The organism is Comamonas sp. Tr-654 (assembly GCF_011752915.1).
Lineage (GTDB): Bacteria > Pseudomonadota > Gammaproteobacteria > Burkholderiales > Burkholderiaceae_C > Comamonas.
Genome location: NZ_VWWQ01000001.1, coordinates 461374 through 575922, shown reverse-complemented (window position 1 = coordinate 575922; position 114549 = coordinate 461374). Strand labels below are relative to the sequence as shown.

The 114549-nt window shown below is 60.6% G+C and carries 101 protein-coding genes, 1 tRNA gene and 1 pseudogene (1 of these 103 only partly in view); 61 read left to right on the top strand and 42 right to left on the bottom strand.

The features are described 5' to 3' along the window. Positions 1–307: 307 nt before the first annotated feature. Together F3J24_RS02500 and F3J24_RS02495 are read left to right on the top strand one after the other, a co-directional pair. On the top strand, positions 308–1144 hold the full coding sequence (locus F3J24_RS02500) for an RNA ligase family protein (protein ID WP_167002427.1): 837 nt from the start codon (positions 308–310) through the stop codon (positions 1142–1144). Between the two features lie 72 nt (positions 1145–1216). Continuing rightward, the gene (locus F3J24_RS02495) at positions 1217–2362 is read left to right on the top strand and encodes an AAA family ATPase (RefSeq protein ID WP_167002425.1); all 1146 of its coding nucleotides are present in this window, start codon (positions 1217–1219) and stop codon (positions 2360–2362) included. A 63-nt stretch (positions 2363–2425) separates the two neighbouring features. Here the strand turns inward: F3J24_RS02495 and F3J24_RS02490 are convergent, their stop codons facing one another. From F3J24_RS02490 to F3J24_RS02470, 5 genes are all read right to left on the bottom strand, one after another. Beyond that, positions 2426–3682: an MFS transporter gene (locus F3J24_RS02490; protein WP_167002424.1), complete on the bottom strand. Its 1257-nt coding sequence runs from the start codon at positions 3680–3682 to the stop codon at positions 2426–2428. Between the two features lie 91 nt (positions 3683–3773). Further along, positions 3774–4214 carry a nucleoside deaminase gene (locus F3J24_RS02485; RefSeq protein WP_167003415.1) on the bottom strand — a complete coding sequence of 147 codons (441 nt, stop codon included), beginning with the start codon at positions 4212–4214 and terminating at the stop codon, positions 3774–3776. Between the two features lie 177 nt (positions 4215–4391). Further along, complete coding sequence (locus F3J24_RS02480; RefSeq protein ID WP_240154217.1) at positions 4392–5372, bottom strand: alpha/beta hydrolase fold domain-containing protein; 981 nt, start codon at positions 5370–5372, stop codon at positions 4392–4394. Between the two features lie 70 nt (positions 5373–5442). Beyond that, positions 5443–6873 carry a sensor histidine kinase gene (locus tag F3J24_RS02475; protein WP_167002422.1) on the bottom strand — a complete coding sequence of 477 codons (1431 nt, stop codon included), beginning with the start codon at positions 6871–6873 and terminating at the stop codon, positions 5443–5445. Between the two features lie 3 nt (positions 6874–6876). Further along, on the bottom strand, positions 6877–7557 hold the full coding sequence (locus tag F3J24_RS02470) for a response regulator transcription factor (protein WP_167002420.1): 681 nt from the start codon (positions 7555–7557) through the stop codon (positions 6877–6879). Positions 7558–7754: 197 nt separating this feature from the next. Between F3J24_RS02470 and F3J24_RS02465 the strand changes: the two genes are divergently transcribed. The 3 genes from F3J24_RS02465 to F3J24_RS02455 are packed head-to-tail and all read left to right on the top strand — an operon-like array spanning position 7755 to position 10622. After that, positions 7755–8786: an ABC transporter substrate-binding protein gene (locus tag F3J24_RS02465; RefSeq protein ID WP_167002418.1), complete on the top strand. Its 1032-nt coding sequence runs from the start codon at positions 7755–7757 to the stop codon at positions 8784–8786. A 31-nt stretch (positions 8787–8817) separates the two neighbouring features. Continuing rightward, positions 8818–9678: an ABC transporter ATP-binding protein gene (locus F3J24_RS02460; RefSeq protein WP_167002416.1), complete on the top strand. Its 861-nt coding sequence runs from the start codon at positions 8818–8820 to the stop codon at positions 9676–9678. Between the two features lie 29 nt (positions 9679–9707). After that, entirely contained in the window at positions 9708–10622 is a 915-nt protein-coding gene (locus F3J24_RS02455) for an ABC transporter permease (protein ID WP_240154216.1), read from the top strand. A gap of 126 nt (positions 10623–10748) precedes the next feature. Here F3J24_RS02455 and F3J24_RS02450 read toward each other — a convergent pair whose 3' ends face one another. Continuing rightward, positions 10749–11711 (bottom strand): class I SAM-dependent methyltransferase, encoded by a 963-nt coding sequence (locus tag F3J24_RS02450; protein ID WP_167002414.1) that lies wholly within the window; start codon positions 11709–11711, stop codon positions 10749–10751. A 150-nt stretch (positions 11712–11861) separates the two neighbouring features. Continuing rightward, positions 11862–12167, bottom strand: coding sequence for a hypothetical protein (locus F3J24_RS02445; RefSeq protein WP_043003708.1), 306 nt, complete (start codon positions 12165–12167; stop codon positions 11862–11864). Positions 12168–12283: 116 nt separating this feature from the next. Between F3J24_RS02445 and F3J24_RS02440 the strand changes: the two genes are divergently transcribed. The 5 genes from F3J24_RS02440 (at position 12284) to F3J24_RS02420 (ending at position 16790) form a co-directional block, all read left to right on the top strand. Beyond that, positions 12284–13000, top strand: a complete 717-nt coding sequence (locus F3J24_RS02440; RefSeq protein ID WP_167002412.1) for a methylated-DNA--[protein]-cysteine S-methyltransferase — start codon at positions 12284–12286, stop codon at positions 12998–13000. Positions 13001–13208: 208 nt separating this feature from the next. Next, entirely contained in the window at positions 13209–14000 is a 792-nt protein-coding gene (locus F3J24_RS02435; protein WP_003062433.1) for an SDR family oxidoreductase, read from the top strand. 121 nt (positions 14001–14121) lie between these two features. Next, positions 14122–14544, top strand: a complete 423-nt coding sequence (locus F3J24_RS02430; RefSeq protein WP_167002410.1) for a PaaI family thioesterase — start codon at positions 14122–14124, stop codon at positions 14542–14544. Positions 14545–14679: 135 nt separating this feature from the next. Beyond that, positions 14680–15696 (top strand): NADP-dependent oxidoreductase, encoded by a 1017-nt coding sequence (locus tag F3J24_RS02425; protein WP_167002408.1) that lies wholly within the window; start codon positions 14680–14682, stop codon positions 15694–15696. Positions 15697–15884: 188 nt separating this feature from the next. After that, positions 15885–16790 carry an SDR family oxidoreductase gene (locus tag F3J24_RS02420; protein WP_167002406.1) on the top strand — a complete coding sequence of 302 codons (906 nt, stop codon included), beginning with the start codon at positions 15885–15887 and terminating at the stop codon, positions 16788–16790. A gap of 45 nt (positions 16791–16835) precedes the next feature. On the opposite strand, the gene F3J24_RS02415 is transcribed toward F3J24_RS02420, so the two are convergent. Further along, a complete protein-coding gene (locus F3J24_RS02415) occupies positions 16836–17321 on the bottom strand; it encodes a DUF1566 domain-containing protein (RefSeq protein ID WP_043003703.1) in 486 nt (161 codons plus the stop codon). Between the two features lie 329 nt (positions 17322–17650). Here F3J24_RS02415 and F3J24_RS02410 point away from each other — a divergent pair, with 329 nt between their 5' ends. The 5 genes from F3J24_RS02410 to F3J24_RS02390 all read left to right on the top strand — a co-directional run bounded on the left by F3J24_RS02410 (position 17651) and on the right by F3J24_RS02390 (position 26490). Continuing rightward, on the top strand, positions 17651–18850 hold the full coding sequence (locus tag F3J24_RS02410; protein WP_167002404.1) for a multidrug effflux MFS transporter: 1200 nt from the start codon (positions 17651–17653) through the stop codon (positions 18848–18850). Next, complete coding sequence (locus tag F3J24_RS02405) at positions 18843–20276, top strand: MFS transporter (RefSeq protein WP_167002402.1); 1434 nt, start codon at positions 18843–18845, stop codon at positions 20274–20276. Before F3J24_RS02410 ends, F3J24_RS02405 begins: the two co-directional genes overlap by 8 nt. A gap of 290 nt (positions 20277–20566) precedes the next feature. After that, entirely contained in the window at positions 20567–21865 is a 1299-nt protein-coding gene (locus F3J24_RS02400) for an efflux RND transporter periplasmic adaptor subunit (RefSeq protein ID WP_167002400.1), read from the top strand. A gap of 18 nt (positions 21866–21883) precedes the next feature. Beyond that, entirely contained in the window at positions 21884–25051 is a 3168-nt protein-coding gene (locus tag F3J24_RS02395) for an efflux RND transporter permease subunit (protein ID WP_167002398.1), read from the top strand. An 11-nt stretch (positions 25052–25062) separates the two neighbouring features. Then, positions 25063–26490 carry an efflux transporter outer membrane subunit gene (locus F3J24_RS02390; protein WP_370527705.1) on the top strand — a complete coding sequence of 476 codons (1428 nt, stop codon included), beginning with the start codon at positions 25063–25065 and terminating at the stop codon, positions 26488–26490. 125 nt (positions 26491–26615) lie between these two features. Here F3J24_RS02390 and F3J24_RS02385 read toward each other — a convergent pair whose 3' ends face one another. Together F3J24_RS02385 and F3J24_RS02380 are read right to left on the bottom strand one after the other, a co-directional pair. Then, positions 26616–27254: a TetR/AcrR family transcriptional regulator gene (locus F3J24_RS02385; RefSeq protein ID WP_167002394.1), complete on the bottom strand. Its 639-nt coding sequence runs from the start codon at positions 27252–27254 to the stop codon at positions 26616–26618. A 170-nt stretch (positions 27255–27424) separates the two neighbouring features. After that, complete coding sequence (locus F3J24_RS02380) at positions 27425–27925, bottom strand: flavodoxin family protein (protein ID WP_167002392.1); 501 nt, start codon at positions 27923–27925, stop codon at positions 27425–27427. A 559-nt stretch (positions 27926–28484) separates the two neighbouring features. Here F3J24_RS02380 and F3J24_RS02375 point away from each other — a divergent pair. The 6 genes from F3J24_RS02375 (at position 28485) to F3J24_RS02350 (ending at position 40440) form a co-directional block, all read left to right on the top strand. Further along, positions 28485–31622, top strand: a complete 3138-nt coding sequence (locus F3J24_RS02375; protein WP_167002390.1) for an EAL domain-containing protein — start codon at positions 28485–28487, stop codon at positions 31620–31622. A gap of 50 nt (positions 31623–31672) precedes the next feature. Then, complete coding sequence (locus F3J24_RS02370; RefSeq protein ID WP_167002387.1) at positions 31673–32002, top strand: YnfA family protein; 330 nt, start codon at positions 31673–31675, stop codon at positions 32000–32002. Positions 32003–32251: 249 nt separating this feature from the next. Further along, positions 32252–35779 carry a chromosome segregation protein SMC gene (gene smc / locus F3J24_RS02365; RefSeq protein ID WP_167002385.1) on the top strand — a complete coding sequence of 1176 codons (3528 nt, stop codon included), beginning with the start codon at positions 32252–32254 and terminating at the stop codon, positions 35777–35779. Between the two features lie 37 nt (positions 35780–35816). Then, positions 35817–37172, top strand: a complete 1356-nt coding sequence (locus F3J24_RS02360) for a cell division protein FtsZ (protein ID WP_167002383.1) — start codon at positions 35817–35819, stop codon at positions 37170–37172. Positions 37173–37236: 64 nt separating this feature from the next. Further along, a complete protein-coding gene (gene ligA, locus F3J24_RS02355; RefSeq protein WP_167002381.1) occupies positions 37237–39363 on the top strand; it encodes an NAD-dependent DNA ligase LigA in 2127 nt (708 codons plus the stop codon). A gap of 30 nt (positions 39364–39393) precedes the next feature. Then, positions 39394–40440, top strand: a complete 1047-nt coding sequence (locus F3J24_RS02350; RefSeq protein WP_167002379.1) for a patatin-like phospholipase family protein — start codon at positions 39394–39396, stop codon at positions 40438–40440. A gap of 23 nt (positions 40441–40463) precedes the next feature. On the opposite strand, the gene F3J24_RS02345 is transcribed toward F3J24_RS02350, so the two are convergent. From F3J24_RS02345 to F3J24_RS02335, 3 genes are all read right to left on the bottom strand, one after another. Beyond that, the gene (locus tag F3J24_RS02345) at positions 40464–40814 is read right to left on the bottom strand and encodes a hypothetical protein (protein ID WP_167002377.1); all 351 of its coding nucleotides are present in this window, start codon (positions 40812–40814) and stop codon (positions 40464–40466) included. Between the two features lie 76 nt (positions 40815–40890). Continuing rightward, positions 40891–41769 (bottom strand): thiol:disulfide interchange protein DsbG, encoded by an 879-nt coding sequence (gene dsbG / locus F3J24_RS02340; RefSeq protein ID WP_167002375.1) that lies wholly within the window; start codon positions 41767–41769, stop codon positions 40891–40893. Between the two features lie 23 nt (positions 41770–41792). Beyond that, positions 41793–43211 (bottom strand): prolipoprotein diacylglyceryl transferase family protein, encoded by a 1419-nt coding sequence (locus tag F3J24_RS02335; protein ID WP_167002374.1) that lies wholly within the window; start codon positions 43209–43211, stop codon positions 41793–41795. 184 nt (positions 43212–43395) lie between these two features. Between F3J24_RS02335 and F3J24_RS02330 the strand changes: the two genes are divergently transcribed. The 4 genes from F3J24_RS02330 to F3J24_RS02315 all read left to right on the top strand — a co-directional run bounded on the left by F3J24_RS02330 (position 43396) and on the right by F3J24_RS02315 (position 47754). Further along, positions 43396–44070, top strand: a complete 675-nt coding sequence (locus F3J24_RS02330; protein WP_167002372.1) for a response regulator — start codon at positions 43396–43398, stop codon at positions 44068–44070. Continuing rightward, the gene (locus tag F3J24_RS02325; protein WP_167002370.1) at positions 44070–45854 is read left to right on the top strand and encodes an ATP-binding protein; all 1785 of its coding nucleotides are present in this window, start codon (positions 44070–44072) and stop codon (positions 45852–45854) included. The genes F3J24_RS02330 and F3J24_RS02325 overlap by 1 nt, the downstream gene beginning before the upstream one ends. A 185-nt stretch (positions 45855–46039) precedes the next feature. Next, positions 46040–46759, top strand: a complete 720-nt coding sequence (locus F3J24_RS02320) for a c-type cytochrome (protein WP_167002368.1) — start codon at positions 46040–46042, stop codon at positions 46757–46759. A gap of 17 nt (positions 46760–46776) precedes the next feature. Then, positions 46777–47754 (top strand): c-type cytochrome, encoded by a 978-nt coding sequence (locus F3J24_RS02315; protein WP_167002366.1) that lies wholly within the window; start codon positions 46777–46779, stop codon positions 47752–47754. 292 nt (positions 47755–48046) lie between these two features. Here F3J24_RS02315 and cyoE read toward each other — a convergent pair whose 3' ends face one another. The 4 genes from cyoE to F3J24_RS02295 all read right to left on the bottom strand — a co-directional run bounded on the left by cyoE (position 48047) and on the right by F3J24_RS02295 (position 51845). Further along, complete coding sequence (gene cyoE, locus F3J24_RS02310; RefSeq protein WP_003054312.1) at positions 48047–48952, bottom strand: heme o synthase; 906 nt, start codon at positions 48950–48952, stop codon at positions 48047–48049. 24 nt (positions 48953–48976) lie between these two features. Continuing rightward, positions 48977–50155 (bottom strand): heme A synthase, encoded by a 1179-nt coding sequence (locus F3J24_RS02305; RefSeq protein WP_167002364.1) that lies wholly within the window; start codon positions 50153–50155, stop codon positions 48977–48979. A 705-nt stretch (positions 50156–50860) separates the two neighbouring features. Beyond that, positions 50861–51238, bottom strand: coding sequence for a VOC family protein (locus tag F3J24_RS02300; protein ID WP_167002363.1), 378 nt, complete (start codon positions 51236–51238; stop codon positions 50861–50863). 130 nt (positions 51239–51368) lie between these two features. After that, on the bottom strand, positions 51369–51845 hold the full coding sequence (locus F3J24_RS02295) for a RidA family protein (protein WP_167002361.1): 477 nt from the start codon (positions 51843–51845) through the stop codon (positions 51369–51371). Between the two features lie 260 nt (positions 51846–52105). Here F3J24_RS02295 and F3J24_RS02290 point away from each other — a divergent pair, with 260 nt between their 5' ends. Then, on the top strand, positions 52106–52315 hold the full coding sequence (locus F3J24_RS02290; protein WP_167002359.1) for a molybdopterin-binding protein: 210 nt from the start codon (positions 52106–52108) through the stop codon (positions 52313–52315). Between the two features lie 114 nt (positions 52316–52429). Here F3J24_RS02290 and F3J24_RS02285 read toward each other — a convergent pair whose 3' ends face one another. Beyond that, positions 52430–53311, bottom strand: a complete 882-nt coding sequence (locus tag F3J24_RS02285; RefSeq protein ID WP_240154214.1) for a LysR family transcriptional regulator — start codon at positions 53309–53311, stop codon at positions 52430–52432. A 231-nt stretch (positions 53312–53542) separates the two neighbouring features. Here F3J24_RS02285 and F3J24_RS02280 point away from each other — a divergent pair, with 231 nt between their 5' ends. The 4 genes from F3J24_RS02280 to F3J24_RS02265 all read left to right on the top strand — a co-directional run bounded on the left by F3J24_RS02280 (position 53543) and on the right by F3J24_RS02265 (position 58823). After that, positions 53543–54409: a Bug family tripartite tricarboxylate transporter substrate binding protein gene (locus tag F3J24_RS02280; RefSeq protein WP_370527704.1), complete on the top strand. Its 867-nt coding sequence runs from the start codon at positions 53543–53545 to the stop codon at positions 54407–54409. Between the two features lie 11 nt (positions 54410–54420). After that, on the top strand, positions 54421–55776 hold the full coding sequence (locus F3J24_RS02275) for an FAD-dependent oxidoreductase (protein WP_167002353.1): 1356 nt from the start codon (positions 54421–54423) through the stop codon (positions 55774–55776). A gap of 175 nt (positions 55777–55951) precedes the next feature. Beyond that, entirely contained in the window at positions 55952–56329 is a 378-nt protein-coding gene (locus F3J24_RS02270; RefSeq protein WP_167002351.1) for an ester cyclase, read from the top strand. A gap of 499 nt (positions 56330–56828) precedes the next feature. Next, the gene (locus tag F3J24_RS02265) at positions 56829–58823 is read left to right on the top strand and encodes an oleate hydratase (RefSeq protein WP_240154213.1); all 1995 of its coding nucleotides are present in this window, start codon (positions 56829–56831) and stop codon (positions 58821–58823) included. A 290-nt stretch (positions 58824–59113) separates the two neighbouring features. Here the strand turns inward: F3J24_RS02265 and F3J24_RS02260 are convergent, their stop codons facing one another. Next, the gene (locus F3J24_RS02260) at positions 59114–59695 is read right to left on the bottom strand and encodes a TetR/AcrR family transcriptional regulator (RefSeq protein ID WP_167002349.1); all 582 of its coding nucleotides are present in this window, start codon (positions 59693–59695) and stop codon (positions 59114–59116) included. A gap of 108 nt (positions 59696–59803) precedes the next feature. Here F3J24_RS02260 and fabF point away from each other — a divergent pair, with 108 nt between their 5' ends. Beyond that, complete coding sequence (gene fabF, locus F3J24_RS02255; protein ID WP_167002347.1) at positions 59804–61075, top strand: beta-ketoacyl-ACP synthase II; 1272 nt, start codon at positions 59804–59806, stop codon at positions 61073–61075. Between the two features lie 293 nt (positions 61076–61368). Here the strand turns inward: fabF and F3J24_RS02250 are convergent, their stop codons facing one another. The 4 genes and pseudogenes from F3J24_RS02250 to F3J24_RS02235 all read right to left on the bottom strand — a co-directional run bounded on the left by F3J24_RS02250 (position 61369) and on the right by F3J24_RS02235 (position 66283). Then, positions 61369–62910 (bottom strand): diguanylate cyclase, encoded by a 1542-nt coding sequence (locus F3J24_RS02250; protein WP_370527703.1) that lies wholly within the window; start codon positions 62908–62910, stop codon positions 61369–61371. Between the two features lie 291 nt (positions 62911–63201). After that, complete coding sequence (locus tag F3J24_RS02245; protein WP_167002341.1) at positions 63202–63618, bottom strand: VOC family protein; 417 nt, start codon at positions 63616–63618, stop codon at positions 63202–63204. Positions 63619–63905: 287 nt separating this feature from the next. Then, positions 63906–65090, bottom strand: a pseudogene (locus F3J24_RS02240) (MFS transporter). After that, complete coding sequence (locus tag F3J24_RS02235; protein ID WP_167002339.1) at positions 65087–66283, bottom strand: serine hydrolase; 1197 nt, start codon at positions 66281–66283, stop codon at positions 65087–65089. Before F3J24_RS02235 ends, F3J24_RS02240 begins: the two are co-directional and overlap by 4 nt. A gap of 140 nt (positions 66284–66423) precedes the next feature. On the opposite strand from F3J24_RS02235, the gene F3J24_RS02230 reads away from it, so the two are divergent. After that, the gene (locus F3J24_RS02230) at positions 66424–67314 is read left to right on the top strand and encodes a LysR family transcriptional regulator (protein WP_167002337.1); all 891 of its coding nucleotides are present in this window, start codon (positions 66424–66426) and stop codon (positions 67312–67314) included. A gap of 212 nt (positions 67315–67526) precedes the next feature. Here F3J24_RS02230 and F3J24_RS02225 read toward each other — a convergent pair whose 3' ends face one another. The 7 genes from F3J24_RS02225 to pcaC form a co-directional block, all read right to left on the bottom strand. Beyond that, on the bottom strand, positions 67527–69263 hold the full coding sequence (locus F3J24_RS02225) for a phosphoethanolamine transferase (RefSeq protein ID WP_240154212.1): 1737 nt from the start codon (positions 69261–69263) through the stop codon (positions 67527–67529). A 472-nt stretch (positions 69264–69735) separates the two neighbouring features. Next, the gene (locus tag F3J24_RS02220; RefSeq protein ID WP_370527702.1) at positions 69736–70413 is read right to left on the bottom strand and encodes a GntR family transcriptional regulator; all 678 of its coding nucleotides are present in this window, start codon (positions 70411–70413) and stop codon (positions 69736–69738) included. A gap of 8 nt (positions 70414–70421) precedes the next feature. Continuing rightward, on the bottom strand, positions 70422–71870 hold the full coding sequence (locus tag F3J24_RS02215; RefSeq protein ID WP_167002335.1) for an NAD-dependent succinate-semialdehyde dehydrogenase: 1449 nt from the start codon (positions 71868–71870) through the stop codon (positions 70422–70424). A 120-nt stretch (positions 71871–71990) separates the two neighbouring features. Then, complete coding sequence (locus F3J24_RS02210) at positions 71991–72797, bottom strand: alpha/beta fold hydrolase (protein WP_167002333.1); 807 nt, start codon at positions 72795–72797, stop codon at positions 71991–71993. Further along, positions 72784–73386 carry an amino acid synthesis family protein gene (locus tag F3J24_RS02205; RefSeq protein WP_167002331.1) on the bottom strand — a complete coding sequence of 201 codons (603 nt, stop codon included), beginning with the start codon at positions 73384–73386 and terminating at the stop codon, positions 72784–72786. The genes F3J24_RS02210 and F3J24_RS02205 overlap by 14 nt, the downstream gene beginning before the upstream one ends. A 19-nt stretch (positions 73387–73405) precedes the next feature. Then, positions 73406–74410 carry a tripartite tricarboxylate transporter substrate binding protein gene (locus F3J24_RS02200; RefSeq protein WP_240154211.1) on the bottom strand — a complete coding sequence of 335 codons (1005 nt, stop codon included), beginning with the start codon at positions 74408–74410 and terminating at the stop codon, positions 73406–73408. A 254-nt stretch (positions 74411–74664) separates the two neighbouring features. After that, a complete protein-coding gene (gene pcaC, locus F3J24_RS02195) occupies positions 74665–75063 on the bottom strand; it encodes a 4-carboxymuconolactone decarboxylase (RefSeq protein WP_167002329.1) in 399 nt (132 codons plus the stop codon). Between the two features lie 626 nt (positions 75064–75689). Between pcaC and F3J24_RS02190 the strand changes: the two genes are divergently transcribed. Then, positions 75690–75763, top strand: a tRNA-Gly gene (locus F3J24_RS02190). A gap of 24 nt (positions 75764–75787) precedes the next feature. Here the strand turns inward: F3J24_RS02190 and F3J24_RS02185 are convergent. The 6 genes from F3J24_RS02185 to F3J24_RS02160 all read right to left on the bottom strand — a co-directional run bounded on the left by F3J24_RS02185 (position 75788) and on the right by F3J24_RS02160 (position 80697). After that, entirely contained in the window at positions 75788–76996 is a 1209-nt protein-coding gene (locus F3J24_RS02185) for an Arm DNA-binding domain-containing protein (RefSeq protein WP_167002327.1), read from the bottom strand. Beyond that, positions 76975–77202, bottom strand: a complete 228-nt coding sequence (locus F3J24_RS02180; protein WP_003054634.1) for a hypothetical protein — start codon at positions 77200–77202, stop codon at positions 76975–76977. Before F3J24_RS02180 ends, F3J24_RS02185 begins: the two co-directional genes overlap by 22 nt. A 70-nt stretch (positions 77203–77272) precedes the next feature. Next, a complete protein-coding gene (locus tag F3J24_RS02175; RefSeq protein WP_240154210.1) occupies positions 77273–77635 on the bottom strand; it encodes a hypothetical protein in 363 nt (120 codons plus the stop codon). Between the two features lie 123 nt (positions 77636–77758). Further along, a complete protein-coding gene (locus tag F3J24_RS02170) occupies positions 77759–78484 on the bottom strand; it encodes a Bro-N domain-containing protein (RefSeq protein WP_167002325.1) in 726 nt (241 codons plus the stop codon). Between the two features lie 326 nt (positions 78485–78810). Next, the gene (locus tag F3J24_RS02165) at positions 78811–80022 is read right to left on the bottom strand and encodes a tetratricopeptide repeat protein (protein WP_167002322.1); all 1212 of its coding nucleotides are present in this window, start codon (positions 80020–80022) and stop codon (positions 78811–78813) included. Positions 80023–80343: 321 nt separating this feature from the next. Beyond that, positions 80344–80697: a hypothetical protein gene (locus F3J24_RS02160; RefSeq protein WP_167002320.1), complete on the bottom strand. Its 354-nt coding sequence runs from the start codon at positions 80695–80697 to the stop codon at positions 80344–80346. A 141-nt stretch (positions 80698–80838) separates the two neighbouring features. Here F3J24_RS02160 and F3J24_RS02155 point away from each other — a divergent pair, with 141 nt between their 5' ends. Then, entirely contained in the window at positions 80839–81888 is a 1050-nt protein-coding gene (locus F3J24_RS02155; protein WP_167002318.1) for a hypothetical protein, read from the top strand. Between the two features lie 376 nt (positions 81889–82264). After that, complete coding sequence (locus F3J24_RS02150; RefSeq protein WP_167002316.1) at positions 82265–82873, top strand: DUF4337 domain-containing protein; 609 nt, start codon at positions 82265–82267, stop codon at positions 82871–82873. A 382-nt stretch (positions 82874–83255) separates the two neighbouring features. On the opposite strand, the gene F3J24_RS02145 is transcribed toward F3J24_RS02150, so the two are convergent. After that, positions 83256–83543: a hypothetical protein gene (locus F3J24_RS02145; protein WP_167002314.1), complete on the bottom strand. Its 288-nt coding sequence runs from the start codon at positions 83541–83543 to the stop codon at positions 83256–83258. Positions 83544–83820: 277 nt separating this feature from the next. Here F3J24_RS02145 and F3J24_RS02140 point away from each other — a divergent pair, with 277 nt between their 5' ends. Further along, positions 83821–84939, top strand: a complete 1119-nt coding sequence (locus F3J24_RS02140) for an acyltransferase (protein WP_167002312.1) — start codon at positions 83821–83823, stop codon at positions 84937–84939. A gap of 775 nt (positions 84940–85714) precedes the next feature. Here the strand turns inward: F3J24_RS02140 and F3J24_RS02135 are convergent. Together F3J24_RS02135 and F3J24_RS02130 are read right to left on the bottom strand one after the other, a co-directional pair. Then, positions 85715–86362 (bottom strand): dihydrofolate reductase family protein, encoded by a 648-nt coding sequence (locus tag F3J24_RS02135; RefSeq protein ID WP_167002310.1) that lies wholly within the window; start codon positions 86360–86362, stop codon positions 85715–85717. A 63-nt stretch (positions 86363–86425) separates the two neighbouring features. After that, complete coding sequence (locus tag F3J24_RS02130; protein WP_167002308.1) at positions 86426–87073, bottom strand: helix-turn-helix transcriptional regulator; 648 nt, start codon at positions 87071–87073, stop codon at positions 86426–86428. Between the two features lie 330 nt (positions 87074–87403). Between F3J24_RS02130 and F3J24_RS02125 the strand changes: the two genes are divergently transcribed. After that, positions 87404–87784, top strand: coding sequence for a hypothetical protein (locus F3J24_RS02125; RefSeq protein WP_167002306.1), 381 nt, complete (start codon positions 87404–87406; stop codon positions 87782–87784). 8 nt (positions 87785–87792) lie between these two features. Here the strand turns inward: F3J24_RS02125 and F3J24_RS02120 are convergent, their stop codons facing one another. Then, a complete protein-coding gene (locus F3J24_RS02120; protein WP_167002304.1) occupies positions 87793–88110 on the bottom strand; it encodes a hypothetical protein in 318 nt (105 codons plus the stop codon). Between the two features lie 44 nt (positions 88111–88154). Further along, on the bottom strand, positions 88155–88430 hold the full coding sequence (locus F3J24_RS02115) for a hypothetical protein (RefSeq protein ID WP_167002302.1): 276 nt from the start codon (positions 88428–88430) through the stop codon (positions 88155–88157). 61 nt (positions 88431–88491) lie between these two features. On the opposite strand from F3J24_RS02115, the gene F3J24_RS02110 reads away from it, so the two are divergent. From F3J24_RS02110 to F3J24_RS02055, 12 genes are all read left to right on the top strand, one after another. After that, the gene (locus F3J24_RS02110) at positions 88492–88962 is read left to right on the top strand and encodes a phage regulatory CII family protein (RefSeq protein WP_167002300.1); all 471 of its coding nucleotides are present in this window, start codon (positions 88492–88494) and stop codon (positions 88960–88962) included. 1 nt (position 88963) lies between these two features. Beyond that, entirely contained in the window at positions 88964–89797 is an 834-nt protein-coding gene (locus F3J24_RS02105; RefSeq protein WP_167002298.1) for a hypothetical protein, read from the top strand. A 71-nt stretch (positions 89798–89868) separates the two neighbouring features. Next, positions 89869–90210 carry a hypothetical protein gene (locus tag F3J24_RS02100; protein ID WP_167002296.1) on the top strand — a complete coding sequence of 114 codons (342 nt, stop codon included), beginning with the start codon at positions 89869–89871 and terminating at the stop codon, positions 90208–90210. Positions 90211–90223: 13 nt separating this feature from the next. Continuing rightward, positions 90224–91012 (top strand): helix-turn-helix domain-containing protein, encoded by a 789-nt coding sequence (locus F3J24_RS02095; RefSeq protein ID WP_167002294.1) that lies wholly within the window; start codon positions 90224–90226, stop codon positions 91010–91012. Further along, entirely contained in the window at positions 91005–91553 is a 549-nt protein-coding gene (locus F3J24_RS02090; RefSeq protein ID WP_167002292.1) for a hypothetical protein, read from the top strand. The genes F3J24_RS02095 and F3J24_RS02090 overlap by 8 nt, the downstream gene beginning before the upstream one ends. Before the next feature lie 133 nt (positions 91554–91686). Further along, positions 91687–92235 (top strand): hypothetical protein, encoded by a 549-nt coding sequence (locus tag F3J24_RS02085; protein ID WP_240154209.1) that lies wholly within the window; start codon positions 91687–91689, stop codon positions 92233–92235. After that, positions 92232–94274, top strand: coding sequence for a phage terminase large subunit family protein (locus F3J24_RS02080; protein ID WP_167002290.1), 2043 nt, complete (start codon positions 92232–92234; stop codon positions 94272–94274). Before F3J24_RS02085 ends, F3J24_RS02080 begins: the two co-directional genes overlap by 4 nt. Before the next feature lie 51 nt (positions 94275–94325). After that, entirely contained in the window at positions 94326–94655 is a 330-nt protein-coding gene (locus F3J24_RS02075) for a Mor transcription activator family protein (protein ID WP_240154208.1), read from the top strand. Between the two features lie 321 nt (positions 94656–94976). Further along, positions 94977–96143, top strand: a complete 1167-nt coding sequence (locus tag F3J24_RS02070) for a reverse transcriptase family protein (protein WP_167002286.1) — start codon at positions 94977–94979, stop codon at positions 96141–96143. A gap of 1 nt (position 96144) precedes the next feature. Then, a complete protein-coding gene (locus F3J24_RS02065) occupies positions 96145–96873 on the top strand; it encodes a retron Ec48 family effector membrane protein (RefSeq protein WP_167002284.1) in 729 nt (242 codons plus the stop codon). 207 nt (positions 96874–97080) lie between these two features. After that, on the top strand, positions 97081–97857 hold the full coding sequence (locus F3J24_RS02060; RefSeq protein WP_167002282.1) for a hypothetical protein: 777 nt from the start codon (positions 97081–97083) through the stop codon (positions 97855–97857). Between the two features lie 312 nt (positions 97858–98169). Beyond that, the gene (locus F3J24_RS02055; protein ID WP_167002280.1) at positions 98170–98952 is read left to right on the top strand and encodes a Rha family transcriptional regulator; all 783 of its coding nucleotides are present in this window, start codon (positions 98170–98172) and stop codon (positions 98950–98952) included. 143 nt (positions 98953–99095) lie between these two features. On the opposite strand, the gene F3J24_RS02050 is transcribed toward F3J24_RS02055, so the two are convergent. Then, positions 99096–100037, bottom strand: coding sequence for a hypothetical protein (locus tag F3J24_RS02050; RefSeq protein WP_167002278.1), 942 nt, complete (start codon positions 100035–100037; stop codon positions 99096–99098). A gap of 121 nt (positions 100038–100158) precedes the next feature. On the opposite strand from F3J24_RS02050, the gene F3J24_RS02045 reads away from it, so the two are divergent. From F3J24_RS02045 to F3J24_RS01990, 12 genes are all read left to right on the top strand, one after another. Next, the gene (locus F3J24_RS02045; RefSeq protein WP_240154207.1) at positions 100159–100437 is read left to right on the top strand and encodes a hypothetical protein; all 279 of its coding nucleotides are present in this window, start codon (positions 100159–100161) and stop codon (positions 100435–100437) included. A gap of 2 nt (positions 100438–100439) precedes the next feature. After that, positions 100440–102065: a phage portal protein gene (locus F3J24_RS02040; protein ID WP_167002276.1), complete on the top strand. Its 1626-nt coding sequence runs from the start codon at positions 100440–100442 to the stop codon at positions 102063–102065. Beyond that, positions 102062–103480 carry a S49 family peptidase gene (locus tag F3J24_RS02035; RefSeq protein WP_240154206.1) on the top strand — a complete coding sequence of 473 codons (1419 nt, stop codon included), beginning with the start codon at positions 102062–102064 and terminating at the stop codon, positions 103478–103480. The genes F3J24_RS02040 and F3J24_RS02035 overlap by 4 nt, the downstream gene beginning before the upstream one ends. A gap of 29 nt (positions 103481–103509) precedes the next feature. Then, a complete protein-coding gene (locus F3J24_RS02030) occupies positions 103510–103896 on the top strand; it encodes a head decoration protein (RefSeq protein ID WP_167002274.1) in 387 nt (128 codons plus the stop codon). A gap of 27 nt (positions 103897–103923) precedes the next feature. Continuing rightward, positions 103924–104967, top strand: a complete 1044-nt coding sequence (locus F3J24_RS02025; RefSeq protein ID WP_167002272.1) for a major capsid protein — start codon at positions 103924–103926, stop codon at positions 104965–104967. A gap of 2 nt (positions 104968–104969) precedes the next feature. After that, positions 104970–105290, top strand: a complete 321-nt coding sequence (locus F3J24_RS02020) for a hypothetical protein (protein WP_167002270.1) — start codon at positions 104970–104972, stop codon at positions 105288–105290. Between the two features lie 5 nt (positions 105291–105295). Further along, positions 105296–105709 carry a hypothetical protein gene (locus F3J24_RS02015; RefSeq protein WP_167002267.1) on the top strand — a complete coding sequence of 138 codons (414 nt, stop codon included), beginning with the start codon at positions 105296–105298 and terminating at the stop codon, positions 105707–105709. A 35-nt stretch (positions 105710–105744) separates the two neighbouring features. Continuing rightward, on the top strand, positions 105745–106542 hold the full coding sequence (locus F3J24_RS02010) for a hypothetical protein (protein WP_167002265.1): 798 nt from the start codon (positions 105745–105747) through the stop codon (positions 106540–106542). Positions 106543–106649: 107 nt separating this feature from the next. Then, positions 106650–109397 carry a phage tail tape measure protein gene (locus tag F3J24_RS02005; RefSeq protein ID WP_167002263.1) on the top strand — a complete coding sequence of 916 codons (2748 nt, stop codon included), beginning with the start codon at positions 106650–106652 and terminating at the stop codon, positions 109395–109397. Continuing rightward, positions 109397–109780 (top strand): hypothetical protein, encoded by a 384-nt coding sequence (locus tag F3J24_RS02000; RefSeq protein ID WP_240154205.1) that lies wholly within the window; start codon positions 109397–109399, stop codon positions 109778–109780. Before F3J24_RS02005 ends, F3J24_RS02000 begins: the two co-directional genes overlap by 1 nt. 12 nt (positions 109781–109792) lie before the next feature. Then, positions 109793–113386, top strand: a complete 3594-nt coding sequence (locus F3J24_RS01995) for a hypothetical protein (RefSeq protein ID WP_167002262.1) — start codon at positions 109793–109795, stop codon at positions 113384–113386. A gap of 25 nt (positions 113387–113411) precedes the next feature. After that, positions 113412–114549 carry the 5' portion of a hypothetical protein gene (locus F3J24_RS01990; protein WP_167002260.1) on the top strand. It continues 29 nt past the right edge of the window, so 1138 of the gene's 1167 nt are visible here — the first part of the coding sequence; the start codon lies at positions 113412–113414; its stop codon lies beyond the right edge, outside the window.

Sequence of the window (114549 nt, the reverse complement as noted above, 5' to 3'; positions counted from 1 at the left end):
GCACGCTGATTTTTCAGGTGTGCGCTGCGGTATGGACATATCGGCCTCATGAGGCCCCAGGCCCGGGTGGCTTGCCGTCCCGACGGGGCATTTCTTCACGATGGGCAAGCCCTTTCCCGGCGTTTTCGACCTGGCTCGCGCCACGGTCCTGCGCTCTTCCACTCTCTGAATCCCTACCCGCCCTTTGCTCGGCGGCCAGGTGTTTTTGTCTTCGCCCGATGGTGGCGGCGATTGCCGCTTTCGTTGTCCTTGGTTTGTCTGCCACGTCTTTTGGCGCGTGGCTTATTCCCTTTTTGGAAAGCACAACATGGCTACTTCCCATTTATTCAATCTGGAGATTCTCAAATATCCGCGCACGCCGCATCTGCGGGGCTCGCGGCTGCAGGTCGGTGATCAGGCCGATGCCGTGTCCTATGAAGCCCTGGCCGGCCGGCATATCGTGGTCGAGGAAAAGCTCGATGGTGCCAATGCGGCGCTGAGCTTCGGCGCCGACGGCAGTTTGCTGCTGCAGTCGCGTGGCCACTATCTGCAAGCCGATCAGATGGGCGGGCGCGAGCGCCAGTTCAATGCCTACAAGCAGTGGGCCAGAGCCCATGAAGGTGCGCTGATGGCGCTGCTGGACGAGCGCTATGTGATGTATGGCGAGTGGCTGTACGCCAAGCACTCGCTGTACTACGACGCCTTGCCGCACTGGTTTTGCGAGTTCGACATTTGGGACCGCGTGGCGCAGCAGTTTCTGGACACGCCGCAGCGTCATGCGCTGCTGTCCGGTGTGCCCGTGGTGTCCGTGCCTGTGCTTTACGCCGGTATCGCACCGAGGCGCATGCAGGATTTGCTGGCATTGCTGGCATCGTCCCTGGGGCGCAGCGCTCGCTGGAAGGCGGTGTTCGAGGATCAGGTGCAAAAGCAGAAGCTGGATTTGCCGCTGGCCTGGCGCCAGACCGACAGATCCGAACTGGCCGAAGGTCTGTATATCAAGGTCGAGGAGAACGGTCAGACCGTTGAGCGATACAAGTTCGTGCGCTCCGACTTTGTGCAGGTGATCCTGGAGTCCGGCTCGCACCACAGCGAGCGACCCATTGTCGCCAACGGTCTGCGCACAGGCGTCGATATCTTTGCCAATGCGATTCAAAAAAGCTGGTAAGCCATTACCAGAAATCGCTGATAGCTATCAAAACCGTAGTTTTGCGATGAAGCTGCGGTGAAAGGAGAACTTATGTGGAGCTGGAAACAGATAGCGGCCCTGGTGCCGCATTCCGCTCACGACTTGGTGGACTGGGCAGCCTGCCTGGAGGCTTTCCCGCAACTTGAGCTGGCCAGGACCACGCCGCAAGACCCGATCTACCATGCCGAAGGCGATGTCTGGACGCATACGCAGATGGTGGTGACCGAACTGCTGCAGGACGGCGACTATGCAGGGCTCACCAACGAGGAGCGCGAGACGGTCTTTCTGGCCGCGCTGCTGCACGATGTCGCTAAGTGCTCGACCACGCAGATAGCCGACGACGGCCGCATCTCACAGCCCGGCCATTCGCGTCGTGGGGCGCTGGATGCGCGGCTCATGCTCTGGGAGGCGGGCGCGCCCGTGGCCCGGCGCGAGGCGGTCTGTCGGCTGATTGCCGTGCATCAGGTGCCGTTCTTCGCCTTTGCCGATTCGCGCCGAGGCGTTTCGCCCGAGTTCATGGTCAGGGAGCTGTCCTGGCAGGTCGATCTGCATTTGCTGGTGCTGCTGGCCCGTGCCGATATTCGCGGTCGCATCTGCCCCGATGTGGGCAATGTGCTGGTGAATATCGAGCTGTTCAGGGAGTTGGCGCTGGAAGAGGGCTGTTTGCGCAAGCCGCGCAGCTTTGCTTCGGCCGAAACGGCCGTTCGCTATTTCCGCGGTGCCGAGCTGCACCCGGACTACGCCTTGCACGAAGAGCCGGGCTCGCGCGTCATCGTCATGTGCGGCCTACCCGCATCAGGCAAGAACCACTGGGTTGCCCAGCATCATGCGGGCTTGCCTGTGGTGTCGTTTGACGATGCGCGTGCCGAGCTGGGCCTGCGCCATGGCGAGAACGAGGGCGCTGCTGCCCACCGAGCCGTGGACAAGGCCAAGAGTCTGTTGCGCGCCAAGGCTGCCTTCGTCTGGAATGCCACGCACCTTTCTCGGCAGATGCGTGGCAAGACGCTGGACCTGTGCCTGGCCTACGGTGCCCAGGTGGAGCTGGTGCATCTGGAGGCTGCCAGATCCACCTTGCTGGCGCGCAACAGCAAGCGCGACACCACACTCGGCAATGCCGCATTGCTGGGCATGTTGCACAGATGGGAGGTGCCCTTGCCGACCGAGGCGCATGGGCTGCAGCTGCTGGTCAACGAGTAGTTCAAGCCAAAACAAAAAGGGCCTGGAAATTTCCAGGCCCTTTTTTGCCGCGAGATGGCGGGTTCACAGCCGCTGCATGGCTTGCGGGTAGCCCTTGGGATTGAAGCGTGTCACCAGCAGGCAGACCAGCGCTGCCACACCGGCCTGATAGAGCCAGCCCGTCATCCAGGTGCCGCTGATCTGGTGCAGCTGCGCCATGATCAGAGGGGCTATCGCTGCGAGGATGAAGCCGCCGCCCTGCATCAGCGAGTTGAGGGCGCCAGCCTGTGTGGGCGAGGGCAGATGGTCCAGCGCCACCAGCATGAAGAGCGAAAAGCAGCCGCCCAGACCCAGCCCCAGCACGATGGCATTGAGCGTGGGCATGGCGTCGGGCCAGAGCCCGAGGCCGGCAAAGCCGATGATCTGCAGCAGCAAGGCCAGCATGAGCCAGCAGCGACGATCCAGACTGCGGCACGCGAGAGCAGGCATGGCCAGCGCCGATGCGGCTTGTGCAATCGACAAGATGGCCAACAGCGAGCCGCTTTGCGTGGCTGTCCAGCCATGGGTTTGATAGAACGGAGCGAGCCATGCAACGGTGGAGCCATAACCGCCGTTCATCAGGCCAAAGCTGATCAGCAGCAGCCAGGTGCGGCCACGGCGCAGCAGCCAGCCTGTGCCGCTGTCCCTGTCCCAGTCCCAGTCCCTATTGGCTTGTACCAGGGGTGCAGAGGGCGCAGGGGGAGCGGACTCGCGCATCAGAGTCAGCGCATGCCAGGCTAGCGGCAATGCCAGCAACACGGGAATGGCCCAGATGGCCAGCGAAGCCTGCCAGCTCAGGCCCAGCTGCATGGCCACGGGCGAGAGCTGGGCACTGAGTGCGCCGCCGCCCATGAGCGCCGCCGAATACAGGCCCATCATGGGCGCCACGCTGTGGGGAGACTGGCGCTTGATGAGCCCCGGCAGAATGCTTTGTGCCAGCGCCACGCCCGCGCCGCAGAGGCCGGCTGTGGCGATCAGCAGCGTACCGGTGGCGGCACCTGCAGGCGTCAGGCGCAGGGCGCAGCCCAGGGCAATCAGCAGCAGCGAGGCGCAAATGCTGGCGCGTGCGCCCCAGTGCTGCAAAGCCGTGGGAGCCAGCCAGCCACCAATGCCCATCAGCGCCATGGGCAGCAGCGTGAGCCAGGAGAAGCTGCGCAAATCCATACCCGTGGCCTGCTGTATGGTCGGCCCCAAGGGGCCCGGTGCCGTCAGAAAGGGACGCAGATTGATGGTGACCAGTATCACCACCAGCAGCCAGAGCAGCGGCGGCACGCGATGCGTTTTTGAATATGTCGATGTCATAAAGCGCTGAGGCTGCCGACGGTGCAATGCATCGGTGCGGTCGCCTTAGGCAGCCCGGTTTGTTGTTGTGGTTTTTTTGCGGCGAGAAGGGTCAGGCAGTTGGCCAGGCCTCATCTCCGTAGAGCTGCGCCGCGCGGATGCCGGTGTCGATGCGGGTGATGGGCAGCGGTGGCGGCGTCAGCGACAGGCGCAGGCGCTGGTAGGTGCCCTCGCTGGACAGACCATAGGGCGCGGCGTCTTGGTTGTCGAAGGCGAAAAACACCTGTTCGGCTCCATTCATGACCAGGGCCGCCAGGCACATGGGGCATGGGTGGCCACTGGCATAGATGGACAGGCCCGCCAGACTGGGGTTGGCGCGCTGCCGCGTGCCCGCGCGTATGGCCTGCATTTCGGCATGGGTGCTGGGGTCGTGGCTGGCAATGATCTCGTTGACGCCGGTGGCAACGACTTCATTTCCCTGGGCGAGCACGGCACCGAACGGGCGGCCGCCCTGAAGGCGGTTGGCATGGGCAAGGTCCACGGCCAGGCGCATCAGTTGTTGTGGGGTGGCGGAAGTTGGACTCATGGCGATGAAAGCTATGGCGGCAGGCGCCGGATGCCTGATGCATCAGCGCCGCAACTATTGTGTTTGAAAGGGGGCGAGGCGGCGCCCGGCGCCTTGCAGCGTACACCTGCAGGGCCATGCCGCTACCCGTCTGGAAAGCAAAGCTTATTTGCTCAGAGGGCGTTGGCGGCCTATTAGTTCCGCCCAGGCCAAGCAGGCGAGCTCCACCTGCTGGCGTGCCGCCGGGCTGGCAGCCAGCATGCGTGCAAAGCCGTGGACCATGGCCGGGGCGCGCAAAAGCTGAAGCGGTGCACCCAGTGCCTGGGCTTCATGGGCAAAGGCTTCGGCCTCGTCGCGCAGAATATCGTGGCCGGCCGTCATCAAAAGCGTGGGCGGCAAATGGACGATGGCTGCGCTGCAGCAGCCTGGCGTCAGCCATTGCGCGGCCTGGCCCTCGGGCCGGCCCAGTTCCTGCCAGTAGCACTGCATGGCGGCGGGCGTGAGCCCGAAACCTGTGGCAAAGCGGCGCATGCTGTCATTGTCCTGATCGGGCTGCAGCGGAGGGTAGAGCAGGAGCAGGCCAGCAATGCGGGCCGCATCGGTGGGGTGCTGAATCTGGCGCACCGCCGCTGCCAGTGCCAGATGGGCGCCTGCGCTATCGCCACCGAGCAGGACCCGGTCGGCCGCAAAAGGCAGCAGCCCGCGCATATCGCTCAGCCACTGCAGCACAACCATCACATCGTCCAGCGGCGCGGGAAAGCGGTTCTCTGGCGTGCGACGGTAATGCACGGACAGCACCACATGGCCGGTGAACTGGGCCAGATGCTCGCACAGGTCGTCATGGGTGTTGAGATCGCCCACCATCCAGCCGCCGCCATGCAGCCAGACCAGTGTCTGTTGCGCCGTCGCCCCATGCTTTTGATAGCTGCGCACGCAGATCTCGCGGCCGTGGGCGGCTACAAAATGGTTCTTCCGTACGATGCCTGGCAGCGGCGTACGGATCAGCTCTGCCTGCAGCTCGGCGAGCCGGCGCCGGCGCAGCGCATAGGACAGCTGCGGTGTAGGCGTGTCCGCATCAAGCTGCGCAAAGTGCTGCAGCGTACGGGCAAGTGCGGGGTCGATTTCGGTGACTGCGAGGGATGTCATGGCCGTAATCATAAATTTGATAGCTGCTAGCGACTGTTCAATCTGCTTCAATTCGAGCATTGAGGCGTGGTCACGAGGGTCTGGGAAACTGTACGTTCACTCGTAGCCCGGGCCGCTCCTGTGTGCCGGGCATGTGCTGTGCTGGGCCCAGCGTTAAGGCGGCGCCACAGGATCGGGCCACTTCCTGCACGATGGCCAGGCCCAGGCCTGTTCCCTGGGTGTCGTTGGCAAGACGGTAGAAGCGCTCGAACACTCTGGTGTGGCTCTGGGCGGGAATGCCGGGGCCGTTGTCCTCCACCCAGAGCGTCAGCGCGGCGGCCGTGGTTTCCAGCCCCAGCGTGACCCGGCCGTGCGGCGGCGTATAGCGTATGGCGTTATCCAGCAGGTTGGCTAACAGCTCGGGCAGCAACGGTGTGGCTGCCTGGAGGATGCAGCTAGCGGTCTCGGCGGCGTCGGGACCATGCCAGCCCAGGTCTATGGACTTGCGCTCTGCGGCCGGCGCAAAGTCTTCCAGTGCCTGCAGGCAGAGCGCTTGCAGGTCTGCGTTGACAGTGGCCTGTGCTGCGGGCTGCTCGGCCTGGGCCAGCACCAGCAACTGGTGGGTGAGGTTGATCAGTTGCTGGTTGCTGCGCTGTAGGCGCAGCAGTGCAGCGCGGCGCTGCACTGCGCCAGGCTGGGCCAGTTCGGCAAGCGTCTGGCCCAGGGCCTGCTCCAAGGTATGGGCCTGGATGGCCAGCGGCGTGCGCAACTGGTGTGCTGCGTCCGAGACGAACTGCCGCTGGCGTGCGACCTGGGCGCGTATGGTGCGTGCGAACTGGTTGACGGTTTCGGTTAGCGGCCGCAGCTCCTGGTGCAGCTGGCGCGAATCCAGGTGGAAGTCCAGATCCTGGGCGGGGCGCTGGGCCAGTTGGCGCGCCATGGACAGCAGCGGGCGCAGCTCCAGCGTCAGCGCCGTGGCGCTGACCAGCACGGCCACGGCCAGGGCCCACAGCAGGTATTCCATGGTCGGCCGCCACAGCGTCTGCACCATGGCGTCGCGGCTGTGTGTGGTCTTGCCCACCATGATGGTGATTTCGCGCGCGCCTGCCACGTCATACATGGAACGGCGGGTGGCAACCGCGCGGATGGGCTGTCCCTGCCAGACCGCGTCATACCATTGGGCCCGGTCGCCTCCAGCCAGCTGCAGCGGCTGCGGCAGGGGGAAGCCGGGCTGGCCTGCCAGCAACTGTCCCTCGCCATCGGTCACGCTCAAATAGATACGGTCATGAGCTGCAGACATGAACAGGCTCAGGGCCGAGGGCGGCACGCTGGCCTGCACATCGCCATCTTCCCAGATCAGGCGATCGGCCAGGATCTTGGCCGAGGACAACAGGTCGTGGTCCTGTACGTAATTGGCGGCCTCCTCGGCGTGCTGGTGGGCAAACCAGCCGCACAGTGCCACTAGTATGGCCAGCGGCAGCAGCAGCCACAGGGCAAGGCGGGCGCGCAGGCTGTGGAGCATGGCTTACTCTGCGTCGGGCAGCCGGGGCTTGAGCAGATAGCCCACGCCACGCAGCGTCATGATGGCGGCGTCGCTGGCCTCGAGCTTTTTGCGCAGGCGGTGTACATACAGCTCCAGCGCGTCTTCGCTGGCCTCCTCGTCCATGCTGTACACGGCGTCGAGCAGCCTGGCCTTGGAGACGGCGCTGCCATGGGCCAGCATCAGGGCTTCGAGCACGCTGCGCTCGCGCGGGGGCAAGGGCAGCTCCTCGCCATCGATGGCAAACAGCCGGGTGCGCAGGTCCAGCTGCAACGTGCCGCAGCGCACCAGGTTTTCGCGCCCCGGCATCTGGCGCCGTGCTATGGCCTGCATGCGCGCCAGCAGCTCGCGCAGGTCCACGGGCTTGACCAGATAGTCATCGGCACCTATTTCAAGGCACAGCACTTTCTGGTCCATGGAGTCAGATGCAGTTAGTACGATCACCGGCAGCGCATCACCGCGGCCGCGCAGCCGGCGCAACAAAGCCTTGCCGCTGAGCAGGGGCAGATTCAGGTCCAGCAGCAGCAGGTCGTAGTGTGTCTGGCTCAGCAACTGGTCGGCGCTGTCGCCGCGTTCCACCAGGTCCACCACATAGCCCTGCTGGCGTAGCAGCTCGGCCAGGGACTGGCCCAGCTCGGGGTTGTCTTCCACCACAAGAAGCTTCATGTCGCCAGAGTACGCCCAGTCATGAGCGTCGCAGCTACGTGAAACAACGACCCGGGATAACCCCTAAAAATATTGCGGTGCAGCGAAAGCGGAACGAAAGCGCGCGATTTCTAGACTGGCTTCATCAACGACCGGAAGGCGAAGCCGCCCCTGCGGCGGACGACACGCCATGACAACCCTCTGAAGGAGATACCGCCATGTCCTTGAATGCTCGCTCTTGCCGCAGTCTGCTGACGTCTGCCCTGGCCAGCGCCTTGCTGGCCCTTGGCAGCGTGGCTCCGGCTGCCCATGCAGCTGACAGCGATACCGTGACCATCATGGTGGGAGGCATTAACAAGATCATTTATTTGCCTGCCAAGCTGGCCGAGGTTCTGGGCTACTTCAAGGCCGAAGGTCTGAAGGTGGAGCTGCAGTCTCAGCCTGCGGGTGTGGATGCCGAAAACCAGCTGATCGCTGGTGCTGTGCAGGGCGTGGTGGGTTTCTATGACCACACCATCGATCTGCAGGCCAAGGGCAAGGAGATTCAGGCCATTGCCGTGTTCTGCAAGGTGCCGGGCGAGGTCGAGCTGGTCTCCAGCAAGGCCGCAGCCGCGGGCTTCAAGACCATGGCCGATGCCAAGGGCAAGACGCTGGGCGTGACCGGCCTGGGATCGTCCACCGAATTCCTGACTCGCTACCTGGTAGACAGGCAGGGTGTGGCCAGCAAGGACTATTCGCTGCTGCCTGTGGGCGCGGGCAGCTCCTTCATCGCCGGCATGAAGCAGGACCGCATACAGGCCGGCATGACCACAGAACCCACGGTGTCGCAGATGCTCAAGTCCGGCGATGCCAAGGTGCTGGTGGACATGCGAACCGAGGCCGGCACCCAGGCTGCGCTGGGCGGGCTGTATCCGGCCGCCAGCTTTTATGTGCGCAACGACTGGGCCGCCATGCACAAGGATCAGGCCGCCAAGCTGGCCCGGGCCTTTGCCAAGACCATGGCATATATCGGCAGCCACAGTGCCGAGCAGATCGCCGAGCTGATGCCCAAGGACTATTACGGCAGCGACAAGGCCCTGTATGTGGAGGCACTCAAGGCTTCTCTGCCCATGTTCACCAGGGACGGCGCCATGCCCGCAGGCGGGCCGGAGACCGTGCTCAAGGTGCTGTCGGCCTACAAGCCCCAGGTCAAGAGTGCGCATATCGATCTGGGCAAGACCTATACCAATACCTTTCTCAGCGCCAAGTAAGGCAGCCTTGAACTGTTAACGGGAGCTCTTCATGTCCTCAGTCACACTGTCGCTTGGTACTTCGCAAGCGTCCGGTCTTTTACCGCCCCAAGGCGCTTTCGCAAGCGCCGCCAGCGTGGATTCTGCTATCGAATTCGATGATGTCTCGCTGCGCTTCATCTCGGCCGACGGCAACGCCACGATCGCGCTGCGCAATTTTTCCATGACGGTGGCCAGGGGCGAGTTCGTGGCCATCGTGGGCCCCACGGGCTGCGGTAAGTCCACGACCCTGAACATGATCACCGGCCTGCTCAAGCCCACGGTGGGCAGCGTGCAGGTCATGGGCAAGCCCGTCACGGGGATCGATCCGCGCATAGGCTTTGTGTTCCAGGCCGATGCGGTGTTTCCCTGGAAGTCCGTGCGCGAGAACGTAGCTGCCGGGCCCATCTTCCGTGGCACGCCCAAGGCCAAGGCCCTGGCGCTGGCCGATGAGTGGATACAGCGCGTGGGCCTGGACAAGTTCGGCAACCACTATCCGCACCAGCTCTCGGGCGGAATGCGCAAGCGCGTGGCCCTGGCACAGACCTTCATCAACCAGCCCGAGATTCTGCTGATGGACGAGCCTTTCTCGGCGCTGGACATGCAGACGCGCACGCTGATGCAGGACGAGCTGCTGCGTCTGTGGTCCGGCAGTGGCGGCTCCGTGGTGTTTGTGACGCATGACTTGGAGGAGGCTATTGCTCTGGCCGATCGCGTGTTCGTGTTGACCGCGCGCCCCGCGACGCTCAAACGGGTCTACGAGATCGACCTGCCGCGCCCGCGCATCATGAGCCAGGTGCGCTATGACCAGCAGTTCATCGATCTGTCCAAGCGCATCTGGGACGACCTGCGTGAAGAAGTGCAGATCCAGTAAGCCCTAATGCGCCGTGCAAGGAGAAACACATGTCCGAAATGGCTTTGAACACAGCGCCGGAAAATTCGCCGGCCTCCCAGACCGCGCCCTCATCCGGCGCCAGACTGCCTCAGGCGATCAGCGATGCAGCCTTGGCCCAGGAGTCGGCCATCGCCCAGGCGGGCATCAGGCGCCGGAGGCGGATGATCATCGCCCTGCGCTTGGCCGTGCTGGTCCTTGTGCTCGGCGGCTGGGAGCTGGCGGCGCGCCTGAAATGGATAGACCCGTTCTTCTATTCCATGCCCTCGATGATCTGGAGCCAGATCGTGGAATGGCTGAGCGACGGTACCTCCCAGGGGCCGCTTTGGCAGCAGGTGCTGGTCACGCTGGAGGAAACGGTGATCGGCTTTCTGATCGGCGCCGTGGCCGGTGTGGTCTGCGGCATCGTACTGGGTCGCAACAAGCTGCTGTCGGACGTGTTCTCCATTTATATCCAGATCGCCAACTCCATTCCGCGTGTAGTGCTGGGCTCGGTGTTCGTGATCGCGCTGGGCCTGGGCATGGCTTCCAAGGTGGCGCTGGCTGTGGTGATGGTCTTCTTCGTGGTCTTCGCCAACGCCTTTCAGGGGGTACGCGAGGCCGATAAATACATGATCGCCAATGCGCAGATCCTCGGGGCCTCGCCGCGCCAGCTGACCACGGCGGTGGTGATCCCCTCTGCCATGTCCTGGATTCTGGCCAGCCTGCATGTGAGCTTCGGCTTCGCACTGGTGGGTGCCGTGGTGGGTGAATTTCTGGGCGCCAAGGAGGGCATAGGCCTGCTGATCTCCACAGCCCAGGGGGCTTTCAATGCCAGCGGCGTGTTCGCTGCGATGATCGTGCTGGCCGTGGTGGCGCTGGCCGCAGATTTTCTGCTCACGCGGCTGGAAAAACGTCTGCTCAAATGGCGGCCTGCGGCGTTCTAAGTGCCGCGCTCAAGGAAGCCACCGCCTTGCGGTGGCTTTTTTATGGGCAATGCAAGCTGCATTTGCTTCTTTATTTGCAGCGTATGGCGATCCGTGGGGAAGGGTTGGAAGCGTTTTTCGAAATTCCTAGGCTGCCCCGCACGCGGGCTGAGGCAGCTCCGGCTCACGATAGACCAGCACCTTCAAGCTGCGTTCTTCGTCCACATCGGCAAAAACCGGTGGGTTGGTCAGGCGCTCTACGAACTGCAGCTCGGGTGCGATTTCCGCCATCTGCCCTCGCAGGAAGTCCGTCCCCAGCTCGGGTGCGTTCAGGCACAGCAGGACCTGACCGCCCGGCACCAGCAGATCGGGCAGGCGGCGCATCAGGCGTGCATAGTCCTTGGTGGCGATGAAGCTGCCTTTCTGGTAGCTGGGCGGGTCCACGACGATCAGGTCGTACGGTCCGCTGCGGTTGATCTTGCCCCAGCTGCTGAAAATATCATGGGCGGCAAAGCTGGCTCCGGCCTTGACGCCGTTGAGCTGATGGTTGTGCTGGCCCGTGGCCAGAGCGCCCTTGCTCATGTCCATATTGAGAACCTGACCGGCACCGGCCAGTTTGGCCACGACCGAGAACGCGCAGGTGTAGGCAAACAGATTGAGCACCTTCATGCGCTCGGGACGCTCATGGGCCAGCACCTGCCGGCGCACCCAGTCGCGGCCGGCGGCCATGTCGAGGAACAGGCCGTGGTTCTGCCCGCGTGCGATATGGATCAGATATTTGGCGCCGTTCTCGGTCACCACATGCGGCTCAGGCAGTTCGCCGGCCATGACGCGGGTTTCGACCTTGCCGCCGCTCTCACGGCTCTGGAAGGCCCAGGTCAGAGGCAGTCCGGCCGGTGCGATCTGCTGCCAGCGCTGCTCCAGCGCCTGACCGATCTGGCTCAGCTGGGCCTCCTCCATAGGCGCAAAGCTGGTCAGCACGATGACGGGGGCAAAGGCATCCAGCGAGATCTGCTCGCAGCCCGGATAGCGCCCGCCGCGGCCATGAAAGATGCGCTGGGCATCGGTAGGGAAGGGCATCTGGGCAATGGCGGCTAGCAGGGCTTGCATGGGGGGAAAACAGTCACGCGGTCAAACAAGCCGCCAGTGTAGGCATTGCAGCGAGCTCCGGTGGCCAGGGCGGCACATGTCCCTTGCAATGCTTGGCGGCCCGGGCAGCCGCAAAAGGCCCTGGGGCTCGCGCTGCCCGTAGCCGTTCAATCAGTGGTAGATGCGCCGCACATCGAAAAAGCAGCTCTCGGTGCCACCAATGCCTTGCAGCCCGGCTTCGGCAGCAGCTCGGGCGGCTTTCATCCAGCGCTGGAAGGTGAGCTTGGCGTCGTCGGTGATCTCTTCGGGCGGGGTGTCTTCCAGACCTTGCACCAGAGACAGGGCTTCGCCTACCTGTTCTTCCCCGCCAAGCTGGCGTGCCAGTACGCGGGCATAGCGTGCTTCGGCCTGATGACGTTTGTCCTCGGGCAGCTCGGGGTAGTCGCAAAGAGAGACGGTGAAATGGGCTTCTTGCATGTCCGTATATCCACAGTGTTTTGACTGTTTAAATATACAGTAATTAACTGTTTTTGTATCCAGTTCCTGAAAAATTTTTGCGGTTGACCAGGGACTGCGTTTTGTAGACTGTGGTCATGAATCACGCTGCTTCGCTGCCATTTCCCGGTCATGCCCTGTTTGTCACGCGCATCGGTGCCTGTGGACTGGCCTGGAATGCCGCCGCCGTCTGCGCCGTGCAACTGCCCGAGGCCAGCTGGGGCGAGACCCGGGAGCGCATGCTGCTGGGCCTGAGCAAACGCCATGCGCTGCAGCCGCAGCGCGGACCTGCAGTCTATGGCGCCGTGACCTCCATCTCCGCGGTCCCGGGCTTTGCCCTGCTGGCCATGGCCGGGGTGCAGTGTCTGCTGGCTGGCGTGAACTCGCAGAGCGAGCAGGGCTGGGCGCAGCTCGGCGCAGAGGCCGTGGCTTTCGGCGTGCTGGGCGATATGCGCCAGGACTTCGCGCAAGAATCGGGCGACGGTCTGCCCGATCTGCAGCAGATCGCGCTTGATGAATTTGCCGTGCCTGCCTTTCACAGCCGGGTCTATGCTTTCACGCGTGCCCTGGAGCCGGGCCGGACCAGCACCTATGGCGAGGTGGCGGCGGCACTGGGCGAAGCCGGTGCGGCGCGCGCCGTAGGCCAGGCGCTGGGAGCCAATCCGTTTGCGCCGATTGTTCCCTGCCATCGCGTGCTGGCGGCAGGACGGGCGCCGGGCGGCTTTTCGGGCGGTCAGGGTGCTTTGACCAAGCTGCGCATGCTGGAGATCGAAGGCGGTGCCTGGGGCGGCACACAGTCGCTGTTTGCCGATTGAGGGCACAGGATGTGCTTCGCCTGGCGGCTGCCGGCAGATCCTGCAAGCCGCGCCAGTGCCGGCTCTGCCACCTGCGGGACAGCGCCGACACGCAGGTGACAACACAGCGCCTGAGGCGCCCGCACAATTCATGCAGCTTTTGACGGGCAGGCCTTGCAAGGCACTGCGCACCCGGTTTGAACCTTGAAAACAAACAGGAGACATGAGAATGACACGTACGGTGCAGCAACTTTTCGATCTCTCGGGCAAGACGGCCCTGGTGACCGGTGGCTCGCGTGGCCTGGGTCTGCAGATGGCGCATGCGCTGGGCGAGGCCGGTGCAAAGATTCTGCTGAGCTCGCGCAAGGCCAAGGATCTGGAAGAGGCCGCCGCCGAACTCAAGGCCGCGGGCATAGAGGCTGACTGGATTGCCGCCGACTGCTCGGACGAGGCCGATATCACCCGTCTGGCCAAGGAGGCCGTGCAGCGCCTCGGCCATGTGGACATCCTGATCAACAACGCCGGAGCCAGCTGGGGCGCGCCGGCCGAGGACCACCCGACGGCAGCCTGGGACAAGGTGATGAACCTGAATGTGCGCGGCTATTTTCTGCTGAGTCAGCAGATCGCCCGCCTGTCCATGCTGGAGCGCAAGAGCGGTCGCATCATCAATCTGGCGTCGATCGCCGGCTTGGGTGGCAATCCCACGGGCATGAAGACCATTGCCTACAACACCTCCAAGGGCGCGGTCATCAATTTCACGCGCGCGCTGGCTGGCGAGTGGGGCGAGCACGGCATTACGGTCAACGCCATCTGCCCGGGCTTTTTCAAGACCAAGATGGCGGCCGTGCTGATCGAGACGCTGGGTGAGGACGAAATGCGTTCCCATGCCCCGCTGCGCCGCCTGGGCGACGACGAGGATCTCAAGGGACTGACGCTGCTTTATGCCAGCGATGCCGGCAAGCACATCACCGGCCAGTGGATGGCGGTGGATGGCGGCGTGAGCGCTCTGGTCGGGGGCTGAAGCCCGGCCAGGCCGTGTTTTTGTCACGCGCCGGAGTTCGGGCCGGTCCGGCGTGTTTATATTCACGACTTGGCTGTCGCAGCGCGGTGCGCGGCGCTTCACTCTCCTGAAAGGTTTTGCGGTGTTGTCATTTGGTCCAGAAATTCCCTTTGTGCATGAACTCGGTTTCGTCCTGATCAAGGCCGAAAACGGCGAATCCGAACTGCGCTACACACCGCGGCCCGAGCACCTGAATTCCTTCGGCGTCACGCATGGCGGCGCATCGATGACCTTGCTCGACGTGACCATGGCCGTGGCCGCGCGCAGCGTGGATTTCGAGCAGGGTGTTGTCACCATCGAGATGAAGAGTTCCTTCATGCAGGCCGCCAAAGGGCCGCTGGTGGGTCAGGGCAAGCTGCTGCATCGCACCGGAAGCATGGCTTTCACCGAAGGTCGTATCTATGACGCGCAAGGACGCCTGTGCGTGCAGGCCACAGGCACTTTCAAATACATGCAGCGCAGGCCTGCAGCCGAAGGCGGACTGAAAGCCCTGCCCACGGATTGAGTACAGACAGGCTGCTCTGTTTTTATGAGCGGCTACCGCCTTTCATATGGTTGTTTTGTATGTTATTAGCTGTAAGTGTGACGTATATCAAGCGCTTTCAGCTATGAAAATTGAGTTTCAAACAGGAGACGAGACATGACGGTCAATCAGCAGATCCTTCTGGACAACCGCCCGCAGGGCGAGGCGGTAGAGAGCAATTTCAAGCTGGTGCAGTCGCCGCTGCCCACGGTGGGCGAGGGCCAGGTGCTGGTGCGCCACCACTATCTGAGCCTGGACCCTTACATGCGCGGTCGCATGAATGACTCCAAGAGCTATGCCCAACCCCAGCCGCTGGGCGAGGTCATGCAGGGCGGCACGGTGGGCGAGATTGTCGAGAGCCGCCACCCCAAGTTCAAGGCCGGCGACAAGGTGGTCGGCATGGGCGGCTGGCAGGAGTACTCGCTGCTTGACCCCAGCGTGCCCGGCGCGCTGCGCAAGGTCGACACCACCCATGTGCCGCTGTCCTACTATCTGGGTGCCGTGGGCATGCCGGGCGTCACAGCCTGGTATGGCCTGGTCAAGATCATCAACCCCAAGGCCGGTGAAACCATGGTCGTCAGCGCCGCGACCGGTGCCGTGGGCAGCGCTTTTGTGGCGCTGGCCAAGGCGCGCGGCTGCCGCGTGGTGGGCATTGCGGGAGGTGCCGAGAAATGCCGTTACGCCGTGCATGAACTGGGCTTTGATGCCTGTATCGATTACCGCGAGCACCCCGATGCCAAGACCATGGCCAAGGCCTTGAAGGATGCCTGCCCCAACGGCATCGACGGCTATTTCGAGAACGTGGGCGGCTATATCTTCGACGCCGTGCTGCTGCGCACCAATGCCTTTGCGCGTGTGGCCCTGTGCGGAATGATTGCCGGCTATGACGGCCAGCCCCTGCCGCTGGCCAACCCGGCGCTGCTGCTGGTCAACCGCATCAAGCTCGAAGGCTTTATCGTGAGCGAGCACATGGAAGTCTGGGGCGAGGCCCTGACCGAGCTGGGCGGCCTGGTGGCAGCCGGCAAGCTCAAGCCGCGCGAGACGATTTCACTAGGTCTGGCCTCGGCGCCGGGCGCATTTCTGGGCCTGCTCAAGGGCAAGAACTTCGGCAAGCAGCTGGTGAAGCTGATTTAACCCCCTGAGGCTGAAAAAAATCACCCCCTGAGGCGCTTTGCGCCTTCCCCCTCTCTCGCTTCGCTGGGGGGGGGGCGATGCCTTCGCCGGGGCGGCCCCGCCGCGAGGCGGCTCTAGTTTGGCATCTCTGATCTGGAGTGCCCCAGTTGCAGGCGCTATTTCCATTTTAAAAATATCCGGAGACAAGAATGATCACGAATTTCGCGGGAAAGACGGCGGTTCTGACGGGTGCGGGCTCGGGCTTCGGGCTGGAGTGCGCGCGCATTGGAGCCGCCAGAGGCATGAATCTGGTGCTGGTCGATGTGCAGCAGGAGGCGCTGGATAAGGCCGAGGCCGAGCTCAAGGCCGCCGGTGCCAAGGTGCTGGCGCGCAAGGTCGATGTGTCGGATGCTGCGCAGATGGAGCGACTGGCTGCCGAGGTCAAGGAGACCTTTGGCGCGCCGCACTTCGTCTTCAACAACGCGGGCGTCGGTGCCGGCGGTCTGGTCTGGGAAAACACGGTAGCCGACTGGCAGTGGGTGCTGGGCGTCAATGTCTGGGGCGTGATCCATGGCGTGCGCCTGTTCACGCCCATGATGCTGGAGGCCGCCAAGGCCGATCCGGCCTTCGAAGGCCATATCGTCAACACCGCCAGCATGGCGGGTCTGCTGGCGCCGCCGAACACGGGTATCTACAACGTCAGCAAGCATGCGGTGGTGTCGCTGACCGAGACGCTGTACCAGGACCTGGCCCTGGTCTCGGATCAGGTCAGCGCCAGTCTGCTCTGTCCCTTCTTTGTGCCCACGGGCATAGCTCACAGCGAGCGCAACCGTCCCCAGGGCCTGGAGGCGCAGCCTTTGACGGCCAGCCAGAAGATAGGTCAGGCCATGACCGACAAGGCTGTGGGCTCGGGCAAGGTCACGGCGGCCGAGATGGCGCAGAAGGTGTTCGATGCGATTGCATCGGGCCAGTTCTATATCTACAGCCACCCGCAGGCCCTGGGCTCGGTGCAGGTGCGTCTGGAGGATGTGGTGCAGGGCCGCAACCCGACGGATCCGTACGCGCACAAGCCCGAACTGGGCGAAAGCCTCAAGGCGGCGCTGCGCGCAGGCTGAGGGTGAGGAAGTTGAAAAAGCCTTGCCGCTGCGGCAAGGCTTTTTTCATGGCGTGGCCGAAGTCTGGGGGCCGAGCTCGGCCTCGGTGGCCGGACGCACCAGGCGCAGCAGCAGGCCATTGCCCTTGCCCATATCAGGCACGGCCTGCAGCGTCTCGGTGTTGACCGCCCAGGCCTGCTGGGCCGAGAGGCCGGAGATGCTGCTGGATTTGTCCACCTGGGCGTAGTTGTAGGTGTTCAGGCGCTGGGCATTCACGGCGGCCGTGCCCGTCCAGTGCCAGTCGCGCGGCGCGTTGGGAAAGAGTTCAGGGTTCAGGCCCTGGGGCTTGCTGCTGCGGTCCAGCAGGCGCTTGAGCTCATTGACGCGCGGCAGCCGCCAGCGCAGGTTTTCGGCCTTGCTGCGTTCTGCGGCATGGGTCATGGCCTGCTTGTAGCTGAAGACCTCGGCCTGGCCGCTGCAGGTCTTGCCATTCCAGCTCATGCCCTCGGCGCAGCGCGGCCAGGCCAGCTTGGCACGCGTGTCTATCACCATGTTCCCATCTGGTGAGGGCAGAAAGACCGGGGCCGCTGCGGCGGGCTGCGCGCTGGCCGGTTGAGACGTCAGGCATAGCGCAGTCAGCAGTAAAAAGGACAGACGTGGGGAGAAACTTGCAGCAATCACGGCAATAGCAGGGAAGGGTAGTTGAGCCCATTGTGCTGGTTGTCCATGCAGTCATGGCCTCGATGACTGGGCCTAAAGCCTCGTAATTGACGGCTTAGGCACAGGCGGTGCGCGGCTGACCGGCGTGAGCCTGCACCGCCATGCAGGAAACCGGCGCCTGCTCAGCACATAAATCAAGTTACCACGACAATCACACCCCTATGCAAGCTTCTGTTTCCCTGCGTCTGGTTCTGATTCTCGGCCTGTTGTCGGCCATAGGGCCTTTCGCCATCGATATGTATCTGCCGGCCTTGCCACAGATCGGCGCCAGCCTGGATGCCCAGGTCGGTGCCGTACAAGCCAGCCTGACCGCGTTCTTTCTCTCCATCGGCGTGGGGCAACTGCTCTACGGCCCGGTCTCGGACATGCTGGGCCGCAAGCCACCGCTGTATTTTGGCCTGACGGTGTTTGCCGCCGCCAGCGTGGGATGTGCGCTGGCACCCAATATCGAAACCCTGGTGGTGCTCCGATTTGTGCAGGGTCTGGGCGCTGCGGCCTGCATGGCCGTGCCGCGTGCCGTGGTGCGCGACCTGCATACGGGCCACGCGGCCGCGCGCATGATGTCGCTGCTGATGCTGGTCTTCAGCGTCTCGCCGATTCTGGCGCCTCTGGCCGGCAGCGGCGTGATTGCCCTGGCCGGCTGGCGTGCCGTGTTCTGGGTCGTGGCCGCCGCAGCCATGCTGGGCTTGATTGCCACCTGGCGCGGCGTGGAGGAAACCCGCAGCGCCGAGGCGCGGCTGGACAGCAGCCTGGGCGGCGCACTCAAGGCCTATCTGAGCCTGTTGCGTGACTGGCATTACCTGGGCCTGGTGTTTATCGGTGGCTGCGCCATGGCGGGCTTTTTTGTCTACCTGGCGGGCTCGCCGTTTGTGCTCATCAACTACTACGGCCTCTCGTCCACGCAGTACAGCATGGCGTTTGCGCTGAACTCCATCGCCTTCATCGGTGCGGCGCAGCTGACGGGTCGGCTGGGTCAGCGCTTTGGCCTGGTCAATGTCGTCAAGGCTGCGGCTTCTGCCTCGGGCGTGACCATGGCTGCATTGCTGGTCTATTACCTGCTGGGCGGCGAGCAGCTGACGGTGCTGATCGTGCTGTACTTCATCGCCAGTGCCTTCATGGGCCTGGTGATTCCCACCACCTCGGTGCTGGCCCTGGAGGAGCATGGCGAGATTGCTGGAACTGCCTCGGCCTTGCTGGGCACGCTGCAGATGCTGAGCGGCGCGGCGGCCATGCAGATCGTGGGGCATTTTTCCAACGGCAAGCCCTTGCCCATGGTAGTGGGTATGGCGACCGGAGCCCTGGTGGGCGTGGCGCTGACCTGGATCACGCTGGGCCGTGTACACCGAGTTGCCCATGACTGAGAGCACTGCCCAGACTCCTGCCGCCTACGATGGCCTGCCTGATGGCGCACGCGGCCGCGCCATGCTGGTCATCATTCTAGGCCTGACACTGTCGGTGCTGGACAGCAGCATCGTCAATCTGGCCTTGCCCGCCATTGCGCGCGAGCTGCAGGCCAGCTCGGCGCTGACGCTGTGGGTGGTTAATGCCTATCAGCTTGCCGGTCTGGTGCTGCTGCTGCCGCTGGCGGCCCTGGGCGAGCGCCTGGGTTACCGGCGCATCTATCTGCTGGGCATGACGGTGTTTGTCATTGCCTCGGTGGCGGCCACGCTGGCCAGCTCGCTGGCCACTCTGATTGCGGCGCGCGTGTTTCAAGGCATGGGTGCCGCTGGCATCATGAGCGTGAATGCGGCGCTGGTGCGACTGACCTATCCGCGCGCCATGCTGGGACGCGGCATGGCCATCAATTCGCTGGTGGTGGCGACCTCGTCCATGGCCGGGCCTTCGGTGGCCGCGGCCATCCTGTCGGTCGCCAACTGGCCCTGGCTGTTTGCCATCAATGTGCCGCTGGGCCTGATCACCTTGTGGATGGGACGCAAGGCACTGCCGGCCAACCCCGTGGTGCGCAAGGACGGCGAGCCGATAGCGGCGCTTGACGTATTGCTCAATATTCTGATGTTCACCCTGCTTTTCCTGGGCGGTGAGCAACTGGGCGTGCGCATGGGGCATGACCAGGGCGCTGCGGGCAGCTCCCTGATGCCTTCGGGCTGGTGGCTATTGGGTGCCGGGCTGGTGGTCGGCTATGTCTACCTGCGCCGTCAGTGGCACAAGACAGCTCCGCTGTTTCCGGTCGATCTGATGCGTATTCCGGTGTTCCGCCTGTCGATGTGCGGATCGGTCTCGGCCTTCTGCGCGCAGATGCTGTCCTATCTGGCCCTGCCATTCCTGCTGCTGGAGGCACGCGGCCTGTCTCCCATGGAGGCCGGCATGCTGATCACGGCCTGGCCGCTGGCCACCATGCTCACGGCCCCGGTTGCGGGGCGTCTGATCGGCAAGTATCCAGACGGTCTGCTGGGCGGTATCGGCATGGCCATGTTTGCTTGCGGACTGTGGCTGCTGGCGGCCATGCCCATCGATGTCGCGCACTGGGATATGGTCTGGCGCATGCTGCTGGCGGGCAGCGGCTTTGCGCTCTACCAGTCGCCCAACAATCACACCATCGTCACCTCTGCCCCCATGTCGCGCAGCGGTGCAGCGGGCGGCATGCTGAGTTCGGCCCGCATGACCGGGCAGACGCTGGGTGCCGTGGTACTGGCTACCATCTTTGCCATCTCGGGCGGGCATGGTGGCAATGCTGAACTGCTGGCGCTGGCCGTGGCCGGCGGTTTTGCGGCATTGGCCGGGGTTTTCAGCATGTTGCGGGTACGCCCGGGCAAGTCGCAGCATTGATTTGGCAGCAAAAGCGGCTGCCGAGCTGATATTGATGGCGCAGCCGACCATCGATTGCGCAGCGCGGCGGCGGGGCGGACCTAGTCCGTTATGAGGTGGAGCCTTGCTGCCAAGGCTTTCTACAGTGATGCCGCCAAGTCGATGGCGCAGCATGTCTTGCATGCCTGTGTGACAGAAGAATGGCAAGCGGGTGATTGCCGGCATGTCATTGCGCTCTTGGCTGCTTTACATTTTATTAATATTGTCGGCGCACAATGTTGACAAGTTCCTTAGTTCAGACCGTTCCACGTATGAAGATTGACCAGCCCGCTTCGCCGAGACCGCGCCGAGAGGCGCATTTTTCTTGCCTGCCCGGTGCAGGCAGGCAGGGTCGTCGCCAGCAGCGCTGGACGCTGGCTGTGGGCGCCATGCTGATTGCCGCAGCGCTGGCGGGTTGCTCCAAGCCCGAGGCGGAGCAAAAAGGCCCGGCCAAGTCGGAGCCCAAGGTCGGAGTGGTCACTTTGCAGTCCCAAAGCCAGCAGCTGGATGCCAGCCTGCCAGGGCGCACCCGCGCTTTCATGACGGCTGAAGTGCGGCCCCAGGTCTCAGGCATCATTCAGCAGCGCCTGTTCACCGAAGGCGCTCAGGTCAAGCAGGGTCAACAGCTCTACCAGATCGATGCCGCATCGCTGAAGGCCGCCGAGGCCAGTGCCGCGGCAGCCGTGGCCAAGGCCGAAGCCAGCCAGCGCACGCTGGCGGCCACGGCGCGGCGCAATGCCGAGCTGGTCAAGATCGACGCCATCAGCAAGCAGGCCTTTGACGAAAGCCAGGCGGCGGCCGCCCAGTCCGCTTCAGACGTGGCGGTGGCCAAGGCGAACCTGGAAACCGCGCGCATCAATCTCAAGTACAGCCGTATCGAGGCGCCGATCGGCGGCCGCATCGCGCTGTCTGCCGTCACGCCCGGCGCGCTGGTCACGGCCAGTCAGGCCACGGCGCTCACCACCATCGTGCAGTTGGACCCGATGTATGTGGACTTCACCCAGTCGAGCTCCGACCTGATGCAGCTCAAGCGAGATCTGGAGTCCGGCCGCTACCAGAAGGTGGAAGGCAACAAGATTCCCGTGCGCATCCAGCTCGACGACGGCAGCGACTACCCGCATCAGGGCAAGCTGGCCTTTGCAGGCGTGATCGTCAACGACACGACCGGCACGCTGACCTTGCGCGCCGAGGTGCCCAATCCCGACGGCATGCTCATGCCCGGCATGTATGTGAAGGCCTTGCTGCCGACTGCCCTGGCACCCGATGCCTTGCTGGTGCCGCAGCAGTCGGTGACCCGCGATTTGACAGGACGCGCCAATGTCATGGTCGTCAAGGACGGCGATGTGGTGGAAAAGCGCGATGTGGAGTTGGACCGCGCCGTGGGTACTTTCTGGTTGCTCAAGACGGGCCTGAAAGCCGGCGAGCGTGTGATGGTGGATGGCTTTCAGCGCATCAAGTCCGGCGACAAGGTCCAGACTGTGGAAGTGGATCTGAAGGCCAAGGCCGAGCGCAAGAGCCAGCGTGGCGAGCCGCCCGTCCAGGCCGCTGCCGATGCGCCTGCCAAGAAGTAAGCAAGGCAGGCGACACACATGGCTCAGTTCTTCATCAACCGGCCCATCTTTGCGTGGGTCATCGCCATCATCATCATGCTGGCCGGGGCTTTGTCGATCAAGCTGCTGCCGCTGGAGCAGTACCCCGAGATTGCTCCGCCCCGGGTGACCATCGGTGCCCAGTACACGGGTGCTTCGGCGGAGACGGTCGAAAACTCGGTGACGCAGATCATCGAGCAGCAGATCAAGGGCATCGACAACATGCTCTATATGAGCTCGACCAGCAATGCGTCGGGTCAGGCTCGCATCACGCTGACCTTTGCCCCGGGCACCAATGTCGACGTGGCCCAGGTGCAGGTGCAAAACAAGATCCAGGGCGCGGTCAACCGCCTGCCGGACTCCGTGAAGACGCGTGGCGTCTTCATCAACAAGGGCGGCCAGGATTTTCTGGTCACCTACAGCTTCTATTCGCCCGATGAGGATGTGACCGCTGTGGACATCGGCGATTACATCAACAGCAATCTGGTGGACATCATCGGGCGCATCGAAGGCGTCGGTGACATCAATGTCTTCGGCACCCCCTATGCGATGCGCATCTGGATGGACCCGGCCAAGATGGAGAAATACGGGCTGATTCCCTCCGATCTGAGCAACGCGCTCAACGCGCAAAATGCCCAGGTCTCCGCAGGTCAGCTTGGGGCTTTGCCGGCGGTGCAGAACCAGCAGCTGAACGCGACCATTACGGCGCGTACCAAGCTCAAGACCGTGGAACAGTTCGAGAACATCGTGCTCAAGTCCTCGAATGACGGCTCTGTCGTCACCATCAAGGACGTGGCCAGGGTGGAACTGGGGGCCGACAACCTGTCCATCCAGGCCAAGCTCAACGGCATGCCGGGCGCAGGCATGGGCATCATCCTGGCCGATGGTGCCAACGCCATGGCGGTGTCGGATGCAGTGGCCGCCAAGCTGGCCGAGCTCAAGCCCTTTTTCCCCAACCAGATCGACTATTTCGTGAGCTCGGACTCCACGCCCTTTGTGCGGGCCTCGATCAACGAGGTGGTGCATGCGCTGGGCGAGGCCATGGTGCTGGTGGTGATCGTGATGTTCGTGTTCCTGCAGAACTTCCGTGCCACGCTGATCCCCGCCATTGCCGTGCCGGTGGTGCTGCTGGGCACCTTCGGCGTGCTGTCCGTTGCGGGGTTCTCCATCAATACGCTGACCATGTTTGCCATGGTGCTGGCCATCGGCCTGCTGGTGGACGATGCCATCGTGGTGGTCGAGAACGTGGAGCGGGTGATGCACGAGACGGGCAAGTCCCCCAAGGAGGCGACGCGCCAGTCCATGAAGGAAATCACGCCCGCGCTGGTCGGCATTGGGGTCACGCTGTCGGCGGTGTTCGTGCCCATGGCTTTCTTTGGTGGCTCGACCGGTGTGATCTATCGCCAGTTCTCAATCACCATCGTGGCGGCCATGGCGCTGTCCGTGTTCGTGGCCCTGACACTGACACCGGCGTTGTGCGCCACGCTTCTCAAGGCTCCGGATCTCGGTCACGGAGAGGGTCACGAGCGTCCCATACGCTCTGGAGTGCTGGGCATCAACGACCGGTTCTTCCGCTGGTTCAACCGCAATTTCGATGCTGCGGCCAACCGCTACCAGAGCACGGTGGCTTTCAGCCTGGGTCGTACCAAGCGCATGATGCTGATCTTCCTGGCAGTGCTGGCCGCGGTCTGGTTGCTGATGGCCAAGCTGCCTACCTCGTTCCTGCCGGACGAGGACCAGGGCTTTGTCTATGTCAACGTCAACCTGCCGTCTGGCGCTTCGGACGCCCGTCTGCAGGAGGTTCTGGACCAGGTGCGCGAGTATCTGGCCAAGCAGCCGGACGTGATCAGCTTCAACCAGGTTTCGGGCCTCAACGGCGACCAGAGTTCGGCACGCGGCTTCATTCGTCTGAAGCCCTGGAGCATGCGTCCGCTGCCTTCGCAATCGGCAGCGGCCATTGCGAACAAGGCGACCAAGGATCTGGCCGGCATCCGTGATGCGCGCGTGCAGGTGGTGTTGCCGCCCGCGGTGCGCGGCCTGGGTTCGAGCTCGGGCTACAACTTCATGATCAAGGACATCAATGGCGTGGGTCATGAAGCGCTGCTCGCCGCGCGTGATCAGGTGCTTGGCGAAATGCGTGCCAACAATCTGCTGACGGCTGTGCGCACCACCAATCTGGAAGACGCCAGCGAGCTGCGCGTGGATGTGGATGACCGCAAGGCTGCCGCTCTGGGGCTGGCGTACAGCGACATCAACAGCGTGCTCTCCAGCGCGATGGGCGGCACCTATGTGAACGACTTCCTGAACAACGGCCGCGTCAAGCGTGTCTACATCATGGGCGATGCCCAGTACCGAATGCTGCCCACCGATATCGCCAAGTGGACGGTGCGCAACAACAAGGGCGAGATGGTGCCGTTTGGCGCGTTCTCCAAGACCTACTGGGCCTATGGTTCGCCCCAGCTGCTGCGCTATAACGGCAGCCCGGCCTATGAGTTTGAAGGCCGTGCCGCAGCGGGCATCAGTTCGGGTACCGCCATGGAGACGGTGGAAGACATCCTGAAGAAGCTGCCCAACGGCATTGCCTACGAATGGACGGGGGCTTCCTTGCAGGAGCGCCAGTCCGGTGCGCAGGCGCCCATGCTGTATGCCATCTCGATTCTGTTCGTCTTCCTGTGCCTGGCCGCACTCTATGAAAGCTGGACGGTGCCTCTGTCGGTGATGCTGGCCGTGCCGCTGGGCGTGGTGGGTGCGCTGTTGGCGACCTATACCCGTGGCCTGACCAACGACGTGTATTTCCAGGTCGGTCTGCTCACCACCGTGGGTCTTGCGGCAAAGAACGCGATCCTGATTGTGGAGTTCGCGGTGCAGTTGCAGGAGCAGGGCAAGAAGCTGTTCGATGCGACGGTGGAGGCCGTGCGTCTGCGTCTGCGTCCCATCCTGATGACTTCTCTGGCCTTTGGTTTCGGCGTGATCCCGCTGGCCATAGGCACCGGCGCTGGCGCTGGTGGTCGCAATGCCATCGGCACGGCCGTGCTGGGCGGCATGGTGGCATCGACGGTGCTGGGTATCTTCCTCGTGCCGGTGTTCTTCCTGCTGGTGCGCAGCTGGTTCAAGAGCCGCTCGCGCAGCGATGAGGCGGCTGACGTCAACAAGGAGAGCGCAGCATGAGGCGCCTCAGCATGAAATTTTCTGCTATGGCGGCCTCCGCAGTGACGGCCTTGCTGGCGGGCTGCAATCTGGCTCCGGCCTATAAAACGCCTGATCTGCCCGTGCCCGAGACCGTGTCCGGCAACGCCATGCCGGCCCAGGCCAGCGAAGCGGCGCTGCAACAGGCCCAGGCGCTGCAATGGTTGCAGTCGCCGCAGCTGCGCGAGGTGGTGGCGCTGGCGCTGAGCAACAATCGCGATCTGCGCGTCGCGCTGGAAAACATCGAGAAGGCTCGGGCCCAGTACGGCATCACAAGAGCCGATCTGCTGCCTGGCATCACGGCCCAGGCGCAGAGCAATCGCACGCGCACCGCGGGGGATCTGACGACGGCAGGGCGCTCCAGCGTCAGTGAGCAATACACAGCCCAGCTGGGTTTCGCCAGCTACGAGCTGGACCTGTGGGGGCGCATCCGCAATCTGAGCGAAGCCTCGCTGCAGCAGTTTCTGCAAAGCCAGGACAACCGGCGCAATGTGCAGATCGGTCTGGTGGCTGATGTCGCCAATGCCTGGCTGACGCTGGCGGCCGATCAGGCGCGCCTGCAACTGGCCAGGGACACGCTGGACAGCCGCATCAAGGCTTTCGAGCTGACACGGCGCATGCATGAGCTGGGTTCGACCTCCGGACTGGTGCTGGCCCAGAACCAGACCACGGTCGATACGGCGCGCGGTGACGTTGCGAGTTATACCTCCCAGGTCGAGAGGGACCGCAATGCCCTGCAGTTGCTGGTGGGCGGTCCGGTGCCTGCACAGCTGCTGCCCAACGCCCAGACCCTGACGGGCGCGGCAGACACGGCGGCTCTCAAGGTCGTGCCCGTACCTCTGCCCTCGTCGGTGCTGCTCAAGCGTCCTGATGTGCAGGCTGCGGAGCGCAATCTGCAGGCCATGAATGCCAATATCGGCGCAGCCAGAGCGGCGATGTTTCCCAGCATCACGCTCACCGGCAGTATCGGTACCGGGAGCAACGAACTGGACCGCCTGTTCGGCAACAACAACGGCACCTGGAGTTTCATCCCTCTGGTCAAGCTGCCGATTTTTGATGGCGGCCGCAACCGCGCCAATGTACAGGTGGCCGAAAGCAATCAGCGCATTGCGCTGAGCCAGTACGAGAAGTCCGTGCAGACCGCCTTCAAGGAGGTGGCGGATGTGCTGGCCGACCGTGCCCAGTGGGGCGAGCGGCTGGACGCCCAGACCAGCATGGTGGCCAATACGCAAAAAGCCTTTGATTTGTCGAATGCGCGCTTCAAGGCCGGCGTGGACAACTATCTGACGGTGCTGGATGCGCAGCGCAGCCTCTATACGGCGCAGCAGACCTTGATAGGCCTGCGCCTGTCGGAGCAGCTCAACCGCGTGACCCTGTGGAAGGCACTGGGTGGGGAAGAGGCTGAACAACAGCAGAGTTGACGGGCAGACTCGCTCGATAAACAAAGCCGCAGCTTGAAAGACTGCGGCTTTGTTTTTGATAGCTACTAGCGCTTTACCAGTAAGCGATTGGGGAGAATTTCATTGAAATTCCGGTGCGCCAATACTCAAGGCATCTTGAACAGCAGGGTCACCTGGAGCCGGAACAGGGTTCCGGCATTCATGGGCACTTCGGGATGAATGACAGTGTTGTTCATCATGGCCAGCCACAGCGGTGCAAGCAGCAATTCCGGATGCTGCAACAGCTCCGGTGCCTTGAGCTCTCCACGCTTGGCGGCCAGCTGCGCGAGCCGGGTGAAATGCTCGAGCAAGGCGTCGTGGACATAGCGACGATACATCTGCGCCAACAGCGGAAACTCCAGGCCTTCGGCGACGACCAGTCTGGCCGTAGCAGAGCGGCCGCTGCTGTCTATGACCTCCGCAGCGGCGCCCACGGTGCGCAGCAGATATTCGCCCACCGATTCATGCTCGTGCATGGGGCTGGACTGCAAGGCCACGGCGGCCGAGGCGATATGTGTCTGGATGACAGCTTCGAACAGGGCTTCCTTGCTGTCGAAATAGCGAAACAGCGTGACCTTTGACAGTCCCGCGCGCTGTGCCACCGAAGCCGTGGTGCCACGCGCATAGCCGTGTTCCAGAAATTCTGCAAACGCAGCCGCCACGATGGAGCGGCGCGTGGCCTGAGTCTTTTGCGGACTGGGGCCGCGAGGCGTGCGCTTGGGACGTGCGGTGTCTGGTTCAATCATGGACGCAAGAGCTGGTGAAGTCGCAGACTATGCCTGCTTGGGAGCGCGCATCGGAGAAAAGCATGCGCGCGCAATGATGGCACATTTATACAAGCCGATTCGAAGGCCCCATTCTTGCCTTTGTCTGGAGCCTGTCCTGCGCGGAATGATTCGGGCAAACCCTGGTTTTTCTAAAAAATGCCCAAAGCCAGCCCGGCGGCCAGCGACTGGCCCAATTCTTCGCAGCGCTGGAGATCGGTGGCCGGGATCTGCTTGGGGGCCAGTATGGCCTCCGGTGTCTGGGCATGGGTGCAGATGATGAGCGGCTCCGCCACTGCCTTCAGGCGCCAGCCGGTGGCAATGCGTTCCATCTGTCTGGCTGCGTTATGACCGTCACTGCCCGCACAGACCAGACTGGCGTAGGGGCGGCCCTGTATCCGGTCGAGCACGCCGTAATAGCTTCGGTCGAAAAAATCCTTCATGAGGCCGCTGATTGCAGCCAGATTCTCCGGCGTCGCAAACAGATAGCCCTGGGCCTGCAGCAGGTCTTGCGGGCCGGCGTCGGTAGCATGCAGCAGGCTGACCTGCACGGATGCTTCCTGGCGGGCGCCGGCACTGGCGGCTTCGACCATCTGGAGCGTGCCGCCCGTCAGGGAGTGGTAGACGATCAGCAGGGTCGGGCGTTGGGACATGGTTGCTCTGTTGCCAGTGGAAAAACCTGGTTATTCACTCGCCTGCATGCGGAAATAACCGGGTTCCGCACTGTGGTTCTGCTTGATTGTTGCAGAAAAGATACAAATTGTCGTGGTTTGTGATGAAGTCGGATTAGGACTAAGCTCCGACAAATATTGACATTTGTCAATTTTGAGGGGGTGGCTTGCTCTTGATTTTGCAGCGCTTTGTATTGGATATACAAGCTTATGCCTATGATTTGATCTAAATCTAGAAGCAATCATGGCAAGCCTTTCAGGGTAATCACTTGGCGTGAATGTTCTTTGGCTGTAGGTTTGTTCCTACAAACTATGTCGCTCCTCTCATTGGCTCATGGTGTCGCAGCCTTTGCTGCAAGGCGCTACTGCGGACCGGAGCCACTTCGCAACTCAGGAATCTTGTGTTTTTTGCATGCCGCAATTCGCAACTCAGCCAGTGATGACAGTGCGCAAACCTTGGTTGGCGCTGCTGGCACTGGGTTTTGGGATTTCCTGTGGTTGCCTGGGGAGCTGGCTGCTCCATCAGAGCCAGGAGTCGCGCATGCAACAGCGTTTGCAGCTCAGTGCCGATATGGCAACGCGATCACTGGAGCAGCGCCTGGGCAGCTATGACCGGCTGCTTGCCAAGCTGGCCGAGCAGATGGCCAGTGATGCGGATGCGGGTCAGCAGATGTTTTCCCAGCATGCCCATGCCTTGCTCAGCCGTGAGGGCCTGGTCGGGCTCCAGGCACTGAGTCTGACCCGTGCGGTGAACGAGGAACTGCACACCGATCTTGCGCGTGACTCCCAGGCCTTCGAGGTTTCCTATGTCTGGCCGATGATCGACAACGAGGCCCTGGCGGGAAGCAATGCGCGTCAGCCGGCTGCGGCATTTCATGGTCTGATGCAGGCATGGAATTCGCGCCAGATGTCGATGTCGGCGCCATTTCGCTTTCTGCAACTGCCCGATAGCCCCAAGGGCGTTGTATTGCGTGCGCCGCTATGGCCTGCTGCTGCCCAGGAAGGGGGCTACAACGGCTCCGAGAAGCTGCTAGGGACGGTCGATGCCCGGATCCGGCTCGGTGAATTTGCCAGAGCGCTGGTCCCGGCCAATCTTTATCCGCAGGTCGCTTTCAAGCTGGTGGACCTCAGCCCCGCCGACCCATTGCCCAAGGTCGGCCTGGACCACAAACGGCCGGCCTTGCCACTGTCGCTGCTTGCCAGCGGCTCGGAGATACTGTTCACCGGCTCCCTGTGGGCGGAGGCGGAAACCCATCCGGAGTTTGCCGCCATCAAGCCGTTGGAGCGACAGATACAGGTGTACGACCGTATCTGGTCGCTGCAGTTCAAGCCCGCACTCAGCAGCCAGAGACTGCTCGAGCGATACCTGCCATGGCTGGTGCTGGCCGCTGGCCTGCTCGCGGGGCTGGTGCTGGCCGCCGGGGTTTCGGGTTGGTGGCAAAGCCGGTGGAACTGGAGCCGCCGCCTCAAGTTCAGCGCGCAGGCCCGCCAGGAGAGCGACGCGCGCTTTCATGCCATGTGCGAGCAGGCCGCCATGGGCGTGCTCGAACTCGATATCGCCACGCGCAGCGTGCTCAAGGTCAACCAGCATTTCTGCAGGCTGCTGGGCTACGAAGCCCAAGACATTCACAGGCGCAGCGTGCTGGAGCTGGTCATGCCTGAAGACCAGGCCCAGTGTGCCCAGCTTCTCGAAGGGCTGGACCTGCAGCAGTTTCAGCACAACGCGGGCGAGTTCTGTCTGCGCTCCAAGAATGGTGCGCCGGTCTGGGTGGAACTCAACGCGTTTCTGACCGGACGTCATGAGTCCCGTCGATTGCAGGTGCTGGTGCAGGACATCAGCGGGCGCAAGCGCCTGGAGCAGATGGAGCGGCTGGGTCACCAGCAGTTGCGCAGTCTCATGCAAAGGTTGCCGGTAGGGCTGGTCATGGAGGATCTGGACGGGCGCCTGGTGTACTGGAACGAGGAGTTTTTGCGTCTGGCCGGCTATGGTGGCAAGCCCAGCGTGTCCACCCAACAGTGGTGGGAACGCATGTTCCCCGACACCGCAGAGCGCGAGCGCGTGATCCAGCGCTGGCAGGTCGCCAAGGCACAGGCCAGTCGGATCTTGCAGCTTCGCCGCACCGAACGCGAGGGCGTCGATGGCAAGGACGCGCAGTGGGACGAGCTCGCCACCGAGGCCGCAGCGTGCACCGTATCTGCGCAGACCTTGATGCTCAGAGGCCTCGATGGCCTGCGCCGCCCGGTGGCGGTCAGCGCCGTGCTGCAGGCGGATGGGTGCCTGATGGTGCTGCAGGACCAGAGCCAGCGCATGGCGGCCGAGCAGGAGGTCCGTCGTCTGGCCTTCTACGATGCCCTGACGGGACTGCCCAACCGCCGTCTGCTGGCCGACCGGCTGCAGCAGGCGCTGGCCGTGGCCCAGCGCAAGGCCCATTTCGGTGGAGTGGTACTGCTGGATATCGATAACTTCAAGGCCTTCAACGAGACCTACGGCCTGGATCAGGGCGATCTGCTGCTGCAGTCGATGAGTCAGCGCATCCGTGGTCTGCTGCCCTCGGGGGCCACGATTGCCCGCCAGGGCGGTGACGATTTCGTGCTGCTGATCGAGGATCTGGGCGGCGATTCCGTGGCGGCCGCCGCCAGGCTGGAGCAGCAGGCCGATCAATGGCTGAACCGCTTGCGTGAGCCCATAGAGATAGGCGGAGTGCTGCGCTCCATCACCGTCAGCATGGGCCTGAGCCTGTTCGGAGAGCCTGAGCTGACGGGGGAGGAAGTACAGCGCCGCGCTGAAATGGCCATGTACCAGGCCAAGAGCCAGGGGCGCAATGTCAGCTGCTTCTTTGATCCGCAGCTGCAATCGGCCTTGCAGGAGCGTCGTACGCTGGAGCAGGACATGCGAGCCGGCCTGCAGGCCGGCGAGTTCGAACTGTTCTATCAACCCCAGGTGGAAATGGGCAAGGTGATCGGCGCCGAAGGTCTGCTGCGCTGGAAGCACCCCGAAAAAGGCTTTGTTCCGCCCGCCCACTTCATTCCGCTGGCCGAAGAAACCGGCGTCATCCTGCCTCTGGGGGACTGGGTGCTCAGGGCGGCCTGCCAGCAGCTGGCGAAATGGGCCAAGCATCCCCGTTATGCGCAACTGGTGCTTTCGGTCAATGTCAGCCCCAAGCAGTTTCACCAGAGCGGCTTTGTCGAGCAGGTGCTCAAGGCACTGGCCGAGCATGGGGCCGATGCGCGCCGGCTCAAGCTGGAGCTGACGGAAGGCATGCTGGTGGCCGATGTGGACGACACCATCGCCAAGATGATGCGTCTCAAGTCCTACGGCATCGGATTCTCGCTGGACGATTTCGGCACCGGCTATTCGTCGCTGTCCTATCTGAAGCGGCTGCCGCTGGACCAGCTCAAGATCGATCGCAGCTTTGTGCGTGACGTGCTGACCGACCCCAATGATGCGGCCATTGCCCGCACCATCGTGGCCCTGGCCAAGAGTCTGGGTCTGCATGTGATCGCCGAAGGCGTGGAGACGCAGGCGCAGTGCCGTTTCCTGGAAGGCATACGCTGCTATGCATGGCAGGGCTATCTGATGAGCCCGCCCGTGCCGGTCAGCGAGTTCGAGGGCCTGGTCACGAATGGCAATGTGCCGGGTTCTGCGACGCCGGCGCTCAGCCCGGTGTCCATGCGCTGAGGCGGTGGCGGTCTCTAAAATGCCTGCTTTTTGTTGTGTGAGAGTTCGAATTGCCTGAAATCAAGACCTTGCTGCTGTTTGCCTTGACCGCCGTGGCGGAGATCGTGGGCTGCTATCTGCCCTGGCTCTGGCTCAAGCAGGGCTACAGCGCCTGGTTGCTGCTGCCTGCAGCGGCCAGCCTGGCATTGTTTGTCTGGCTGCTGACTTTGCATCCCTCGGCCTCGGGCCGCATCTATGCCGCCTATGGCGGCATCTACATCAGCATGGCGCTTCTATGGCTGTGGCTGGTCGATGGCATCAAACCCAGTGCCTGGGATATGGCGGGAGTTGCCGTCTGCCTGCTGGGGGCCGGGCTGATCGCCTTTCAGCCGCGCGCCTGAGGCAACCCTCGGCAGGTTTAGCGCTTGAAATCCGCCTCCAGCCATTGGCGCACAAGCACAGGCAGCTATGGTTTGTGTGTATGCAGCAATCTTGGCTGACGAAGGGGCAGGCCGCGTTATGATTCCCTTCTGCTAATGGTTGCGAGCACGGGCAGGGCCTTGAGGCTTTGCATGGCTGCCGTTGCTGTTGGCGCTTCTCTTCCCCACCACAAGCCTTTGCAGGCCAGCTTCTAGACCGACACTGACACTGTGCGCCTGAATTCCATCAAGCTCTCCGGCTTCAAATCCTTTGCCGAGCCCACCAATTTCATTCTGCCGGGGCAGATGGTGGGTGTGGTGGGACCCAACGGTTGCGGCAAGTCCAACATCATGGATGCAGTGCGCTGGGTGCTGGGCGAGAGCAAGGCCAGTGAGTTGCGTGGCGAGTCCATGCAGGACGTGATCTTTAACGGCACCACGCATCGCAAGCCGTCCAGCCGCGCCAGTGTGGAGCTGACCTTCGACAACAGCGACCATCGCGCGGGCGGCCAGTGGGGCCAGTTCGGCGAAATCGCCGTCAAGCGCGTGCTCACGCGCGAAGGCAATAGCAGCTACTTCATCAACAACCAGCCCGTGCGTCGCCGCGACGTGCAGGACGTGTTTCTGGGCACGGGTCTGGGACCGCGCGCCTACGCCATCATCGGGCAGGGCACGATCAGCCGCATCATCGAGTCGCGCCCCGAAGAGCTGCGCCTGTTCCTCGAGGAGGCGGCCGGGGTTTCCAAGTACAAGGAGCGTCGTCGTGAGACGGAAAACCGCCTCTCGGCCACGACCGAGAATCTCACCCGTGTGGAAGACATTCTGCGCGAACTCAATGCCAATCTGGACAAGCTGGAAAAGCAGGCCGAAGTTGCGGCCAAGTACAACGGCCTGAACGCCCAGGTCACGCTCAAGCAGCATCAGCTGTGGTTCATGAAGCGGGCCGAGGCCGAGGCCGAGCAGGACCGCGTGCGTGTCGAAGGTCTCCAGGTCGTCAACGAGCTCGAAGAGCGCATGGCCGATATCCGCAACAATGAAAGCGGACTCGAGACCCTGCGCCAATCGCACTACGACGCCAGCGATCAGGTCAATCAGGCACAGAGCAAGCTCTATGAAGCCACGGCCGAGGTCGGCAAGCTGGAAGCCGAGATTCGTTATGTGGTCGAAGGCCGCCAGCGCGTGCAGCAGCGCCTGCAGCAACTGGCAGAGCAGCTACTGCTTTGGCGCAGCCGCAGCGAAGAGGCCCAGGGCGAAATCGAGAACATCGAAGGCGCGGGCATGGATGCCGAGGAGCAGGCCGAGATGCTGGCCGCGCAGCTTGAGGAGCAAAGCGGTCGTCTGCCCGACCTGGAAGAAGCTTGGCACAAGGCGCAGAAGGCGGATGCAGAGCAGCGCAACTCCGTGGTACAGGTGCAGCAGCAGATTCAGGTGCTGGCCGCCGAGCAGCGCAGCCTGGACGAGCAGCGTCGCCAGTTCGAAACCCGTTACGAGCGTTTGCGGACCGACCGCAATGCGCTGGAGACGCCGGACGAGGCACGTCTGAACAATTTGCAGGCGCAGCTGGCCGAGGCCCAGGAGCTGGCCGAGATGGCGGATGCCGTGCTCAACGAATTGCAGGACAGCGTGCCGCAGCTCGACGAGGATCGGCGTGCGCGTCAGCAGGCATTGAATGCCGAGAACAGCCGCCATGCCGATCTGTCGGCGCGGCTGGAGGCTCTGAAAGCCTTGCAGGAAAAGGTCAAGACCGATGGCAAGCTCCAGCCCTGGCTGGCCAAGCATGGGCTGGACGGCTTGCAGGGGCTGTGGAGCCGCATTGCCATCGAATCGGGCTGGGAAAACGCGCTGGAAGCTGCGCTGCGCGAACGTCTGGGGGCTCTGGAGGTCGGTCGCCTCGACATGGTGCGTGGTTTTCTGGGCTCGGGTGGGCAGGATGCTCCGCCAGCGAGGCTGGCCTTCTTCAGCCAGGCTCAGGCTCCCGGTGCCTCGGCAGCGGCGCGCTTTGCGCGTCTCAGCGATCTGCTCAAGATCAGCGATGCCGGCCTGCGCACCGTGCTGGTGGACTGGCTGACGGGCTGCTATACCGCGCCCACACTCGACGAGGCCCTGGCCAAGCGCGCTGATCTGCAGGCCGGCGAGACCATCTATGTGCCCACAGGCCATGCGGTGACTGCGCACAGCGTGACCTTCTATGCCCAGGATTCCGAGCAATCGGGTCTGCTGGCGCGGGCGCAGGAGATCGAGCATCTCGAGAAGGAAGTCCGCGCCCAGTCACTGATTGCCGATGAGTCGCGCTCTGCCCTGGTGCGCGCCGAAAGCGCCTATGCCGATGCCTCGCAGCGCCTGGTGTCCGCGCGCCGCGAAGCGAGCGAGTCGCAAAGCCGAGCCCATGAGCTGCAGGTCGAAACCCTGCGGCTGTCGCAGCTGGCCGAGCAGGCGCGCGCCCGCAATGCGCAGATCGCGGCGGATCTGTCCGAAGTCGAAGCCCAGCTCTCCGATATCGAAGAGCGCAAGGTGGCTGCCGAAGCGCGCTTCGAGGAGCTGGACATGCAACTGGCCGACAGCCAGGAGCGCCATGCCCAGCTGGGCGATCGGGTGCTGGATGCCGAGCGTCGCTTGAACGAGTCGCGCGAGCAGCTACGCAGCCTGGAGCGTCAGGCCCAGGAAGCGACCTTCTCGCAGCGCACGCTGCACGCGCGTCGCGCGGAGCTGTCTCGCACCATTGAAACCGCCAGCCAGCAAACCAGATCGCTGGCCGATGAGCAGCAGCGTGCCCAGGACGAACTGGCCCGCCTGTCCGATGCGGCAGCGCAGGGCGGTCTGCAGGATGCGCTGGACCTGAAGATGCAGCGCGAAAAGGACGTTGCCGAGCGCCGCAGCGAATATGAGGATCTGACGAACAAGCTGCGCGCCAGTGACGAGCGCCGCCAGAGCCTGGAAAAGGCGCTGGATCCGCTGCGCCAGCGCATCACCGAATTCCAGCTCAAGGAGCAGGCTGCGCGCCTGGGCCTGGAGCAATATAGCAATCTGCTGACCGAGGCCAACGCCGATCTGGCGGCGGTGTCGCAATCCATTGCCGAGGGCAATGTGCGTCTTCACGGGCTGCAGGGCGAGATCGATCGTCTGCATCGGGAAATTCAGGCCCTGGGGGCGGTGAATCTGGCCGCGCTCGACGAGCTGACCCTGGCACGCGAGCGCAAGACCTTCCTCGATGCGCAGATGGACGATCTGACCAAGGCCATGAATACCCTGGAAGAGGCAATCCGCAAGATCGATGCCGAAACGCGGGATCTGCTGACCGGCACCTTCGATATCGTCAATCGTCACTTCGGCCGCATGTTCCCCGAGCTGTTCGGCGGCGGTCAGGCCAAGCTGGTGATTACGGGCGACGAAATCCTCGACGCCGGCGTGCAGGTGATTGCCCAGCCGCCCGGCAAGAAGAACCAGACCATTCACTTGCTCTCGGGCGGCGAAAAGGCCTTGACCGCGATTGCGCTGGTGTTTGCCATCTTCCAGCTCAACCCTGCACCTTTCTGTCTGCTGGACGAAGTGGATGCGCCGCTGGACGATGCGAACACCGAGCGCTATGCCAAGCTGGTTCACAGCATGAGCAAGGGAACCCAGTTCCTGTTCATCAGCCACAACAAGATCGCCATGGAAATGGCGGAGCAGTTGATCGGCGTGACCATGCAGGAGCAGGGCGTTTCACGAATTGTTGCGGTGGACATGGAGTCCGCCCTCTCCATGGCTGAGCTATCCTGAGCCCGGTCATCCTCCTATTGAAGAACCGTTTTCTCACATGAGTAACTTGCAAATCAGTCTGGCCGTCCTGGGTGTGGTGCTGTTGGCGCTGATCGTTGCCTACAACTCCTGGACTGCGCGTCGCAATGCTCCCAAGCGGGCAGAGCCCGAGGAAGAAAGCACAGATCCTCAGCGTCTCGAACCCGGTATGAACACGGTCGGTCATGGCGCGGATCTGACCAAGTACCAGCACGAGCCCGTGCTAGGCGATTTCGGCAATGCCATTCCCGGCACCGAGCCTCTGCAGATGCCGGAGTCTGCGGGGCGCTTTGCCGAAGCCGATGCCGAGCTGGCCCGACTCGTGGCGCGCGAAGCCCATGAAGAAGCACAGCGCCAGGAAGCCCTGGCTGCCGCCCAGCAGAAAGCCGAGCTGGCCGAATCCGCGCACGCTGGGGCGATGCAAGAGGCGACCGCTCAGCGCACGGATGCTGCCATTGCTGCCGTGACTGAGCAGGCCGCGCAGGCTGTGGAGCCCGTGTTGACGGACGCTCCTCTGGCCGTTTCGATTCCTCCTGCCTCGTCCGTGGAGCGCCGCGGCCATCTGGATGCGCTGATCGATGCGATCGCGCCTGTCACGGTGGCGCAGATCGTTCCTGGCGAAGTGGCTCTGCAGGCCCAGCCCAGCACCCGCCGTGCCGGCAACAAGCCTTTTGCCATCGAAGGCATGAATCAGGCAAGCAAGCAGTGGGAGCCGCTGCAGACCGGTCAGCGCTATCTGGGTTTTCAGGCCGGGGTGCAACTGGCCAACCGTACCGGTGCGCTCAACGAGATCGAGTTCTCGGAGTTCGTCACCAAGGTCCAGCGCTTTGCCGATGCGCTGGGCGCCATGGCCGACGTGCCCAATATGCTCAACGAAGTCTCGCGGGCGCGCGAGCTCGATCAGTTCGCCAGCGAGCATGATGCTCAACTGAGCTTTATGCTGCGGGCGCGTCAGGCATCCTGGAGTGCCGGTTATGTGCAGCAGAATGCGCAGCGCCTGGGCTTTGTCATCACACCAATGCCGGGCCGAATGGTGCTTGCCTCGCCCATTCAGGGCCTGCCGCCCGTGCTGGTGCTGAACTACGACCCCCAGGCCGCCATGGGCGACGATCTGGACCAGTCCGTCGTGCGCGAATTCCTGCTCAGCCTGGATGTGGCCCAGGTGCCGCGCGGGCAGCAGCCGTTTGCGCGTCTGCGCCAGGTGGCGGAGCAGCTGTGCCAGACCATGGACGGCGTGCTCTGCGACCAGAATGGCTATCTGCTGCCGGTCTCGGCGCTGGATCCGATTCAGCATGACCTGGAGCTGCTGTACGACAAGCTCGACAGCGCAGAGCTGTCGGCCGGATCGCTTCTCGCCAGAAGGCTTTTCAGCTAAAACAAACAGGGCCAACGATGTTGGCCTTTTTTATCCCAGACCGTGAAATTCCAGCGGGCAGAGCATGACCGAGAATTTAGACCTTTTTTCCGCTGAACCCCAAGGCCAGAAAGCGCCGGCTGCTATCAATGCGGGGGTTCCGGAGAGCGTGACGAGCAAGGTGGCTGCATTGCGCGCGCAGCTGCGGCAATGGGCACATGAGTACTATGTGCTCGATGCACCCACGGTGCCTGATGGCGAGTACGACCGTGTCTATCAGCAACTGGAAGCCCTCGAAGGCGCTTACCCGGCCCTCGTCACCCCGGACTCGCCCACGCAACGCGTGATCGGCGCGGTGCTGGATGGCCTGACGCCCGTGCGCCATGCCGTGCCCATGCTCAGCATTCAGACCGAGACCGACAACGAGGCCACGGGCGCGATTGCCTTTGACCAGCGCGTGCGCAAAGAGCTGGGACTGGATGCATCCGCAGCCGCCATCGAGTATGTGGCCGAACCCAAGTTCGACGGTCTGGCCATGAATCTGCGTTATGAAAACGGCCGCCTGGTGCAGGCCACCACGCGCGGCGATGGCGAGGTGGGGGAGGACGTCACCCACAATATCCGTACCATTCGCCAGATTCCGCTGTCCCTGCCCGCAGATCGCAATGTGCCGCCTGTGGTGGAGGTGCGTGGCGAGGTGCATATGGCCAAGGCCGATCTGGAAAAGCTCAATGCGCGCCAGCAGGCTGCTGGTGCCAAGACTTTTGCCAACCCACGCAATGCGGCAGCTGGCTCGGTGCGTCAGCTCGACTCGAATATCGCGGCCCAGCGCCCGCTGTCGTTCTTCGCCTACGGCCTGGGCGAGATCACGCCGCCAGAGCTGGGCGGGCCGGACTTCGGCACGCACTACGCCATGCTGCAGACGCTGAGATCCTGGGGGTTTCCGGTTGCACCGCAGGTCAGTCTGGCATTGGGCGCTTCCGAGCTGGTCGCGTTTCATCAGCGCATCGGCGCCGAGCGCGCCAATCTTCCCTATGAAATCGACGGCGTGGTCTACAAGGTCAACAGCCTGGCCTTGCAGCGTCAGCTAGGCTTCAAGTCGCGCGAGCCGCGCTGGGCCGTGGCACACAAATACCCCGCTCAGGAGATGCCTACGCTGATGGAAGCCATCGACGTGCAGGTGGGGCGCACGGGCAAGCTCACGCCTGTGGCGCGCCTGGCCCCGGTGCAGGTGGGCGGTGTGGTGGTGACCAATGCCACCTTGTCCAATCTGTTCGACATTCGAAAGAAGGGCGTGCGCGTGGGCGACCAGGTCATAGTGCGCCGAGCGGGCGATGTGATCCCCGAGGTGGTGGGGCGGGTGCCGGGCGAGCGGCCGGTTTACGTGCCCAACTTCCGCATGCCCAGGACCTGTCCCATCTGCGGCAGTGCGGTGGTACGAGAAAAAGGCGAGGCCAATCACCGTTGCACGGGCGGTCTGTTCTGCGGCGCGCAGCGCAAGGAGGCCATCTTGCACTTTGCGCATCGCCGCGCCATGGATATCGAAGGCCTGGGCGACAAGCTGGTCGATCAGCTCGTGGATGGTCAGGTGGTACGCGTGTTGCCAGACCTTTACAGACTGGGCCTGAGCTCGCTGGCGGCGCTGGAGCGCATGGCCGAGAAGTCGGCCCAGAACGTGCTGGCGGCCCTGGAGAAATCCAAGAGCACCACGCTGCAGCGCTTTCTGTTTGGGTTGGGCATCCGCAATGTGGGCGAGTCCACGGCCAGGGATCTGGCCAAGCATTTCGGCAAGCTCGATGCCATCATGGACGCCAGCGTGGAGGAGTTGCTACAGGTCAAGGATGTGGGGCCGGTGGTGGCCGACAGCATTCACACCTTTTTTGCCCAGCCCCATAACCGTGAGGTGGTGGAGCAGTTGCGCGCCTGCGGCGTGCACTGGGAAGAAGGCGAGCCGGCCGAGAAAGCGCCCCAGATTCTGGCCGGACTGACTGTGGTGCTGACCGGCACCTTGCCCACACTGGGCCGCGACGTGGCCAAGGACATGCTGGAGGCAGCGGGTGCCAAGGTCTCGGGTTCGGTCAGTAAAAAAACCAGCTATGTGGTGGCAGGGGCAGAGGCCGGCAGCAAGCTGGCCAAGGCCGAGGAGCTGGGCGTGCCTGTGCTGGACGAGGCAGGGATGCTGGCATTGCTGCGGGGCGAACAGCCCGGTTGAACCATCTGTGAAAGTGGCAGGGAAGGCCTTATGAACAAATTGCGACGCAAACCCGTGGTGGGCCTGGCCCTGGGCAGCGGCTCTGCGAGAGGCTGGGCGCATTTTGGCGTGTTGCGCGCGCTGCGCGAGGCAGGCGTCAGCCCCGACATCATCTGCGGCACTTCCATTGGTTCGCTGGTCGGTGCAACCTACGCGGCCGGCGAGATGGATGCCTTCGAGAGCTGGGTGCTGGGCCTGGGCAGGCGCAAGGTCTTCGGCTTCATGGACTTCAATCTGGGCGGTGGCCTGCTCAAGGGCGAGAAGATCATTGAGTTCTGGCGCGAGAATTTTGTGCAGGAGACCGTGGAGGAGCTGGGTGCGCCGTTCGGCTGCGTGGCCACCGACCTGCAGACGGGCGCCGAAGTCTGGCTGCGCAAGGGCTCGATTGCCGAGGCCGTGCGCGCCTCCATCGCCTTGCCCGGACTGTTCACCCCGGTGATGCGCGAAGGGCGATTGTTGGTCGACGGCGGCCTGGTCAATCCTGTCCCGGTCTCGCTGGCGCGCGCCATGGGTGCGGATATTGTCATTGCCGTCGATCTGAATGCCGACATCATGCGCAGGCATATGAGGGCTTCGGACATGGGCGAGAGCGAGCTCAGGATGCACGGTCGCGAGCTCAAGGTCTCGACACTGCATACGGAAGACGAGGAGCCTCCGCTGCCGTTGGGCCAGATTCCCGAAGCGCTTGCAGCGAACGGTTCGCCGCTCGGCTGGACAGGGGCCTGGAAGCGCAGCATGACCAGCGTGAAGACGCTGTCCTCGACTGTCATGCGTAGAGGGCGCAAGGGGGAAGGATTTGACGAGGGTGAGGACTCCTTGCCCGTGCCCTCGTTGCTCAATGTGGTCATGGCCAGTGTCAACATCATGCAGATGCGCATCACGCGCAGCCGCATGGCGGGAGACCCGGCCGAGGTGCTGATAGCGCCGCGTCTCTCGCATGTCGGACTGATGGATTTCTACCGTGGGCGCGAGTCCATCGACGAAGGCTATGCCGCAACCCAGCTGGCGCTGCCTGCGCTCAGGGACTGGGGGCTGTAGTCCCGAATCGGGCTCCCACCCGCTCAGCTGCGGATATAGGTCCAGCCACCCTGTTGCATGCGGGCGATGGCTTCAACGGCGCCCATGGGCAGCACCTGAATGTTTTCGGGGGCACTGAGGCCGTTGTTTCTGAGCGTGTTGGGGCATAGCAGAACATGCGCCAATGCCGGGCCCAGATCGTCCGGCTGGTCCAGCACGGCTTGCACAGCCTGGGCGTTGACGACGATCCAGACTTCCAGCTCGGGGTTGGCGGCTTTCAGGTTCTTGAAATTACCGCGTGCGCGGGCCAGCGCTTGCGGACTGGGGGCGTGCAGCACGATGCGGGTGGCGGGGCTCAGGGCCGGCAGCAGGGTGTTCCAGTCAGGGCGGTTCATGGTGCTTGTATAGATTTGCTACCGTGATAATAGCTGCCTGCGTAGTCGGTGCATGGGTTTCAAGGCAATTCGGCTCTTATTGAGGGCTTGACTTGCCTGGGGCTTTCTCGAGCAATTCGTCCAGCAGCCCCGGCGGCATGCCGGTGCGGATCTGCACCAGACCCTGGGCGTTCTTCCAGATCGTCACGGGCGTGGCGCGCAAGCCCGCACTGCTCATCAGCGTGGCGTTATTGGCAAGCGCATCGCGGGCCGACACAGGGATGCGCTGCAGCGGTGCAATGCCAAGGGCATCGGGATTTTTGCCGTGGGCATCGGCATAGGCCATGGCGTGGCTGGCCAGAGCCTGCTCCGGAGCCCGGGAGCCCAGAATGGCAGCGGCCTTGCCCTGGCTGCTGGGACGTAGCATGCCGACCAGAATATGGCGCAGCTGCAACTGGCCTGCCTGCACAAGCGGCCTTGCTTCGCGCCAGAGCTGGTTGCAATAGGGGCAGTTGGGGTCGGTGAACACATAGGCGATGCGAGGGGCATCAGGCTTGCCATCGGCAATCCAGCGGGTGTTTTCCAGATCGGCCCAGAGTTCCTGACCCATGGGCTGTTGTACCGCGCTCTGCAATGCCTTGGCGTTCACATCCTTGCCCTGGGCGTCGATGACGGTGCCGATCACCCAGTGCCTGCCGTCAGGCATGCGGTAGATGGGAATCGGCTGCTGATCGCGGTAGGCGGCCCAGGCCTTGAGGCCACCGGAGCTTTGCATGGGGCCCACGATCTGCAGGCCCTGTTCGGCCAGGAACTGTGCGGATGGCAGATCGCCGGCTGCAATACTGCTTGCGGCGGCCTTGCTGGCGGCAATCACATCGCGGGCTTGGGCCACGGTGACCACGGTAGCGGCAATGGCAGCGAGCACGGGAAGAATCAATGCAGAAAGCGGGCGCGACAGCGACAGTGGGCGGAGCACGATAAACCTTTTTCAGTGTTGAGTCATGGAGCAAGTCGAGCAGGGGCGATGCTGCTCAGCTGTTCTGCCAGGCTGGCACGCGAGAGTTCACCCATGCGCATGGAGCGGAGCTGCCCGTTCGCGTCATAGAAATAGGTGGATGGCAAGCTGCGCTGCTGCCAGTGCCGGCCAGCGAGCTGCTCCGGGTCCAGCAGCACCTGGGCGACGGGCAAGGGCATGGATTGCAGATAGCGCAGCACGGTAGCTGCGTCCTCGCCCTGGTTGATCCAGATGAAACGCACCTCGGGATGGTCTTTTTGCGCCTGGGCCAGTACCGGCATTTCACGCTTGCAGGGCGGGCACCAGCTGGCCCAGAGGTTGACGACCAGAGCCTGGCCCCGATAGCTGCGCAGGTCTGTGGGCTGAGCGCCAGCGCTGACCAGTGTCAGCGCGGGGAGCGGGGGCTGGGGTGGCTCTACCCAGTTGCGCAGTGCGTGGGCGGCTAGGAGGATGACAGCACCCAGGCACAGGGACTGCAGCACGCCCCGTCTCAGCGGTGCTTGCTTGCGAGCGCTCCAGATCGCCCAGAGAGCTGCCGCCAGCAGCCCGGCCCAGAGGTTCCAGCCGCCATCGCGAATATCCAGGATCTGCAACGCGCCGGCGGCAGATGCGCTCACGGACGACCAGTACTCGGGCCACCATTGAACTACATAGGCTGCACGTGCCGCCAGCAGCCCTGCCAGCGTGGCATGCAGCAGAAGGGCCTCCATGGGCTGACCGCCCTGGCGCTGCTTGCGCCTCGCCCACCACTGGCTTGCAAACATGGCCACAAACGTGGCGAGTGCCATGCTGGGAAAGGCAAGAGGGCCGATCAGCACACTGGCCGGCAGTGCCAGTGCCTGCAGTGGGCTGGCTGAAGCAGCTTTGGTATTGACAGGGGCCGGTGCAGTTGCCTGGGCCGTCTTGTCCAGGTCCATCTGAGCGGCCCTGATGCTCTGCTGCTGCACCGGGTAGCAGATGCCGGCCTCGGCGCAACCCTGCCACTGCAATTTCAGCGGCCACTGCTCGGGTCTCTCGGGCAGCGCGGCCCGAACGCGCAGCTCCTGATGAAAGACTTGAACCTTGCCAAAAAAAGCATCGTCCAGCGACTGCCCCCGAGGAATCTGCAGCGGCAGCGCCTGGCCCAGCGCATCGCGCAGGCGCAGCTGCTCGCGGTAGAGGTAATGGCCGGGGGCAATAGTCCAGTGCAGTTCCAGCAGTCGGCGGCCATTGGCCTCTGTCCTGATAGTGCTTTGCTCTGGTGGCATCAGTGCAAAAGCCTGTTCCGCACCCAGAATCAAGGATTGCGCAGCGGATTTGCCAGCGCTCAGGCTGGGCGCGCTCAGCGGCTGTGACCACGCGGCCGAGCCAGTCAGCAGCAGGACTGAAAGCAGAGCTTGGACTGCGATGAAGCGAAGAAACATGAGCGAGCGGGTGCGGGCGTTGCTGGGTGGGGCTGGCCGTGATCCTGAGTGCAAGGGATTAAGCAGGGGTTAACGCTGCGAAAAGACAAATCTGCGATGCTCGCCCGATTCGGATAAACAAGACGCGCAACACTTGCCCAGTCGCTGGAAACAGTGGTCGGGGCGGCGGTTGCGCAATGAAAAAATGCATGTGCTGTTAGTGGAAGATAACGCTTTGGTCGCCAGCGGGGTGAAGGCGGGCCTGCAGCTACAGGGCTTTGGTGTGGACGTGGTGGGTTGCGCCAGCCAGGCCGATGCGGCGCTCAAATCCTCCCACTTTGACGTGTGTGTGCTCGATCTGGGTCTGCCTGATGAGGATGGTCTGCATCTGCTGGCGCGCTGGCGCAGCCAGGGGCTGGCGCTGCCTGTGCTGGTGTTGACCGCACGCGATGCAGTGGGTCAACGTATCGAAGGCTTGCAGACCGGGGCCGACGACTATCTGGTCAAGCCTTTCGATCTGCACGAGCTGGCGGCGCGACTGCATGCGTTGCTGCGCCGTGCTGCGGGACGTACCGTGGACTGGATCATGTTGGGCGATGTCAAGGTGGATCTGGCTGCCGGCCAGGCCATGCGCGAGGGCTGTGCCGTGGATTTGTCGCGCCGGGAGTGGGCGCTGCTGCGTGCGCTGCTGCAGTCTCCGGGGCGCGTGCTGAGTCTGGAGCAACTGCGCGACAGCCTCTATGGCTACAGCCTCGATGTGGAGAGCAATGCCGTGAACGTGCATGTGCATCACCTGCGCCGCAAGCTGGGCTCGGACATGGTGGAGACCGTGCGTGGCGTGGGCTTCAGGTTGGGGCGTGTGCAAGGGGGCGGGCGCTGATGCGCAGTCTGCGCGTGCGCCTGCTGGTCTGGCTGTGTCTGGCGCTGTGCACGCTATGGGGTGGCGTGGCCGCCTGGATGTTTGCCGACATGCGACAGGAGCTGCGCTCGGTGCTGGACGACCGGCTGATCGCCTCGGCCCGCATGGTGGCGGGCATCGTCCATCAGTTCAAACCCCATAACGCCAGTCCTGAGGACTGGGGCCCCATGCTCAATGTGGTGGCACGCGATGGCGTGGCCTGCGAGGTCAGCATGATTCGCAGTGAGGTGCAGACCGCCCCCGCGCCAGGTGGCATGGATGCCGCCGCTGATGCAGTGACCGGTGTGGAAGAGGGCAATGCGGGTGCACGTCCGGCCCTGATTCCTGCATCTCCGCTGGATGTGCCGCGTGTCAGGGCTGCAAAGACTGCCAGTGCCGACCCTGGCGGGACTGCCGAATCCGGCCATGGGGTCGAACCCGGCGATTCTCAGGTATTGGCCCGCACCGCTGGCGCACCCAGCTTCCAGGGGCCGCTGCTGCTGGGGTTCTCGAGCATCACCAAAGGCGGAAAGCCCTGGCGTACCTATGTGCTCGAGGAGCATGGCGTGCGCATTGCCACGGCCGACCGCATCGATGTGCGCGAGGGCCTGATTCATGGCTTTGCCTACACCATCATCCTGCCCTTTGTGCTGGCACTGCTGGCCAGCATGGTGCTGATGTGGTGGGGCGTGACGCGCGGCCTGCGGCCGCTGGAGTCGCTGCGCCAGGAGTTGAGCCAGCGTCCGCCCGGTGACGACTCTCCTGTGGCACAAGGCCGGCAGGTCAGGGAGCTGGCGCCGCTGGTGCAGACCATCAATCACCTGCTGCAGCGCGTGCACCGAGCCATCGAGCGCGAGCGCCGCTGGAGCGACGATGCCGCCCATGAGCTGCGCACTCCGCTGACAGCCGTCAAAACCCATGTGCAGGTGGCGCAGATGGCGGTGGCCCATGCGGGCGAACAGATGGTGGCGTTGACGGAACAGTCGCCTGCCGGAAACCCAGGGATTGCTTCCAGGCCTGTTTCGCAGACCACGCAGTGGCAGATGACCCGGCAGGCCCTGGAGCAGGCGGGACAGGGGGTGGAGCATTTGCAGCACACGCTGGAGCAATTGCTGCTGCTGGCCAGGCTGGATTGCCAGCCGGCAGCTGAGGAAGACTGTGGCTTCCGAAGCGAGCCGGCCTGTGCCTGGGAGGCTCTGGAAAAGGCCCGGGAGCTGACTGCTACGGCCATTCCCTTGGGATCGCAGCGCTTGCGCTGGTCGCCAGATCAGGACTTGGGGGATGCCCGGCTGCAGGCTTTGCGCGTGGCCCTGCCTCAGCCCCTGCTGGTGTCGGCATTGCGCAATCTGATGGAGAACGCCTTGCACTATGGGCAGCCGGCAGACGCAGGGCCTGGCGAATCTTCAGTGCTGCTTGGTCTGCGTCATGTTTCGCAGCCGGTGCAGCCTGATGCCGACAAGCTGCAGGCAACGCCTGCCAATCCCTGCGGTTATCTGGAGTTCACGGTAATCGATCATGGCCCCGGGCTGAGCAGCGAGGATTGTGCCGTGGCGACCCAGCGCTTCTGGCGCAAGCAGCATCAGGCACATGGCAGCGGCCTGGGGCTGGCGATCGTGCAGCGCATCGCGCAGAGCGGCGGCGGTGAGCTGGAATTGCTGCCCCTGGCGCAATGGCGGCAGCAGAACGGCCAGGCGGAGCCTGCGGCGACGGGGCTGGTGGCGCGTTTATGCCTGCCGGTCAGGCCCCGTGCGGCATTGCCCGATTAGCCGGGTCCTGCAGCGGCAGCCAATTGCCAGCGGCATTAATTGGCTCTTAATCTTCCCTCGGTATCTTAGTGCCATGTGCTTGCTGCCATGGCTTGCCTCGGCCGTGACTGCCCAGCTCAGACGTAGGCGTCAGGCACAGGCCTGATGCGCGGCAGATCTGCGCCGCTCAAACCTCCATTCCCAAGATGAATCGCTTGAACACAAAGACTCTGCCCCGGTCGTGGGTAGCTGTCGGCATTTCCATGCTGATGGCGACCAGCGCCTGGGCACAAGAACCTGCTGCCGGCAAGGCCGCATTGAACGGCAACGCTGCTGCCGGGGCCAGGATTGCCCAGTCCGGCTCGGCGGGCGGTGCGGCTGCCTGTGCCAGCTGCCATGGTGCCAAGGGTGAGGGCCAGGCCGGCTTTCCTGCCCTGGCGGGCCAGCGTGCTGGCTACCTGGAGCGTCAGCTGAACCAGCTGGCGGCTGGCGCCCGTCAATCCATTGTCATGGCTCCCATGGCCAAGGCCATGAGCGCGCAGGAGCGCGCCGATGTGGCCGCCTATTACGCGAGCTTGCCATTGCCCATCAAGAGCGTGCGCGGTGCCTTGCCCGGCAAGAGCGACGATGGTGGCGCCTGGCTGGTCGAGCGCGGCCGCTGGGCCGACGGCATTCCTGCCTGTGCGCAGTGCCATGGCCCTGGCGGCGTGGGCGTGGGCAATGATTTTCCGGCCATCGGCCATCTGACGGCCGACTATATGCAAAGCCAGATCGACGCCTGGAACAAGGGACAGCGCGAAGCCGGCCCTCTGGGTCTGATGGGCGCAGTGGCCAAGAAGCTCACGGCTGAGGACATCAAGGCCGTGGCTGCGTATTACCAGCGCCTGCATGCCCCCGCTGCCTCTGCAGCGGCCACCAAGCCTTAAGTGTTCGGGAGTTGACTATGTCGGACCAACAACAAACAGCTTCCCAAAGCTCCAATTTCGCTGAGTACGCCGTGGTGGCCTGCCTGTTTGCAGGTCTGGGCGGCGCGCTCTGGTATGGCATGAGCATCAGCCGCCCCCAAAAGGCCGAAGAGCCCGTCAAGGTGGCAGCGCCTGCGGCAGAAACCACGGCCGTGGTCGTGGCTGCCAAGCCTGACGAATTCACACCTCCAGGTGTGAGTGATTACCCGGAAGGCCCCATGGGCGAGTGGGTACGCCGCGGCGAAGCCATCTTCACGCGCACGCCGACCAATGCCGTGGGCTTCTCGGGCAACCCGCTAAGTTGCACCAACTGCCACCTCGACGCGGGTCGTTTGAAGGGTGCTGCTCCCATGTGGGGGGCTTATCCCATGTATCCGGCCTATCGCAAGAAGACCGACCATGTGGACACGTTTGCCGAGCGCGTGCGCGGCTGCTTCATGTACTCCATGAACGGCAAGGCGCCGGATGACGGTCACGATGTTCTGGTGGCTCTGGAGTCCTACGCTTACTGGATGGCCCAGAAGGCACCCACGGGCGAGAAGTTGCCCGGTGCTGGCTTCAAGAAGGCGGGCCAGCCCGAAACGACACCCACTTACGAAGCCGGTGCCAAGGTGTATGAAGCCAAGTGTGCGCTATGCCATGCTGCGGACGGCAAGGGGCAGTTTGTCGGCGATGTGGCCGTGTTCCCGCCGCTGTGGGGCAAGGACTCCTATAACTGGGGGGCCGGCATGCACGATATAGACAAGGCGGCGAACTTCATAAAGAACAACATGCCGTACGGCAATGCGACCCTGAGCGATCAGGAGGCCTGGGATGTGGCCACCTTCATCAACAGCCAGGAGCGTGGCCAGGACCCGCGCTTCAACGGCAATCTGCAGGCCACGGCCGAAAAGCACCATGGAAAGTACTCCATGTATGGCAAGGAAGTGAACGGCAAGCTGCTCAAGGGTCTGTAAATGGATGCTTGATAGGGTCTGCTGGATGCATGACCGGGGCCAGTCCTGTAGCAGGGACTGGCCTTCTTTTTTTGATGATCCTGGTGACGAGAATCCGCGCCCCGCCAGGTCTTCACCGAATCATCAGCGCCGCGCTCGGTCTCGGTCACGAACCTGTGAAGTGGCCGGGTAAAGTAAAAATCTGAATGAAATTGCGCTCAAGCGAAGACCCATAAAGCGCTGATAGCTCACTTTTTGAGAGTCGCAAAAAAGCCCGGTGAACCGGGCTTTGGCATGGGAGAAACCTCAAAGATCAGGCCATGAACAGATAGTGGTCCACGAGCAGGGCGAGAAACAGCAGGCTCAGGTGAAGCAGCGAAAACCTGAAGGTGCGGCGCGACAGCTCGTCCGAGTAATTGCGGTACAGAGCCACGGCATAGACGATAAAGCCGGCGCCCAGCACGACAGCCGCAAACAGATACAGCCAACTGCTCATGCCGTACATAAAGGGCAGCAGACCGGCCGCAAACAGCACCACGGTGTAGAGCAGAATCTGCAGGCGCGTGTATTCGCTGCCATGGGTCACGGGCAGCATGGGCAGGCCGGACTGGCGGTAGTCCTCGACACGATACAGGGCCAGTGCCCAGAAGTGGGGAGGGGTCCAGAGGAAGATGATGAGAAACAGAATCAATGCCTCGGGGCCGACATTGCCCGTCATGGCGGCCCAGCCCAGCACGGGGGGCATGGCGCCAGAGGCTCCGCCGATAACGATGTTTTGTGGCGTGGCGGGCTTGAGCACCACGGTGTAGATCACCGCATAGCCGACAAAGGTGGCCAGCGTCAGCCACATGGTCAGCGCATTGGTCCAGAGCAGCAAAATCGTGGCCCCGATCATGCAGAGAATGGCCGAGAAGGCCAGTGCCTGTTGACTGGAGAGTTCGCCGCGTGCCGTGGGGCGCCAGGAGGTGCGCTTCATCTTGGCATCGATATGACGCTCCACCAGGCAATTGAAGGCAGCAGCGGCAGCTGCTACCAGCCAGATGCCGACGCAGGCAACACCCATATGGATCCACTGATTGGCCGTGGGCCATCCGGGAACGGCCAGCACCATCCCGATCAGGGCGCAGAACACGATGAGCTGCACCACGCGCGGCTTGGTCAGCGCATAGAACTGGCTGATTCGCGAGGTGTTGTTCAACAAGGCTTCACTTTGACTCATGCAATCACTCTTTTACGCTATGCCTCAGGCTGGGCGGCGCGCCATTTCAGGGGTGGGGTCGGCGACGGTATTTGCGCGCGTCACGGCCAGACTCCAGACCACTATTGTCACCAGGGCCGCAGCTCCACCGGTGTGAAGCACGGCCGCAACCAGGGGCCAGTCCAACACCACGTTGGACAGACCCGTCAAAACTTGCAGCACTGCAAAGAATCCCAGCAGCCGTCGCTGCTTGGCCAACGCAGGAGCATGGCGCAATGCCCACCACAGACCGGCCAGTGCCAGAACCACCACATATGCCGCCAGACGGTGGGTGTAGTGAATGGCGGTCAGCGCTTCGAAGCTGATGTTGCTTCCGTCCTTGAGCATGCCCAGAGGGCGCCAGATCTGCAGCGCTTCGGCAAAATTCATGGTCGGCCACCAACTGCCCTGACAGCCAGGGAAGGTCGTGCAAGCCAGGACGGCGTAATTGGTGCTGACCCAGCCGCCCAAGCTGACCTGGACGACGAGCAGCGCCAGACAAAGCCATAGCGCAATGCGCAAGCGTCTGGCGATCAGGGCCGGAGACATACCGGCTTGCTGCAGGCTCAGGCCCGAAGCAGGAATGGCCAGCAATGCCAGCAAGCCGGTACCGCCCAGCAAGTGCAGCGTGACGATGGCCGGAAACAGCTTCATGGTGACCGTCAGCGCGCCAAAAGCACCCTGGATGCAGACCCATACCAGTGCCAGAGTCGGCCACCAGGGGTTGGCAGCGCCACTGAATGATATTTGCCGACCTGCTCGCCTGGAGGCGCTTGCCTGCTTCCAGCTCATGACCGTCATCGCAATGATGAGCACACCGACCGTGGTCGCCAGATAGCGGTGAATCATTTCCACCCAGGCCTTGCCATGGGTGACCGGGCCGGTCGGCATGGCAGCCTGCGCTTCTGAGATCTGGGCATGTGCCGCGATGGGGCTGGCCGTGCCATAGCAGCCAGGCCAGTCCGGGCAACCCAGGCCCGAGTCCGTCAGACGGGTGAAGGCGCCGAACAGAACCAGGTCGAAGGTCAGAAACAGCGTCAGCACGCATAGCGCCTGGAGGCGCCTGCCGGAGCCGGTGCCGCGATTGCGCCACCAGACCCAGCACAAAGGTCCCAGAGCCAGGACCAGGCCAAAAGCCATCAGCTCCAGTGCAGGAGCCAGGTCATATAGCTGCTGCTCTGTCATGCCATTGCTCCGGGGGCCATCTTCCGGCGCTTGGACGCCTGCACTTCAGGCAAGGCGGGGCGGTCGGCGGTCAGGGCAAAATCGCAAAAGCAAAGCGGCATGGTTCAGCAGGGGCGGCCAGTGCTTGGCCTGTATTTACAGAAATTCTTGAAGATCTTGGTCAAGCGCAGAACGAGAGAAAACCTGACTGTACGTAGCGAGCCTTGTGCGCTCCAGGGTCAGGACTTCGCTCGACGCTTGGAGCCGCAGTTGAATGCAGGCTCTTTGATCCCGCACAATTTTACCCCTGTGATTTGAGGCTAGGCAGCCGTGACCTGAGTGCCCCTAACAAAGTGGAAGAAAGACTTGCCTTCCAGACCCGCTTTCGGGGATGCCAAGAGGTAAAGATTGTGTCGATGCTCTGACTATGGACGAAGGCCTGAGGCCAAGCCTGCTGTCGGGGACCGAGAGGAGCTAAGGCATGCAAGGCCAGCCGGTGCAGCAAGCCTGGCTGGTATCTGTGGTCTTTAAGGTCACAAAGCTGGAGGGTAATGGCCAGCCAGATGCGCTGTGACCTGAAACTCGGCGGTGTGCCTGCTCCCGGCCAAACGCGATCTGCGGCAGGCAGGGAAGCGACACAAGCATCTGGGCGCTCGGGCTAGGTTTCCGATCCGAGGCAGGCTGTGACCGCCCCAAGGTGGCCGCCGCCCACTCCTGATGCCAGCTCTAGATCATTTGTCCAACATCGATACGATTGCCATCAGGGTCTTCAAACACGAATGCCCGCAGACCATAGTCCTTGTCCTGAAGGCTCTTGATGATTCTCAAGCCGTATTGACTGCAGATTGTGTGCAGCGCATCAACGTTGTCGACCAGGAGATGCGCCACATTGAATTTCACGGCTTTGTGGCTGGGCTGCAGGCTCAGGTGCAGCTCGCCGTGATGCCGCTTCAGGATCATGAACCCGACGGGGTTCCCGTTTTCGAAGACTTTTGTGAACCCGAGAATCTTGGTGTAGAAGTCACAGGCTCTGGCCATGTCCTTCATCGGAATCGTCGCGGCGATTCGGCCGAACTGGACACCGTGATCGGTGGTATTGCTCATTAGATGGTCTCTGCTTGCAAGGCGCGATCAGCTTACAGGCGGTGCTGAATGGCTAATGCGCTTGCGGTTGAGGTCAGCAGGACGGTGCCCACGCGAGGCAGTGTAGCTCAGGGGGCCCTGTGACGGGGCATCAATCCACCGCCGCGATCAGGTCGATTTCCACCGGAGCATTCTTGGGAAGTTGATAGACCCCCACGGATGTTCGCGTATGAATGCCGGCGTCGCCCAGCACGGAATACAGCAGCTCGGACGCGCCGTCCGCCACTTCACTTTGCTGGCTGAAGTCCTCTGAGCATTTGACAAACACGGTGATGCGCAGAATGCGTGAAACCCTGTCCAGAGATCCCAGCTCTTGCCGCAGCAATGCCAGTGCACGCATGGTGCAAATCTTTGCGGCATACCGTGCTTGCTCGACCGAAACTTCAGCGCCGACTCTGCCTGTGACGACCACGCTGTCACCGACTCGAGGGATCTGGCCGCTGACAAATAGCTGCCTGTCGTGGCGGACCACGGAGACATAGCTTCCGCCGATCTTTATCTCGCCGGAAAAGCTCAGGGAAAGAGCCGCTTCCATTGCGGCAAACCTGGAATCTCGTGATTCGGACATGATGTTCTGCTTTCATTGCTGACAGTGAAACTGAGGCCCGCCTGGGCTCAAGTGCTAATAGGCCAAGCGGACTAACCGGACGCAGCCTCCGCACGAGGGGCGAGATGCCAAGTTTGCATTGGCTGAGTTCAGTGCTTGTGCTGTGACGGACTTACCTGTCATACAACGGCCGATAAGACTTCTATATTGCAGAGCTTCTACAGCCATGGATCTACTGAATATATGCTCATAGCCATCGTCATTTCTTAGGTATAGATGCTATGAAGATCAGTGCTCGCAATGTCTTGCAAGGCAAAGTCATCTCGATTGTCACAGGCCCGGTCAGCACGGAGTTGACATTGGAAATTGCTCCTGGTGTCAGGGTCACATCCTCCATCACCTCGACTTCAGCCCAGTCGCTGGGGCTGAAGGAGGGCGACAATGCCTATGCGGTTATCAAGGCGTCGTCGGTGATGGTCGCCGTTGATTGATCGGTCCAGGCTCCGATAGGAGCCTTTCCTGTTATTTGGTCGTGGAAGCGTTCTGGCAATAGGGCGCGCGTTCTGAGCGAACCCAGCCTGTCGTAGCCAATACCTCCCAGCTGATCAGATTTCCAGGAATAGCTCTGCCAGGGTTGAGCGCAGCCATCGGTTTGCCGGATCCTGCTGATAGCGTTCATGCCAATGCTGCTTGATGGCGAACTCTGAAAGCCTGTATGGTGACGCGATTGCCTTGACCTGGGCGATCTTTACCAGTGTCTGCGCAATTCGATGCGGAACCGTAGCGATGAGGTCCGTATGAGCCAGCAGGTTGCCAACCCCCGGGAGTGTGGGCAGAGACAGCGCAACATTGCGCTGCGCCCCTTGGCGCTTCAACTCCTGCTCGACAATCTCGTTACCAGTTCCAGGAGCCGTGATGATCACATGGCGCTCCTTTTTGAACCGAGCCGTCGTCAGGTTCTTATCGATTCGAGGATGCGATTTGCGCACGACGCATGCAAACCCATCCCTGAACAGTTTCTGCTGGTAGAAGCCGGCATCGAGTTCCGGCATATAGCCTATCGCCAAGTCTGCATCGCCTGCCTCCAGCAATCTGGCTGTGTCGGTCGTGATGCGCAGTACTTCGACTCTCACCTTGGGTGCGATATTTCCCAGCTTGTTCATCAATGCAGGCAGGAATTCCAGGTGACTGATATCGGTCATCGCGAGCCGGAACGCTCTGCTGGACGAGGCTGGATCGAATTCAGCTTGCTGCCTTGTCGCTGATTGCAGCAGTTCCAAAGCCTGTCGCAGCTGAGGAACCAGTGCGGCTGCACGCGGGGTGGGAAGCATCCCCTCACTGGTGCGGACAAAGAGCTGGTCATTGAAAGCTCGCCGCAATCTGCCGAGTGCCAGGCTGACCGAGGTCTGAGCCAGACCCAGGTTCTCTCCTGCCCGGCTCACGCTCCGCGTTTTGTAGATCTCGTCGAAGACCGAGAGAAGCTTCATATCCATTATTCGATTTTCCGCTAGGAGATATTGCTCATTATCAATCGACGCAATGATGCTGCTTGCCTAGAGTTCGAACCTGGCGATGAGGAACTCGCCCCGAATACCTAAGAACCTGGAGACATTTTTGTGAAATCGCGCTTGCTTCTATCCCTTTTTTTCACCTGCATTTCCATCACGGGTGGCCATGCTTACTCACAGGAATGGCCCAAAGTTCCTGTCAAAGTCCTTGTGCCCTTCGATGCTGGCTCGACCCCTGATCTGGCGGCCCGCGTCATCGGCGATAGATTGGCCAGCAGGCTGCATCAAGCTTTTGTAGTGGAGAACAGGAGTGGGGCCGCCGGCAACATCGGCACCGACATGGTGGCCAAGGCCGAAGGGGATGGACGCACCATCGGTGTCAGCATTGCCGGACCTCTTGGCGTCAACGCGCTTCTGTTTCGAAAGATGCCTTACGACACGTCCAGGGATATCGGGCTGGTGAGCATTGCCGTGTCCCAGCCTTCCGTGCTGGTCGTCGGATCCAGGCTGTCCACGACAGATGCCAAGCAACTGTCGGCTCTGATGAGGGACAAATCCAAGCTCAGCTTTGCGTCGATTGGTGCCGGTTCCATCTCGCATCTGGCAATGGCTGCACTGGTAGCTCAGGCGGGCGGCGATGCAGTGCATGTTCCATATCGCGGATCGGGTGGTGCGGTGACCGCTCTTTTATCGGGTGAGGTGGACATGGCCTTGCTACCTGCCGCAGCCGTGATGCCGCATGTGAAAGCCGGCAAGCTGCGAGCCCTGGCCGTGGCTTCCCCAAGCAGATCGCCATCACTTCCCGACCTGCCAACTCTGGCTGAGAGCGGTCTTCCTGACATCAAGGGAGATGCCTGGATCGGTTTCATCGTGCCCGCGAAAACGCCTGCGGCCATTGTCGATGCGCTGCGTGACCAGATTGCGCAAGTCCTTGCCGAGCCTGCCGTGAAAGACAAGCTGCGTATGCAGTACATGGATCCGGTGGGGAATTCTCCCGAGGAATTCCGCAGATTGCTGGCTGCGGATGTGGCGCGGTGGAAGCCTGTCGTCGAACGCAACAAGATCACATTGGACTGAAGCAAGAAGCCATGACATCCTCGCAAAAATCCCTTCTGGAGCCTGCTCGTTATCTACCGGTTCAAGGTGAATACGATGTGGTCGTCATCGGTGGCGGTCCGGCCGGACTGGCGGCTGCCGCCAGCGCTTCTCGGCTTGGGGCGCGAACCCTTCTTGTGGAGTCCTACGGTTTCCTGGGAGGTATGGGCACCGCCGGCGGCGTGACCAACTTCGCAGGGCTATATGGCCGTCATCAAGGGGAAATGCGCCAACTGGTGCATGGCGTTGTGGACGATCTGCTTTCACGACTGCAGGCAATGGGTGGGCTGAACAAGCCTCAGGATGGGATGCAGGGCAGGATTCGCGTCCGCTCCTATGACACCTCCATCTACAAATGCGTAGCGGACCAGTGGATGCTGTCTTGCGGCGTGCATTTGCTGTTCCACACCAGGGCCTCATCTGTGCTGATGGATGACTCACGCATTCATGCTTTGGTCATCGAGACCAAATCAGGACGTCAGGCAGTCCGGGCGAATATGTTCATCGACTGTTCGGGCGACGCAGACATCGCTGCCCTGGCCGGCGTTCCCTATGAGGTGGGCGACGGGCATGGCAGCGGTCTTTTCCCATCCACGATGTTCCGCATTGGCCATGTCGACGCATCGCAGGCCCTGCCGGCGGTTGGCGATTTCAAGGCAATCAATGACTTCATGGAGCGTTCTCGGCTCCGCGATCCTGGTCGCTACAACTTCCCTCGCGAAGGCGCTATTCTTCGACCGCAGATCCATCCGTCGGAGTGGCGTGCCAATGTCACCCAGATTGCGAATTCGAGCGGTCAGGCCATGAATGCCGTGGATGCGCAGGAGCTGAGTGCAGGAGAAGTCGAGGGACGGCGTCAGATCGTCGAGTACTTCCGCTTTTTACAGGAGCAGGTGCCGGGGTTTGCCGACTCGAGAATCGTGGAGATCGCCCCTCAGGTCGGCATTCGTGAGACGCGTCGAATCCAGGGACTCTATGCGCTGACTGGCGATGACATCCTGAATTCGGCCCGCTTTGATGACAGCATTGGCATCAACGCGTGGCCAATGGAGCTGCATCGTGCCGGAGGCATCACATGGGGGTTTCCCTCGGATCCCGAGCGGGGCTATAACGATCTGTCCTGGAGAATGCTGGTGCCGCAGACGGTTGAGAACCTGCTTGTTGCAGGACGTTGTGCTTCCATGACCCACGAGGGGCAGTCTGCAGCTCGAGCAAGTGGAGGATGTTTTGTGATGGGGCAGGCCGCAGGCACTGCGGCAGCGATGGCGGGCAGCGTTGCTGTTCAAGGGATAGACCCAAAGCGTTTGCAGCGGGCCTTGCGTGAAAGCGGCTGCATGCTTGAGCCATGAGCGCGCATCTTTGATCATTGGAGCCGGCGGTCCGACAGCAGGCAGTCGTCGTGTCGCGGATGGTGCTTGCTTCAAAAACATGGCGGCTTGATGATTTGGAATCATCAAGCACTGGCGTGGCTATGCCTGAGGTTCAAACCCTTGGGCCGAACATCGGCCTGAATGGAGCATGATCATGAGCACCCGGAGCAAGGCCGCTATTGCGGCAGACTTCCTGACCTTGTGCGCAACAGGACAGGTTAGAACGGCCTACGACCTGTACGTGTCGGAGAGTTTCCACCATCACAACGCGTACTTCCCTGCTGACCGGGAGTCCTTGCTGCTTGGGATGGAGCAAAGCGCCGAATCCGAACCCAACAAGTCGTTCATGATCAAACAAGCCATTGAATCTGACGATCGGGTAGCGGTCTATTCTCATTTGCGGCGCGAAAGAGTCGATATGGATATTGCGATCGTGCATATCCTGCGATTCGAAAATGGCAAGATCGTCGAAATGTGGGATATAGGACAGCAGGTGCCCAAGGACTCACCCAATAAATTGGGCATGTTCTAGGCGCTGCAGACTAGCTGTTTGGTCAATCCAAGCCTGCCTGGTGGTGTCGGCTTGGCTTAGATATCGAGCGATTGCATATTTTTTGACTTGGCCGGTCATTGGTTGCAAACATCGGCTGCACTCGATTTTGCTCACTTTTAAAGGACCTGGTGTTGGCAGCTGCTACGACTAATAGGTCGTCCAGGCAAGTGCATTCAGTGGGCAATTTGTTTATGTACGCCATGCAGCATCTGAGAAGTGACCGATCGGGCCCGTCACTGATAAGCTGTAGTAGTTCGGTATGCACTGTGCAGAATATCCCGCATTAGCCCATGTATTGAGCCCTGCATATTTCAGCGGAGGCCTGGTTTTCCAGAACCGATAGTCGCTGAGGTTTTTTCTCTTCTCAAGCAATTTCCTCAAGAGCTTGAACAAATGTGCGTTGAGATGCTTTTATCGCATATCAAATCGCAGTCGGTGCATTACTGGTAAATGTAGAGCGTCATCACCAATGACATCCATGAAAGGCAAGACCATGAATCGTGCAGAGTTCCACACCCGTAGTCAGTCCCAGGCTTCCGTTCGCGTAGAGGCGAATGTCGGAGAGAGCTTTTGGCGTAAAAGCGCGAAAGATACCTTGCCCCCGCCGGACATGGTCGGTCCGTATATGCGCAATCGTCCGGTACCGGCAAGGCAGGCGTCGGACCGCAAGGCGTGGATCATCGGCAGCGGCATTGCAGGATTGGCCGCTGCCTTCTATCTGATTCGCGACGGAGGAATGAAGGGGGAGGACATCACCATTCTTGACAGTCTGCACATTGCCGGTGGTTCGCTCGACGGCGCGGGCAATCCCGAGGATGGCTACATCGTGCGCGGTGGCCGCGAGATGAACTGGAACTACGACAATTTCTGGGATCTGTTCCAGGATGTCCCGGCATTGGAGCTGCCTGAAGGCTACAGCGTGCTCGATGAATACCGCTGGATCAACGACAACGATCCCAATTGGTCCAAGGCCAGGCTGATGCACAAGCAAGGGCAGATCCGTGATTTCGCTACGCTGGGTCTGAACAAGTCGCACCAGTGGGAGATCGTCAAGCTGCTGCTCAAGCGCAAGGAGGACCTGAACGACATCACGATCGAGGAGTATTTCAGCAAGAGCTTTCTCGAGACCAACTTCTGGTATCTGTGGCGTTCGATGTTCGCCTTCGAGAACTGGCAAAGCCTGCTGGAGATGAAGTTGTACATGCATCGCTTCCTCGATGCCATCGACGGCCTTACCGACATGTCGGCCCTGGTGTTCCCTAAGTACAACCAGTACGACAGCTTTGTCGTGCCGCTGGCCCGCATGCTGCAGGAGCGGGGCGTGCGTGTGCAGTTCGACACCCGTGCCCACGAACTGGACATGCGTGAGGAGGAGGGCAGCCGCACCGTGACCGCGATTCGCTGCAAGGTAGCGGGCCGCGAGGAGACTATCACCGTCGGCACCGATGATGTGGTGTTTGCGCTGACCGGCTCAATGACCGAGGGCACGGCCTACGGAAACATGGACACGGTGCCGGTCTTGGCGCGCGGTAACAGCGAGCCGGGCGAGGGCAGCGACTGGACGCTGTGGCAGAACCTGGCGAAGAAATCTCCGGTCTTCGGCAAGCCGGAGAAGTTCTGCGGCGATATTGCCCGCTCGATGTGGGAGTCGGCCACGCTTACCTGCAAGCCTTCCCCCTTGATCGACAAGCTCAAGGAACTGGCGGTCAATGATCCTTACTCGGGCAAGACGGTCACCGGCGGCATCATCACCTTCACGGATTCCAATTGGGTGATGAGCTTTACCTGCAATCGCCAACCGCATTTTCCCGATCAGCCTGACGATGTACTGGTGCTGTGGGTTTATGCGCTGCTGATGGACAAGGAGGGCAACCATATCAAAAAGCCCATGCCCGCCTGTACCGGACGAGAGATCCTGGCCGAGCTGTGCTACCACCTGGGTATCGATGATCAGCTCGATACGGTGGCCGCCAACACCAAGGTGCGCCTGGCTCTGATGCCCTACATCACTGCGCAGTTCATGCCGCGCGCGGCGGGTGACCGGCCTCATGTGGTGCCGCAGGGCTGCACCAATCTGGCCTTGCTGGGCCAGTTCGTGGAGACCAGCAACGATGTGATCTTCACGATGGAGAGTTCGGTGCGCACCGCGCGTATCGGCGTCTACACGCTGCTGGGACTGCCCAAGCAGGTGGCCGATATCAGCCCCACGCAGTACGACATCCGCAATATTCTCAAAGGCGCACGGGCGCTGAACAACAACGAGCCTTTTCCGGGAGAGCGCCTGCTGCACCGGGTTCTGGGCAATAGCTACTACGCCCATATATTGCCGCCGCTGCCTGAAAACGAGGAGACGCTGCGCGAGCGTGCCGAGACGGAGCTTTCTTCGCTGCTGGGCAAGGGCAGCCAGGCACTGGTGGCAGCCTCGGGTTGGCTGGCGCGTTGGAGCGAAGGCCTGCGCGATAAATCCAAATAGCGGCGTTTGCGCATGACGCGACTGCCAGACCTCGGTCTGGTTAAGACCGCCAGAATCCGAGCACACACAAGGCGTGCTCATGATTCTTCCATCTCCATAGTTGGAGCGCATCGAATCTGGCAGGTCATCCTGTCTCTTCTCGATCAGCGTGAGTGAGGCCATCAGCCGTTGTTCGGTTCGTCTCGCCAGCGTCGGCAGTTGTGGCCCAAAGCAGCGACGCATGCTCAATGCCTGCTTTGGGTCGGCCATGACGCGTTTCTAACGCGCGAGCGAGTGCCTCAACCGGGAGGCTACGGAGCTAATTGCTTTCGCAGGGTTGCCAGTATTTCTTCAGAAAGAGCCGGATTGCCTGCTGCTGTTGCGCGAGCGAGAACCAGTGCACCCACCATGCTGCTGAGGGTCACGATAGTCTGGGTGCGCCTGGCTTCGTCTTCACCTTGGAGCACACCCATAAAACGTTGGATGTTGCGTTCGACCCCCAGCGCAAATACCTCTGACATCTCGGGGCCTGCTCTGGCGGCATCTGCGGCCAATGCCGCAGCAGGGCAGCCCTCTCCAGGGTGGTCGCGGTGGGCTGCGGAAAGATAGCCATGCACCAGTGCGCGAAGGCTGTGCGCAGATGCGGCGTCGGCTTCTGAGGACTCCAATCCGTCCAGTGGGGTGATTGTCCACTCGAATGCGCGCAGGCATGCCTCGCGTGCCAGGGCATCTTTGGACTCGAAGTGCCGGTACAGCCCGCCATGTGTCAATCCTGCGTCGCGGGTGATCTCCGCCACGCCCACGCCATCCAGGCCTTTTTCTCGATACAGACGAGCAGCGGCATCCACGATGCCCTCGCGATTCTCGGCTGCCTGTGCTTTGCTCACTTTCATAAATTAGATGATACCCATCATCAAAACTCATTTATGATTGCGATCATCATCAATAGAGTCATGTTCAGTCCCTGCTGAAGACTGAGCAGGACAAGCGAAAGGTGCAGCATGGGTCGTCGGGTGGTTGTTACCGGCTTGGGTCTGGTATCTCCTTTAGGGTGCAATGTTGAACTGGCCTGGCAGAGGCTGCTGGCCGGCCGGTCCGGGGTGAGGACCCTGAGTGCTGGTGCCGCCGAGGGGACAGGCGTCTGCGTGGCTGGGCGTGTACCGGGCCAGCAGGAGGATCCAGAGGCTGGGTGGAATGCCGACGCCATCATTTCAGCGAAAGAGCTACGCCGTATGGATCGCTTCATTGCATTTGCATTGGGCGCAGCTGACCAGGCTCTGGCCCATGCGCGGTGGACTCATCCATCAGCCGAGCAGCGGGAGCGCGCGGCGACCATCATCGGCTCCGGCGTGGGCGGATTCAGCACCATCGCAGAAGCCGTGCGAACCACGGATGGCAAAGGACCCCAGCGCTTGTCACCCTTCACGGTACCCGCTTTCCTGGCCAATCTGGCCGCGGGGCAGGTATCGATCAGGCATCAGCTCATGGGGCCGTTGGGGGCGCCGGTGACGGCTTGTGCTGCCAGTATTCAAGCCATTGGCGATGCGGCACGCTTGATTCGCAATGACGAAGCGGACATGGCGCTCTGTGGTGGTAGCGAAGCCACGATTGACCGGGTTGCGCTAGGCAGCTTTGCTGCGGCAAAGGCCGTGACGACTTTTTGCGGCGGCGATCCCGCGAGGGCTTCCCGACCTTTCGATCAGGCACGGGATGGCTTTGTCATGGCCGAAGGTGCGGGGCTGCTGGTGCTTGAGGCACTGGATCACGCATTGGAGCGCGGCGCCCAACCACTGGCGGAGATCGTGGGCTATGGTACCTCTGCCGATGCCTTCCATGTCACTTCCGGTCCGGAGGATGGAGCGGGCGCTGCTCGGTCGATGCGGGCCGCGCTGCGTCAGGCACAGTTGCAAGCTGCTGATATTCAACATCTGAATGCCCATGCGACCTCTACACCCGTAGGTGACCGAGGCGAGCTGGCTGCCATTCGCCAAGTGTTTGGCACAGACTCCGGCCCTTCGATCACGGCCACCAAATCCGCTCTGGGCCATATGCTGGGAGCGGCCGGCGGAGCTGCTGCGATCTTCACCGTATTGGCCTTGCGCGACCAGATCGCACCACCCGTGCTGAACCTGGAGCATCCAGATCCTATGGCTGCCGGTCTGGATCTGATCGCCGGTAATGCACGTGCCCATGCAATGGAGCATGCCATGCTCAACGGATTTGGCTTCGGCGGTGTCAATGCTTCCTTGATTCTGAAGCGATTTTCGGCCTGAGCAATGTTCGGCCTGAGCAATGGTGCACCGGAGCCTCCACGAGGCCGCAACAGACATGCGGCTTCCGGGCGGTGGTGCAGACTCTCAAGCTGAGCGGCTGCCAATCCGCGAAATGGACAAAGAGCGCCGTGCCTGGAGCGTGGATATTGGGCTTGGGCATTGCGAGAGCGGATGCAAGACCACGTCCGATCGCTGTGGGGTATTCGGGCAGTGGCGTGGAAACCGTGCTGAGTGTGGTTTTGAAAACCGTTGTGCTTGCACCTCTGGAACTGGCCGAATGCAGCCGTCACTGATCAGTGGCGGGCCTGCGGCACCCCGCATCTGCGTTGTGCTGACAAGACTACCTTGTTGCGCCCAGTCATCTTGGCGTTGTAGAGCGCCTCGTCGGCATCACGGATCACCACTGCCATATCTGCATCGGCCCGTTCTGGGCCCCATGTGGCACACCCTATGCTGACCGTGATGTGACCGAAAGCGCTTTCTGTATGTTCAAGGGCAAGCTTGCAGATTGCGAGACGAATATTCTCGGCAATGAATTCTGCGCCGTCCGAAGACGTGTCGGGCAAAACGACAAGGAACTCCTCGCCTCCATAGCGAGCGGCACTATCCCCGGGGCGGCGGATATTGTTGGCAATGCATTTCGCCACAGTCGCTAGAACGGTGTCGCCAGCTTGATGCCCGTAGTTGTCGTTGTAGGCCTTGAAAAAGTCAATATCCACGAATAGCAATGACAGGGCACTTTGGTGCCGTCTGGCTCTTCGCCATTCTTGATCCAGGATTTCATCGAGCTTGCGGCGGTTGCTCAAGCCCGTCAGCCCATCGGTACGCGCCAACATTGCCAGCTCAGCCTCCGCGCGCATTTTGCGCTTGAGCTGTACTCCAAAAGCGCAGGACAGACCGATGAATGCCAATGTGAGCGTCCCCATGACAGAGGCAATGAGCAATGTTCTTTGCCGCCAAACCGCATAAATATCAGAATGCGCCTTTGCCACCATGATGATGAAAGGCAGGTTCGGCAAAGTCTTGAAGAAATACAACCGTCTCGCACCGTCGATATATGACGTATCCGAAAAGCTGCCCTCTGGCGCCGCCATGAACCGCTTGAATGTGCTTGCACTACTGATATTGCGTCCTATGACCTGTGCATCATAGGGCTGCCGCATCACCATGGTCCCGTCCTTTCTGATCAGCGCCAGCGATCCATGTGTGCCTAGCGATAGTTCAGAAAATAGTTTCTGGAAGTACTCCAGCTGAATATCAATCAGGACGATGCCTGCGAAAGATCCGTTCGCATGAGAAATCCTGCGACTCAGAGGAATGCTCATCGAGTCGCCATGTAGCGGTGAAACATAGGGATCACCCACATAGAGACCCAGGTTGGAGCTTTCCTGGTGTGCTTTGAAAAAATCACGATCAGAGAAGCTGTCGTCCACCAGACTCTCTGCACCTGCTTTGAGGGTGACTTTTCCCTCCGCATTGAGCACCAGAATGGATCCCAAATAGGTAGCGCTCGCCGCCTTGTCGAACAAGGCCGCTTTGCGAACATTGGGCGACGCAGCCATCAATTCAGGATCGCTCAGGCCTTCGACCACGGCTTGCAGCGACAGCGCATAGAGCTCGAAGTTTCGAACCAGGTCATGTTCTGCAAGCAGGGCAACATCTCGCGATGTCTCCACGGCATGCTCCATCGCATCCAGGCGGCTTTGATAGAGGACGAAAGTACAGATTGCCGTCATCGATAGCGCAACAATCCCTCCGACCAGCGGCATTGCATAAGAGGCACTAAGAATGAAGTTGCAGTGACCGAAAAATGCCGACCAGCGAAAGTTCTTCATGTTGTTGCTTTAATGGAGCGCATCAATCTCATCCACTCTGTTTCCCTTTGCCAATTATCTGTTGCAAGTAAATTTCAGGTACTGCTCCATATCTCTTAGTTCTGTACCACAAGCATTTCGTGGCCGAGATCGTCATCCATGCGCCCCGGAGTTAAGCTGCTAATGTCAGTACTTCACGATAGCGCTTTCAATGGTGATGCGCCTGCTCTCTTCAGCGAATAGTGAGCTTTTGGCGATTCAGAGTTGATCTGTTCAACGTCGCCGAGCTGCGGCATCGCGCTCGCTCAATTATCAATGCCGGTGTGCAGGTCCTTTCAGTTCCAGCTGATTGCCGTCTGGATCGTGGCAATAGATGGATGGGCCAGTGCCGTCCGCTCCATAGCGCTGCTCGGCTTTCTCGGCCTTGAGACCGTGACTGCTCAAGTGGGCGAGGATGGCTGACTCATCAAATGGTTCTATGCGCAGGCAGAAATGGTCCATATTCCTGCGCGCTGTTGAGGCCGCAGGGCCGCCTTCACGTCCAAGCGGGCCATGGATATCCACCAGATCAATCATGGATGTACCGGCCCGAAGATGAACCATGCCCAGGTCGTCACGACGTCTTGCAAGTGCGCAGCCAAGCACTTCCTGGTAGAAGCGGATGCTTTGCTCCAGGTCACTGACGCGCAGCACGATGTGGTCAATGTGTTGAACGCGGAAAGTGCTCATGGCGATCTCCTGTGCAGACTTGGCAGGGGTAATCATAGGCACTATGAGAACGCTCACTCCAAACCAATGAAGTGGGGGACGGGCAGACCGCACCTCCAAGCATGACATTGAACACTCTGCTCATGGCCGGTAGAAATTGGAGCTGCTTGTGGTCTTGCTGTGACTATTTGATAGTCTCTCGGTCGCGCTCAGTCAAACGGCCGAGCATTGGCTGCCAGTTGCAGCAGGCGAGGCGCGGAAGTCCGTCATCCTCGCCCCTGAACAGATGTGGCCAGGCAGTAGCAGACTCAGCTTTCGTAGTCAGCTTGCATCACCTTGAGGTGTTTGATGCTGGATTCAGAAAGCAGCCGTTGGCAGATAACGGCAAAGCCCAGCAGTAGCAGCAGCACCGGCTGGAAGACTTGCGCCCCCAGGCCACGACCAGAAGTCCGCCGGCCAGACCCCCGCCGGCGATGGCAGAGTTCCACGTCGTCACTAACAGGGACTGGGCCAGGTCGACCTGTTCCCCCGCGACTTGCGCGAGTGAGGTCTGAAACAAGGTGGCTGAACCACCGAAGGCGAATCCCCAGACTGCCAATGCTGCCAAGGCCAGCGACGAGCCGCCCCAGCATCAGAACAGCGCCGCAGAAGAGCAGAATGCTCGCCATCGACAGGCGATGCAGATGCCGGTCCACGAACAACCCCGTCAACCAGATGCCAGGCAATGCCGCAATACCGAATACCAGCAACGCCAGGTCGATGCGGACATGCACTCCACTGGCCGCCAGAAAAGGCGCGATGTAGGTATAGAGGATGTTGTGGGCAAGCACATAGAAGAGCACCACCATCAATACTGCCAGCACGCCGGGCGTGCGCATCACGGCAGCAATGGGCTTGCGCTGTTTCTGGTCCTGCCCCGGAAAATCCGGAAGCCGCAGCCACATCCACAGCCATAGCAGCAGCGCAAGGGTACTGGCCAAGCCGAAGCACCAGCGCCAACCCCATGCCAATCCCAGCCAACCGCCTGCGGGAACGCCCAGGGACAAAGCCAGCGGCGTGCCAGCCATGGCCACGGCAATGGCGCGACCACGGAACTGCGGTGCAACCAGGCGAGTGGCGTAGCCCGCCAGCAGCGCCCACAGCATTCCCGCAGCCATACCTGCCACGATGCGCGCAGCCATGATGAGCCTGAAACTGTCCGACAAAGCCGTCACGCTGTTGGCCAGCGCAAAACCCAGCACGGCAGCCATTAACAGCGGGCGCCTGCGCATGCTGCGTGTCATCGTCACAAGGGGAATGGCAGCCACCAGCGAACCGAATGCATAGGTGGTCACGGTCTGGCCGATCCAGGCTTGAGAGACTCCCAGGTCTTGTGCCATCTGCGGCAGTAGCGCGGCGGGCAAGGCTTCAGTGAGGATGGTGATGAATGCAGCCATGCTCAAGGCCAGCAAGTTCGCCCAGGGCAGACTTTCTTGAGAGGTAGAAGCGCTCATTCTTGAAGGCTCCGGTAAACCGCATCTCGCAATGCAGATACAAAACGGCCCGACATCCCCTCATACAAAGTGTTGGTCATGGCAACCACCGTCAGTCCCCGGGGACGGTCCACCCACCAGGCATGCCCGTAGGCACCACCCCAGCGCCAGGTGCCACGGGACTCAGGTGACTGGGCCAGTTCCGGGTCGCGCAGCACGGAAAAGCCCAGGCCGAATCCCAGGCCGGGGCCGGCGGCAAGCTCCTGCCCCTGTATCTGGTCCCGTGCCATCTCGGCGACCAGGTGCTCGGGCATCCAGCCATCCCGACCTGTGCGCAGTGCCTCCAGCAGACGCAGCAAATCATCGGCAGTGCCCACCATGCCGGCGCCGCCGGAAGGAAATGCGTGCTCATCAAAAGCGCGTGAAGGGCTGTAAGTAATACCCACCGTGCCTTCGAAGGGCGCCACGACCTCGCCCTCCTGCAAGCGATGGGGCACCGGGGCGCCATTGACGTAAGCCGTCGCCATACGCGCCGCATCCAGGCAGGTGAAGCCGGCATCGACCATGCCCAGAGGGCGCGTCACCAGCGTCTCGATGGCCTGCGGCAAACCCATGCCGCACACTGCTTCAACCACCGCGCCTAGTACATCCACGGCCAGGGAGTAGCACCAGCCAGTGCCAGGTGCATACAGCAGCGGCACGCTGGCAATGCGGCGCAGATTCTCCTGCAGGTCGATGCCGCTCGCATCCATGCCATCCGATACACCAGCCCGCGCGTACGGGGCGTATGCGTCAGGTTCCAGAAAGCGGTAGCCCAGGCCTGAGGTGTGGCTGAGCAGTTGGCGCACCGTGATGTTCGTCTCACCGCCATCGGGAAGCCGGGGGCGAAAGGCTGGCAGCCAGGTCGTGACGGGCTCGTCCAGCGCGATGCGTCCCTGGGCCACCAACCGCAGAACGGCTGCGCTGATCACCGGCTTGCTGGCCGAAGCCCAGCGGAACACCATGTCTTCCGACATTGCGATGCCTGCCTCACGGTCGGCCCAGCCTGCGGCCATGCGGCACAGCATCTGGCCGTGCTGATAGGCGAGCACTACGGCGCCCACCAGGCGCTGCTCGGCAAGGGCTTGGTGCACTGCATCGGTCACCAGTGCCGACGGCTCGGAAATGGGGTGCTGCACGCTTCTTGTAGGCGTGCAGGAAAGTGAAGAAGTCATCGGATCACAGTCCTCTTTGCTTGGAAGCCGTGACCTTATGCGGCATGTAATCCGAGAAAAAGTAGGATAGAGTTCCGATCTTCAAGGACGAATATGTCCGCAATCAAGAGACACATTGCCGAAACGCAAAGTAGCGATGCATGGATAGCCTCAACGCATTTACGGTGTTTGTACAGGTCGCCGAGACTCGAAGTTTTGTCGCGGCCGGCCGCTTGCTGGGTGTCTCCGCTTCTGCGGTAGGCAAGAGCGTGGCGCGCTTCGAGGAAAAACTGGGCGTGCGCCTGTTTCATCGCAGCACCCGCAGCATCGCACCTACCGCCGAAGGCCTGCTGCTGCTGGAGCGCAGCAGGCGCATTCTTTCAGAGATCGAAGCGGCACAGGCAGAACTGTCTCAGGCCGCATCGGCTCCAAGAGGGCGCTTGCGTGTGAGTCTGCCGCTGGTGAGTACCCTTGTGCTGCCGGTGCTTGCCGATTTCATGCACGAGTATCCGGATATCCAGTTGGACCTTGATTTTTCAGATCGTCTGGTTGATGTGGTGGAAGAGGGCTTCGATGCCGTGGTCCGCACCGGAGAGCCTGCCGATTCCCGTTTGGTGGCGCGCAAGCTCGGTCATTTCAAGATGGTGCTGGTTGCGTCTCCCGAATACCTCGCTATCTATGGCAGTCCGAGCAAGGTGCAAGACCTTCAGTCCCACCTCTGCCTGCATTTCCGTTGGCCTCATAGCGGCAAGCTGGAGGCTTGGCCACTGCCTCCAGAAGCCGACGGCGAGCCCCCGAAACTACCGGTATCCATGGTCTGCAACAACATCGAGACGCGTGCATGTTTTGCCCTGCAAGGGCTCGGCATTGCCTGTCTGCCGGACTTTGCCATTCGGGAGGCGCTGGCCGACGGAAGGCTGGTGCGTGTAATGCCTGAGCAGGTGCAACGTGAGGGGGTCTTCCACATTTTGTGGCCGGCAGGCAGACATGTTTCGCCCAAAGTCAGAGCCTTGGTGGATTTCCTGTGCTCGCGGGTGTTTGCCTCCAACTGATGAGCAGGAGTGTCTCGGTCCAGGCAAAGATCTGGCCTGAGATTGCCCCACTGGACCGGGTTTTTTTCGGGCTCATTGCTATGAGGCCTTCTTTCACCAAGCTTGTCTAAAACTCCTGTCGGTTGTTTGACCACTCGCACAGCAGCTCTAGGCTGGTGCTTTATGTGAGATCTGCATTTCCGTACTTCAGCACTCGTTTACCGAATGAAAAGTCACCTGGTGAAGGAACTCACAGGCATTGGCAGGCGTGGCTCTTCCCATCGGTAGTTCTTGCTCAGGACATTGCGCTCAAGGGATTGGCTGCTCCAGCGTATATCTAGCAGATCCGCGATAGTCCATGCGGCCCAATCGGAGCGGAAGGGCCTCTGTGCAACGTCTTCAGGCAGGTTTGGCGAAGAGGGGGCGCGCCAGATAATCGCGGGAATACGGTAGCCGGCCTCGGTGCTCTTGCTGTGTCCCGCATGGTTGCGGACATGGCCCACTTCCTGTCCATGGTCGGATAGATACATCCACGCCACCTTGCCTTTTGCCAAGGCCGCCGATTGGGTGAGGCGCAGCGTCTCCGCCACCACATAATCGTGATACAGCAGCGCCGCATCATATTCCTGGCGTTGCCGGCGCACCCATAAGGAGGTGCCCTTGTTCTTCAGCGATGCATCAATCGCATCTGCTTCATCATCAAAGGGATTCTGGCCCTTGGGGTAGCGCAGGCTGTAGTGCGGGTGGGCGCCCAGCATGTGAACCACGATGAACTTGCGTTCGGAAGGCGCATCAAGAGCCGTCTTCAGCTCATCAACCATTTCCCCGTCCAAAGACACAGAGGAGCGCCCGGGAGTGCGATTCACCATCTGCACGATATCAGCCAGCCTGGCATGCTGCTGCTCGATTCCAACATCGTCGTGGTTGCTGATCCACCAGACCTTGTAGCCTGATGCCCGAGCAAGCGCGACCAGATGATGGGACTCAGTCGAGCCCGGGGCGCCGAAGCCAAACAAGTTGCGCACTGCGGGCAGAGTACTGGCATCCACAGACCATGCATTGCGCAGCACTGTCATCTGGGCCCCTGAAATCCTTTGATGCTCCTGGAGCTTGGGCGTTGTCTGCCTGTCATAGCCATAGAGCGACAGGTTGTCACGATTGATGCTTTCACTGAGCACCAGCACGACGGTGGATGGCCCGGCGTTTGCCAGCAAAGGCTTTGCTTGGATGGCGTGATTCAGAAGTCTTGCACGTTCCTCATGCTGGTTGGCGAGGCTGGCTTTCAGTTTTTGAGCGGAGTGAACCCATTGGGTCCAGAAAATCGCAGGATGCAGCCGGCGCCAAGGCTTGCTGGAATAGGCCAGCGCACACACAAGGGCCACGATCAAGGAAAGCACTGCCAGCCTTCTGTCTTTGCGCAAGGCAGCCAATACAGTTCGCCCTGTGAGATGCCACACCAGCAAAGCAAGCAGGGCAAGGCCGCAGCAGATCAGCGCGACACTGCGCCAGTGCATTGACAGATATTCGGAGCTTTCACGCCAGTTGGTATTGGCCATTGCGCCAATCACCATGGCGCCCTCTGGTGACGACTGGTACAGCTCCATCAGATAGGCACGCATGGTGCCGTCCAATGCAAAAAGCATTACCCAGACAAAAGAAAGCCAACGTCGCGCCTTGAGCCAGGCAGGGCTGCGCATCGGCCAGGTCAGACCGATGAGCACAGGCACCATGAGTATCAGCAACTGTGCAACACGTCGGCCGTCATGCCCAAGAACAATGAAGAACAGGGCAATGGCGGCTAGGCCGCTTAGCGCTGACCAGGAGACGCGCATGCCGTGAGACGCAGAGGAATCACCGGGGATGGATGTTTGGGACAAGACACTTAACTCATGAAGTTCCACTACCGCAGCAAAATGCTTTTCAAGCATTGGAGGGGTGATGGCTTCACTCCCCGAGGTTTCTTGCTGCATCGAACGCAATAGCTTTTCGACCTGCCTTGTGAATCAGGTGGGCGAATACTTCTGCGGAGTTATGTGTCTTTGGTGCTGAAGTCGGCGCTAGCGGCGCGATCCTAGCATTTTTTGTTTCATCGCAAAGCGGCGTTGGGCGAAGTTGGCGATGCCCGAAACGAATTGCCAATCAGGGGCGCTAGCGTAGCTCGGAATCTGCAAAAAGCGTCCATTCAGGCCGCTCTGTGCCAGGAGAGCGCGCTCCACGACAGCTCGCGCCTGAGGAGGATTGCCTCAGCTCGAATGCCTTGGAACGTCTCATTGACTAGGCATTCATGCAGAGGCCGGGAATTGATGGAGGCACTCGGCATGAAGCCGAGTTGAGCGTCGACCCGCTGGAATTGCGCTCCATGGCAGTTATTGCCAGCGGCTGGATCAAGCACGCGGGCCGATTTCGAAGGACGTTCTGGTTGATGCCGGTTGGCACTCCGAATTATTTGGAGAGCTTGGCGATGGCGATTTCGGCGGCCCTGTTGATGTGCTCCCTGGCGGCTTTCTCGGCTGCATCCGCATCTCGACGCAGCAGGGCCTCGACGAGTGCTTGCATCTCGCGGGCCGTGGCTTTTTTTCTCTCTGCCGAGCTAATGGTCATGGCACGCAGTCGATTGATTCGCGCGTTCAGGGATTGCACCATTTCCCAAGCCATTTCAAGGCCGCAGCCCAGAAACATCAGCTCATAGAAAGCGGTGGTTCTCTCCATGACCAGCACAAATTCACCGCGTTCAAAAGCGTCCTGAATGCTCTGGTTGCGCATCGACAGCTCTGCAAGCGTCTCTGGCGTGGCTTTTTCCGCGCAAATGCGTGCAGCCTGTCCCTCCAGAAGTGCGCGCAGATCATAGATCTGCCGAGCACGATTGGCATCAAGGGTTGCGACAACCGGCCCTTGATGCGAGATGGTTTCGACCAAGCCTTCAGACTCCAGCTGGCGCAAAACCTCTCGCACCACTGAACGGCTGACGTCCAGCAGGTCGCAGAGCTTTCTTTCCACCAGGCGCTCCCCGGGCGCGAAAAAGCCGCTGAAGATTGCTTCACGCATCTTCTCCAGCGTCAGCTCTCGCAGTGTTTTAGCCGACCTATCTACTTTGAGCGAAGGCGTGGGGGAGTCGAGCACAGGTGTTCCTAATTCAGATCGCCATGGCACAACGACTTGATGATCAGATAGTCGTCGATTCCGTAATGTGATCCTTCACGCCCGAATCCAGACTGCTTGATGCCTCCAAAAGGCATTACTTCGGATGAAATAAGCCCGGTGTTGATGCCAACCATGCCGCATTCTAGTGCCCGTGCGACGCGCCATGCTCGGGCATGGTTCGAAGAGTAGAAATAGCCTGCAAGGCCGAACTCTGTCGCATTGGCTTGCCGAATGACGTCTGCTTCGTCTTCGAATCTGACGACCGGTGCGACCGGACCAAAGGTCTCTTCCTGCGTTACCAGCATTTGCGCCGTCACATCTCTGATGACTGTTGGCTCAAAGAAGTTCTCTCCTAGCGAGTGAACACCGCCACCGACGAGTACCGTTGCGCCTTTGGCGACGGCATCGCGGACATGTGAAGCGGCTTTCGCTACGGCCCTGGAATCGATCAACGGTCCGATATCCACGTCTTCAGCGCCATTGCCCACGCGAAGCTTGCGAACCCTGTCAGTCAGTTTCTCGACGAATTGGTTGTAAACGCTGGCATGCACATACAGGCGATTGGCGCATACGCATGTCTGCCCGGCATTTCTGAACTTCGAGTTCATGGCCCCCGTGACGGCCAACTCCAGATCCGCGTCATCGAAGACGATGAATGGCGCATTGCCTCCTAGCTCCATGCTGAGGCGCTTGACAGTATCCGCAGACTGCCGGATGAGCAGCTTGCCGACATTGGTTGATCCTGTGAAAGTGATTTTCCGGACTAACGCGTTGCTGCATAGCTCGCGTCCGATCGCGACTGGGTCACCCGTGACGATGTTGATGACGCCTGCCGGCAGGCCTGCAATTTCCGCTAGCTTGGCCAAGGCCAGCGCTGAAAGCGGTGTCTGTTCAGCGGGCTTGGCGACTACGGTACAACCGGCAGCCAAGGCGGGCGCCAGCTTGCGAGCCAGCATTGCACTCGGAAAATTCCAGGGCGTTATCGCGGCGACAACGCCGACTGGCTGCTTCACGACCGTGAATATACGGCTGGCCTGTCCGTCAGGAATGAGGTCGCCATTGATGCGCTTTGCCTCTTCGGCAAACCACTCTACGTAGGCTGCTCCATAAGCGATCTCTGAGCGTGCCTCGGCAATGGGCTTGCCCATTTCTTCGGTAAGGAGCTGAGCAAGCTCCTCCGTATGCTCGATGATCAGATCAAACCAGCGGCGCAGAAGACCGGCTCGCTGCTTGGGTGAGGTGGCAGCCCATGCTTCGCCTGCGGCGTGTGCCGCTTCGATGGCCAGCCGGGTTTCCACTTCCTTCAATAGAGGAACGCTGGTGATCTGCTCGCCCGTGGCAGGGTTGTGGACAGGAATGGTTTGTTCGGCACCAGTCCATTGCCCATTGATATAACAGAGGTCTTGCTGTAGTTGTGCGCGGCTCAAATGCGTCATGATGGGTCTCAAAAAAATGGCCCGAATACGGGCCGAATATTGAAAGCACTAGGGCGTGCAAACTGCACTTGCCGGAGATTGGCTGGCCGGCCTATAGGCTGTATCGACAGTCTTATTGGCTCAGGCGGTCTGTGCGATGAAGCTCAGCAGGCGCTCATTGATCTGTTGCGCATCGGTCAAGTTCATCATGTGGCGAGCACCCGGAACGATCTGGGCCTGGGCCCTGGGAGTGATCGCCGCCATCGCCAGCGACATGGCGGGGCTTGAGTTGGGGTCGAATTCTCCTGTCATGAAAAGAGCCGGTAAGTTCAGACTTGGAAGCCTGCTCGAATGAACATCATCAGAGGTTGCAAACAGCTGATACGCCCGCGCATAACCAAGTGCATTGACATCGCTGAGAATGTCGCAGGAGAGCGCAGCAACATGCCTCAAATGCTCCGGCACTGGCTCTCCGAACCAACGTGCAAGCGTGGAGTCAACCGTTGCTCCCACTCCATGCCGCTTTAATGCCTGGGCACGCTCCAGCACTGCCGCACGTTGCTCTTGCGATCGCTGAAAAACAGCATTCAAAGCCAGCAGCCGATGAGTGCGCTCTGGATAGGTGAGGGCGAACTCGATGGCGACCAGGGCTCCCATGGAATGCCCAACGATATTGGCCCTTGGAATGCTCAGATGCTCAAGCAATTGCAGCAGCTGCTCTGCGAAGCTGGACAATGGCACGCTATCCGGCGGCAAGGCGCTTGCGCCGTGCCCCAGCATGTCATAGGTCACCACAAGGTGATTGCTGGCAAGAGCCTCTATCTGGGGCTGCCAGGAACGCTGATCCATTCCTACACCATGAATCAGCACGATAGGCTCGCCTTCGCCGTAGACCCGATAGGCGGTTCCGGCGAACTGACGGCTCTCTGATGAATTAGACGGTTTCATTAGAGCCCAGTGCTGCCAGGTCCTGGTATCGGTCACCAATCCGGTGGTGGGGGCGGCCACCGATCGAAGCACCCAGGGCGACGACGATTTCGTCAGGGCCCGGCGCGTCGTTGATAGCGAACTGCAAAGTGAGGTAGTGCGACCGCATGCCTTCGTCATCCTTGTGCATCATGGGAATCGCGACAGAGCAGTTGGGGCCGCCACGCACATTGGTAAAGCTCAGGTAGCTCTTGGCGCCGACGGCCTTGCGGTAGAAATTGCCGAAGTGCAAGGTATGAATGAGTGCGGATGCATGCTCCACCTCGCCGTTGACGCCAACGACGGCAGCCTTGCCGTAGGCTTCGATCAGACTCGCCGACCCTGCAAGTGCCACGATGCGATCGGTGAGCTCCTTGCCAAGAATGGGGGCAATTTCCAGGATTTCGGGCTTCAGGTTTTCTTCGAATCCGCGGCCGGCCCAAGGATTGCGCAAAACAGCTGCCACACCAAACATTTGCAGGGGAGTGGCGACATTTTTACCGCCTTCGATGAAGGTGTCTTCACGATACTCGACGATTTTCCGGACGCCAATGCTTTGCAGGTTCTTCATTTGTGATTCTCCAGGAATATTACTGAGGCTTGATATCTGCAGCCTTGATGACTGCACGGTATTTTTCAGACTCAATGGATAGGAAATTTTTCAAATCGGCGGCTGATTTCCCAGAGGCAATAACACCCTGGTCCGCCAATTTCTTGATGACCTCTGGATTCGCCAATACCTCTTTGGATGCGGATTCCAGTTTTTGGACGACAGCCTCATTGGTTTTTGCAGGCACGAACAAACCGAACCAGACGCCGAGGTCCACAGCTTCCAGGCCAGGGACTTGTCCGATCGCGGGAATATCTGGAGCCAGAGGGGACTTCTCACGGCTAGTGAGGCCGTAAGCCTTGATCTTTCCGGACTTGATGAATGTCTGGGCTGCGGTCAATGTCGCTACACCCAGCTCGATCTGGCCGCCCATGATGTCAACCAAGGCTGGCGATGCGCCTTTGTATGGCACGTGGGTGATTGAAGTCTTTGCCTTGATATTGAACAGTTCACCTGCAACCTGCATGGGGGTGCCATTGCCTGCCGAGGCGAAATTCAGATGATTCTTTTCATCCTTGGCATACGCAATAAGCTCTTTGATGTTGTTGGGTGGCAGAGATTTCTTGCCCACCAGAACCATAGGCCCTGTGCCAACAAAAACAACGGGCTTCAGATCGCGTTGACCGTCATATGGCAACGAAGGGTTGATCAGCTTGTTGATCAAGACCTCCGAGCCGGATCCAAGCAGGATGCTGTATCCGTCTGCGTTGGCCCGCACAGCTCTCTGCATGCCCAGCACGCCACCGGCACCGGCATAGTTTTCCACGATGATGGACTGGCCCAGCTTCGCGCTCAGGTCAGGAGCAATGGTTCTCGCAATGATGTCCGAACTGCCTCCTGGTGCGAATGGCACGATCAAGGTAATGGGCCTTTCCGGATAGGCTGCCAGCACGCTGGCGGCGGCGCCCGCGGCTGCTCCAGAAATAAGCAGTCGACGCATCGAGTGCAAAAGCCAGGCTCTGCGGCCTAAGGTTTGCGTTGTCATGTCATGTCTCCTTGGTCTGTTTATAAGATGGTATACCAACATACAAAAAATGAAAAGAGCAGAAGATCAGGGTTTTCTAGGGGATCTGGGGTGAGGTGGACTCAGTTGGGCAGCCTCACATACAGGAAAGTCATTCCAGGCAGGAGATTCCGTGCCGTCCTGCAATGTGTTTGGACGGCTCCTGCCGAGCCGTGAATGCCTTGCTGCTCTGGGGGAGATGCGTTTGAGCGTGATTGACACAACCCAGGGGCTGCTCAGATGTTCATTTCCTTGAACACTTCCGAGGCCACTCGGAACGAGTCGATGGCGGCCGGTACGCCGCAGTAGATTGCCGTCTGGAGGAAAACCTCCTTGATCTCTTCCTTGGTCAAGCCATTGTTGATGGCTCCGCGTACATGAAGCTTGAGCTCGTGCGGCCGGTTCAACGCAGTGATCATCGCCAGGTTCAGCAAAGAGCGTGTCTTTCGATCCAGACCAGGGCGATTCCACACATCACCCCAGCAGTACTGGGTTACCAGTTCCTGCATGTCGATGTTGAAGTCGGATGCGTTCTTGATAGAGGCATCCACGTATTCCGAGCCAAGCACCTCGCGGCGAGTGGACAGACCTTGGTCAAACAAGGCTTGGTTCTTGGGAGAGTATGGACGGGTCATTGAGTTTCCTTGATAAGTAGCGTGGACAACAGCCGGAAGAAGCTGAAGTGCTGCATTGTCTGATACTGCGAGGAAATGGTCGTACGCATGATGAGGCGTCTTCGGACACGGCTGTGTGCATGTGCCTGTGTTTTTGGGAGAGACACTGTCCGATGCATTTGCGCATGCAGGCGCTGCACTTCAGCCCAGCTCTGCGCCGCGCGTGTGGCATACAAAGAGAAGCTCGCATATGGGTCCCCGTCTCCTTTGCTGCGAGCCCGAGTCTGATTGCCGGCAGCGGAGGGAGTATGGGTTTGTTGCTCCTTGGACTCCTCGAGATGGCCCTGGCTCGTCACATCAAGCGTTCGAGGCGTCATCGATATAACGATGATCAGATGGCATCGTCAACTGGTGAACATGGCAGAGCCCTTGATTAGCCAATAGCTTGTCCGCCTGCGCCGTGGATGGGGTTCTGCAGTGGTGCTCAAGACCTACAAGCTGCCGAAGAACCTGTGCCAATTCGCACAAAGCAGGCGGATTTCACAGGATTTCGTTGTGCTATAATTTTCGAAGCACAACATCGTCACTTCCAGTAAAGGCAATGGTTTGCGGCAGATTTTGCAATGAAATCATGCGGTTAACGTTGTGCGGGCGTCGTTCAATGGTAGGACTCTTGCTTCCCAAGCAAATAACGTGGGTTCGATTCCCATCGCCCGCTCCAGCTTTGCCTTTTTAAAACAAAGACTTATAGCGATCTTTGTTTTTTCGGGGGAGTTCCTGGGGAGTTTTGTCCGATAAAGGACTCCAGCTTCGCCTGCTCGATATCCCCCTGACCGTCGTCCAGCCACTTGGAATAGACGTTCAAAAACATCTCCACCGAATGCCCCATCTGCTTGGCTGCATAGGCCGGCGTTGCACCTGCCATAAGCAGCATCGTCGCATAGGTGTGGCGCATATGGTTGGGCGGGCGGTAGCGAATGCCCAGCGCCTTAAGCATCGGCACCCAAAAAGGGTTGCGAAACCGCTTGTCATCTGCCCAGGGCTCGCCATGCGTCGGGTCGGCGAAGATCGTTTGTGAATCCTTGGGCGCGGCCTGGCTTATGACGTCGCTGGCCAGGCTGCCGAGTTGTGCCCTCGGGGTCTGCTCTTTTTGCCTTTCCAGCGCATCCAGGGCACGGCTGTTCAGGCTCACGAGGCGGGCCTTGTTGGTCTTGGTCTGCTTGCGCAGACCCTTGACGACCGCCTCATGGATCAGCACCTGCTTTTTGTTCCAGTCGATGCTGTGCCAGCGCAGGGCCACCATCTCGCTGGTGCGCAGACCTGAGAAGAATCGGAATGCAATCAGATTGGCGACCGTGGGCGCAAATTTGGCACGCGCGTAGTCGATGATCTGCTCCACTTCCTCACGGTCGAACGGGTCGGGCGGCTCCCGCTGCCACTTGGCGCTGGGGACCGCAGCGACCGGGTTCTCGCTCAGCAGTTTGTCGAGCACGGCCAGGTCCATCGCGGATCGGAGGGCCGACACATAGTTGTTGACGGTCTTGCCGCTCAGATCCGGTCGGGTCTTGATGGCGCGCAGAATGTCCGAATGCTTCAGGGCCGAGACCTGCTTTTCGCCAATGAAAGGCTTCCAGAACTTGACCGCGCTCAGGTAGCCCGCCAGCGTCGAATTCTCTGCCACCTTCACCGACAACCAATGATCCAGCTGGTGGGCCACGGTCGTGCCGGCGGCCACCGTGCCGCCTTCCGGAAAGTACTCGCGCATCACAAAGTTGCCCGCGCGGATCTTGAGCTTGATCTCGGCAAGCAGCCGGATGGCGTATTTGATATTGGCCGGCGTTGGCGCAATGGCTTTGCCCTCCACCAGGAGAGTGCGGCGAATGCGCTCTCCCCGGTAGGCGAACGAGAGCCGAATGCCGCTCTCACGGATCTCTACACCCCGCGCATTACCCATTTCTGGACTCCTTCACGGTCGATAAAAATGTGCGAGTCGGGCGACCTGAAGTACTCGCGCCGCTCGATCCAGACACCGCTCTCGATCTTTCGGCGTATGGCTTTCTCGGTGAAGCCTGAGATGGCCGCAAAAATCTTGATGGTGACAAAGCGATCCGGTGCCAGAAAGACCGGTGGCGGCTGGGTGGCGGTCAGAAAAGAGTCCATGTCATACCTCCTGAAAAAGAAGAACCCTGCTCAGTGGCAGGGCTCGGGGTTGCTTGATCGATTGCGTGGGTCACATTGCGTGCTGCGGGGGTGCATGCCGCGTTGAAGCGCTGGCAGGCTCCTGCCTGCGCGCCGGCACCAGCGCGCAGTGAATGACGCGTGCATGCACCTCGCTGCGCGGCGGGCGGCAGGCCAGCGTGTGGATGCGGGCACGCTCCAGCTCCACCACCAGGGCGGCGCCGGGCAGCAGCGCTGCATGGTGCTCTTGCCAAAAGCGCTGCGCCGCCACGCCCGTCCAGGTGGCACGCCATGGCTCGGTATGGTGCGGGCCCAGGCGGTCGAGCAGCAGCAACTGCAACTGAAAGGCCCCGCACAGCGCCGTGCTGGCCTGCGGCGGGGTGCGGCTGAGGAAAAGCGTTCCGGTATGGCGCATGCATGCCTCCTGTCTCGGCAATGAAAAAAGCCCGCGCGGCGTGGACCGGGCGGGCTGGGTTTTGAATGAAATCAGGCTCTAGCGTTGATGCATCAAGCGCTGGTAGCTATGAAATTGATAAGCCTACTGTAGCTGCAGGCGGCCTTGCCGGCCGGGTTGATCGGGCTTAGCGGTTTGGGTGGGCTGGGCCTGCTTTAGCGCCTGCAGCTCGGCACGCGTGGCCATGCGCTGGGTGCAGGCTGCTGCCAGTCGGGCCAGCGTGGTGTCGCTCACGATCAAGTCGGTGCGCACGGCCTGGGTCAGCTGGGCCAGCGTCATCACCATGGCACCGGCCTCGATGGGCTGCACATAGGGGTTCATTGCACCGCCCGCGCCGCGGGTAAAAGACAGCAGCATGCGCGTGGAGTGGGGCGGTTCGCCTTCCAGCATCACGGCATCAAATACGGCCTGATAGACCTGCAGCGTGGCTGCATGGGCCAGCTGGTGGGCATGCTCGACGAGGTGAACGTCGCGTTGAGGGGTGCCATAGCCGCCAGTCTGGCGAATGCTGGGCAGCACCTCGCTGGTCACCCACTTGGCAAACTTGCGCGCCTCGGGTTTGCGGCTGCGCAAGACAAGGGCGTAGAGGCCGGACTCGCTGATGATGGTCAGCTTGCCGCCGCCATTTCGACTCGCACTATTCGTTATGGTCGAGCGTTCATCATCGTCAAGATGATCTCCGATTGCTTTGCTTGCGTTGCTGTATCCGAGGGCTTCGCATATGTCGCTTGCGACGAACCAGGGCTGGTGGTCACGCGTGATGACGCGAACGGCATGTCTGCCGAAGTTGAAAGGAGTGATGTCAGCCATGACGGCCTCCGAAGGTTGTGTGCTTTGCTACAACCACCGCCGCTCGCTTCCCAACAAATGGCGGTGACTCGAAGGGGTAGGAAGACCGGACAACCCTGCGGCAAACCGGCGAGCCTCGCGGCTCCCCCTCCGAGCCACCATAAAACTGGGGCCACAGACGACAAAGCCGCACGACTGCGGTTCAGGTGCGGCTTTGTTGTCACCGCAAGATTGTTTCGGGCTTCCCAACCCGATCACGCTTTACTGGCGTGACGCTGTGGAGTGTAGCGGAAGCGATGCCTAGGCGCAAAAAAGCCCGCGTGTGCGGGCTTGTGTGATTGAGGTGTTTAAGTTGGCTCTGCTTCTGGCTCGTTATCGCCTCGAAGCTCATTGAGCAGTTGTCGGGTATTGGCTACAACCCTTTGTATAGCTGGCTCGGGGTCATCCGCGTATCGTTTCACAATTTCCTCAAAGGTCTGGATTGCTTCTTGTTCTTTACCCAGCTCGGCGAGCGTAAACCCCTTATTACCTATCGCTCTGGCGGTCTGTTCGCGCAGGTTGGGGTCGTCGTCGTTGCCATAGATTCGTGCAATATATTCGGATAGTTCAATTGCTTCTTGTTTTTTACCCAGCTTACCTAAAGCAACACTCTTGTTTACCAATGCTCTGGCGACCGAATCGCGTAGGTCTGGGCTGGTTTCCTTGTCATAGCGCTGCTGAATCTGGTTATACAACTTGACCGCTTCTTCAGTGCGGTTCATCATATCTAAAGTAATGGCACGTGCAAAAATAAATTCTGCATTTCTTACTGCGCTAACAGGGACAGTGTCAGCTATATCGATAGCTTTTTCGAAACTGATCAATGCTGAATCAAAACGTTTTGCATTGAATTCATTGAGGCCGCGAACGAAGTGATCCTCAGCTGTGAAATCGTTTTCTGGTTTTGATTTTAGGGCTTGATTGGCATCATTGACTGTTTGCAGGTCTTCATCCGATGGCTTCGATGGTAAAGAAGGGTCTGAGGGAATAATTTTTAATTGGGCTGCGATGGCGATTTTCTGTCCGTCCTCATCCATCTTCTTCTTTGTTTTATTTGCGTGCTCCTCCACCTCATTTTGGATGGCGCTCACCCTATTTCGAAGCTTATCGATTTCATCAGTGAATTCAGAGCCGTTATCTGCAAACCATTTTTTGGATATCTCTTCGGCCTCTTGTTTGGCGCGTCCTTTCGCTGTGAAGTAAGTGCCTAAGTTGATCACGAAAGTAACCAATGTGATCAAAATACCGAAAAAAGCTATATAGATACTTAAGTCACTGATTCTCTTGTCTTGCATGTCAAGCTGTTTACTGCTGACTTGCGTAAAAACAGCAAAGTCATTTGTCAGCTTCTGGGTCTGCTGTTGCAGCTGCTTGATATCTTCTTGCTGCTGCGGAGCCGTCGCCTGGAGTGTTTGAACTTGCAGTTTCAGCTGCTGAATCTCAGTCGGCTGTTCGGAGGGCTGTGCCGCAGTGGCTGTAAAAGTCAAACATAAGCTGAGGCTCAGCAGAAATTGAAGCATGTCTATGTGGTTGGTTGTCTCTCTTACCGCAATTGTAACGAGGTAGTGTTTGTGCCTTAGCCTGACCGGTTTGCAGCGCTCTCTACAGCCTTGCTGCTAGGTCGTTTGCTCTCTAGTGAGGTCGTGCACAAAGCGTGCAGACAAAAGCATCGCTGTCGGTTGCTGTGCAGTACAAGTCCACCAACTGCCGCAACTTGAATCCGCCATCAGAATTCAGTACATCCGAAATGGCGTTGTCGTCAGTCACGATTGCAGAGAGGGAGTCCATGGCAGTCTTTGTGATGCAGCGCGGCTTAAATAGTGAATGGATAGTGGGTCCTACTAGGACTTCACTTCAATTCGCATGATTTCAAGTGCGAAGACTTGACCAAGCCGTATTCCGAAAGTCCAGAGCCAGCCAACCCAGCCAAAGACAGCGAGGCTGATGAGCATGCTTGACCAACTGTGAACTAGCTCCCATTGAGTGCGTTGCTGTTGTCTGGCCCGCCAGTGATCTCGCTCCTTCCGCGAGATAAGCAGGCCTAGCATCTGTATGAGGATGAGCAGGTTGACCAGCCATACCCAGATATGAGCGGTTTCGAGCAGGCGCTGGGCTGTTGATGCTTGCCATTGGTTGGCCCATACGATGGTTGCAAGCACGCACCAGTCGACGAGGTTCCAGATGATGGGCTTCATGAGATTCTTTCCTTGCTGCAAATGAAAAAAGCCCACGTGACATGTGCTGGTGGGCTGAGCTGCTGACTGATGCCACAATGCAGCGTGTAAGCAGATGTGGATCGACAGATCTTGAGAACTATTTAAACGATTTAAAAATTCATGAACGTCTTGAACCTGCGGCAATCGATTGATAGATTTTTTGAACAGCTTTCTTTTGCTGGCTCATTTATAAATGGTCTAAAAGATCTATCAGTATATTTGGAGAATTCATCGGGTTATTTTGATGAGATTTCTGCACCTGATACAAATAGAATTAATAAAGCGGGGGAGAAACTATATCAACACTTTAAGAATCTTCCTCAGCTCACTGTAGGGATTAGTAATAGGCAATTCTTCAAAGGGCTTGAGCACTTTCAGATCGCTCTGAAAACATTGAAAGAAGATTGGTCAGCAGATGAGCAGCCATTTGATGGTTTGCAGCGGCATATCGAAAATTTTGCTGAATTATATGATATTTATCTTGGCCAGCAGATACCATTGAACGCTCGGCGATTGCTGGATTCTGCTCAGCGTCTAAGAATAAAAATTTCTATTTTTATCGAATTTTTATCATCAGTTCGTGAAGCGGTTGGCCCGCAAGAGGTTCCAAGTAGTCAAGATTCTAAAATCTCTGTTATTCTCCCAGAGCATTTCAGCCTCAAGGATTTTGCAGAGCGCTTGCTTGCGCTTCAATCCATTTATTCAGAGCTTTGTGCGTTGTTTCAAGTGTCGGAAGTTGACCATCCACTGCGCATTGGAAAGGTGGAATCAGGAAGCCTCTGGGCACTGCTTTTTGGAAACACCAGAATTGTTGAGATGATGGCGTCGTTTATTGAGCGAAGCGCTTCTTGGGTTTACCGCAACTACACGACTGAAGGAAAGCTGAACGGACTGCCGAGGAAGGTTGAAGCGATCGATGCATTGCTTGAGCTAACCAAGCGGATGGAAGAGTCCAATATCGATGTTTCGGGGATGAAGCCCAATATAGAAAAGGCAGCGTTGACGCTTTCAAAGGATTTGACGACCTTGATTGACGGGCAGCCGAATATCACAGTAAACGATGAAAAGTTGTCTCTTCATGACGCAGTGAATCAAGCACTTTTGGAGGGACGCGCAGTACGTTTATTGGGGTCTAAGGCCTCGGGCACTGCTGCCGAAGAGTCTCCATAAGAAACTGGGCCTGCTCACCCGCCAGTCGCACCAGCTCGTCGCGGTCTGAGGTGTCGGTCGTCAAGGCTCGTTAGTGATCAAAAAAAGCCCGCCAGGTCTTGAACCTTGCGGGCTTCTGTTTGAGTAGTGCCTTCTGAATTTGTGAGCACGTTGCGCTTGCTCTAGCTGCATTTGAAAGTAGTTTGCTACCGATAGCTTTGCTGGGGTGGCGGTAGCTGCTTTGCTTTCCATAGCGCGAAGCAGGCGACTGCGCTGGCGGTCGCGGTGCTGCAGCTCGTGCAGCACGGTGTCGATAGGGCGCCGGCTCTCAAGCCCTGGACTGCAGTCATACCGGCCCCATAATGCGCCACCCATTGCTATCAAGAATTTGGCTTCTATGTCTTCCAACGGCTTTCACGTCCACGGCCCGCACGATCACGAACTCGAACATGCCGCGCAGGGCGAACATGGCGCAACCGCCCACCACGGTATCGGCGGCGGCAGCCTGACCAACCAGATCGCCATGTGCACCGCCGTCATCGCCACGGTGGGCGCCATCTTCTCGTACATGGGTGGCGCGACCCAGGCCAATGCCGGGCTGTACAAGAACGACGCAGCCATCAAGAAGACCGAGGCGGCCAACCAGTGGGCCTTCTACCAGGCCAAGAGCACCAAGCAGTCGATGGCCGAGTTCGCGCGCGATCTGGTGGCCACCGAGGACAAGCGGGCAGCCTACCAGGCGAAGGTGGAGCGCTACGAGAAGGAAAAGGACGACATCAAGCGCGATGCTGAGCGTCTGGAAGCGGAGGCCCGGCAGTGGGACGAGCAGTCCGAGATGCAGATGCACCTGCATCACCGCTGGGCCCAGGCCACCACGGCACTGCAGGTCTCCATTGCTCTTGCCGCCATTGCACTGCTGACCAAGAAGAAGTGGCTCGAATACGGAATGCTTGGCGTGGCCGCGCTCGGCCTGGCCGTGGGCGGACTGGCGATGCTGCATATCTAAAGCGTTTTTCACGATCTGCTGAGCAGTAGCGCCAGGAACGCGACTCCTTGGTGATCAACAAAGCCCACCGGGTCTTGAACCTTGCGGGCTTTTGTTTGGGTAGTGACTTCTCAATTTGTGAGCATGTTGCGCTTGCTCTATCTGGATTTGAAAGTAGTTTGCTACTGATAGCCTTGCTGGACTGGCGGTAGCCGCTTTGCTTTCCATAGCGCGTAGCAGGCGGCTGCGCTGGCGGTCGCGGTGCTGCAGCTCGTGCAGCACGGTGTCTATCGGATGCATCGGCAGGAGATCCCCAAGCCCAGGTGGCCCAGCTCGGCAAAGCCATGGTCAAACGCTTCGGCGGCGCTGCGGGCAATGTGATGGATGGAGACGCAGCCGCATTTCAGAACAAAGATGCGCATGGCGACTGCTCCTCGAAAAGCGGTAGGTTCAGGTGGTTGGTTGTGCCGGCGCGCACGCGGCTGATGGTCATCAGAGCCGGGCCATGCTGGCTGCGGCGCCGCGGCTTGCTGGCCGCAGCTGCCTGCTCGGCCGCAGCTGCCTGCTCGGCCGCGATGCGTGCGCGGGCCCTGGCGAAGGTGTCGGCAATGTTGGTACTGGCCGAATTGCTGTACTGAAATGCCGCGCTGGTGATCGGCACGCTGGGCAAGGTGGGGCGAGCTGCTTGCATGGGTTCTCCGGTTGAGGGCAAAAGAAAAGCCCGCTCAGCGGTTGCTGGCGGGCTTGGGGGTGGAAAGTGCCGGTGCCCTGGTGGGCATGTCTAGGGAAGTGATACAGAGGGAGGGAGGAGGTTTTCCTGGCCCGGAGAAAGGGAGAGTGCTAGATGCTGTCGCGTGCAACTACTCAAACTGATGTGGAGTGCTGCTACAGTCGCCTTGCTGGCGATATCAGATGCATGTGGTCGTTGTGGCTTTCGTCCTTGATGAAGCCGTCTAAAAATACAAAAGATGAAATCAGAGATTTTCACCCTAACCGGGGTAAGGTTCTTGGCTGCGTTCTCAATATTGGTCTTCCATATTGATATGAGATGGCCGCTTTCGAGTAATGTTTATCTGAAGAATATAATAAGCCAAGGAGCAGTCGGAATGACTTTGTTCTTTATGCTATCCGGCTTTATATTGGCTTATAACTACGCAGATAATTCCATAAATTTTAAGAAATACATAGTTAACAGATTCTCGAGGATTTATCCTGTGTATATTCTGCTTAGCATCATTTCCATACCATGGATAGGCATAAATTTCACTGATGCTTCATTTAAAAATTTATTTCAAATAATTACTTTAAATTTTATAAATTTATTTGCGCTTCAAGCTTGGTTTCCAAATTTATTTAATTATTGGACTTTTGGTGGGACTTGGTCGATCTCTGTGGAGATTTTCTTGTATGTGATGTTTCCACTTTTGGTTAATCTAGCAAAAAACTTCACAAAAAAACATATCGCCCTGGGTGTTGTTCTGCTTTGCATAATTTCTGCTTTACCTGGGCTGACTACTTACTTATTTAGTCCGCCGCAGTTTGGGGTTTTTTATGCGATGCCTATCTTTAGATTATCGGAGTTTATTATTGGAATTTTTCTATATAAGCTATACATACTGAAGATCCGTGTTCCCTACCCGAATATTTTTTTGTTTGTTTCGACATTGACTTTCTTCACTTACTTGGCGCTTTTTGGAAGTGAGCTGCCTCAGTACATTGGACATAATTTTATTGTTATTCCATACATAGCTCTGATTCTGTACCTGGTTGCAGCGGAGAAGACATTTATTTCAAGTATTCTTTCTAGTAGAGCCTTTAATTTTTTAGGAAGAATTAGTTACTCCTTCTACTTGCTTCAAATATTTGTTCTGTTGTATTTAATTGATAACAGAGATTTTATTGTGGAAATGATTCCGCTGCTTTCAAATAATATCTTGCTACTGATTTGTGTTACGATAATTTTGATTATATCTTCGACGGTTTGTTATTATTATGTTGAAGAGAGATATAGGGTAATTATTAAGAAAATTGCAGATTCACCTCAAATTAACAAGAATAATGTCAAACGCTTCTTTCAAGGTTCTTGACAAGTAGCTCATTGGAGTAGAGGAATGCCGCGCTGGTGATCGGCATGCTGGGCAAGGTGGGGCGGGCTGCTTGCATGGGTTCTCCGGTTGAGGGCAAAAGAAAATCCCGCTCAGCGAATGCTGGCGGGCTTGGGAGATTGGCGGTGGCAGCCATCGACTGGCGCAGACCGTGAAGAAAGAGCCGATGCCCTTGCAGGCGTGCCAGAGGAAGTGAAGTGGAGGGAGGAGATGCCTCTGGCTCGGCGAAAACCGTTCAAACCGCAGCGCCCTGGTGCAAGGCGCTCTGGTTTGGCCCCGATGCGCTCGGGGAGGGCGGTGCCGGGATTCCAACCGGCGTTGCCGTTCTTGCTTTTGGCCGCATTCGCCTCACCCTTTTGACCGTGTACGCCCTTTGGCGGCTGGATACGGCAGGGATGCCGCGCAGTGCAGCGACCGTGCCCGCTGATGCGATGAAGCCCGGGGACGCTCCGCGTGGGTGGAGCGAACGACATGGGCATACGACTTTTGAAAGACCGGGCCTGACCCGGCCGATGCCGTGGCGCCCATCGCGTCTGCAATCTGCTGTACCCCTGAAGCCAGTTCGCCTTGGCGTTGGTGGCTTTGGCATTGGGTTGTGCCCCTTGGTGCTGTCCAGTGACTGCTGCGACGATTGAATTTAACCATGGTTAAATTACTCATGTCAACCATGGTTAAGTTTTATTGTGAAGTTGTCTTCAATCCGAAGGCGGAAATGAAAAAGCCCGCTGTTGCGGGCTTGTGCGAGATAGCGGGGCGGCTATGCCTGTTTGCGTACCATCACATGCGTGGCGCGTTCGCCCTGAATCACTTCAGCGACCTCATAGCCCAGGGCGCACATATCCAGGCCTTGCCAGAGGTTCTCGCCACTGCCCAGCAGAATGGGGCGGACTGCAAGGTGGATCTCGTCAATCAGCTTGGCTTGCAGGAACTGGCGTACGGTAGCCACGCCTCCGCCAATACGGATATCGCGTCCGGCCGCAGCTGCTTTCGCTTGCTCCAGTGCGGATGCCATTCCGTCCGTGACGAAGTGAAAATCAGTGCCGCCCTGCATGTGAAGGCTGGGGCGAGCATGGTGGGTCAGGACAAATGCGGGCACGTGGTAGGGTGGCTCGTCACCCCACCAGCCTTGCCAGCTCTCGTCGGGCCAGGGGCCGCGTACAGGGCCAAACATGTTGCGACCGAGAATCCAGGCGCCAATGTTCTCGAAGGAGCGCTGGGCCATGTCGTTGTCGATGCCTGTTTCACCAGTTGGCGAGCCGCCGTGTATCTTCTGGAAGACTTCGGTGGGGAAGAACCAATCCATGAGCTCCGTCCCTCCCACGCCTAGCGGATTGCTCAGGCTCTGGTCAGGCCCGGCAGAGTAGCCGTCAAGTGAGATACCGAAGCACGAGACTTTGATTTTCATTGCGGTACGCCTTTCTGAGCAGAGCAGGAGGAATGTGATCAGGCGGTGCGGCGATGGCCTGGATTAGAGCTTCTGGCCGTTCCAGGCCCACACAACGCGGCCCAGCACGCGTACCTGGTGATCCCCATTCAGTTCATCCACGGTCTTGATGTTGGGGTTGTCCGAGCTGACTTCCAGGGTGCCGCTCATACGCATGCGAACGCGCTTGATATAGGTCTGGCCATGCACGTCCAGGACGTAGACGCCTTCATGGCTGGCGGGGTCGCGTGAACCCACATCGACCAGTAGCACATCGCCATCGCTGAAGGTGGGCGACATGCTTTCGCCTTGGGCGTGAATGAATTTCAGCTCCCGGATATTGCCGGGCTTGATATGCTGGTTGATCCAGTGCGCGGATAGCGCCAGGTCGCCCACCACATAGTCCGCGTCGAGCGTGTCATTGCCTTTGCCCATGCTGCCGCTGTTGGCCAGTATGGGGATGCGAACCAGATCTTCGTTGTCTTCTGAAAAAACAATGCTGTTGGCGTTGCGGGCCATGTCGCCCATGCCAGTGGCAAGCCAGTCCGACGACACATTCAGGCGTGCGGCGGCCTTGGCGTTGTTTTCGGCAGTGAAAGCCTTGCTCTCCCCCTCAAGGACTTTGCGCGCAGCCTGATAGGAGACGCCAACAGACCTCGCGAGCTCTGTGATGTCTACACCGGCAGCTTTCATTGCCTTCTCTAGGCGTTCTTTGTAATCAACCATGGTTGAAATCATGGCGGAATCAATACTAACTATGGTTGCTTTCATGTTTTAACTAAGGTTAAACTTGAGGCATGACGATCCGAAAATCAGAGGCCATAGAAATGCTGGGTGGCTCCACGAGAGAAGTGGCGGCCGCTTTGGGTGTGTCTTACCAGGCCGTCGACAAGTGGCCTGACGTTCTCAGTGACAAGGTTGCAGACCGCGTACTTGCAGCCTGGACTCGTCGAAATGTCGAGGGTTTACCGCCGCCGTTTGCGAAGTCAGTCGCTCTACCGCAAGCCGGTCAGGAGGCTGCTCATGGCTAAGCGCATCTCCCGTCGCCGCCGCAAGCTGCCCAGGATGCCCCTTTCCTTGCCTGAGATGCGCTGGAGCCAGGAGTCATTGGTCCGTCGATGGCGGGCGCAGAGACAACAGGAAGGCGTACTGGTCGAAAACTGGCTTGTAGATTGCATTCTTGGCGGCTATCTGCAGCTGACCTTGCGCTCTGGAAGGCGAACGATGCGACGCATGTTGACCCGGGCGGAGACAGATGCATTGATCGTCCAGTTGGCCATCCGCGTGACTGATATCGATAGCGGGCAGTCGTGGGAGGAGGGGCTTGCAGCAGCCATTTGTCGGCATAGAGATGCCTGCATCGAGGAGGCGCTCCTGAGTCACGCATGCAAAGGCGGCGAATGATGGCGGTGCTATTTCAGTTCTCCTTCTGCGAGCAGCCAGTCAGCATGCTCGCGTATGCGCTGGGGCAGCGAGTAAGCCGCTTTGTGCCGGTCTTGGGCATTGATGCTTTTCAGCGGGCTGCCGCTGAAGTATCGACTAGCAGCACTTTCCAGGTCGCGCGTGTATTGGGCGATCTGCGGGGCGGTAGTGAAGCTGCGGATCTCGAAGCACAACCTCTTCGTTTCATGAAGCGCCTGGTCGTTCTGGCCTGCATGGCTGTTGCTGATGTGCTGTGTGAGGCGGTCGCACAGCTGATGGATGCGCTGATGTGGAGTGTGGTCCGTCACTCTGTTCTCCCTCGGGCTTTGGATTGTGCTTCCCATACTAGCGCTCACGTCAGCACCCGCACCGCCATGCGCTGCAGCTCTTCGATGACGGGCAGGGGCACGCTGCCGGTGCGCAGCATTTCGTGGATGCATTGGTTGTTCCAGCGGGCGACTTTACGGGTGGTGAAGCTGTCGCGGCCTTCGACGTCCAGGACGAAGACGATTTGCTGCAGCAGCAGCTCCATGGCGTGGGCCCACTCGGGTGTGGCGGCGACGGGGGTTTGCTTGGCTGTCTGCGCGGCGGCCGTCAGCGACGCGCCTGAGAAGTGAGGTGTGGTCATGAGAAGCAGTGTCTCTTTCCCTCCCCACGCAAACAATGGCGAAGCAGGCCGCCCAAACGACATGCGGATGCCTGCCGATGTGACGGATGCGGCATATCTGATCGCCCACAACCACCCGGGCGGAGTGCGGGTGCTGGCCGAGCGCATGGGCGTGAGCGCCAATACGCTGCAGAACAAGCTGAACCCGAACAACACAACGCACCACCTGACGCTGCGCGAGTCTGTGGCGCTGCAGGTGATGTCGAGCAACCCGGCAATTCTGCATGCCATGGCGGCGGCCCTGGGCTACACCTGCGTGCCCGCGCTGCCGGACCAGGCCGCGGGCGACCCGGTGGAGGCGTTTGTGGCCTTGCAGCAGGAGGTGGGCGAGTTCACATCCGCAGCGGCAGACGCCTTTCGGGGCGGCAAGGCCATGGTGAGTCGCAACGAGATCAAGCGGCTGCAGTACCGCTACAACGAGCTGATATCTGCCTTGAACCAGCTGCTGGCCACGGCGGCAGCGCGCGTGCCGGCGCCGGTGGAGGAGGGCTGATATGCATATCCAGCTGAGCGCGCGGGTGCTGAACCAGGCGGAGCTGCTGCGGCAGATCCACGGGCTGACGGGCGCACAGGCCGCCAAGGCCTATGCCAAGGCGCTGAACGATACGGGCTTCGAGATCCGCCGTGCGATGCAGGACGAGATGCGCGCCGTGTTCGACCGGCCTACGGATTACATCCTGCGTAGCCCGTTTGTGCACATGGCCACGGCCGCCAGGCTGAGCGTGACGATCGAGCCGACCTATATGGGCGGCAAGGGGATCGATCCGCAAAAGATTCTGGATGCCCAGACCTGGGGCGGCCGCCGGCGTGACAAGCGCAGCGAGGTGGCACTGAAGCGTGCGGGCATCCTGCCTGCCGGATACCAGACGGCGATACCCGATGAGGCCAGAGGTGGCCCATACCCCGGCAGCGATGACGGCAAGGGCAACCTGCGCGGGCCGTTTCTGGTGCAGCTGATCAGCTACTTCCAGGCGTTTGGCGAGCAGGGCTACAAGGCCAACATGAGCGACCAGGGCTATCTGCGCGTGCACCGCGGCACCAAGAAGCAGGCGGGCCGCCGCTATTTCGTGGCCTACGGCAAGACGCGTGGCGGCCCTCGCATCACCCAGAAGGGTGAGCAGGACGAGCGCACGGCGCACCTGGCCCCTGGCATCTGGGCGGCCAGCGGCACAGGCGGTGCCGATGTGCGCCCGGTGCTGATGTTTGTGCGGCCGGGCCGCGGCTACCTGCCGCGCTTTGACATGGACAAGGTGGCCAAGCGTGCCGACGCCACGGCCTATCTGGAGCGCCGTATCCGCTACCGCTTGCGCGAGGCCGCAGGCGTATGACTTCCATGAACCCAGCAACGAATTTGAGCGCAGGCGCGCAGCCGCCTGTGCAGATATCAGGAGGTTTGACCATGCAGCAACCCCAATCCGTAGTGACCGGGCGCGACACCAGCGCCGAGGCGTTTGCCGCTCTGGGCAATGAAACGCGCCGCCGTTTGCACGAGCGCCTGTACGAGTCGCTGCGCCATGCCCACCAGCAAGGCGTGCGCGACATGAGCCGGCGCGAGCTGCGTGACTACCACAACGCCCAGACGGGCGAATGGCTGGAGCTGTGCAGCGTGGCCAGCACCGTCAATGCCTTGCTGGCTGCCGGACGGCTGGAGGAGGGCACCGCACGCCGCTGCAGCCTGTCGCCGCGCCAGCGTGACGTGATGCCTGTGCGCTGCAAGGCGCGACAAACGGCCTTGGCCTGATCGGGAGAGAAGTATGAGCACCATCATCATGTCGGCCTGCTGGCCGCTGCAGGGCATGTCTGCTGCGCAAAAGGCAGTTCTGATATCGCTGGCAGACCAGTCGAATGACGACGGCGTGTGCTGGCCCGGTGTCGGCACCATTGCCAGGCGCACCTGCCTGTCGGAACGGGCCGTGCAAGAGGCGTTGTCGTGGCTGCAGAAGGTCGGTCTGGTCTTTCGGGAATATCGCCTGAATGCCAGCACCAGCTACACCATCACGCCGGGCAGTTTCGACCCGACCAAGGCGCCTGTCGGTCGCCGTCGCAGCAAGGCAGGTGGTGCAGATGGCGCACCCCCCGCAGATAGCGCACCCCCCGCACCAGGCGCACCAGGTGGTGAACCAGGCGCACCTGTACCCCCGCACCAGGCGCACCCCAGGGGTGAACCAGGCGCACCCAAATCATCATTGAACCGTCATAGGAACCATCAAAGAACCAGCACACCTGCGCTTGAGCGCGCAGGACCTGTTGCTCAACCGGAGGACGTGACAGACCAGACCTGGGCCGACTGGCTGCAGCTGCGCAAGGTCAAACGGGCACCGGTGACGGAGACCGTGCTGAAGGGCGCCAAGGCCGAGGCGGCGAAGGCCGGCATGACGCTGGAGGCCTTTCTGCAGCTGTGGTGCATACGCGGCTCGCAAGGGCTGCAGGCCGCATGGCTCAGGCCTGCGGCGGCACCGGTGGGTGGTCGTGCGCCGGCGTTCAATGCGAACAAGCACGCTGCGGCGGCAGCAACCATCTTCGACGGGGTGTGGGATGCATGACGTGGCGGCGTTGACGGCTGAGGCGATCCAGCAAGCGCAGGCACGCGCTGCGGAGCCGGCAGACGGATTGCGGGCTGGCCCGGCGGTGCGCAAGCTGTTCGTGCTGCTGCAGGGCAGCTACGGCAGCCTGTTCCTCAGCAAGTTCGCCACCGGGCTGAAGGACGGCCAGGGCCACGACAAGGGCATCCGTGCGGCCATGAACGTCTGGCAGGCGCGCCTGGGTCGCTTTCCTGCCGATGTGCTGGAGGCCGCGGCCGCCCGCCTGGCTGCAGAGCACCCCGACTTCCCGCCCAACCTGCCGCAGTTCGAGCTGATGTGCGATGCAGTCATGCCGCGCCAGACCTATGCCCAGCAGCAGGGCCTGCCTGCCTTGCCCGCGCCCGTGGCCGCGCCACCTGTGAAGGTCAGCCTGCAGGAGCGCAACGACGGCAAGGATTGGGCACGCCGCATCGTGGCCCGCATGGAGAGTGGCGACACCAGCATCTCGTACTACGCCGGCAAGTCCGCACGCATGGCCCTGGGCCTGGAGGTGAAGGTTTGATGCACTGCACAAAAAATAGGCAGGACGAGGGGCGCGGGTCCTTCCGCCGAGCCTCTGAAGCGGGTAATTCGAGCCGCGTTGTCGGACTGTTTCGTGAGTTTCCTAAGGGGGTTAAGTGAAGGTTCTGCCTTATTTGGATGCTATCGTTTCGCAAGCAGAGTTTGCGCAGATGGTCGGTGTCAGCGAAGCCAGCATCAGCAAGCGCGTGAGCGAGGGCGTGCTGACCCGTGGTGAAAACGTCCACGCCTGGCTGGTGGGCTACTGCGAGCACCTGCGCGACCAGGCCGCGGGCCGGATCGGCGAGACCCTGGGCCTCGACCTGGTGCAAGAACGCGCCGGCCTGGCCAGGGCCCAGCGTGAGGCGCAGGAGCTGAAGAACCAAGTGGCCCGTGGCGAGTTCGCGCCCATCGGCATCCTGGCTGACGTGCTCGGCCTGGCCAGCTCCGCCATTGTCGATCGCATGGACCAGTTCGAAGGCCAGGTGCGCAAGGCCTGCCCGGACCTGCCGCAAGAGGTGCTGCTCATCGTGCTGCGCATCATGGCCGACGCGCGCAACGAATGGATCCGCTCCACCTCCCAGCTGGTCAACAAGGAGGTCGAAGCCATGGCGCAGCTCGATGCAGACGAGACCGCAGCATTTGATATCAGAGCAGGCAGCGTTGAGGAGGGCGACGCCGCATGAGCGCACCCCTCAGCCCCGAAGCCATGGCAGCCATCCAGGCCGCAGCCGCGCTGGGCCTGTCCAGCCTGCGGGCCGATGTGCCGCAAACCCTCAGCGAATGGGCGGCAGAGCACTTCCTGCTGGCGGGCGAATCCAGCCACCAGAAGGGCGGCTGGGTCGGCTGGCCCTTCCAGCTCGGCATTCTCGACTTCATGAGCGACGACCGCATCGAGGAGCTGGCCGTCAAAAAAAGCAAGCGCGTGGGCTATACCAAGATGATCACCGCCTTCGTCGCCTACAACATCGCCCACCGCCGCCGCAAACAGGCGCTGTGGCAGCCCACCGACGATGACCGCGACAGCTACGTCAAGAGCGAGATCGAGCCCGTGCTCGACGGCGTGGCCGCCGTACAGGCCGCGCGCCGCCAGGGCAAGGGGGTGGAGGACACCATCAAATACAAGCCCTTCCGCGACAGCGTGCTGCACCTGCTGGGCGGCAAGGCCGCGCGGGCTTACCGCCGCATTACCGTGGCTGTCTCCATCCTCGACGAATGGAGCGCCTTTGACCAGAGCATCGAGAAATCCGGCGACCCCGGCAGCCTGGCCAAAGGCCGGCTGGAAGGCGCGCCATACCCCAAGTTTGTCGGCGGCAGCACGCCCCGCGTCAAAGGCATGTGCCATGTGGAGCGCGCCTGCGAAGAATCCGACGCCTACGTCCAGTACCACATCGAATGCCCGCGCTGCAGCGCGGAGCACCCGCTCGTCTGGGGCAGTAAAGAGCTGCCCTACGGCTTCAAATGGATCAAAGGCCAGCCCGCCAGCGTGCACCATGTCTGCCCGCATTGCCTGGAGAGCATCACCCAGGCCGACTACCTTCCCGGCGGCTGGCCGCTCACCGGCACATGGGTCTGCAAAAAGACCGGCCGCCGCTACGGCGCAGACCGCATTTGGCGCGACGCTGCAGGCCAGCCCTGCCGCCCGCCGCGCACCCTGGGCGTGCACGTCTGGGCCGCCTACAGCCCCCAGCGCACCTGGGTCAGCATCGTCGATGAATTCGAGAAGGCACACCGCGCCCTGCAGGCCGGCGACGTGGGGCCCATGACCGGCTTCACCAACGAAACCCTGGGCGAGACCTGGGAGCTCAAGGGCGACAGCAGCGACGAACACGCCCTGCAGGCCCGGGCCGAAGACTACCCCCTGGGCCGCGTGCCCGCCGGCGCGCTGCTGCTTACCGCCGGGGTCGACGTGCAGCGCGACCGGTGGGAGATCGCCATCTGGGCCTGGGGCCGCGGGCTGGAAAGCTGGGCCATTGCCCACCAGGTCATCCAGGGCAACCCTGCCAGCGAGGCCGACTGGGAGCCCGTCACCCAATACCTGCAGCAGCGCTACGTGCAGGCCTGGCACGGCGGTACCTTGGGCCTCAGTGCCATCAGCATCGACTCGTCCGACCAGACCCAGGCCGTCTACAACTGGGTGCGCAGCGCGCAAGGGCAGCTCACCGGCCTGCGCGCCATCAAGGGCGACAACAACGACAACCGCAACATCGTCGGCCCTAGCAGCCTGCAAGAAGTCAACTACCGCGGCCGCAAGATATCGCACGGCATCAAGCTCTGGCTGGTGGGCGTGGATAGCGCCAAAGACCTGCTGCTGGGCCAGCTCGCCATCGACAAGCCCGGCCCCGGCTACGTGCATACCAGCCAGAAGCTGCCGCGCGAATGGTACGAGCAGCTCACCGCAGAGCAGCGCGTGCTCGTCAAGGTCAACGGCAAGGACGTGTATCGCTGGGTCAAGCGCAGGCCTCGTAATGAAGTGCTGGACTGCCGCAACTACGCGCTGCACGCCGCCATGTGCCTTGGCATCCACAAATGGCCCGAGGCCCGCTGGCTGCAGCTGGAGCAAACCGTGCAGCCCCCGCAAGACCTCTTCAACACCGCTCCGGCCCAGGCCGCCCAGCCGCAGCCGCAGGGCAATGAAGCCGCGCCGCCACGCGCGCCAACGCGGCCCAGCCCGTCACGCCAACTGGCGGACGAAGAGCTTTTTAGTCCCATCAGCCTTTATTGATAAAAACTAATGCAAACGCAGGCACAGCAAGCGCAACCAGCTATCAAAACAATGAACAACAAGAACGCAACCACCACCCCTTCCGTATCCAGCAACAAGCTGGACCCCATTGCCGTGCTGCGCGAAGAACTGGCCGCTGCCGCGCTATGCCATGGTGTGGAGCGGGTGGAAGATTTGACGGAAGAGCTGGTGCGCCGCTATGTGCAGCGGCTGGGTGGGGTGCAGGTGTATGTTCCGATTGAGCGCTCTCTGAAGCGTGAGCGTTTGGCGAGGGAAATACGTGCGAACTTTGATGGGTGCAATGCCCGTGAACTGGCACGCAAGTTCGGAGTAAGTGTTAGGCAGATTCAAAGAATCTTGGTTTTAAAAAATAATCTATAAATCTTCTAGTGATACTTTTTAAGTACGGAAATCAGTGGTTACCCTAGTGCGAAATTTGATTTAAAAATGAGGGGTGATGTAAACTGTTACACAAGTAAGTGTACCGCTTGCTTTAAAACAATATCGCTATTAACAGCTACTTTGCTCATTTGAGCGCCCATTTTTGGGCTTTCGGGGTCTGAGCACCTCGGCTCCTCCACGCGGCGCGCCGCGCGCAGGAGCGACGTAGTAGACGTTGGCCTGGAGAGGCTCAATCGTAGCTAAGCGATCATTGAAGAGACTCTCCGTGCTCCTATTGGATGGAGCGGCCAACACTACCTTATGACCAAACTCATTGAAGATTTTACGAAGCGAGTAGCAGGATCGATTTCATCGATTCCGACGCTTGCAAATGCTTTGGATATCAATTTATCAGAAATTGAGAATCTTCTAAACACGCCTGCTGATCAAAGATATAAAGAAAAGTTCATTGAAAAAAAGCATGGTGGAGTACGAAAGGTATACAACCCTTCTGCTCTGGTCAGAAAAATTCAGCAGAGAATAATCAATAGAATTTTTAAGCCTTTGGTTGATTGGCCATTCTTTGTATATGGCTCTATTCCAAAGAGCAATGGGCAACCAGCGAAAGATTATGTTGCAGCTGCAAATGTACATGCAGGCGCAGGTAGCTTGCTCAAGATGGATATCAAAGATTTCTTTGACAATATTCAAAGAGAAGTAGTTTTTGATGTATTTTTTGATTTCTTTAAATACCCATACCCAGTTTCAGAGATTCTAACTGATATTTGCTGTCGAGATGATAGGTTGTGTCAGGGGGCACTAACATCAAGCTATCTTGCCGCATTGTGTATTTTCGATGTCGAAGCAAAGATGGTTAAAAGAATTGAAAAAAAAGGTGTTACCTATACTAGGTATGTAGATGATATTACTATTTCTTCAAAAAATAGAAGTTATGATTTTTCCTACGTTGAGAAAGTTGTTGAAGAAGTTTTAATGTCCAAGGACTTGCCGGTTAATAAAGGAAAAACTTCAGTTATCAATTTAACCTCTAAGCCGTTGCTTGTGCACGGGCTCCGAGTGAATACATCGAACGCTAGACTACCAATCGCAGAAGTTAAAAGAATTAGGGCAGCTGTGCAACACCTGGAAGTTGCTTCAAGGGAGCCTAATTACATTACGTTGCCAACTTATCGCGAAGAATTTAATAAATGCATGGGGAGAGTCAATAAGCTCGCTCGTGTAGGGCATATTCAGCATTCTGCTCTTGTGAATAGACTGAAAAGGATTAGGCCGAAGTCTACTCGGTCTGATCTGTATGTTGCTATTCAAATGCTGAAAATTATAAGAAGAACATCTCAGCAAAGAAGGCAGCATTATTTTTTTAAAAAACAGTGCGCTCAAGCAAAAACGCTGTTGACTCTGATAAAGAAGAATAATAAATATAGTCGTCGTGCTGCTATTTTGTTGAATTACTTGAGAAAAATTTAATATGAGCTTGAAGCGTTTTTTGGACGAGTTAGGTGACTATTCTACTTTATTCCGTTGGGGGTGCATCATTGTATTTTTTCCAATTGCAATATCTTTTGTTGCGCTGCTGATTTATTTTCCGTATAAGCAGGCTTTGAGTTGGGACTTTTGTAATAATTTGAGTTGTGTTAATAAATTTTTCTCTGATAATTTTTCTTCATTCAGCTGGTTTGGATACTGGTTGGCGGTAATGTACAACTTGGCCACTATTTTTGGTATTTTTGTTGCAGTATTAACGTACAAGAAGAATTCAGAATCACAGTCTATGGTTAATCATTTTTCTAATTTGTCGTTATTTAATAATTATGTGACTAACGAGATTCAGAAACTGGACTACCTTCACTTGTCGAGTTTTGACATAGTGATGTGGTATAGATGTATTTATGACCAGTCTAAGAATGGTTCATTGGAGTGTTCTGATGAATATTCGAGTCTGATTAAGGATTACTCAGAATTAATCAATAGATCTAACTTGCTGAAAACAAGCGGGCCTAGCTCTGGTTATAGTTATAAGAAGCATCAAGAGGAAGCTAGAAATATAGTTTCAAAGTTTGGTGTTAATTTCGAAGAAGCATCAAGAACTGGATTTAAAGAGATAGAGGATCAAATGCTTCTGCTCTTAGAAAAGGTGAATATGTCATTTGTGTGCTCAAGTAAGTTGTCAAGCTTACCCGAAGCTTCGTACAAATAGAAATTTGAAAAATATGGCGTGACATTTTTATTATATCTATCTAAAAATATATTGAATTAGAGGAGGATTTATTTTGGTGATTTACTTTTTGTAAAAATATTGTGTTTTCAAGAATGTTTGATTCTGATTTGGATCAATTTTAATTCCCCTGATATATTGAAATAATAAGCTATGTATTACATTTTGGATAGAAACTATATTATTGAAATGGAGAAATTCGTTTCTGGAGAAAAACACGACGCTGAGATAATTGAAAAGGCAAAAAGAATTGATGTCAAAGGTAATTGTGTTTCAGGAGTGACTTCAATTTTGGAGGGTAGTAATTTCTCGAGTGAAGGTGAGATTGTTAGAGGTGATATAGCAAGAGAGAGTCGTATTATCGGTGAGTTTTTTAGGAATGCACGAACCGATAGTGCATTCTTTGAAAATAATATACTGGAGGCTAGCCTTGCTCTCCAGGATCACAAGAGCAATGAGGTTCAGGTTGAATTAGATAGTTTTGCAAAAATTAGGAAATTTTTAGGTCGTGAAAATTCAAAAGAATGCAGTTGGAGTAAATTCAATGAGTTAATTGAATTTAAAAATAATAACGAGTATGTTTGGGGAATGGCATTCGTTGCGGCTACAGCGTCTATTTTTGGGCATCAAGGTGCCCGCGACGTTTTGAAGCTTAACAAGACTTCATCACGTCAGCTTGAATATAATTCTTATTCTGATTTGAAATTGATATCGATTATTCCAAATCTTGAGCATAAGTTCTATAAATTATCTGGTGGCCGTTTAATTAAATTTATTCTTAAATCAAACGATAAAGGATTAGTTGATTTTAGAGGTTCTTTCAAATTTAATAAGATTGAATCAAAGGAAACCATTTATGGCAGTGAACTCAAACTGTCGCTTGATTTGAAGAAATTTACTAACGACCTGCCATTTGCTTCGGAGAAGAGGAAAAAAGACATCATTAGTATCTTGGAGTCTTCTTGAAATCTGCACTTCTTTCTTGATCTTTAGTTGAATAGATGTGACAATTCGGAATCACGCCCGTAAGCGTGATCTGGGCTTGGCGGCCCGGTACAAAGGCGCAGCAGCCGCGCCATCACTTCATGGTCTGCGGCTTTTTGCTTCTATGAGCATGCCTGCGCGCGCATGGCTCCGTTTTACTTTACGGTGGGCCGTGTGGGGACACCCGCAAGGGTGTGCCGGTTCCTTTGTCCGGTCCGCCAACCCTGCACGGTCCATCACCTTTGCTTGGCGGCCTGGGTGATGGGTTGAAACCTCGTCACAAAGGAGCCTGTCATGGCTGGCATCTCTATCGGTTCGTCTGCACCCGTCGCATCAGCTCGTCCTGAGCTTTCCATTCACGACGGCACCGTCACCACCACAAGTCTTCAAGTCGCACAGTTCTTTGGCAAACGCCATCGTGACGTATTGCGGGCCGTCCGAAATCTTTCGTCTGAAGTACCCGAAGAACATGCGCGCAATTTTGCGCGCATGTCTCAAGAGGTCAGTATCGGCAATGGCGCAACTCGTGAGGAGCCTGCCTACCGCATGACCCGCGAAGGCTTCATGCTGCTGGCCATGGGGTTTACCGGCAAGGAGGCGCTGCGCTGGAAGCTGGCCTATATCGCCGCCTTCAATCGCATGGAGGCCGAGTTGCAAAAGCCCGCGCAAGACCCGCAGCGCATTCAGCTCGCCCAGCGCCTGGCCACCCAGGCCGCAGCCCAGGTGACGCAGGCTGTGTTTGACGCCGTGATGGCCGCAGACAACACCGATTGGCGCCATGCCCGCTACCTGCTCAACCTGGGCTACGACCGCGAAGGCCAGCCCAGCGTGCCCCATGCCCAGCCCATTGGCGATGACCAGATGATCGTCTCCTTCAACGCGCTGCCCGAGCGCATTGCCAGCGGCGAGATCCTGTCCGCCACCGACGCCCAGCTCGCCACCCTGGCCACGGCCTGCACCCAGCGCCTGACCCAACGCGCCCAGCACCGCGAAAAGCAGGTGACCCAACCCGTCTATCCCGCCCAGAAACCCGCCGCCAGTCTGCCACCCGGCACGTTGATGATGACCTTCAAGTAATCGGTTTTGATAGCTACTAGCGCTTGACAGATAAGCGCTAGAGGTCGATTTGGATTGAAGTCTTTGTCGCAATTAAATAAGCCCCTGCAGGCTTTGGCTGGCAGGGGCTTATTTATGGTCGCTCTGGTTGTGTGAGCTGTGTCTCAAGAGTTGTCTGAGGGCGTCTTGTGCTTGGCTGAGGCATTGTCGCTAGGCGCAGATGGCTGGCGGATCAATGCAAGGCAGACTGCTGCAATGAGTGTGCCAAGGCCTGGCTCGCGTCTTGGCGAGAGTTGGAGTGTTTCTGCGGGGGCTTGTGCCACTGGGGGCGGGGCAGGTGGCTCCATGCGATGAAACCGGATGAGGTCGCGTAGCAAGTAGTCCAGCGTCACTTGCCGGTTGTGCAGTACAGGGAACAGGGACGAAAAGAGGTATAGGACTAGCTCAAGAATCTGGCGAAGAACTTGATATGAAACGACGCCCCCAATGAATGTTACGGCGGCGAGCTGTGCCAGTGCCTTCAAAAAAGCCCATGTTCCTTCGTCACCCATCGTCTCCATGAAGTTCAAGGCTTCACTCTTGCCAAGAAAGGCGATAACCAGGCCAATCAGCGCTGTCATGAGTGTCAGCAGCCGCGCTTTGGATTCAGGGTCGTAGATTTTGGGAAATAGCTCTGCAAAGTCTTTGTCAGAGGTCGTACGGCACGCTTTTTCCAGGGCCCGAAGTTCAATGATTTCTTTGGCTGTTGCCATGAACTTCCACGTGGGCCTTTCAAGAAGTTCCTCCAATTTTTCCCTTTTGGAGTTGGCTAAGCGTTCAACGGGCTTTGTATCGCTGTCTGCGCTGGTCGCACGCACGGTGAGGCGGAAACGTTCAAAGGCTATTAGCCCGCACGACAAAAGGAAAGCCACTTCCGAGGCAAAGAATTGCCAGTACGTCTTCTCGAAAGACGGTGCGGACTCGAAAAAAAACTCGTAGCCAAAGTAGATGAAGAAGGCGAGCGACAGTGCCCAAAGGTACCAATGGCCGCTTTTGAGACCCGGAAACGCACCTCTTGGCTCAAACTCCTTGAAGTAGGCCGCTGCTATCTTGTAGTACTCGTCCATTTTCCCTCTCAAGATATTGTTTTCTGTGCCGCGTATCTTATCTTTGCTATCAATTTGATTGTTGATGTTATTGCTGCATAAGCGCTCGTAGCCTGCGACATGTTTTTGTGACAGCCGTCACATGGCTTTGTCGCAGCCATCCGCCGACCATCGGCGCATGGGTCTTTACAGCCACCTCACCACCGAACAGCTCACCGCCCGGCGCGACAGTTATCTGGCCGCCATCGATGCGCGCCTGACCGGCCCCACGCAGGCCAGCCATAGCACCGACGGCGTGGGCGCGCGCTCCGTGCAGTTCAATGCCGACACGACTCAGCTGCGCCGCGCCATTGATGACATCAACGCCGAACTGGCCCAGCGCAGCGGCCAGGCCGTGCGCAAGCCCATCTACCTGGTGTAAGCATGGGCCGCAATACACGCCAGAACCAACCAAGCCGCCAAAGCCGCAGCCGCACGTCGTTGGCGGCGTCGCTGGGCGCAGCTGCGCTCAAGGGTGGGGCGGCCATGTCGGCCTACCAGGGCGCATCGCACACCGACCTGGCCCTGAGCGACTGGCAGCCCATGGCGGGCAGCGCCGATGCCGACCTGCTGCCCGAGCTGGGCACGCTGACCAGCCGCGCCCGCGACCTGGCTCGCAATGACGGGCTGATGGCCGGCGGCCTGCAGACCCACCGCGACAACGTGGTGGGAGCGGTGCTGCGCCTGTCTGCCGTGCCCGACTACCGCCTGCTGGGCTGGACGCCCGAGCAGGCCCGCGAGTGGGGCAACAAAGTTGAGGCGCACTTTCGCAGCTGGGCCGACACCACGGATTGCGACGCCGCCCGCACGCTGGATTTGCTGGGCCTGACGGTGCTGGCCCTGGGCGGCGAGATGGTGAACGGCGATGCCGTGGCCATCCCCAAATGGCTGCCCCGGCCCGACAGCCCCTGGGCCACGCGGCTGAGCGTGATCGAGGCCGACCGGCTGGAGACACCGCCGTACCTGGAGGGCATGGCCCGCATTCGCCGTGGCGTGGAGCTGGATGGCGAGGGCGCGCCCGTGGCCTACCACTTTCGCGCCGCGCACCCTGGCGATGCGCTGTACCTGCGCGGCGACGAGGCGCAGGACCTGAACCGCTGGGAGCGCGTGCCCGCCTTTACCCCCTGGGGCCGCCGCCGCGTGGTGCACCTGCATGCCAAGGAGCGCACGGGCCAGAGCCGGGGCAAACCCATTGTCAGCGCCGTGATGCGCGAGTTCCATATGGCGGGCAAGTACGCCCAGAACGAGCTGCAGGCCAGCCTGGCCAATTCGCTGGTGGCAGCGTTTCTGGAGTCGGATTTGAGCCAGGAGGCAGCGTCGGCCCTGTTCGGCGACCAGGCGCGCGATGTGTGGAAGGAGTCTGTTACCCAGTCGCGCAGCATCGGCAAGCTGCAGGCCGGGGCGGTGATTCCGCTGCCCGTGGGCGCGCGGCTGCAGTCGTTTGCGCCGGGCCGGCCCAATGTGGCCTTCGAGGCCTTCATGCTGGCGGTGGAGCGGCGCATTGCCGCAGGCATGAACCTGCCGTACGAGCTGTTTGCCAAGGACTTCAGCCGCGTGAACTACAGCAGCGCCCGCGCTGCGCTGCTGGAGGCATGGCGCTATTTTCACGGCCGCCGCCGCTGGCTGACCACCACCTGGCTGCGGCCCATCTACGAGCTGTGGCTGGAAGAGGCGGTGAACGCGGGCGTGATCGACGCGCCCGGCTTTTACGCCAACCGCTATGCCTATACCCGCTGCCGCTTTGTGTTTGGCGGCAAGGGCTGGGTGGACCCGGTCAAGGAAGTGCAGGCCGCCAAGCTGCGGCTGGAGATTGGTGTCTCCACCCTGGAGCAGGAATGCGCCGAGCAGGGCCTGGACTGGGAAGAGGTGCTGCACCAGCAGCGCCTGGAGGCCGAGTGCCGCCGCGAGCACGGCCTGCCCGAGCCCGGTGCCACCACCTGGATAGCCAACACCGCAGACAACGGCGGCGACAAGGAAGAGGGCGCACCCGCCCGAAAGGATGCGCCATGAACCGCCAAATTAACCGCCAGATGAGCAGACCCTATCCGCATCTGGCCGACCGCCTGTTCAACACCCCGCTGCTGCTGCACCCGCAGAAGCTGGACGCCATCATCGCCGGCCTGGGCCAGCGCCTGCTGGGCACCGACGGCTTGCAGATCGATGCCGCAGCCATCAGCCCCCGCGCGGCTTTGCCCGCAGAGATGTTTACCACCCGCAAGGGCGAGCGCACCGAGCGCGGCTACCGCGTGAACGAGGGCGTGGCCGTCATCAGCGCCATGGGCGGCCTGGTGCACCGCACCCGGCTGGAGGCCGACAGCAGCCTGCTGATTGGCTACAACGACCTGGCCGCCGATATGGAAGATGCCCTGGCCCAGCCCGAGGTGCACGCCATTGCCCTGGTGCTGGACAGCCCGGGCGGCGAGGTGTCGGGCGCCTTCGAGCTGGCAGACCGCATTTATGCCGCACGCGGGCGCAAGCCCATTGTGGCCGTGGCCGACGGCATGGCGGCCAGCGCTGCCTACCTGGCCGCCAGCGCGGCAGACGAGGTGGTGCTGACCACCACGTCTTACGTGGGCTCCATCGGCGTGGTGATGCGCCATGTGGACTACAGCCGCGCGCTGGCCAATGAGGGCATCAACGTCAGCCACATCTTTGCCGGCGAGCACAAGGTGGACGGCAACCCCTACCAGCCCCTGCCCAACTCGGTGCGCGAGCACCTGCAGGCAGACATCGAGGGCCTGTACCAGATGTTTGTGCAGGCCGTGGCCAGGCACCGCGGCATGCAAGAGCAGGCCGTGCGCGACACGCGCGCCGCCGTGTACCGGGGCGTGGCCGGCGTGGCTGCGCGGCTGGCCGACCGCATTGGCACGGCAGACGCCGCGATTGCCGACCTGTCCGCGCGCCGCGCTCGCAGTTACCCCGCAGGGGCGGGAATGTCATTTCAACTTCAAGGAGCTTCTATGGGCGACCCCCAAACCATTCAACCGGCAGCGGCTGCACCTGCCGAACCTTCTACGGCAACGGTTGCAGCGCCCGCCGCTGCATCGGCTGCTGCACCTGTGGCGCCTGCTGCTGCGGCTGCCCCGCAAGGCCTGGAGCAGGCCCGCGCCGAAGGCGCACAGGCCGAGCGTGCCCGCGTCAGCGCCATCCTGGGACACGCCAATGCAGCGGCCAACCCGAGCCTGGCGCAGACCTGCATTGCCGGCGGCCTGACGGCAGAGCAGGCCCAGGGCGTGCTGGATGCCGCACCGGCTGCTGCCGTGGCCGCTTTGGCACCCGCAGCCACCAACCAGTTTGCCCAGGCCATGGCGGCGCTGGGCAACCCCAATGTCTCGGGCGTCGAGGCGGCCAGCCCCGACGGCTCTGCACAGGCGGCCACCCAGGCCGCAGCCGGCTGGGGCAAGGCCTTTGGCACCGCACCTTAACCCAACCCCCACCCATAGGAGCACGCACCATGCAAGTGCAAGAACTCGGCCCTGGCACGGCCTGCTATTTGGTCAGCGAGGCCAACGGCACCCGCTCGCGCGAAGTGGTCACTATCGCGCAGGGGCAGAACCTGCTGCCCGGCGCTGTGCTGGGCAAGGTCACTACCACCGGCAAATACGTAGCCGTAGACCCTGTCAATGGCAGCGGCGAAGGCGGCACGCCCGACGGCAGCCAAACCGCGGTGGCCGTGCTGTTTGTCGCCGTTGACACCACCGCCGCTGAAAAGCCCGGCGTGATCACCGCCCGAGACGCCGAAGTGGCCGCCCATGCGCTGGCCTGGCCCGCAGGCACGACCGAACCCCAGAAAACCGCTGCCCTGGCCCAACTGGCCGCCGTGGGCATTGTTGCGCGCTGAAGCCGCGCGAGAAAAAGGACTACCGATATGGCCGATCTCAATATCTTTGCGCACGAGGCATTCAGCATGACCTCGATGTCCACCGCCATCCAGGCCGCGCCCTATGCGCCGCAGCTGCTGGGGCAACTGGGCATCTTCACCACCGAGCGCTCCCGCACTACCACCGTGGCGATCGAGGAAAAGGGCGGCGTGCTGTCCCTCATCAAGACCAGCCCGCGCGGCGCGCCGATTGAAGAAGGCAAGGGCGAAAGCCGGCGCATGCGCCACTTCGACACGCTGCGCATTGCGCGCGGCAAGACGCTGTATGCATCGTCGGTGCAGAACATCCGTGCCTTTGGCTCCGTCAGTGAGCTGCAGGCCGTGCAGAACGAGCTGGCCGACATCATGAACGGCAAGACCGGCCTGCGCGCCGCCGTGGAGCTGACGCACGAGCACATGCGCCTGGGCGCCGTGCAGGGCAAGGTGCTGGACGCCGACGGCACCGTGCTGGTGGATTGGTATGAAGAGTTCGGCATTGCCCAGCCTGCCGAGATCAACTTCGACCTGGCCAACGCCACTGCCGAAGGCGGTGAGATCCGCAAGCAGTGCAATGCGCTGATCCGCGACATGATGCGGGCCAGCCATGGCGCCTGGCTGCCCGGCCAGACCTATGCCGTGGGCCTGTGCGGCGACAACTTCTTCGACGACCTGACGGGCAATGCCGAAACCCGAGGCACCTACCTGAACCAGCAGGAGGCACGCGACCTGCGCAACGACGTAGGCCAGGTGTTCGGCTCGTTTCGCTACGGCAACATCCAGTTCATCAACTACCGCGGCACCGACGACAACAGCACCGTGGCCGTGCACCCGGACAAGTGCCAGTTCTTCCCCGTGGGCGCGCCGGATGCCTTCCGCGTCGGCTTCTCGCCGGCCGAGTCCTTCCCCTTCGTCAACACGCCCGGCCAGGACGTTTACGCCATGGTGGTGACGGACAAGGACCGCCAGGAGTGGGTGCGCCCCGAGGTGCGCAGCTACCCGCTGTTCATGTGCACCCGCCCCGGCATGCTGCAGCGCGCCAAGCGCAAGGCCTGAGCATGCTGGCAAGTACTGCACCTTTTGCGCAGGTGGATGCGCTGATCAACCTGGGCGTGAGCCAGCTGCTGGCCAATGCCACGGCCAGCTGGCAGGGCGGCAAGCCCTTTGGCGTGGTCTTCAACCGCACGCCGCTGGAAGGCTTTCTGGCCGATGCCGCCACCGCCGAGCGCCACACCGTGGCCATGCCGGTTGCCGACGCCCCCGGCATTGCCGAGGGCAGCACCGGCCTGCTCGTGGGCGGCCAACCCTGCCAGGTCACCGGGCCGGTGGTGCAGGACGCCAGCGGCTGGGCCGTGTTCCCCATCGTCTTCCTGAACTGACTGCCATGTTGTTGCTTGAACAAGTCATCAAGTCGCGCCTGGCAGAGCGCAGTGCGCTGGCCCCCTGGCAGGTGCGCGGTGCATCGCAGCTGTGCGACCGCACGCAGGTGCCGGCCATCGAGGTGCGCATGTCCGGCGCGGGCCTGGGCGATGTCTCGCGTGAGGCTGCCCAGCTGGAGCCGCGCTGGTCCTGCGTGCTGGTGAACCGGCGCAGCGACACCGCTGCTGCCGAGCTGGACGCCGCCATGGAAGAGGTGGTGGGCTGCCTGCACGGCTGGCGGCCAGCGGTGCCGGGTGGCCGCGCCTGGTCCGAGCTGCGCGCCGCTGGCGTGCGCGAGGCCGAGTTTGTGGACGCCGGCCTGGTCGGCTATGCGGTGGAGTTCACCACCGTGTCTGTTTTCGAGTCGCTGGACGCCTGAGGCCGGCGCCGTTCAATCTTTCAAAGGAGCTAGCCATGGCTGCACTGCCCCGCGTCAAGAAGGAATATCAGATTCCGCGTGGACGCCTTGTTTTCTATCCGTTCGATGCGGCGGGCCGCCTGCTGGGCGGCCGCCAGTTCGGCAACTGTCCGGCCTTCTCTTTGAGCGTGGAGGGCGACAAGGCCCCGCATTACAGCTCGCAGGGCGGCCTGCGCGAGAAGGACGAAGAGGTGCTGATCGAGATCACCCGCAAGGCGGCCATCACCACCGACAACATCAGCGGCAGCAATCTGCGCATGTTTCTGTCCGGCACGGCCCAGACGCACACCCAGGCCTCGGCTACGGTGGCCGACGAGGCGCACACCGTGGAGCCGGGCGGCATTTACCGCCTGGGCGTGACTGCAGCCGCTCCCACCGGCGCACGCAAGCTGAGCACTGTCACCGTCAAAAGCAAGGACGGCACCACGACCTTTGCAGCGGGCACCGATTACACGGTGGATGCCGACCTGGGCCTGCTGCAGATCGCAGAGGGCGGCGAGATCAACGCGGCCACCGAGGTGCTGGTGGGCTACACGGCAGCCGAGACCAGCTGGGAGCGCATCAAGTCCGGCAACGGCGCGGATCTGAAGGGCGCGCTGCAGCTGATTGCCGACAACGCCCACGGCACCAATCGCGACTGGTGGTTCCCCAGCGTGGCCCTGTCGCCCACGGGCGAGCTGCCGCTGATTCAGGACGGCACCGATTACAGCCAGTTCGGCTTCGACGTGGAAGTGCTCAAGCCCGACAACGGCGAGGCCGTCTATGTGGACGGCCGCGCAGCGCTGATTCCGTAACGCCTTTATCCAGACCACCCGGCTTGCCGGGACGGTTTGCACTGCGGCCCGCAAGCGCCGGCTGCAGCGCAGACCGAAGCAACCACTTTCATTCAAGCTGAGACGCCATGGCCTTCAAGCCCATTCAGATTGTGATCAACGCCAAGGACGATGCGTCTGCGGTGCTGAGCCGCCTTGGGCGCAATGTGAAGCTGCTGAGCGCTACGGTTGCCGGCTACTTCGGCATCAAGGCGTTTGCAGGCGTGGTGCAGAGCGCGGCAGACTTTGAAGCGGCCATGAGCCGTGTCAAGGCAGCCACCGAAGGCTCGGCCGCAGAAATGGCTGCGCTGACCAAGGCTGCCCAGGCGGCGGGTAGCAATACCAGGTACACATCGGTGCAGGCGGCTGGCGCGCTGGAGAACCTGGCCAAGGCAGGCCTGAGCGCGGGCGACTCCGTCAAGGCGCTGCCCGCCGTGCTGGCCCTGGCCCAGGCGGGTGATATCGAGCTGGGTAAATCCAGCGAGTACGTGACCAAGGCCGTGATGGGCATGGGTCTAGAGTTTGATGATGCTGCTCGTGTGGCCGACGTACTGGCCAAGGGCGCCAACGCCACCAACACCAGCGTGGAAGGGTTGGCCCAGGCGCTGAGCTATGCCGCGCCGGTTGCCAATACCCTGGGCGTGAGCCTGGAGAGCACGGTCGCCATCATCGGCAAGTTTGCCGACGCAGGCATCGACGCCAGCCGGGCGGGCACGGCGCTGAACTCCATCATGAGCCAGTTTGCCAACCCGCTCTCCAGCTTCCGCAAGGAACTGGGCGCGGCAGGCATAGTCACCACCAACTTTGAAGAAGCGCTGCACCAGCTGGCCGCCAAGGGCAAGGACGGCGAGCGTGCCATCAATGCCGTGGGCCTGGAGGCCGGGCCCGCGCTGCGCGCCTTGCTCAACCAGGGCATGGGTGCGCTGGATGAGCTGACCGGCAAGCTGCGAGAGGCGGGCGGCAGTGCCGAGGCCACGGCAAAGACCATGGCCGACAACCTGAACGGATCGCTCAAAGGCCTGAGCAGCATGTGGGAGACCGTGACCCAGGTGCTGGGCAAGCCAATTTTGCCCGTGGTGCGCAAAGGTGTGGACGAGCTGACTGGCGCACTGCGCAAGGCGGTCGAGAGCGGTCTGGTGGAGCGCTTCGGCCAGACCCTGGCCACGGCCTTTGAGAACGGCCTCAAGTTCTTCCGTGCATTTGCGGCCAACGTCAACTTTGACACCGTGATCCTGCGTCTGCAGGTCTTTGCCAGCGAGACGGGCGAGACGCTGCAGCGCATCGGCCAGTACGCGACCAACGCAGGCAACACGGTGCAGCTGGCCTGGGGCGTGATGACGGCGGGCGTCAATGGCGTGCTGACTGCCATCTACGGCCTGGGCGCAGCGTTTGCGCAGATTGCCTCGAAGGTGATGGAGGGCGTAGCCCAGCTGCGCAGCGGCCTGGCATCCGTCACCTTTGGCGGCCTGAGCGAGAGCTTTCGCCTGGCGGCGGCTGATGCCGAGGAGATGGCGGGCGCCTTTGGTGCCTCAGCAGATGCCCTCAAGGCCAAGGCCGAAGAGTCTCTGCAGCGCATGGCCGACGGCGCCCAGACGGCGCGCGATGCCTGGGGCGGCTTGACGGGGGAGGTTACTGCGGTCGGCAATGCTGCTGCAGCGGCAGCCCCCTCCATCGAGTCGGTGGCTGCAGGTATCGAGGCCACGGGCAAGGCTGCAGCCAAGGCGGCGAAGGACGCTGCCGCCAAGGCCGAGGCCGATAGCGTTGCGGCCGAGAACCTGAAGAAGCTCAGGGCCGAGTACGAGCAGCTGATCGCCAGCGGCAATCTGGACGCCGCCGGGCGCAAGCTGCAGGAAATTGCCAAGGCCCAGAGCGCAGCCGCCAGCACGGCCCAGGATGCGGCGCAGTCCACCGCGCTGCTGGAGCAGGCCTACAAAGACCTGGGCATGACCACCAACGAGGATCTGCAGCGCATGGCCAAGCAGGCGCGTGCTGCGTTTGATCAGTTGGAGAAGGACGGCAAGCAGCCGCCCATGCGCATTGCAGAGGCCTGGAAAGCCATGGCCGACAAGGTCATAGCGGCCAATGGCGGCATTGCGCCCGAATGGCTCAAGACCCAGGCCGCCGTCAAGGGCTACGAGGTCGCGGTGGACGATGCGGGCAATGCTGTGCTCAACACCGACCGCGCAACTGCGAAGGCCGTCAGTAGAATGGTCAGCGGCATGGGCCGGGTGCGCGATGCAGCCGACGGCGTGCAGGAGAGCATGCGCGGCATCGAGCACGCATCGGGCCGCGCTGCCCACGCAGCCCGTCAATGGGAGCAGGGCGGCCCGCGCAACTTTGTCGAGGAGCGCAATGCCGGCGTGAATGGCTCGCCAGGCGTCATGCGCCAGAACACCGGCCCGCTAAGCCTGGTGCCCCAGTTCCAGACCCGTCAGGAGCTGGAGGCTTGGTGGAAGCAATGGCAGAACCAGTATGCGCAGGACAACCCTTTTTCAGTCAAGAGCAGCGGCGCACTGGGCAACTATCAATATGACTTGACCCAGTTTGCGGTCACGCAGGCGGGCAGAGCCATCGACCTGCAGCAGGCCGCTGCCAATGCAAGGCCAAAGCAGGAGGCGGAGCGTAAGCCAAGCGCTCCCAGCTCAGTGCCTCGGGCGCCTGCCCCTGTTGCGGCCCCTGCTGCTGCCGCTCCCCAATCCGTCATCACCCACAGGCATGAGGTCGTGATTGGCGGCCGTCAATACAACGTGGGCACGGATGCAGCAGGCAGCTCAGAGATGCAGCAGCTGATGGCCGCACTGGAGCGGGATGCCAATTTGTCGGGAGGTGTTCACTGATGGCCGGCCATTTTCTCGCGGGCATCGAGCTGCCGCGCGGCATGTTGTGGGTGGACGAGTTCAACTGGTCTGCGGTGCAGAAGACGGTTGAGCGCGGCATCACTGGCGCCCAGATCATTGATGCGGCTGCCCGTATCGAGGGCCGGCCCATCACCTTGCAGGCTGCGGAGGATCAAGGCTGGATTCGTCGTGCAACGCTGCTGAATGTGCAAGCCCTGGCCGACGAGCCAGGTGCGCAGTACCCGCTGCGCCTGGCAGACGGCCGCGAATTCACTGTGCAGTTTGCGGCAGACGACCCGATTGCCGCTGCGCCCATCTCCCGGCCAGAGCTGCCCGCCGCCACCCATCCCTATGTCGCCACGCTGCGGCTGATCACTGTTTAAGCGAGAAGAACAATGCCCATTTTGCAAGGCGACATCCAGCTGCGTGCCAGCCGAGTCATGGACGATGTGCCCGAGGGTGGCGGCGGGCCGTCCAACGTCGTGATCGAGTCCGGCCAAGAAAACGCCATCATGCCGGACGTCTCCGAGATGGACCGCGCACTGGGCCGCGACAACATGCGTCAGATGTTTGTGGGCGTAGATACCGAAGACCGCGACACCTACCAGGGCAGCAATGTCATCGTGGCAAAGCCTCCCGAAGATCCCAATATCTCCATCACCCTGTTTGCCACGGGCGGGGTCTATGACACCCGCGCCCAGGCGCAGGCCAGGCTTGAGGCATACCTCAACAAGGGACCGGAGTGGGCGGGCTATCTCTATGAGGACCACATCCAGGGCCAGCGCGTCATTCAGATCTTCCAGCGGCCCGGCACGGAGCTGCCAGCCACGGGTAAGACGTTGGTGCTGGTCGGCAATGAAGGCTTGGCCAATGAGCAGGAGCAATATGTCCGCGCCATTCGCGTGACCAGTCAGGAGCGCTCCTTTACCTATGACACAGACAAAGACTACAAGGCGGTGATTGTCTCGGTCGAGATCTCGGACGCGCTGCGCTACGGCTTCACCGGATCGCCGGCAAGCCGCCAGTTCACGCGCCTGGCCAACAGCGCCCGCTTGCGCGATACGGTGGTGGCCGATGCGGGCAGCTATGTGGGCGTCACGCCCCTGCAGCAAGCTGCCGCCCTGGGCGACTTCACCATCATCGCCAAGACGATCATGACCCAGATCGTGCCCTCGGCCCAGAGCGAGACGCCCATCCCTGCGGCCATTCCGTATGCGGCGGCAGGCTTCCCGGTCTCTGCGGCCGAGGCCGTGAGCTTCAGCACCGCCCAGACCTGGAACACCACTACCAGCCTGGCCCTGCCCGGTGGCTGCCTGCCGGGTTCGCTCTCCATCGTGGTGGGCGGCGTCACGTTTACCGACAAGGGCGGCATTCTGATGTCGGGCACCCAGCAGATCGGCCTGGTGGACTATGCCAACGGCATTGTTACGTCCAGCTCGGGCAGCTATGACGGCACCAAGACCATCAGCTACCGGCCCGCTGCCTATATGCAGCGCATGCCGCAGTCCAGCGAGATCCGCATCACGGCAGAGAACCGTAGCCAGAGCTATACCGGCTTCATCACGCCCCTGCCGGCGCGCGGCACCTTGTCTTTCAGCTACCGGGCGCAGGGCCGCTGGTATGTGCTCTCGGACGCCGGCGACGGCGCGCTGCGCGGTACTGACTCCAGCTATGGCGCGGGAACCTATAGCGCCGAGACCGGCAGCTTTGTCGTCACGCTGGGGGCCTTGCCCGATGTGGGCAGCTCCATCGTCCAGCACTGGGGCGTGCCGACCCAGGAAATCGTTCAGCCCGCCGTCGATCTGCTGATCAGCCAGACCATTGCCCTGGCCCTGCCTGCGGGCCAGGCGCTCTATCCCGGCGCTTTCTCCATGACCTGGATGGATGGAACGAATCAGCGCACGGCCACGGCCACTGCCGCCTGGCAGTTGCAGGGCGATGCCACGGGCGAGGTGAGGGTGGGCCGCTCCGAAGTGCTGTTTTCGCCCAAGCTGCTGCCCGCCGTGGGGACGGTGCTCGATGTCACGGTCGACACGGCTCCTGCGGTCGAGGTGAACCTGCAGCACCCCTCGCGCAACGGCCAGGGCCGCCTGGCGGTCTCGGCAGGCCAGGGTGCGCTTGTGCCTTATACGGTCGAGGTGGAGTGGAACACGCTGACCGACCAGAGCGTGCTGGGTCTGTACACCCGCGACCAGCTCAAGGAAATGGGCGTGACGCTGGTCGACCCGACCCAGATCGCCCGCGATGACGGCGCTGGCAAGCTGATGCTGAGCGGTGCGCAGGTCGGCACGGTCAACTACAGCACGGGCGCGGTGGACTTCAATCCTGATGTCGTCATCAAGATCCCCAAGCCTGTCTATTCATCCAGCCAGGTCAGTGGCGGCGGCTTCAATGGCGAGGTCGCCCAGTACCGCCTCAACTATGAGGGCATCGAGTACTTGAATGCCCCATCGATCTACCCCAATGACGAAAGCGGCTACGTCAAGATCCGGTTTCGCACCGCAGGCAGCGCAACGCGCCGCACGCTGCAGGTCACGTTTGCACCCGAGTTTGACCTGGTCACGGGCGTGCAGGCTCCGGTCGTGCCTGGCTCGGTGCTGCTCATGCCCTCCAGCGGTCAGCCCTGGAGCGATGACGGCAGGGGCGTGCTGCGAGTACTGACCTCGGGCGGCTTTGTGACACGCGGCAGCATCAACTACGCCACGGGACGCGTGGGCCTGACCTCGTGGACGCCTGGCAATGCGAACACACTGCGCCGTGCAGGCTGCATCACCACGCTGGGCGATGCCATCAGCAGCGCCTATGTGTTCCGCACAGCGGCGGCTCCGCTGCGCCCCGGATCGTTGACCGTTCAGGTTCCCCGTGCGAGTGGTGGCTCGCAAAACGTCAGCGCAGGCATTGACGGCACCATCTCGGCCCCCGGCGTGGTCGGCACGGTGGACTATGAAACCGGCCTGGTGCGCCTGGGCTTTGGCACTCTGGTCGTGGCGGCGGGCAATGAGGCCGAGCCCTGGTATGACGCGGCCAACGTGCAGCCGGACGGCAAGATCTTCAAGCCGCAGCCTGTGGTCGCCAGCGCCTTGCGCTACACGGCGGTGGCCTATGCCTATTTGCCCATGAATGCGGACATCATCGGCATCGACCCGGTGCGCCTGCCCAGTGACGGCAAGGTGCCGATCTTCCGGCCTGGCACGCTGTGCGTGGTGGGCCACACCAAGACCAGCGCCCAGCTCAACGTCAGCAACAACCAGACCATCAACCTGGCCCGCGTGCGCCTGTCCCGCGTGGTGGTGAGGGATGCCAACGGCAAGACCCTGAATACCGGCTATTCGGTGGATCTGGAGGCCGGCCTGGTCACCTTTACCGATGTGTCCGCCATGACCATGCCGGTGACGATCGAGGATCGCATCGAGGACATGGCGGTTGCCACCGATGTGCAGATCTCGGGGGAGATCACCTTTAACCGGGCATTGACCCATGACTACCCCAAGGATGGCACCTATGTCTCCAGCGCCTTGCAGGCCAGCGACCGCTTCGCGCGGGTGAGCCTGGTGTTTGAGCAGCAGACCTGGATCGATAACGCCTGGGCAGATGCCCCCAGTGGGCCAGGGATTGCAGCCAAGTACGACCAGAGCGTTTCCCCGATAGAGATCACCAACGCAGGCGGCAGCACCGAGCGCTGGGTGCTGCAGTTCACCTCTACCACGCAATTCCGCGTGATTGGCGAGCATGTGGGCGTGATTGCCACGGGCGACATCAACAGCGTCTGCTCGCCGCTCAACCCGGCCACGGGCAAGCCTTATTTCACGATCAAGCCGCTGGGCTGGGGTAGCGGCTGGGCCGTGGGGAACATTCTGCGCGTCAACACCGTGGGGGCCATCTACCCCTTCTGGGTCGTGCGAACCATCCAGCCCGGTCCAGAGACCGGCATCGAGCACAGCTTTTCCATCCTGGCGCGCGGCGATGTGAACCGCCCGCAGTCCAACTGAAGAACCTGAGAGAGCGGAGAGAGATATGGCATCCCCTGTAGATACCAGCGTCAAGCACGCATACAGCTCCATGACCGGAGCGCCGGCCATTGGCGGCACGGTCGGCTCTCTGATCGGCGCGCTCGATGCATTCCTGGTCAATGGCTGGGGCGCAAAGGCCGTGGATTCGGCGGTCATCAGCAACGGCGTTTGCCGCCTGAACTTTGCCAGCGGCAAGAGTGCGGCCGAGGCACACGCCGTCATTCTGGTGACTGGCGCAACCCCCTCGGCCTTGAATGGCGAGCAGAGGGTGACGGCTGTCGCCAATGGCTGGGTGGAGTTCAAGACGGCACTGCCGGACGGAGCCGTCACGGGCTCCATCAGTTTCAAGATGGCCCCGCTGGGCTGGGAGAAGGTCTTTGCGGGTACGAACAAGGCCGTCTATCGGCAAATCGATCCGGCCTCGACGCGTATGTACTACCGCGTTGACGATAGCAATGCCTCGTATGCCAGGGTGCAGATGTACGAGGCCATGACAGACGTGGACACGGGTGTTGCAGCAGCGCCTACGACTGTCACAGGTGGCTACTACTGGCACAAGCGCTACAGCTCGGGCACCTCCTATTGGGTGTTTGCCGGTGATTCGCGCGGTTTTTACCTTGTCTTGTTTCCGTATAGCACCACGCCGACGAACGCCAGCTATGCCGGTATTTCCTGCTACGCGGGCGACCTCAATAGCATGCGCAGCGGGGATGCCTGGTGCGGGGTGGTGACTGGGGCGACCGACACCGAATTTACGCAGACCAGCGGCTGCATCTTCCAGACAGCCGGATCGACGGGCATTTCCATCAAGCGCCTGGCGCACGGCATGGGCGGCGCAGCTCAATGTATTCGCAGAGCATTCGGCAATGTCAACGTCGTGTCTGGCTCGGATAGCTATCTGGGCACGTTTCCGTCCGTGGTCGACAACAGCCTGCAGCTGTCCGCGATTCATCTGACGGATGGCCCATCTACTGCACCGAGCCGGGGGGTCATGCCAGGCGCTTACCACTGCCCTCAGTCCAATGTACTGGCGTCGCTGGGCGGGAACGTGGCCCTTACAGCTGGGCAAGGATCATTTACCGGAAAGCAGGTGCTGAGCTTTGCTGTGGGGGTCCCTGCGTCCACGACTGGGATAGGTTTTC

Excerpts from the sequence above, each read along its gene's own strand:
- F3J24_RS02110 (WP_167002300.1), top strand. The coding sequence starts at position 88,492 with ATGCGGATGCCTGCCGATGTGACGGATGCGGCATATCTGATCGCCCAC.
- F3J24_RS02200 (WP_240154211.1), bottom strand. The coding sequence starts at position 74,410 with ATGACAACGCAAACCTTAGGCCGCAGAGCCTGGCTTTTGCACTCGATG.
- F3J24_RS02500 (WP_167002427.1), top strand. The coding sequence starts at position 308 with ATGGCTACTTCCCATTTATTCAATCTGGAGATTCTCAAATATCCGCGC.
- F3J24_RS02305 (WP_167002364.1), bottom strand. The coding sequence starts at position 50,155 with ATGACAGAGCAGCAGCTATATGACCTGGCTCCTGCACTGGAGCTGATG.
- F3J24_RS02180 (WP_003054634.1), bottom strand. The coding sequence starts at position 77,202 with ATGGACTCTTTTCTGACCGCCACCCAGCCGCCACCGGTCTTTCTGGCA.
- F3J24_RS02210 (WP_167002333.1), bottom strand. The coding sequence starts at position 72,797 with ATGAAACCGTCTAATTCATCAGAGAGCCGTCAGTTCGCCGGAACCGCC.
- F3J24_RS02050 (WP_167002278.1), bottom strand. The coding sequence starts at position 100,037 with ATGGACGAGTACTACAAGATAGCAGCGGCCTACTTCAAGGAGTTTGAG.
- F3J24_RS02020 (WP_167002270.1), top strand. The coding sequence starts at position 104,970 with ATGCTGGCAAGTACTGCACCTTTTGCGCAGGTGGATGCGCTGATCAAC.
- F3J24_RS02425 (WP_167002408.1), top strand. The coding sequence starts at position 14,680 with ATGACGGTCAATCAGCAGATCCTTCTGGACAACCGCCCGCAGGGCGAG.
- F3J24_RS02300 (WP_167002363.1), bottom strand. The coding sequence starts at position 51,238 with ATGAGCAATACCACCGATCACGGTGTCCAGTTCGGCCGAATCGCCGCG.
- F3J24_RS02435 (WP_003062433.1), top strand. The coding sequence starts at position 13,209 with ATGACACGTACGGTGCAGCAACTTTTCGATCTCTCGGGCAAGACGGCC.
- F3J24_RS02075 (WP_240154208.1), top strand. The coding sequence starts at position 94,326 with ATGAACAACAAGAACGCAACCACCACCCCTTCCGTATCCAGCAACAAG.
- F3J24_RS02495 (WP_167002425.1), top strand. The coding sequence starts at position 1,217 with ATGTGGAGCTGGAAACAGATAGCGGCCCTGGTGCCGCATTCCGCTCAC.
- F3J24_RS02145 (WP_167002314.1), bottom strand. The coding sequence starts at position 83,543 with ATGCAAGCAGCTCGCCCCACCTTGCCCAGCGTGCCGATCACCAGCGCG.
- F3J24_RS02380 (WP_167002392.1), bottom strand. The coding sequence starts at position 27,925 with ATGTCCCAACGCCCGACCCTGCTGATCGTCTACCACTCCCTGACGGGC.
- F3J24_RS02140 (WP_167002312.1), top strand. The coding sequence starts at position 83,821 with ATGAAATCAGAGATTTTCACCCTAACCGGGGTAAGGTTCTTGGCTGCG.
- F3J24_RS02065 (WP_167002284.1), top strand. The coding sequence starts at position 96,145 with ATGAGCTTGAAGCGTTTTTTGGACGAGTTAGGTGACTATTCTACTTTA.
- F3J24_RS02475 (WP_167002422.1), bottom strand. The coding sequence starts at position 6,873 with ATGCTCCACAGCCTGCGCGCCCGCCTTGCCCTGTGGCTGCTGCTGCCG.
- F3J24_RS02045 (WP_240154207.1), top strand. The coding sequence starts at position 100,159 with ATGGCTTTGTCGCAGCCATCCGCCGACCATCGGCGCATGGGTCTTTAC.
- F3J24_RS02040 (WP_167002276.1), top strand. The coding sequence starts at position 100,440 with ATGGGCCGCAATACACGCCAGAACCAACCAAGCCGCCAAAGCCGCAGC.
- F3J24_RS02330 (WP_167002372.1), top strand. The coding sequence starts at position 43,396 with ATGCATGTGCTGTTAGTGGAAGATAACGCTTTGGTCGCCAGCGGGGTG.
- F3J24_RS02170 (WP_167002325.1), bottom strand. The coding sequence starts at position 78,484 with ATGGCTGACATCACTCCTTTCAACTTCGGCAGACATGCCGTTCGCGTC.
- F3J24_RS02155 (WP_167002318.1), top strand. The coding sequence starts at position 80,839 with ATGAACGTCTTGAACCTGCGGCAATCGATTGATAGATTTTTTGAACAG.
- F3J24_RS02160 (WP_167002320.1), bottom strand. The coding sequence starts at position 80,697 with ATGAAGCCCATCATCTGGAACCTCGTCGACTGGTGCGTGCTTGCAACC.
- F3J24_RS02010 (WP_167002265.1), top strand. The coding sequence starts at position 105,745 with ATGGCTGCACTGCCCCGCGTCAAGAAGGAATATCAGATTCCGCGTGGA.
- F3J24_RS02080 (WP_167002290.1), top strand. The coding sequence starts at position 92,232 with ATGAGCGCACCCCTCAGCCCCGAAGCCATGGCAGCCATCCAGGCCGCA.
- F3J24_RS02035 (WP_240154206.1), top strand. The coding sequence starts at position 102,062 with ATGAACCGCCAAATTAACCGCCAGATGAGCAGACCCTATCCGCATCTG.
- F3J24_RS02070 (WP_167002286.1), top strand. The coding sequence starts at position 94,977 with ATGACCAAACTCATTGAAGATTTTACGAAGCGAGTAGCAGGATCGATT.
- F3J24_RS02455 (WP_240154216.1), top strand. The coding sequence starts at position 9,708 with ATGTCCGAAATGGCTTTGAACACAGCGCCGGAAAATTCGCCGGCCTCC.
- F3J24_RS02325 (WP_167002370.1), top strand. The coding sequence starts at position 44,070 with ATGCGCAGTCTGCGCGTGCGCCTGCTGGTCTGGCTGTGTCTGGCGCTG.
- F3J24_RS02410 (WP_167002404.1), top strand. The coding sequence starts at position 17,651 with ATGCAAGCTTCTGTTTCCCTGCGTCTGGTTCTGATTCTCGGCCTGTTG.
- F3J24_RS02150 (WP_167002316.1), top strand. The coding sequence starts at position 82,265 with ATGTCTTCCAACGGCTTTCACGTCCACGGCCCGCACGATCACGAACTC.
- F3J24_RS02030 (WP_167002274.1), top strand. The coding sequence starts at position 103,510 with ATGCAAGTGCAAGAACTCGGCCCTGGCACGGCCTGCTATTTGGTCAGC.
- F3J24_RS02090 (WP_167002292.1), top strand. The coding sequence starts at position 91,005 with ATGCATGACGTGGCGGCGTTGACGGCTGAGGCGATCCAGCAAGCGCAG.
- F3J24_RS02400 (WP_167002400.1), top strand. The coding sequence starts at position 20,567 with ATGAAGATTGACCAGCCCGCTTCGCCGAGACCGCGCCGAGAGGCGCAT.
- F3J24_RS02265 (WP_240154213.1), top strand. The coding sequence starts at position 56,829 with ATGAAAGGCAAGACCATGAATCGTGCAGAGTTCCACACCCGTAGTCAG.
- F3J24_RS02375 (WP_167002390.1), top strand. The coding sequence starts at position 28,485 with ATGCAACAGCGTTTGCAGCTCAGTGCCGATATGGCAACGCGATCACTG.
- F3J24_RS02135 (WP_167002310.1), bottom strand. The coding sequence starts at position 86,362 with ATGAAAATCAAAGTCTCGTGCTTCGGTATCTCACTTGACGGCTACTCT.
- F3J24_RS02205 (WP_167002331.1), bottom strand. The coding sequence starts at position 73,386 with ATGAAGAACCTGCAAAGCATTGGCGTCCGGAAAATCGTCGAGTATCGT.
- F3J24_RS02315 (WP_167002366.1), top strand. The coding sequence starts at position 46,777 with ATGTCGGACCAACAACAAACAGCTTCCCAAAGCTCCAATTTCGCTGAG.
- F3J24_RS02385 (WP_167002394.1), bottom strand. The coding sequence starts at position 27,254 with ATGATTGAACCAGACACCGCACGTCCCAAGCGCACGCCTCGCGGCCCC.
- pcaC (WP_167002329.1), bottom strand. The coding sequence starts at position 75,063 with ATGACCCGTCCATACTCTCCCAAGAACCAAGCCTTGTTTGACCAAGGT.
- F3J24_RS02095 (WP_167002294.1), top strand. The coding sequence starts at position 90,224 with ATGAGCACCATCATCATGTCGGCCTGCTGGCCGCTGCAGGGCATGTCT.
- F3J24_RS02115 (WP_167002302.1), bottom strand. The coding sequence starts at position 88,430 with ATGACCACACCTCACTTCTCAGGCGCGTCGCTGACGGCCGCCGCGCAG.
- F3J24_RS02485 (WP_167003415.1), bottom strand. The coding sequence starts at position 4,214 with ATGCGCCTGGCCGTGGACCTTGCCCATGCCAACCGCCTTCAGGGCGGC.
- F3J24_RS02235 (WP_167002339.1), bottom strand. The coding sequence starts at position 66,283 with ATGACTTCTTCACTTTCCTGCACGCCTACAAGAAGCGTGCAGCACCCC.
- F3J24_RS02420 (WP_167002406.1), top strand. The coding sequence starts at position 15,885 with ATGATCACGAATTTCGCGGGAAAGACGGCGGTTCTGACGGGTGCGGGC.
- F3J24_RS02480 (WP_240154217.1), bottom strand. The coding sequence starts at position 5,372 with ATGACATCCCTCGCAGTCACCGAAATCGACCCCGCACTTGCCCGTACG.
- F3J24_RS02175 (WP_240154210.1), bottom strand. The coding sequence starts at position 77,635 with ATGCGCCATACCGGAACGCTTTTCCTCAGCCGCACCCCGCCGCAGGCC.
- F3J24_RS02320 (WP_167002368.1), top strand. The coding sequence starts at position 46,040 with ATGAATCGCTTGAACACAAAGACTCTGCCCCGGTCGTGGGTAGCTGTC.
- cyoE (WP_003054312.1), bottom strand. The coding sequence starts at position 48,952 with ATGAGTCAAAGTGAAGCCTTGTTGAACAACACCTCGCGAATCAGCCAG.
- F3J24_RS02465 (WP_167002418.1), top strand. The coding sequence starts at position 7,755 with ATGTCCTTGAATGCTCGCTCTTGCCGCAGTCTGCTGACGTCTGCCCTG.
- F3J24_RS02215 (WP_167002335.1), bottom strand. The coding sequence starts at position 71,870 with ATGACGCATTTGAGCCGCGCACAACTACAGCAAGACCTCTGTTATATC.
- fabF (WP_167002347.1), top strand. The coding sequence starts at position 59,804 with ATGGGTCGTCGGGTGGTTGTTACCGGCTTGGGTCTGGTATCTCCTTTA.
- F3J24_RS02230 (WP_167002337.1), top strand. The coding sequence starts at position 66,424 with ATGGATAGCCTCAACGCATTTACGGTGTTTGTACAGGTCGCCGAGACT.
- F3J24_RS02060 (WP_167002282.1), top strand. The coding sequence starts at position 97,081 with ATGGAGAAATTCGTTTCTGGAGAAAAACACGACGCTGAGATAATTGAA.
- F3J24_RS02290 (WP_167002359.1), top strand. The coding sequence starts at position 52,106 with ATGAAGATCAGTGCTCGCAATGTCTTGCAAGGCAAAGTCATCTCGATT.
- F3J24_RS02260 (WP_167002349.1), bottom strand. The coding sequence starts at position 59,695 with ATGAAAGTGAGCAAAGCACAGGCAGCCGAGAATCGCGAGGGCATCGTG.
- F3J24_RS02185 (WP_167002327.1), bottom strand. The coding sequence starts at position 76,996 with ATGGGTAATGCGCGGGGTGTAGAGATCCGTGAGAGCGGCATTCGGCTC.
- F3J24_RS02125 (WP_167002306.1), top strand. The coding sequence starts at position 87,404 with ATGGCTAAGCGCATCTCCCGTCGCCGCCGCAAGCTGCCCAGGATGCCC.
- F3J24_RS02440 (WP_167002412.1), top strand. The coding sequence starts at position 12,284 with ATGAATCACGCTGCTTCGCTGCCATTTCCCGGTCATGCCCTGTTTGTC.
- F3J24_RS02105 (WP_167002298.1), top strand. The coding sequence starts at position 88,964 with ATGCATATCCAGCTGAGCGCGCGGGTGCTGAACCAGGCGGAGCTGCTG.
- F3J24_RS02390 (WP_370527705.1), top strand. The coding sequence starts at position 25,063 with ATGAAATTTTCTGCTATGGCGGCCTCCGCAGTGACGGCCTTGCTGGCG.
- F3J24_RS01995 (WP_167002262.1), top strand. The coding sequence starts at position 109,793 with ATGCCCATTTTGCAAGGCGACATCCAGCTGCGTGCCAGCCGAGTCATG.
- F3J24_RS02395 (WP_167002398.1), top strand. The coding sequence starts at position 21,884 with ATGGCTCAGTTCTTCATCAACCGGCCCATCTTTGCGTGGGTCATCGCC.
- F3J24_RS02130 (WP_167002308.1), bottom strand. The coding sequence starts at position 87,073 with ATGAAAGCTGCCGGTGTAGACATCACAGAGCTCGCGAGGTCTGTTGGC.
- F3J24_RS02100 (WP_167002296.1), top strand. The coding sequence starts at position 89,869 with ATGCAGCAACCCCAATCCGTAGTGACCGGGCGCGACACCAGCGCCGAG.
- F3J24_RS02250 (WP_370527703.1), bottom strand. The coding sequence starts at position 62,910 with ATGAAGAACTTTCGCTGGTCGGCATTTTTCGGTCACTGCAACTTCATT.
- F3J24_RS02295 (WP_167002361.1), bottom strand. The coding sequence starts at position 51,845 with ATGTCCGAATCACGAGATTCCAGGTTTGCCGCAATGGAAGCGGCTCTT.
- F3J24_RS02490 (WP_167002424.1), bottom strand. The coding sequence starts at position 3,682 with ATGACATCGACATATTCAAAAACGCATCGCGTGCCGCCGCTGCTCTGG.
- F3J24_RS02025 (WP_167002272.1), top strand. The coding sequence starts at position 103,924 with ATGGCCGATCTCAATATCTTTGCGCACGAGGCATTCAGCATGACCTCG.
- F3J24_RS02245 (WP_167002341.1), bottom strand. The coding sequence starts at position 63,618 with ATGAGCACTTTCCGCGTTCAACACATTGACCACATCGTGCTGCGCGTC.
- F3J24_RS02415 (WP_043003703.1), bottom strand. The coding sequence starts at position 17,321 with ATGGTGATAGACACGCGTGCCAAGCTGGCCTGGCCGCGCTGCGCCGAG.
- F3J24_RS02005 (WP_167002263.1), top strand. The coding sequence starts at position 106,650 with ATGGCCTTCAAGCCCATTCAGATTGTGATCAACGCCAAGGACGATGCG.
- F3J24_RS02460 (WP_167002416.1), top strand. The coding sequence starts at position 8,818 with ATGTCCTCAGTCACACTGTCGCTTGGTACTTCGCAAGCGTCCGGTCTT.
- F3J24_RS02450 (WP_167002414.1), bottom strand. The coding sequence starts at position 11,711 with ATGCAAGCCCTGCTAGCCGCCATTGCCCAGATGCCCTTCCCTACCGAT.
- F3J24_RS02000 (WP_240154205.1), top strand. The coding sequence starts at position 109,397 with ATGGCCGGCCATTTTCTCGCGGGCATCGAGCTGCCGCGCGGCATGTTG.
- F3J24_RS02445 (WP_043003708.1), bottom strand. The coding sequence starts at position 12,167 with ATGCAAGAAGCCCATTTCACCGTCTCTCTTTGCGACTACCCCGAGCTG.
- ligA (WP_167002381.1), top strand. The coding sequence starts at position 37,237 with ATGACCGAGAATTTAGACCTTTTTTCCGCTGAACCCCAAGGCCAGAAA.
- F3J24_RS02350 (WP_167002379.1), top strand. The coding sequence starts at position 39,394 with ATGAACAAATTGCGACGCAAACCCGTGGTGGGCCTGGCCCTGGGCAGC.
- F3J24_RS02405 (WP_167002402.1), top strand. The coding sequence starts at position 18,843 with ATGACTGAGAGCACTGCCCAGACTCCTGCCGCCTACGATGGCCTGCCT.
- F3J24_RS02335 (WP_167002374.1), bottom strand. The coding sequence starts at position 43,211 with ATGTTTCTTCGCTTCATCGCAGTCCAAGCTCTGCTTTCAGTCCTGCTG.
- F3J24_RS02470 (WP_167002420.1), bottom strand. The coding sequence starts at position 7,557 with ATGAAGCTTCTTGTGGTGGAAGACAACCCCGAGCTGGGCCAGTCCCTG.
- F3J24_RS02165 (WP_167002322.1), bottom strand. The coding sequence starts at position 80,022 with ATGCTTCAATTTCTGCTGAGCCTCAGCTTATGTTTGACTTTTACAGCC.
- F3J24_RS02360 (WP_167002383.1), top strand. The coding sequence starts at position 35,817 with ATGAGTAACTTGCAAATCAGTCTGGCCGTCCTGGGTGTGGTGCTGTTG.
- F3J24_RS02285 (WP_240154214.1), bottom strand. The coding sequence starts at position 53,311 with ATGAAGCTTCTCTCGGTCTTCGACGAGATCTACAAAACGCGGAGCGTG.
- F3J24_RS02225 (WP_240154212.1), bottom strand. The coding sequence starts at position 69,263 with ATGCAGCAAGAAACCTCGGGGAGTGAAGCCATCACCCCTCCAATGCTT.
- F3J24_RS02345 (WP_167002377.1), bottom strand. The coding sequence starts at position 40,814 with ATGAACCGCCCTGACTGGAACACCCTGCTGCCGGCCCTGAGCCCCGCC.
- F3J24_RS02275 (WP_167002353.1), top strand. The coding sequence starts at position 54,421 with ATGACATCCTCGCAAAAATCCCTTCTGGAGCCTGCTCGTTATCTACCG.
- F3J24_RS02270 (WP_167002351.1), top strand. The coding sequence starts at position 55,952 with ATGAGCACCCGGAGCAAGGCCGCTATTGCGGCAGACTTCCTGACCTTG.
- F3J24_RS02055 (WP_167002280.1), top strand. The coding sequence starts at position 98,170 with ATGGCTGGCATCTCTATCGGTTCGTCTGCACCCGTCGCATCAGCTCGT.
- F3J24_RS02015 (WP_167002267.1), top strand. The coding sequence starts at position 105,296 with ATGTTGTTGCTTGAACAAGTCATCAAGTCGCGCCTGGCAGAGCGCAGT.